This window comes from Blautia sp. Marseille-P3087, from assembly GCF_900120195.1.
Taxonomy (GTDB): domain Bacteria; phylum Bacillota; class Clostridia; order Lachnospirales; family Lachnospiraceae; genus Blautia_A.
On record NZ_LT635539.1, the window covers coordinates 288,358 to 403,700 of the forward strand.

The following is a 115,343-nucleotide window of genomic DNA, read 5'->3' on the forward strand; positions in this document are numbered from 1 at the left end:
TAACGATACAAAATTCAATGCGTATATGCTTCTTGGAGAAGTAGAGCTTGGCTCTGAGACTGTTCCGATAAAGTTTATTTCGATGCAATCGCCAATGATGAATATGAAAAATAAATTTTGGTTTAAGATTGAAAGGAACGCGTTCAGGGAAATTGATGAGCCTATATTAAATTTAAAAAAATCTATAGATGTAGTTATCTTGAAAGATACAATATACATGCTCACGCTTGCAGGTGAAAACTTATTTGCGATGGAAAGAGCGTACAAAGCAGTTTGTAATAATAAAGTAAATGAAATTATAGAATGTGGCTTTCTAACTGATGAGGCAGTATTTCAGAAAATTGCAACATCTGGTCAAAATCCAAGAAGATTTGTGGCATATAATCAGTCTCGGCTTGAGGCTATGAAAAATGTAAGTAAAAGGAAAAAACTGGCGAAGATGTTTAATCTTAAATTAAGTGGCAGCAACATCGATACAAACGATGAGAAAACAGCTACACGACTGGTAAAATTTCTCTGCAATAAGGCGATGCTGGATCCATTGAATGATTTACCAGTGGAAGTGGCTGCGGCCAAGAGCTGGCAGTGATACGGGGGCTGTGATGATATTTCAGATGAGCATGTATTATCTTTCATTTGCACCACTTTGGATTTTGGTATTTTTGACAGATATTTTCAGCATATGTGACAATGACAAATATTTGGTAACAGAATATATCAGTATTGTGCTGATTCTGTTTTTCATGGTTATTGCAGTGCGGCGAATGAGAAATAAATTGAATTCTAAAAACAGTGATAATGTGAAATGTATATGTCTGGAAGAAGTACAGGAAGAAAAGTTCCTTGTGGCAGAGTTTTTAATGTCTTTTATTTTTCCGATGTTTGCATTTGATTTTACAAATCATCAGGGAGCTGTTTTATTTTTGGTGTTTTTTATTATATTTGGCTGGCTCTGCATCAAACATAATTATTTTTGTGTGAATGTAGTTCTTGAAGTTATGGGTTACAAAATATATAACTGCAAATATAAGAATGAAGACAACGAACTGGTTGAGAAAAAGATATTAAGCAAAAAGTATTTAAAAAAGAATGTTGGCGAAAAAATACGAGTGAGATATCTGAATAATGAATATGTTTTAGATTGCACGGAAGTATTAAAAGAAGAGCTAAATTAAGGACAGCAAATAAGACAATCGAGACTGTTTTTTTTATATGGTAAATACAATGAATGTATGGCACAATAATTGTGATGATTCCGATTCAAGCAAATATAATGTAAAATTTGCTGATCTTACAGGGAAAGAAAAAGAAGAATGGTATGATAAGATAATTAAACAAAAAATAAAAAACTTCCCCTCCCCAGAGTGATTTTTCTCGATTTTTTACGTATTTATTATAGAGAGGTTTTTAGCCTGTCAAATAAATACGATGGGGAGAAGAATTGCGAATGAAAAAAAGAACAGCAGACAGTACAATTAATGACACAGTGAAAAAGAAACGATACAACCCTGATCAGAGATGCAGTGAACTGATTCGGCATATTCAGGAGCATTGTGAGAGAAACTCAGTTTCTTATTATGCATTGGCGAGAGAAGCTGATATTTCTACATCTACGCTGCATGCGTTGATGTCGGGAAAAACCAGACCATATTTGTATACAGTTTATAAAATTTGCAATGCATTAAATATTTCGATACTGGATCTGATGGTGGAGGATGAGGACAGAGCGGTGAAGACAGGACTGAACCACGGGGAAAGAATGCTGATCTCGCAATACCGGAAGTGTTCAGAATCGAAGAAACGGATGCTGGAAGTCTATATGGACATGCTGACACAGTTTAAAGAGAAGAAGTGATGCGGAATTTATAAAGTTTCGTATACTTTTCGGAAAAAAGGTTTCATGGTATGATGATTTATGTGAAAATCGTTGCCATGAACCTTTTTTCTTGCTATAATTAAACACCGTAAAAGGCGACGATGCAGATTTATGTCTGTATCGTATTATAGAAAGGACGAATGCAAAGAATATGGTCGATATACATGCACATATTCTGCCGGGGCTGGATGATGGCGCTGAATCTGTGGAAGAAGCACTTCGGATGGCGTCGATTGCAGCAGAATCCGGAATATATCATATGGCGGCGACCAGTCACGGAAATTATTATCCCTATACGATAGAACAGTATAATGATGCATTTCACAGATTACAGGAAGCGATTACAGCACATAAGATTCCATTGAAATTGTATTCTGGAATGGAAATTTTTCTGGATGATGATGCTTTTTTGCACCTGGAGCGAGGAGAACTTCTTACATTAAATCATACAAATTATCTTCTGGTAGAGTTTGATTTTGGAGAAATGCCGTCAAATATGATCAGGCGTATCCAGAAGCTGCAGAAGATGGGATATCGTGTGGTTGTGGCACATCCGGAGCGATATATTGCTGTGCAGAAAGATCCTGAGCTGGCACTCTTTTTGTATGAGCAGGATTGTACGCTTCAGGTTAATGGAGGAAGTCTGCTGGGGATGTTTGGACGCAGGTGTCGTCAGGCATCTGAGCGGCTGATGGGAGAAGGGATAGCGGGTGTGATCGCGACAGATGCGCATGATACAGAATATCGTTCTCCGGATATTCAGGAACTGGTGAATTATCTTACACAGAATTACGGTTTTTCAGTAATGAAGATGCTGTTATCGGAAAATCCGAGCAGGATCTTAAAAGGTTATGACATTCTCCGACAGGAGTATGAAGAGGGAAAAGAGGAGTAGAAATACATGAAGAAAGCAAGGATTATTCTTGGAATCCTGTGTGTGATCTCAGCGGTTGGCTGTGGTTATTACGTACAGAAAAGCCGGGAAAATATAGACACAGAGGGACCGAAGCTGGAAGCAGCGTCAGACACTCTTGAAGTGAGTATCAATGCGACAGAGGATGAACTGACAAAGGATGTGGTTGCTGAGGACAAAAAAGACGGCAATGTTTCAGACAGTATCATCATTGAGAACATTACCAAAAAAGTCGGTGGTAATGAAAATCAATTTGAAATTACTTATGTCGGTTTTGATAAATCCAGTAATTCGGGAAGACTGAAACGAAATCTGGTATATACCGATTATACAAAAACACATTTTGCACTTTCACAGGAACTTCGTTTTCCGGAGAACCAGGCAGTTTCATTGCTGGATTACATTACGGCAGAAGATTGTATTGATGGTGATGTAAGCCCGTTTATTATTGTTGATGGAGAGGAAAATCTTCAGCAGGAACCGTCTGCCGGTATTTATGATTGCACGGTTTCTGTTACCAACAGTGTCGGAGATACTGTGCAGCTGCCGCTTCAGGTAGAAATTTACGAAGACAGCTATGAAGCGAGATCATTTCGCCCGTATGTTGTGCTAACAGATTATCTGATATATCATAAAAAAGGTGAAGATCTGGATCTTCGTAAACTGATCGATCATGTGGAAGATCAGGGGTATTGTAAAATCGATTATGGTGAAATGGTTTCTGTCAGAAACAATAAAGGTGAAACCGAAGAAGTGACTGAGCAGATTGCAAATGGTTCAAAGGAAAATTGGGTCAACATTTCACAGATCACGGTAAATTCAAATGTTGACATTAATCAGGAAGGGGTCTACACAGTAGTGTATTCTTATACCTCAGCAGATAATGGCTATCAGGGAGATACGCGACTGACAGTAGTAGTTGAATAATATGGGAGAGAATGTAATGAATCAGGAAATGAACCGGCCGTCACAGGCCAGTAGTATGCCGGTAGATCTGCCATATATATGCAGACACCTCTGGAAAAATATTTTTGTGATACTTATGAGTGCCTGCATTGTCGGGATTGCGGCATTTGTGGGACTGGATATGTATATGGGCAGTTCTTACACTGCATCGATGAATCTTTCAGTTATAGCAAGGGATAATTCGGGAACAAGACTCAATGACGGAAGTCTGAATACAGCAATTACCCGTAACCTGAATGTGCTGAACAGTGATATGCTGGCAGAACAGATCTGTAAAGATTCTCAGATAGAGCGCCTTCCGGGTACGATCAGTGCTTCTCAGGTGGCAGATACGAATATGATTACTTTGAATGCGACGGCATCTTCGGCAGAAGAGGCTCTTCGGCTGCTGAAATCTGCGCTTGAGAGTTATCCGACACTGACCGGATATTTTGAGTCCGGTTATATGTTCCGTAATCTGACCGCTTTATCAGCAGATAATATTCAGAAACAGGATGCGCGCCCGTTATATTATGCAGCACTGGCAGCACTGCTTGTACTCGCAGGTGGAGTTGGTCTGACTGTCTTTTTGTGTATGTCTACGGATAAAGTGTACAATCGTCAGCAGGCTGCAATGGTGCTGGATATTCCGGTATTAAATACGATACACTATTTCCGCAAAAAGAAAAATCAGAAAGCAATTTTGATTTCTGACAGTGCGACGACCGGTGATTATGAGGAAGAGCTTGACCGCCTTACAACGCGCGTAGAATCAGAGATGAATAAAAATGATCAGAAAGTGCTGATGGTTACTTCGATTCGTGAAAATGAAGGAAAATCTACGATTACTGTAAATCTGGCATTGAATCTTTCACGACGTGGAAAAAAAGTAATGCTGATTGACTGTGATATGCGTCGTCCTGCTGTTGCGAAGATTTTTGATGCAGAGGTAGAAGAAGGAACAGGTCTTTCGGATCTTCTGGCAGGAGACAGCACACTGAAAGATGTTATGCGCAGAGACAGCCGTTATAAATATCTCAGATGTGTTTTTCAGAATAAAGCAATCGCGGAACCGGATAAATTGCTGGAAGATGAGGCATTTAAGACGTTGCTTTGCAAAATTGCTTCCCGTATGGACTATGTGATTCTTGATACGCCTCCGCTTGGTATTGTCCGCGATGCGGAAATTATTTCGGCGGCAGCAGATTCTGTATTACTTGTAATCCGTCAGGATCTTGCACATGCATCGGAAATTAATGATGCGGTAGATGTACTGGATGAAACAGGTGTTACTGTGCTTGGCGGTGTCCTGAATATGGCTTTCGGTGACAAAAACAGTGTCAGCCGCAACAAACGATACGGAAAATATTATTATGGTTATGGCGACAAAAGCAAATAAGATATTTTACAAACGGTAAGGCAGGAGAGAAAATATGCAGTCCGAAACACGTGAAATAACAAGAACATATAATGGGCAGGATCAGATAGATCTGATGGAAATGCTTGAGGATTATCTGCGTTGTCTGAAAAAATACTGGCTTCAGTTACTGTTGGTTCTTATTACGGTAGCGGCAGCGACCGTTACTTATATGAATTATACATATTCGCCGGTTTATTCTGCGAAGATCACTTATGCAGTCAAAAAGACAGGAGATACATCGGTAGATTCTTCTCTGACAAGGAGACTCAGCAGTTCAGTCGGAACAATTACAGATGCTCCGGAATTCAGAGATGAACTTTCTGCAAATATGGCGGATTCTGTTCCGGAAAAGTCATTCTGGTTCAGTTCGCAGTACACAGATGGAGCAAACTTATATACTATTTCTGTGAATTCAGGAAAATATAAGTATGTGGATGAACTTTTGGATGCATTCCAGAAAATATATCCTTCATGGGTGGATAAGTCCAATGGTTCGGTGGATCTGGAAATTGTTGATATTACCAATGCTTCAGCAACCCCGGTAAATGAATATTCTCTGATCGATTATCTGGTAAAAGGAATTCTGGCAGGACTGGTAATCGTGGTATGTCTGGCAACACTTTATGTACAGACACTTCATACTGTCCGCAAAGAGAAGGACATGCGGAAAGTTACATCGAGAAGCTGTGTTGCTGTGATTCCTGATGTAAAAATCAAAAAGCGCAGCAAGAGTACGAAATCTCAGCTGCTTATCAGCAACAAGAGAATTGACTGGGGATATAAGCAGTCCCTTCTTTCTGTACAGTCCAGACTTGATATGCAGATGGAGAAAAACGGACAGAAAGTTCTTCTTGTCAGCAGTACACTTCCTCAGGAAGGTAAAAGCCATATATCTGTAAACCTTGCACTTGCAGCACTGCAGAATGACAAAAAGACTGTGATCATTGATGGTGATATGAGAAATCCATCTGTCGGAAGAATGTTTGGCTTTGAGGGACAGTCTCTCGGGTTAAGTGATTATTTTGAAGGAAAAGCCGATGTAGAAGAAATCATGATCAAAAGCGGAAATCTTTCAGTGATCAGCGCCGGTACAAAGAATGGTGGTATTTCAGGAATCATTTCCGACAGTAAAATGCAGGATCTGATGGAATACCTGCGCAGAAATTTTGATTTTATTGTTATTGATACTCCGCCGGCAGGATTGTTTTCTGATGCGGATATTCTGGCAAAATATGCAGATACCGTCTTATATGTGGTAAGATACGATCACGCTTCTGTGAAGGAAATTCAGGAAGGAATGTCTTCCTTTATTCAGAATAACAAGCTGTTTGGATATGTGATCAACCAGAGCCATGGATCTTTATCGTCTTATGGCAAATATGGAAAATATGGATATTCAAAGTATGGCCACTATGGTCATTACGGCAAATACAAACGTTATATCAAGACAGCCGAAAAAGAAATGAATACAGAAGATTCTCTGTAAGAGGGGGAGATCGGTATGAAAAATAAATTAATAGTGACGTTTTTTCTCTTGATTTTATGTGCCGGATCAGTTACAACAGCGCTGAAATCATTTGATAACGTGCAGAATAATATTGCAACTGCAAAAAAAATACAGACGGCACGTCTGGAGGCGGCGAAGGTTACACCGACACCGACGCCTGAACCTCAGGCAGAGCCGGAACTAAGTGCGACACCGACACCGGAACCGGTGGATCCGGCGATTCCGGTACTTACTTTAACGAGTGATACGATTGAGATTACGGCGGGAAGTTCTTTTTCTGTAATTTCACCTGTTGCAGATATTACGGATGATAAGGATGACAGAAGTTCTCTGTTTCGCAATATTCATGTAACAGGAGATTATAATTTGTATACGCCTGGACAGTATACACTTCAGTATGTGGCGACGGACAGTGACGGACATACTTCACTGCCGGAGACACTGACATTGATCGTGAAATAGCGAGGAGAACGTATGCAGAATATAGGTAGGATGTTTAAAGGGGTTGGAGAATTATCTTCAACCCTGAATACGATTTCAGGTCTGGCATTTGTTGTGGTGTTTATTTTATGCATAGCCGCACTTATTATGTCATGGCTTGTTGTTCCGGGGTTACATTGGAGAACCTCTTCTAAAAATAGATTCAGAAAGACCGCTGTATGGGTGGCAATCGTACTCTATGTGTTTGCGCTTCTGGGTATTATGTTTGTTATGAGAGACCCGGGGCAGGGGTATCAGCTCCGTCTGCTGCCTTTATATGGACTGAAAGATGCAGCATTGCTTAAAACAGAACTGCTTGGTGATCTGGGGAATTTTATTATATTTATTCCGCTGGGAATATTGTTTATGGCACAGTGCACGAGTGAGCAGCCTGTTGTGTGGACAATGATGTTCTCTTTTGGTTTTGGCCTTTTGACAGAACTGCTTCAGTATATCGCCAAAATGGGCATTTTTTCGCCGGAAGAGATGATCTGTGCAGCATTAGGCGGAACACTGGGCGGTCTGCTGACTTATGCATGGCAGAAAACAAAAGGTAAAAAGAAACCGCTTGGTATTCTTTTGCGTGTAGCGTTTAGCCTGTGCCTTGTGGTTGTAATTTTTGTGACGACAGTTTTCGGGACATATCATGTCCTCCGTGTCGGTGGCGAAAAAAACATGCAGGAGAATGTCAGCAATGCTGAACTGAAAATGCAGTCAGACGTAAAGAAGGCGGGAAGTTCTGATCTGATCTGGCGTGATGGAAAAGCCTACCGTTTCAATGATGAAATCATTACGGTTTTGTGTATGGGTATTGACCAGCAGACGGAAGACATTGAACAAAAAGAGGATGTTTCTGGAGAAAGCGGTCAGGCGGACAGTATTTTTCTGGCTGTATTGAACCCGACCCAAAAACAGTTAAGCGTACTTGCGATATCCCGAGATACAATGACTGAAATAGCCACATACGATGCGAAAGGAAATTATATCGGAGATTCTTTAAATCATCTTGGTCTGGAATATGCTTTTGGTGATGGTAAGGAAAAAAGCTGTCAGTATATGGTTGATGCAGTATCCAAATTGTTTTATGGAATTCCGATCAATGGATATGTCGCGTTTAATATGGAGACAATCTCGCAGTTGAATGATGCTGTCGGAGGTGTGACGGTAACTGTTCCGGAGGGTGAGAATATATCAGATAAGCTGAAATCCGGTGAGACAGTGACTCTGAACGGGGACGATGCGGTTTCTTTTGTAAGATATCGAGATACATCTGTAGAGGGCAGCAATAATCTGCGAATTGCGCGTCAGAAGCAGTATCTGATCAATTTCTTTTCCGGGGCTGTGAAGGCGGTGCAGAAAGATGTTTCACTTCCGGGAAAACTGTATCAGGATTTTTCTTCAGAAATGGTGACCAGCATTGGTCTGGATGATGCAGTTTATCTGGTTACAGAAGCAACGGAAATGAGCTTCGGCGAGGACAGCCTGACTGTATTACAGGGAGAAACAAAGACCGGAGACGTCTATGACGAAGTATATATCGACGAGGATGCATTATATGATCTGATTCTTAAAACATTCTATACGGAGGTTGAGATAGGATGAAAATAAGGACGATGATCACAGCGGGACTTTTGGTGCTTCTGCTTTGTATTGTGGGAGCAATTGCAGGAATATATCTTTTTCATTCGCAGGAGCAGCAGGAAAATCCGGATGTATATGCGTGGATTTCCATTCCGGGAACGGATATAGATGCACCGGTTCTGCAGCATTCGGAAGACAATTCCTTTTATGCAGCGCATGACGCGGAGGGAGAGGAAAATCCGGCAGGAGCACTTTATACGGAGAACTACAATCACACAAATTTCGATGATCCGCTTACGGTGATATATGGAAATGACAATCAGGATGGTTCTATGTTTGGAGGGCTGTATCAATATGCAGATGATGCATATATGAAAGAACATGCATGGATCTATATCACCTTTGACAATGCAGAGTATAAATATAAAGTTTTTGCTGCATATAAATCAGATTCCAGGCATATCATGGAACGGTTTAATTCAGGCAAAGAAGAAGCAAACCGCAAAGCTTACCTGGAAAGTATTATGGACAACAGGACAATGGGGGCTCAGATTGACGAAAATGCTCAGGTGACTGCAGATTCAAAGCTTCTTACATTGTCCACACATGATGATTCTGATCCGGAGGGCAGATTCCTTGTGCAGGCATATCTGGTTGAAAAAGAAGAAAAAAGCAATTGATGCATAAAAATAAATGTGCTATAATGTTTCCTATCGAGAAAAGATGAATATAATTATAATTTTATACATGGAGGTACAGGTATGAAAGCGAAAAAACTTATGACAACAGTTCTGGCAGCGTCAGCAGTTCTTGCAATGTCAGTGAATGCAATGGCAGCTGGCAGCATCACAAATGCGGTAGATACAAATAACGTTTCTGCCACACAGACATCCAGAAAGATTGTAGGAGAGAAGGAAGTGCTTTCTACAGAAACAGTTGGTGTCAAACTTGAAAATGTTGAGGCAGATACTTTTGAGAAAGACTTGCAGAGGGAAGTAGATATCCTGAACGACTGCGATGCAGAGACTACTTTACAGGCTGCATTTGAAGGAGTTTATGGTGCTGATAAAGTGCCGGTGATCAATGTTTATGATAAGGATGTAAATATTGTTGAAGAAGCGATTCTGAAAGACTACAAATTCCTTTCACGTGTGATGAATCTGACAATCGATGCAGAGCCGACAGAGGAAGAACCGGTAGAAGTTACCTTTACAGTAAACAATCTTACAGACAAGATTGAGCCATTCATTCTCCATCATTGTGAAGAACACGGATGGGAGATTCTTGAGACAGAAGCTGTAGAAGGCGCTGACAATCAGATCACTGCATCTTTCCATTCAGCAGGCGGTCCGGTTGCAGTTGTATATCGTGAGCTTCCGGAAGAAGATGGAGAGACAGATACAGACGTAGTCGCTCCGTAATAAATATGTATCACCAGAGGAAAGTCATCAGGCTTTCCTCTTTTTTTGTTTCATCCACATTTCAATATATTCCATCTGTTCCTGATCAGAGACTTCCTGTGAGCCGTAATCATCGCCGGCGGCAAGGCAGCAAAACAGTACGAATCCCTGCAGGCAGAAAAACACGATAAGTACAACTATGATCAAAAAAGACACCCCCTTTAGAGTGAAGTGGAATATAGTATTATAAATCCTCTTTTTGGAGTATATGCATGAATCAGCCATTTTATACTGGAAAAGGCATCGGAGTGGCAATTCTTGACACGGGAATTTATCAGCATATTGATTTTGACAGCAGAATCTGTGCTTTTGCGGATTTTATTTCAAATAAAAAAATGGCATATGACGACAACGGGCATGGAACTTGCGTGGCAGGAATCCTTGCCGGAAGCGGTGCTGCATCGATGGGAAAATATAAAGGTGCGGCACCGGGGTGTCATCTTGCAGTGCTGAAAGTGCTGGATCGGTTTGGCAACGGGAATAAAGAAGATGTACTGAAAGCATTTGACTGGATCTTGCGTAACCGGCAGCGATATAATATTCGGATCGTGAATATTTCTGTTGGGACGACATATCGGACACGGAGTGAGCAGGATGTACTTGTAAAGGGCGTGGAAAAGTTGTGGGACGAAGGTCTTGTAGTAGTTGCTGCTGCCGGTAATCAGGGACCGGATCCGGGAAGCGTTACAGCACCGGGCTGCAGCAAAAAAATCATCACAGTTGGTTCCAGTGACATGCTTTCCGGTAAACGTGCTGTGTCTGGGAGAGGACCGACATTTGAATGTGTGTGTAAACCGGATCTGGTGGTACCGGGGAAAAACATCATGGCATGTTCGCCCGGTGCAGGCAATCTCTATAGTATGAAAAGCGGCACGTCCATGTCGACGCCTCTGGTATCCGGGACGATTGCACTTGCACTGGAAAAAGATCCACTGCTCACAAATCTTGAGATCAAAATGATGCTGCGGGAGAGTACGGAGGATATGGGACTGCCGAGAAATCAGCAGGGCTGGGGAAAATTTAACTGTCAAAAATTTCTGGCGTTATAAAAGGTTGCTATAAAATTTTACTATAGTAAAGACTGAAAGTATTGACGTAAATCCTTTTTTCGGATAGAATAATAGGAAAATTGGAATTGTGAAAAGTAAAACATTTACAAAATCAGATATCAAGCAAGGGAGAAGTATTATGAAAAAAATTCAAATGACGACACCGCTGGTAGAAATGGACGGAGACGAAATGACCAGAATCCTCTGGAAGATGATTAAAGACGAACTCCTTCTTCCATTTATTGATCTGAACACAGAGTATTATGATCTTGGATTGAATTATCGTAACGAGACAGATGATCAGGTAACGATTGATGCTGCAGAAGCTACGAAGAAATATGGCGTTGCAGTAAAATGTGCGACAATCACACCGAATCATGCACGTATGGATGAATACGATCTGAAGAAGATGTACAAGAGTCCGAATGGTACGATCCGTGCGATCCTTGATGGAACTGTTTTCCGTGCGCCGATCGTTGTAAAGGGAATTGAGCCATGTGTACGTAACTGGAAAAAGCCGATCACACTTGCGCGTCATGCATACGGTGATATTTATAAAAATACCGAAATGTACATTGACAAACCGGGTAAAGTTGAGCTTGTCTATACATCAGAAGACGGTGAAGAGAAACGTTCCCTTGTACAGGAATTTAAGGCACCGGGAGTTGCGATGGGTATGCACAATATGACTGCATCCATCGAAAGCTTTGCAAGAAGCTGCTTCAACTATGCGCTTGATACAAAGCAGGATGTGTGGTTTGGTGCGAAAGATACCATTTCCAAGACATACGATGCTAAATTTAAGGAAGTTTTCCAGACGATCTTTGATACAGAGTTTAAAGATAAATTCGAAGAAGCAGGTCTGACATATTTCTACAGCCTGATTGATGATATCGTTGCACGTGTTATGAAAGCAGAAGGTGGATTTATCTGGGCATGCAAGAACTATGACGGAGACGTTATGAGTGATATGGTTTCTTCTGCATTTGGTTCACTTGCGATGATGACTTCCGTGCTGGTTTCTCCGCAGGGCTATTATGAATATGAAGCTGCACATGGAACTGTTCAGAGACATTATTATCGTCATCTTGAAGGCAAAGAGACTTCTACCAACTCTGTAGCAACTATCTTCGCATGGACAGGAGCACTCCGTAAACGTGGCGAACTGGACAACAATCAGGAGCTTTCTGATTTTGCGGACAAACTGGAAAAAGCAACTCTTTCTACGATTGAAGACGGCAAGATGACAAAAGACCTTGCACTGATCACCAGTATCGAAAATCCGACTGTACTGAACAGCCGTGACTTCATCCTTGCTATCAGAGAAGAACTGGAAAAAATGTTATAACTAAGACAAGAAGAGCCATTGTACCGGATGATGATACAATGGCTCATATCTTTTGAAAGTGGGAGACTTATGCAAGAGTCTCCCATTTTTCGTATAATTCCTCAAGTTCCTGCTGAATCTTGTCTTTTTCACGGCTCAGTTCAGCGCATCGTCCGACATTGGTGCATACGTCCGGCAGAACAAGGGTGTCGTCAATTTCTTTATCGCGGGTCTCGAGTTCTTCGATACGTTTTTCGACTTTTTTCAGCTCGTTTTCCTGCTTACGTTTGCGTGCCTGTTCTTCTTTTTGCTGCTGCCAGGTGAGCTTTCCTTCAGAAGGTGCCTCTTCTTTGGATTCAACGGAAGTTTCAGCAGCAGAAGGTGCATACTTCTCAGTCAGTTCTTCTTTTTTCTCAAGATAATAATCGTAATCACCTATGTAATTTACAACAGACTGATTAGTCAGATCTAGAATACGTGTTGCAGTCTGATTGATGAAATAACGGTCATGTGATACGTAGAGAACGGTTCCTGTATAGCTGTTCAGTGCTTCTTCAAGGATTTCCTTTGAAGCAATGTCGAGGTGGTTGGTCGGCTCATCGAGGATCAGGAAGTTTGCTTCGGAGAGCATCAGCTTCGCGAGGGATACACGTCCGCGCTCGCCACCGGAAAGTGCGGAGATTTCTTTAAAAACATCATCTCCGGTAAACAAAAATGCTGCGAGCATATTGCGGATTTCTGTTTCTGTGAGAGTCGGGTACGTATCGGAAATTTCCTGAAAAATAGTTTTCTCAGCATGCAGGACATGATGTTCCTGATCGTAATATCCGATCTGTACCTTTACTCCGAGTGAGAAACTTCCGGCATCGGCATCGAGAAGCCCGTTGAGTATCTTGAGCATCGTGGTCTTGCCGGTACCGTTGTTACCGATCAGGGCAACACGCTCACCGCGTTTGATCTGGAAGGAAATATTGGAAAAAAGTTTTTGCTGCGGAAAGCTCTTGGCAAGTTCTTCGACAGTCAGAACGTCATTTCCGCTGACTACACGTGGTTCGAGAGAGAGACGCATCTGACTCTGGACTTCGAGCGGCTTTTCGATCCGCTGAATTTTGTTCAGCATTTTTTCACGGCTTTCGGCACGCTTGATAGATTTTTCTCTGTTGAAAGATTTCAGCTTGACAATGACAGCTTCCTGATGCTTGATGTCGCGCTGCTGGTTCAGGTAGGCTTTGTACTGTGCATCACGGAGCTGCGCCTTCTTTTCTGCGTAGGCGGAATAGTTTCCGCTGTACATGCGGACGTGACTGGCTTCGATTTCAACGACCTTGGTTACAACTTTATCGAGAAAATAACGGTCATGGGAAACGATGAATACAGCGCCCGGATAATTCAGAAGATAAGTTTCCAGCCAGGCGATGCTTTCCATATCGAGGTGGTTGGTCGGCTCATCGAGAAGCAGGATATCCGGTTTGGAAATCAGCAGTTTACCGAGTGCGACACGTGTTTTCTGACCACCTGAAAGAGTGGCCACCTGTTTGTTGAAATCTTCTTCGGCGAAACCAAGACCATTCAGGACACCCATCAGCTCACTCTTATAAGCGTAGCCGTTTTCAAGTTCAAATTCGTGGGTCAGGCGGGTGTAACTGTTCATCAGCCGATCGAGCTCTTCGCCTGAAGCATGTTTCATCTCAAGCTCCATGGAACGCATGCGTTCTTCCATGTCGATGATGTATTGTTTGGTGCTGAGCAGCTCTTCGTAGACGGTACGATGTCCTTGTACATCCTGATACTGTGCGAGATAACCGATCTGCTTGTCCTTCATGAGGACGACCTGACCGGAATCAGCATGCAGCTCGTTCATGATGATGCGGAGAAGAGTCGTTTTGCCTGCACCGTTATTGCCGATCAGAGCGGCTTTTTCCCGTTCTTCTATATGAAATGAGGCATCTTCCAGAATCACTTTTTCACCAAAGGATTTCGAGATGCCCTGACATGATAAAATCATAATCTTTCCTCCATTGTAAATATACCGTAATGATTATAAAAGTAAAAACTTTTTTTGTAAAGAAAAACCGCAAAAATTGTACGTATTTCACAACAAAGATTGACAATAAAATGTCATTTCGTTATAATTAACGGGAAAGTGTAAGGAGGGACAACGGTGGAAGCAAAACAGATTTCAAAAGCTGTGATCAAAAGACTGCCGCGTTACTATAGATACCTGGGTGAACTTCTGGAGGATAATGTAGAGCGTATTTCTTCAAATGACCTTAGTAAGAAAATGCGTGTAACGGCATCACAGATCAGACAGGACTTAAATAACTTTGGGGGATTTGGACAGCAGGGTTACGGATATAACGTAAAATATTTATATACAGAGATTGGTAAGATCCTTGGTCTGGATACGGTACATCCGATGATTATTGTCGGTGCCGGTAATCTCGGTCAGGCGCTTGCCAATTACGTAGAATTTGAGAAACGTGGATTCAAACTTGTTGGTATTTTTGATGTAAACCCGGTGCTCGAGGGCATCGCGGTACGGGGAATTGAAATTCAGATGATCAGTGATCTGCCATTCTTCCTTAAGAAAAATAATGTGGAGATCGCGATTTTGACGTTGCCGAAAAACAAAGCGATAGATATGGCGGATATCCTTATCGAAAATGGAATCAAGGCAATCTGGAATTTTGCACATGTGGATCTGGATACACCGGACGGTGTAATTGTAGAGAACGTTCATCTTTCTGAAAGTCTGATGACATTGTCATATAATCTCAGCCAGTATCGGCAGCAACATGTGGATGATGAGAAATAATTCAGGACAGGCTGTTGCATGGCTCCTTTTCAGGAGATGCTGTGTAATAGCCTGTCTGTTGTTATAAGCAGGAGGTGACCGGATGAAACAGGTAGTGATCTGCCAGGAAATGAAATCCTGTGACAGTTACACGATTGAGAAGATGGGAGTACCGTCCTGTGTGCTTATGGAGCGGGCGGCTCTGAAAGTTGTAGAAGAACTGGAAAAAAGATTTACAACAGAGAATATAAAGCAAAAGATCCTGTGCGTCTGTGGAAGTGGAAATAATGGCGGAGATGGTGTGGCTATTGCGAGAATCCTGCATCAGCACGGCTATCAGAGCGCAATTTATCTGGCAGGAAATCCGGATCACAGGACGGAAGAAATGCAGCGACAGTGCCAGATTGCCGTAAATTATCAGGTGCCTGTTGTGAATAACCTGCATAATGAGGAATATACTACTATAGTAGATGCCATTTTCGGCGTTGGACTGACCAGAGAGGTAAAGGGTGAATACCGTGAACTGATCGCTGAACTGAATGAGATGTCCGGATGGAAAGTAGCTGTTGATCTGCCTTCGGGAGTGGATGGCGATACCGGTATTGAACTTGGAATTGCATTTCGCGCAGACCTTACGGTGACGTTTGCTTTTCGTAAGGCAGGGCTTTGCCTGTATCCGGGAAGAAAGCTTGCCGGTCAGATTGTAGTCGCGGATGTTGGCATCTACAGAGAAGATGGGGCAGAACCGAAGCTGTTTTCGATGGAAAAATCGGATCTGCGTGAATTGCCGGAGAAAGAGGCAGAGGGAAACAAAGGTACTTTTGGAAAAGTACTTGTGGTTGCCGGAAGCCCGGGAATGTGTGGCGCAGCATTCTTAAGTGCTTCGGGAGCCTTTGCAACAGGAGCCGGAATGGTAAAAATTATAACACCTGAGGAAAACCGGATTCCGCTTCAGACCATGCTTCCGGAGGCGATGATTTCATGCACCGGAGACTGGGAAAATGATTTTAACTGGAGTGACGTGCTGGTGATCGGGCCGGGAATCGGAATGACGGTGAAGGCGGCTGATAAAGTGCGGTTTTTCCTTAAAAAAGCAAAGCAGGAGGGAAAGCCGGTTGTGCTGGATGCGGATGGATTGAATCTTCTGGCAGAGAATCCGGAATGGAAAAAATATCTGGGCAGTCATGTGATTCTGACACCGCATATGGGTGAGATGAGCCGTCTGACTGGTAAATCAATCAGAGAATTAAAGAGTGACCGGGCAGGTGCGGCACGTGCACTTGTGGCGGAGACCGGGGCGGTATGCGTACTGAAAGATGCGTGTACAGTGACAGCGGCGCCGGATGGACGTGCATGGATCAATCTTTTGGGAAATGCGGGTATGGCAACCGCAGGAAGTGGAGATGTTTTGTCCGGGGTGCTTGCCGGTATGCAGGCAATGTATCTGGAAACACCAATTGAGGAGAAAGATGTCGGATTTTATGCGGCGCTTGGCACCCTGCTTCATGGCGCAGGTGGTGATCAGGCTGCGCTGCGAAAAGGCATGGCTGGCATGAAGGCCGGAGATGTAGCCTGTGGTGTTGCGGAAATTTTAAAAGAACAACAGAACTTTAAGAAATAAAAGTTTTGAAATACAAAGGAGAGCTTTATCATGAAAAAATTTGACAGAGTGAAGGCAGTTGTTTCTCTGGATGCAATTGCACACAACTTCGAAGAAATGAAAAAAAATATAGCAGAGGGAACAAAGATTGTAGCTGTCATTAAGGCTGATGGTTATGGCCATGGTGCGGAAGCAATCGCGCGTCTGATCGAAGACTATGAATACATCTGGGGATTTGCGACAGCTACACCGGAGGAAGCGCTCCAGTTAAGAGATGCCGGAATTGACAAACCGATTCTTATTCTTGGAATTGTTTTTGAAGAATATTATAAAGAACTGATCGCACATGAAGTACGTATGACCGTCTGTGAATATGAGATGGCTGCGGCACTTTCCGAGGAAGCTGTCCGTCAGGGCAAGCAGGTACATATACACATCGGACTGGATACGGGAATGAGCCGTATAGGATTTGCCGATGTACCGGAAAGTGTAGAGACGATCAAAAAGATCGCGGATCTTCCGAATGTAGAGATCGAAGGTATGTTTACACATTTTGCAAGAGCAGATGAGACGGACCGTTCTCCTGCAATCACACAGCTGAACCGTTATCTTGCATTTGCAGAGCTTCTTGAAAAAGCAGGAGTGGAGATCCCGATGAAACACTGTTCCAACAGTGCAGGTATCATCCGCGTTCCGGAGGCAAATTTGAACGCAGTAAGAGCCGGTATTACGATCTATGGCATTTATCCGTCAAACGAAGTAGAGAGAGACATTGTAAAACTGATTCCTGCAATGGAATTAAAGAGCCACGTATCATACGTCAAAGATCTTCCGGCAGGTACACCGATCAGTTATGGCGGTACATTTGCATCTGAAAAAGACCTGCGTGTGGCAACAATTCCGGTAGGTTATGCAGACGGATATCCGAGAAGCCTTTCTAATAAAGGCTGGGTTCTGATCCACGGACAGAAAGCTCCGATCATCGGAAGAGTCTGCATGGATCAGTTTATGATAGATGTAACAGACATTCCGGATGTAAAACACGGAGATGAAGTTACTCTGATCGGAAAAGACGGAGATGAATTTATCAGTATTGAGACATTTGGTGATCTGTCAGGCAGATTTTCTTATGAATTTGCATGTGACATCAGCAAACGTGTACCGAGAGTCTATATAAAAGACGGCAGAGAATGGGGAGATCTGACCTTCTTTAAATAAACTTCCGGATTGTGGGGACAGCCCGGAAAGATTCCTGCAGACTGAAAAGGATGCAGTGAAAATACCACGCATGTATACACAGAAGAAAAATGGAAATACTAATTCCAGAGAAAAAAGAATCGGAGTGTGATTGTGTGGTAATTAAGCGAGGGGATATTTTTTACGCAGATTTAAGACCGGTTGTCGGAAGTGAACAGGGCGGTGTGCGTCCGGTCCTGATCATACAGAATGATGTCGGCAACCGTCACAGCCCTACGGTGATCTGCGCGGCTATTACATCAAAGATGAATAAGGCAAAGCTGCCGACGCACATAGAGATCGATGCATCTGCATATGGAATCGAAAAGGATTCTGTAATCTTGCTGGAACAGCTGCGTACCATTGACAAAAAACGTCTGAAAGATAAGGTCTGTCATCTGGATCAGGTGATGCTGGACCGGGTAAATCATGCACTTGAGATCAGTCTGGAGCTTACTTTTTAGCTGTTTAAAGGTGTTATCCTTGACGAACGTAAGTGAAAGTGCTATATTTTATCAGTAATTATGCAGAGTTGTAACTGTTCAGTACATTCACAGTTACGTATATTTTACATTTGAAATCAGTAAGACAGATCGTGGAAGGAAAAGGAAACAAAATGGACGATGGCAGTCGCCTGCCCCTTGAGGAGGGGCATGTAAAGAAAAAATCAGGGATATTTGATAAACTGACACATATTTTTCATGGGAAGCAACAGGATGCAGTGACCGAGAAAGAAATCATTTCCATGGTGGATGAGGCACATGAGAAAGGTGTCCTTCACAAGGATGAAGCTGAAATGATCCAGAATATTTTTGCTTTCGAGGATAAGGAAGTGGGTGCTGTCATGACGCATCGAAGCCATGTGGCAGCGTTTGCGCTGGAAGATCTGCTCAAAGATGTGGTGGAACATATGATGGAAGAGGGAAATTCCCGCTATCCTGTCTGTGGAGAGGATATGGATGATATCCGGGGCCTGATCCATTATAAGGATGCGTTGAAATTCTTTACACAGAATTCATGGGCGAAGTTCAAACCATTGAAAGAACTGCCGGGATTGATACGTAAAGTGACTTTTGTTCCGGAGACCAGACACATCGGTCAGCTTTTTCGTACCATGCAGGCCAGACAGGTACATATGGCGGTTGTGGTGGATGAATATGGTCAGACAGCAGGTATCGTGACGATGGAAGATATTCTGGAAGAGATCGTCGGTGATATTTTTGATGAGTACGATGAAAGTAAAGATACATTCCGACCCCAGGTGGACAACAGTATCATCATTGACGGACTTGCGAGTCTTACGGATGTAGAGCAGGAGCTGGATATTGATTTCGGAGATGTTGAGATGGAGACACTCAACGGATATCTGACGGAGCATCTGGGACACATACCTGCCCAGGATGATCTCGACAGAGAAATAGTTGCAAACGGCTACAGATTTAAGATTCTTTCGCTGGGCAACCGGACGATCGGAAGGGTCAGAGCCGAGAAAATAAATGACAAAGAAACAAAAGGAGAGAGTGAAACATGTCAGGACATTCAAAATTCGCAAACATAAAGCACAAAAAGGAAAAAAATGATGCCAAAAAGGGTAAGATTTTTACTGTTATCGGCCGTGAGATCGTTATGGCTGTAAAGGCCGGCGGTCCGGACCCGAACAACAACAGCAAACTTCGTGATGTCATTGCAAAAGCAAAAGCAAACAACATGCCGAACGATACAATCGACCGTGGCATCAAGAAAGCAGCAGGTGCAGATTCCGCAGACAGTTACGAGCATGCTACATACGAAGGTTATGGCCCGAATGGTGTTGCAATCATCGTTGAAACTCTGACAGACAACAAAAACCGTACAGCAAGTAATGTTAGAAATGCATTTACAAAAGGTTACGGAAGCATCGGAACACAGGGGTGTGTATCCTTCATGTTTGACCAGAAAGGTCAGATCATCATTGATAAAGAAGAACTGGAAGACGAATGCGGCGATATGGATGCAGATGAGCTGATGATGACTGCTCTTGATGCTGGCGCTGAGGACTTCAATGAAGAAGAAGACAGCTTTGAGATCCTTACCGCTCCGGACGATTTCAGTGCAGTACGTGAAGCTCTGGAAAAAGCAGGAATTCCGATGGTAGAAGCACAGGTTGCCATGGTTCCGCAGACATACGTAGAACTGACAGATGAACAGGATGTTAAGAATCTTCAGAGAACACTGGATCTTCTCGATGAAGACGATGATGTTACAGACGTTTGGACAAACTGGGACGAATGATTCATCAGAAATTGATTTGAAAAGATACATCTGAATAAAATTGATTTGTATAAGTAAGGGTACTTCTGCTTGCCGGATTAAGAAAGAATCACTTAAGTCTGATGGAGAAGCTGGATGCAGTCCTGATGTATATGAATCCATAGTTTTACACAAAATACCTTCATGAATGTACATGGAGGTATTTTTATGTCTGAAAACAAAAATGAAAAACAGCAGGAAATTGATACACAGAAAGAACAGGATGAGCAGATCAGGGAGACGGGACAGCTTACGCTTGATCAGAACAAAAGGAAACACAGGATTGAACTTCTGACGATCATTGGCGAGGTAGAAGGGCATGACAGTGCGCCTTCACAGAGTAAGACAACGAAGTATGAACATGTCCTTCCGAAACTGGCATTGATTGAGGATGATAAAGACGTGGATGGACTGTTAATCCTTTTGAATACAGTCGGGGGAGATGTTGAAGCGGGACTTGCAATCGCGGAAATGATCGCATCTTTGAGTATTCCTACAGTTTCTCTTGTGCTGGGAGGCGGGCATTCGATCGGAGTGCCGATGGCGGTGTCGGCAGATTATTCTTTTGCAGTGCCGAGTGCAACGATGGTGATTCATCCGGTGCGTTCCAGCGGAATGTTTATCGGTGTGGCGCAGTCTTACCGGAATATCGAGAAAATTCAGGACCGCATTACTGGTTTTATTGCGGCACATTCCGATACGACACAGGAACGGCTCGAGGAACTGATGCTGGATACCAGTCAGCTTGTCAAAGATGTAGGAACGATGCTTGAAGGAAGAGAAGCAGTCAAGGAAGGGCTGATTGATGAGATCGGCGGAATACGGGAGGCGCTTGCACGGCTGCATCAGATGATTGAAGAAAAAAAGCTGAAGGCAGGAAAGTAATATGAAAAAATAGTCGGTTTTATGCATGTTTATAAATCTTTTCCTTGTAATAGGAAAGATTTTAGCGTATTATTATTAAGGGATTGAATGAATATACGCTAGGAGGGAAACAATGTATAAGATTTTAAAAGCTGAGACACTGGCAGCTAAGATCCATCTTATGGTCGTTCACGCACCGCGTGTTGCAAGCCACTGTCAGCCAGGACAATTTATCATCGTAAAAATGGATGAAAAGGGAGAGAGAATTCCGCTTACAATCTGTGACTATGATCGTGAAGAAGGCACAGTAACAATCGTATTCCAGGAAGTTGGTGCATCTACTATCAGGATGTCCGAATTAAAAGCAGGAGATTCTTTCCGTGATTTTGTAGGACCTCTGGGATGTCCTTCTGAATTTGTTAACGAGGATATTGAAGAATTAAAGAAAAAGAAAATGGTATTTATTGCCGGAGGTGTTGGTACCGCACCGGTTTACCCACAGGTAAAATGGCTGAAAGAACATGGTATTACTGCAGATGTAATCCTTGGTTCCAAGACTAAAGATATGGTTATTCTTGAAAAAGAACTTGCAGCAGTTTCCAACCTTTATGTTACAACAGATGACGGATCTTACGGACGTTCCGGTATGGTTACAAAGACTCTGGAAGATCTCGTTACAAACGAGGGCAAACAGTATGATGTCTGTGTTGCAATCGGACCTATGATCATGATGAAATTTGTCTGTCTTCTTACTAAGAAGCTGGGCATCCATACAATCGTCAGCATGAACCCGATCATGGTAGACGGAACAGGTATGTGTGGAGCATGCCGTCTTCAGGTTGGTGATGAGATTAAATTTGCCTGTGTAGACGGACCGGAATTTGACGGACACCTTGTAGATTTCGATCAGGCTATGAAGAGAAGCCAGATGTACAAGACTGAAGAAGGTCGTGCATTACTGAAGCTTCAGGAAGGCGATACCCACCACGGTGGATGCGGACAGTGCGGAGGTGACAAGTAATGGCAGATGCAAAAATGTTAAAAAAAGTACCTGTAAGAGAACAGGATCCGAAGGTACGTGCAACAAACTTTGAAGAAGTTTGTCTTGGATATAATCAGGAAGAAGCAATGGAAGAAGCTCAGAGATGTCTGGGCTGCAAGAAACCTAAATGCGTAGAGGGCTGTCCGGTATCTATCGATATTCCTGGATTCATCGAGCAGATCAAAGAAGGCAACATGGAAGAAGCTTACAAAGTAATCGGACTTTCTTCCGCACTTCCGGCTATCTGTGGTCGTGTATGTCCGCAGGAGTCCCAGTGTGAAGGACAGTGTATCCGTGGTAAGAAGGGCGAAGCTGTTTCTATCGGTAAACTGGAGAGATTTGTTGCTGACTACGCTCTGGAGCATGATATCAAACCAGCCGGCGCAGAAGTGAAGAACGGACACAAAGTCGCAGTTATCGGTTCCGGTCCGTCCGGTCTTACCTGTGCAGGTGATCTTGCAAAAGCAGGTTATGATGTAACTGTATTTGAAGCACTTCATGAACTCGGCGGCGTTCTTGTTTATGGTATTCCGGAATTCCGTCTTCCAAAACAGAAAGTCGTTAAGAAAGAAATCGCAAAAGTCAAAGAACTTGGCGTTAAATTTGAAACAAACGTTGTCATCGGTAAATCCACAACGATCGATCAGCTGATCGAGGATGAAGGATTTGAGGCAGTATTTATCGGTTCCGGTGCAGGTCTTCCAATGTTTATGGGAATCCCGGGTGAGAACGCAAGTGGTGTATTCTCTGCAAACGAATACCTGACAAGAAGCAACCTGATGAAAGCTTTCGATGATTCTTATGATACACCGATCGCAGCAGGCAAGAAAGTTGCCGTTGTCGGTGGTGGTAACGTAGCTATGGACGCAGCAAGAACTGCTCTGAGACTTGGTGCAGAAGTACATATCGTTTACAGAAGAAGTGAAGCAGAGCTTCCGGCACGAGCTGAAGAAGTTCATCATGCAAAAGAAGAAGGTATTATCTTTGATCTTCTTACAAATCCGAAGGAAATCCTTGTTGACGAAAACGGTCATGTACATGGCATGAAAGTTGTCAAGATGGAACTCGGCGAGCCGGATGCATCCGGAAGAAGACGTCCGGTAGAGATTCCGGGATCTGAGTATGACATGGATGTAGATACAGTCATCATGTCCCTTGGTACTTCTCCGAATCCATTGATTTCTTCCACTACAAAAGGTCTTGAAATCAACAAGAGAAGATGTATTGTTGCCGAAGAAGAAACAGGTAAGACATCCAAAGACGGTGTTTACGCCGGTGGTGATGCCGTTACTGGTGCAGCTACTGTTATCCTTGCTATGGGAGCAGGTAAAGCTGGTGCAAAAGGTATTGACGAATATCTGAAAAACAAATAATAAGCAATGCTTATGCGAAGAAGCCTTTGACCGCGGATGGGATGCGGTCAAAAGGCTTTTTTTTTTCTGGAAAATGTGTTATACTGACCACTGGTAATGTGCCTTATTATCGGAAAAGCACACGTAAATCAAAAGAAAAGGGAAAAATTATGACGGTTTTATACATCATTTTACTTGCCATTGTGCAGGGAATTACAGAGTTTTTACCGGTCAGCAGTTTCGGACATCTCTGTTTTCTGCAGAATTTTCTCGGTATGGAGCACGGATCGGGTGTCCTGCTTGAGACCATGCTGCATCTGGGAACACTGGCAGCAATTTTTATGACATTCCAGAAGGACATACGACACCTTGCGTTCGAAGCGCTGGACATGTTTATGGATCTGATCGGAAATGCAAATCTGTACATACACAACAGAAGGACAGGAGATCAGCTTCATTATACACGCATTATCAGTAATGTATATCGGAAGTTTGTGGTTTTGCTTCTTGTATCTATGATTCCGACTGTATTTCTGGGTTATGCTGCAAGACGACTGGTTTCGGTATCCGCTACGTCCGTATTGATTCCGGGGGCCGGAATTCTTGTGACAGGTATTCTTTTGCTGGTTATTGATTTGAGCCGTGTTGGTGGTACGAAGGCAGCGAAAGATGCCCATTTTTCTGATGCAATGTGGATCGGTATCTGTCAGGGACTTTCTGTATTTCCGGGACTTTCCAGAAGTGGACTTACGATCAGTGCGGGATTAATGAGTGGATTTTCACGCACATTTGCGGTTAAATATTCTTACATATTATCAATCCCGGCAATCATCGGTGCGATGATCATGGAGCTTGGTCAGTTCGGCTCCGCAGACATGACAGTAGGACTTGGATTTGCCTATGTATTTGGCATGATCATTGCGGCAGTGGTCGGCATGTTTGCGATACGTACCTGCCTGCGCCTGGTGCATAAAGGAAAATTCCGCTACTTTGCTTATTATTGTTTCCTTGCAGGATTTATTGCCCTGATAACGAATTCTGCATTATAAAGCTTGAAATTTTAGGAGGGGTGCCAGAGTGGCAGCAACAAAGAAACCGACCAACCGAAAAGGGACCGGCAGGTCTTCTTCCGGACGTAAAAATACAAAAAAGAAAACGACAGCGAAACAGAGTGTAACCAGTGGATTTCAGACAGAAATTATTCTGCTTATAATTCTGGCAGCTTCGATCATTCTGATTTTCAGTAACCTTGGAATGGGAGGCACTGTCGGTGCAACGATCAGCGCGGCATTTTTTGGCGTGATGGGCATCCTTGCGTATCTGTTTCCGCTTCTGATCTTCGGATGTGCGGTCTTTCTGGTATCGAACCGCAGGAACCCGCTGGCATACAAAAAGGCGCTTGCGGTACTGGTATTTGGTATCTTTCTGTGTGGACTGATCCAGCTTCTGACGGAAGGATATATGCCGAGTATGACACTGGCTGATTATTATTCTGTAAGTTCAGTTTATCATACCGGTGGAGGCGTGATCGGCGGCGCAATCTGTATTTCGACTACCTCTGCATTTGGTGTGGCGGGTGGTTATGTGATCATTGTTCTTGTATTATTGATTTCTCTGATCCTTGTAACGCAGAAATCTTTCTTCGGATTTGTGTTCCGTGTGTGGGATGCTGTCTGTGCGCTTGCACGTGATGGCCGCGATATGTATATGGAAGGTCAGCCGGAACGTGACCTGAGAAAAGAACTTCGCGTACAGGAACGCCGTCAGCGAAAAGAAGAACGTCAGGCACAGCGTATCCGTGAACTGGAGGAAGCACTGGCAGAAGATGCAGAAGATGAAAATGTTGCAGCAAAGGCAGAAAAAGAGAATGCAGGAGAAACGGAAGCGTCTAAAAAATCGGCATCGAAAAAGAAACGTACAGGATTTCTTGAAGGTACGAAGCTGGCGCCTTGTGAAAATAAAACCGAAGATATGGGGACTCCTGTGCCATTGCAGGAAGCAGACTTTGAAATCCATCGTGCAGAGCCGGTATATGAAGAACCTGTATATGAAGAACCCGTATACGAAGAACCAGAAGTGCATGAGGAGCAGGGCTTTGAACCAGAAGAGAAGATGCCTTATGAAGAACCGCAGGCTCACTATGTGACTGAGCAGCATAGCGATTACGGTGCACCACAAGAGATTTATCCTGAGGCAGAGCCGGATTATGATCCACAGCCGGTACAGAGCGAAACAGTGTATAAATCAGATGCGACAGTCGATGCGTCAGAATCTCAGCCGACTGTTGCTGCGGAAAAAGTCCCTTCACAGCCTGCTAAGAATCCGAAATCTTCTCCGAAGGAGATCGAGAACGGAATTCAGAACATCCAAAAAGAAATTATACAGAAGAATGAAGTGGTCAAAAAGGAATATCATTATCCGCCGCTGAAGCTTCTGAAGCGTGGTGACGGTAAATCACAGGGAGATTCTGACGAACATCTTCGCAAAACAGCGAAGAAACTGCAGGATACACTGCATAACTTCGGGGTGAATGTCACAGTCACAAATGTAAGCTGTGGACCGACAGTTACCCGTTATGAACTCCAGCCGGAGATGGGCGTAAAGGTAAGTAAAATCGTAAATCTTGCAGACGATATCAAGCTGAACCTTGCGACACCGGATATTCGTATCGAAGCACCGATACCGGGCAAGGCTGCCGTCGGTATTGAAGTGCCGAATAAAGAAAACCATGCGGTCATGTTGAGAGAACTGCTGCAGTCACAGGAATTCCAGACTGCAAAATCAAAACTGGCGTTTGCTGTCGGCAAAGATATCGCAGGCAAACCGGTCGTTACGGATATCGCAAAGATGCCGCATCTTCTGATTGCGGGAGCAACCGGTTCCGGTAAATCTGTATGTATCAATACGCTGATCGTCAGCATTTTATATAAAGCGAAGCCGGAAGAAGTCAAACTTATCATGATTGACCCGAAAGTAGTAGAGCTGAGTGTATACAACGGAATTCCACATCTGTTGATCCCTGTAGTGACCGACCCGAAAAAGGCTGCCGGTGCACTGAACTGGGCTGTTACGGAGATGATGGGCCGTTACAATACTTTTGCGGAGTTTGGTGTCCGCAATTTGCAGGAATACAATCGAAAGGTTGATGGAATGCGTATTCCGGAAGGAGAAGAACGACCGGAACGTATGCCGCAGATCGTGATCGTGGTAGACGAGCTTGCTGACCTTATGATGGTTGCACCGGGCGAAGTTGAGGATGCAATCTGCCGTCTGGCACAGCTTGCACGTGCAGCAGGTATTCATCTGATCATTGCAACACAGCGTCCGTCTGTAAACGTTATTACCGGTCTGATCAAGGCAAATATGCCGTCCCGAATCGCTTTCTCTGTTTCTTCGGGTGTAGACTCCAGAACGATTCTGGATATGAATGGTGCCGAGAAACTTCTGGGTAAAGGAGATATGCTGTTTTATCCGCAGGGCTATCAGAAACCGGCACGACTGCAGGGCGCGTTTGTATCGGATGAAGAAGTCAGCGCAATTGTTGATTTTCTTGCAGATAAGAATCCGGGAACACAGTACAATGCACAGATCGAACAGCAGGTAAATACGGTCAGTCTGTCTGCAGGAGGTGCTTCTTCCGGGGATGAGAGAGATGTTTATTTCGTGGATGCCGGTAAATTTATCATCGAGAAAGAAAAGGCATCTATCGGTATGCTTCAGAGAATGTTCAAAATCGGCTTTAACAGAGCGGCAAGGATCATGGATCAGTTGTGTGATGCAGGAGTTGTAGGTCCGGAAGAAGGAACAAAACCGCGTAAAGTACTGATGTCGCAGGAACAGTTTGAAAATTACTTAGAGGAAAATGGCTGATGGAGATAAGAATCGTAACAGTTGGAAAAATTAAAGAGAAATATCTGAATGACGGAATTGCAGAATATGCGAAACGTCTCAGCCGTTACTGTAAGCTTACATTCTGCCAGGTTACGGATGAAAAGACACCGGACAAAGCTTCGGATGCATTGAACGAACAGATCAAAAATACAGAAGCTCAGCGCCTGATGAAGCAGATCCGTGAACAGGATTATGTGATCGCACTTGCACTTGATGGCAAGATGTTGGATTCCATAGAACTTTCTCAAAAAATCAGCCGTCTGGGGGTCGAGGGCAAAAGTTCGATCGCTTTTGTGATCGGCGGTTCGCTTGGACTTGGAGATGAAGTGCTTAGGAGAGCAGATTATAAGCTCAGTTTTTCAAAAATGACTTTTCCACATCAGCTTATGCAGATGATTCTACTCGAACAGATCTATCGGAGCTATCGGATCATGAACAACGAACCGTACCACAAATGACGGCAGCAATAAAGATACATTCCGGACAGTCCGGTTTGTAATAAAGGATTCCATAAAGGAGGATAAGTGATATGACAACAGAAAGAATAGAGAACATGGCAGGCGGCCAGGGACACGTACTGATCAAAAGACTTCTCAATGAAAAACAGTTAAACGGTAAATGTGGCCTGTATGCAGAAGTAACACTGGAGCCGGGATGTTCTCTGGGATACCACGAACATCACAACGAAAGCGAAACTTATTATATCCTTTCAGGAAAAGGCATCTACAGCGACAACGGCACACTGCGTATGGTGAAAGCCGGTGATGTGACCTTTACACCGGACGGCCAGGGGCATGGAATGACAAATACCGGCGATGAAGACCTTGTTTTCATGGCACTGATCATTCTGGACTAATAAGCGAAACGGAGGAAGTACACATGGCTGAACTGGATACTGCAAAATTCGAAGAATTTATTTCCGCGTATCCGATATATGAATATCGCATTCTGGACACATCTGATCTTTCTGTAGCAACAAGAGTACGTCAGATCTGCAGGCAGGAATGTGAACGATATGGAAGTACATGGGCCTGTCCTCCGGCTGTCGGTACGCTTGAGGAGTGCGAAAAAAGGATCCGCAGCTATGGGAAGGCTGTGTTTTTTTCCAGTGTTGCAGAGGTTTCAGATCTTATGAATATGCAGGAAATGCTTTCTACAAGGGATGCGCATGAAGATCTGACTACCGAAGTTGCCGGATTTTTAAAAGAACAGGGATTTGATACATTTACTCTGTCGACGGAATCCTGCGATATCTGTGAAACCTGTGCCTATACACAGGGCGAACCGTGCAGATTTCCGGAAAGGATGCATCCCTGTCTGGAAAGTCATGGTGTTGTGGTGAGCGAGATTGTTGAGAAAGAACACATGGAATATAGTCTGGGCGGAAATACCATTCTCTGGTTTTCTATGGTCCTGTACCGGGCAGCATAAATATTACATAACGAAGACCTCTCTGGCATAAAGTAGTGATAAAGACCGGAGAGGTTCTTTTTATGAAAAAAGAAAAAGAGCGAAAGAACTGGCGAGGAAATCTGGTCACTTCACTGGAGGTTCCAGGTGATCTTGCTATGAAAGAAACCATAGTGACACTTACCGGGCGAAGCCATGCGATAATCTGCAATTACAAAAGCATTCTCCGGTATCAGCAGGAAGAAATCATTGTGCTGGGATTTCATGGAAAGATAGCCATCCGGGGGAAAAGACTCATGATTCCGAAATATACACCGGAGGAAATGCAGATAGAGGGGATGATATCAGAAATTGTAATGGGATAATTGTAATAGGATAATTATAATAGAACGTCAGGAGGCTGCTATGAGAGATCTGACCGGATTTCGAAAAGGCATCGTCAGAATTCGGGTTCAGGGAGAACAGACAGAGCGCTTTCTTAATCTCTGCAAAGCCCGTAAAATAAAAATTTCAAGTCTGGATCGAACCGGGGAACAAAGCCTGGAGGGAGATTTTGGAATACAGGATTTTTTGCGGCTTTCACCGATTCGCAGAAAAACAGGTGTAAAAATACATATTCTTGAAAAACATGGACTGCCCTTCTTTTTTTACCGAAGTAAAAAGAGAAAGGCTTTTTTTATCGGTATCTTTGTTTGTGCGTTGCTTTTGCTGGGATTATCGGGGCGAATCTGGGAAATTGATGTGTCAGGAAATGCGCGGAACAGTACACAGGAGATATTGGATTTTCTTAAGGAGGAGGGTATTGTGCATGGGATGCAGCGGAGTAAGATCAGCTGCAATGCTATTGCTGCGACAATCAGGGAAAATTATAATGATATTACGTGGGTGTCGGTCAGAATAGAAGGAACGCGGCTTGTGCTTACAGTCAAGGAGGGAGTTTTTACAGAGGCAGTGGAGAAGGAGAAAAATACTCCCTGTAATCTGACCGCAGATCAGAATGGTGTGATTGTCCGTATGATCACGCGGGCAGGATATCCGAAACTTCATGTCGGTGAGGAATGCCATATCGGAGATGTGCTGGTTTCCGGCTGTCTGGAGCTGAAAAATGACAGTCAGGAAGTGGTAAGATACGAAGGTGTTCATGCTGATGCTGATATTTATATAAAGAGAAAAAAGGCTTATTATCGGGAAATTCCTCTGCAATACCAGTCAGAGGAATATGATGGAAGGGAACGAAAAAGCTATTTTTTTAAAACAGGAAATACTTATCTGGAATTTGGAAAAAGTGCCGAAAAAAACTGGCAGAACACTGTCGAGGAGCAGATTCTCCGGCTGACAGACAGTTTTCGGCTGCCGTTCACAGTGGGTAAAATCACCCGGAAATACTACGAAACAGTGCCCAGAGAATACACGGAAAAAGAGGTTCGCGCGCTTGCGTGGCGCACTTTACAGCTTTACGAGGAAAAATTAATTGAAAAAGGGGTTCAAATATCTGCAAATAATGTTAAAATAGAGGTTGACCACAAGACCTGTATAAGCAAGGGTTTTCTGGAAATTATAGAAAAAATCGGAAGGGAGACTCCTGTAGAAATACCGGAGCAGCCTGCAGAAAGGACAACAGAGGATGGCGAACAGCATTATTGAGCTATATACGCAGGTTCCTGCAGATCTGGAGGGAAACGTGTTCGGACAATTTGACGAACACCTGAAACTGATTGAACGGACACTGAATGTCACACTGATCTCAAGGGATGGGATGTTGAAGATTCTCGGTACAGAGCAGAGTGCCACTCAGGCAAAAAAACTGATAGAAGAACTGGTGGGGCTTGCCGGAAAGGGCAACACCATTACGAGACAGAATGTAAGTTACGGATTATCACTTGCGATGGAAGAACGTAACCAGATACTTACAGAGATAGATAAAGATTTTATCTGCAATACGATACAGGGACGTCCTATTAAGCCGAAGACTTTAGGACAAAAGGATTATGTAGAGCAGATCCGCAAAAAAATGATCGTCTTTGGTATCGGACCGGCGGGAACCGGTAAGACATACCTTGCAATGGCGATGGCAGTCACTGCATTTCGAAATGAAGAGGTCAGCCGTATCATTCTGACACGACCGGCAATCGAAGCAGGTGAAAAGCTTGGCTTCCTGCCCGGTGATCTGCAGAGTAAGGTGGATCCATATCTTCGTCCGCTGTATGATGCACTGTATCAGATTATGGGTGCAGACAGCTTTGCAAAAAACATGGAGCGTGGACTGATCGAGGTCGCACCGCTTGCCTATATGAGAGGACGTACACTGGATAATGCCTTTATCATTCTGGATGAGGCGCAGAATACGACACCGGCACAGATGAAGATGTTTCTGACACGTATCGGTTTTGGCTCAAAAGTTGTCGTGACCGGTGATGCTTCACAGAAAGACCTTCCGCGTGATGCAGTATCCGGTCTTGATGTAGCGGCAAAAGTACTCAAAAAGATTGATGACATCGGCTTTTGCCAGCTTACCAGCAAGGATGTTGTGAGACATCCGCTTGTGCAGCAGATCGTCCAGGCTTATGACGATTATGAAAAGAAACAGAAACCATCCCGCGCTACGGGAAGTACAAAGACAGTCCGGAGGAAAAAGAATGACCATACAGATTGATTATGAAGCAGAACGAAAACTTGACATAGATTACGAGACACTGGCATCAAAAGTAGCTGAGCATATCCTTGAGACAGAACATTGCCCGTATGATGTCTGCGTAAACCTTGTGATCACGGACAATGAAGAGATTAAGCGTGTGAATACAGAATTCCGCTCAATCGGAGCGCCGACGGATGTGCTTTCTTTCCCGATGATCCCGTTTGAGACACCGGCAGATTATTCAGTTATTGAAGGTGATGACAGTTATTTTGATCTCGATACAGAAGAACTGATTCTTGGCGATGTGATGATTTCCGTAGACAAGGTTTATGCACAGGCAGAAGAATACGGACATAGTACCGAAAGAGAGTTCAGCTTTCTTTTTGCACACAGCATGCTTCATCTTCTCGGATATGACCATATGGAACCGGACGAGGCAGCAGTGATGGAGGCGAAACAGGCAAAAGCACTGGAAGATCTGGGAATCACCAGATAAACAGATTAATATACTGGAGAATAGATAACATGAATTACCGTGAATTACTGAAAGACAAAAAACGTATCGTGGTCAAGGTTGGCTCTTCGTCCCTTATCCACAAAGAAACCAACAAACTGGATCTTCGCAAGCTGGAGGTTCTTGTCCGTGAATTAAGCGATCTTCACAATCAGGGCAAAGATGTCGTACTGGTCACTTCCGGTGCGGTGGCAGTCGGCGCATCTGCGTTCGGAATGCATGAAAAGCCCGTGGAATTAAAGAAAAAACAGGCCTGCTCTGCAGTCGGACAGGCACGTCTGATGATGATCTATCAGAAACTTTTTTCAGAATATAATCAGATGGCGGCACAGATTCTGATGACCAAAAACACAATGGTCAATAATCTGAACCGCATAAATGCCCGAAATACATTTGAAGAACTGCTTGAACTCGGGGCAATTCCTGTTGTCAATGAAAACGACTCGATTTCAAGTTATGAGCTGGAAATGCTGGAATCTTTCGGTGATAACGATACACTGTCAGCAGTGATCGCAGGACTGATCGGTGCGGATCTTCTGATCCTGCTTTCAGACATTGACGGTCTCTTTACCGATGACCCGAACACCAATCCGGATGCAGAGTTTATTGATACCGTGGAGAAACTGGATGACCGTCTGCTCAGCATGGGCAAAGGTCCGAAGAGTAAGGTCGGAACCGGCGGTATGGCGACGAAGCTGACTGCTGCCGAGATTGCGACATCCGCGGGAGCAGATATGATCATTGCCAACGGCAGAGATTTCCATGTCATCCACAAGATCATCGAAGGCAGAAAATACGGTACTTTGTTTGCCGGTAACAAAAAAGAAGAATTTTATCTGATCGACTATATAGAAAAGCTTCTCTAGGAGGAAACCGATATGATGGACAATGAAAAAATCGACCGCATCAACACACTTGCGCATAAGGCAAAGAGTGTAGGTCTTACAGAAGAAGAAAAGAAAGAACAGGCAGAACTCAGGAAAGAATATCTGGCGGCTGTACGTCAGAATCTGCAAGCACAGCTCAACAACATCGATGTCAAAGAAAAAGATGGTTCAGTTACAAATCTGGGTGAAAAATATGGAAGAAAAAAAGCAAATTAGAAAACAGATATTTGCAGCGCGAAAAGCACATACCGATGTACAGATCGAAGAATGGAGCCGGATGATCGCAGATCGGGTGATCACACTTCCAGAATATAAGGATGCGAAGCGTATTCTTGCCTATGCAGATTATAACCATGAAGTTATGACCGGTTTTATCATCGAAGCGGCATGGCGGGATGGTAAGGAAGTTGCCGTACCGAAGGTAGTCGGTCAGGATATGGTGTTTTATAAACTAACAGATTTTGCACAGCTTGAAAAGGGCTACTTCGGGATTCCGGAGCCGGCAGGAGGCGAGATTGTTCAGTGGGAAGATGCCATGATGGTCATGCCGGGGGTGGCTTTTGACAGAGAAAATCACCGGGTCGGTTATGGCGGTGGCTTTTATGACCGCTTCCTTGAAAAACATCCTTGTATCAGACGTGTGGCAGTGGCATTTGAATTTCAGATGCTTCCGGAAGTACCGACAGAACCCACGGATATTTCACCGGAGATCATTGTTACAGAAAAATCAGCTTATCATCTTAAATAAACGGGCAGAAGCCCCGGGGAGGTCATGCAATGAATAAAATGCTGTTAGAACTTGGAATAAACGCAAAAGAAGCAGAAAATACCATGCGCACGATCACGACAGACCAGAAGAATCAGGTGCTTGCGGCGGTTGCCGGTCATCTGGTCGAATCGACAGACAAATTACTGGAAGCGAATGCAGTCGATGTGGCGAATGCGAAGCAGAACCACATGCCGGAAGGTCTGGTAGATCGTCTTATGTTGAGCCCGGAGAGAATCGAAGGCATGGCAGAAGGACTCAGACAGCTAGTGGCGCTTGAAGATCCGATCGGTGAAGTCACCGGTATGAAAAAACGTCCGAATGGACTCCTTATCGGGCAGAAACGTGTGCCGCTCGGTGTGGTCGGTATTATTTATGAGGCGCGTCCAAATGTGACAGCCGATGCATTTGGCCTCTGTTTTAAAACAGGCAATGTGGTGATCCTGAAAGGCGGTAGTGACGCAATCCATTCTAATGCAGCAATTGTGGACTGTATCCGTGAATCTCTGAAAGCATGCGGTGTTACGGAAAATGCGATTCAGCTTATTGCAGATACTTCCAGAGAGACCGCAGCAGAATTTATGAAAATGAATGAGTATGTGGATGTACTTATTCCGAGAGGCGGTAAGGGCCTGATCAAAGCGGTCGTGAACCAGAGTACGATTCCGGTAATTGAGACCGGTACGGGAAACTGTCATATTTATGTAGATGAGAGTGCAGATCTGGATATGGCAGTAAATATTATTCTTAATGCCAAGACACAGCGTGTTGGTGTCTGCAATGCGTGTGAATCACTTCTGGTACATGGCAATATTAAGGAAAAACTTCTTCCGGTACTTGCAAAGAAGCTGAAAGAAAAGCATGTGGAAATGCGTGCAGATAAAGAAGCACATGAACTGATGCCGGGTTCTGTAGATGCCACAGAAGAAGACTGGGGCACAGAATATCTGGATTACATACTGTCAATCAAAGTGGTGTATTCTGTAGACGAGGCAATTGCGCATATCAACCGTTATAACACAGGACACTCTGAGGCTATCATCACCAATGATTATACCAATGCCCAGAAGTTCCTTGATGAAGTGGATGCGGCGGCAGTATATGTAAATGCCTCTACGAGATTTACTGACGGATTTGAGTTCGGTTATGGTGCAGAGATCGGCATCAGTACCCAGAAGCTTCACGCCAGAGGACCTATGGGACTGCTTGCCCTGACGACAACGAAATATATCATCTATGGAAACGGACAGATTCGCAGGTAATATTGGACAAAAGAGCGCATGTGTTGATTTGACATTTAAAGTGTGCGTGTGTATAATTAGTTACAGCTTACAGACTCATAATGGAGGAACATTAAATTGAGACGAAAACAGTTATTTGCAATAATTCTTGCAGGGGCACTTGCAGCAGGAAGCGCTCCGGCAGCAGTATTTGCCGCTGAGAGCGATATGGCAGCCATGTCAGAAGAAGGCACCGGTGATGCCGGTTTCGAAGAAGCAGGAAGCGAAGACGGAAGCAGCGATGCAGAAACACCTGTAACAGATGGCGGAGATGCAGCAACAGATGAGACCCCGGCGGATAATACAACGACAGATGAACCACCGGCGGATAATACAACGACAGATGAACCCCCGGCGGCGGATAATACAACGACAGATGAGACTCCGGCGACAGGAGATGCCGCTGCGGATGCGACACCGACAGAAGAGGCTCAGACACAGGAGCAGACTGACGAAAATAAAGAAGTGGATAAGCAGGAAGGCGAGACTCCGACGGAGACAGCAGGGATTGTACTTGCTGATGCCGAAGGCAATCAGATTCTGGATCAGGATGGTAAAGCAATGTCCTATACAACTTTAGAGGAAGCCGTTGCCGGTGCAGAAGCTTATTCAGCAGCAAATCCGGATGCAGCAGTATATATTCAGCTTACAGAATCTATTGAACTTGATAAAACAATTACAGTGAGTGGAAAAGTGAATATTCGTGCTGCGAAAGACGGAGTTACAATTTCCAGAAAAGAAGATGGTACTTTTACAGGAACTATGTTCTCTGTAAGTGGAGAAGGTAGCTGGCTTCAGTTATTTGCAGATGGTACCCCAGATTCGACTCTTACAGTTTCCGGTAAGTGCTCAGAAGATGGCGCTGTACCTGCAGATGGGGCAATTGTAGATATTTCAGACAGTGCAAAATTTGGGTTAAACCCGAATGTAACGCTGACAGAAAATGATTATGAGGCAGGTGGTGCTGCAATTAATTGCAACACCGGTACAATCGTTTTTACCGGTGGTAAGGTTACCGGTAATACAGTTGGTGATAAAGGTGCAGTATACAGTAATAAAGATGTGTCTGTGGAAGGTGATGTAAGTGTTACCGGAAATAACGGAAACAAGAACATAACTCTGGACGGTTCTGCAAAACTGATTGTTACAGGAGCATTGACTGGTAAATCTTCATTCAGTCATAAAGGCGAAAAAGCAGGCCTGGAAGTAATTAAGGCTGGAAAAGATGCGTCTGGAAAAGATGTCTCAAAAGATGTCTTTACAGCAGCTGTAAAAAATATCAGCTACGAAAACTCATCAAAATATGAATATTCTACAGCTTCAAATGGTCTTTCTGTTTCTCTGAAAGAGGTAAAGAAGGATCCGGAGCCGGAGAAGCCGGCAAATTATACACTGTCTTATAAAACAGGCTCATTAAAATGGCTCAGCCATACCTCTGTACAGGCAAAATATTCAGTTACAGGAGACTGTGAGTGGACATATTTCTTTGTAGATGCTACGGCAGATAGTGCAACAATTAATTCGACATACAAAGCAATGAAGAGCAAGCTTAAATTTACAGCTGTAAAAGCCAATACGGAATTTACTGTAGTTGCGGAAAATGTCCCGGAAACAGCGCCCAGGTTTATCGTTCTTACAAGAAGAAATTCAAGTGACACGAAACCTAAGGCAATTTCGTGTAGCCTAGCAACGGCAAAAATGAAAAAAGCGCGTCCGACAGAACCAAAGGAAGATGACAATAATAACAATAACACTCAGACAGCCCGTACCCATACAGTAACAGATGGTGCAAGGGTAGAAGGTCTGGATGGAGAAATCAAGTTCTTTTCTAAGAGATATGTTTCATTCACTGCGATTGGTGCAGGAACGGAGGACAGTGCACCATATGTAAAAGGTGATGTGAGATGGATTCCTGTATATTGGAAATTCCCGGGCAGTGACAGCACTCATACTACATGGAGCATAGGTGGCAAAAACGGAAAGGGTATTCAGCCGTCAAACGGAGCTTCTACACAGGATTTTACGATTCAGATCTACTGTGAGAAACAGATTCATAATGGAACTACATGGCAGGATACCGATGTAGTGGAGTATTTTACGAAAAAATTCACTATAGCCAGCTACACAGATGAAGAAGAACAGCAGTGGCTGAAGGATAATGGCTATATAACAGATGACACAGACGGCGACAATGATGGCAGTGGCGATGGCAGTGGCAATGGCAGCGGAGCTGGCGGTACAGATGCAGAACTGACTGCAACGGCAGCAGCATCTGCAAAAGATGCAGGCTCCAAATCCAAATCTGCAGTATCTACAGCCGACGAATCCCCGATCGGCACAATGTCTGTACTCGCAGCACTTTCACTTCTTGCAGGCGGTTATGTAGTAGTCCGCAAACGCAAAAAAGAAGAAATCTGATTTTACATAAGAAATATTTTTAAGAGGCAGGTCTTTTGACCTGTCTCTTTTCATATACTGATAGAGGAACAAATAACTTTTTTCATACATAGCAGGAATGAAGATATGATCAAAACAAACAACACACTCTGTACATATGAAGAACTTTATTACGAAATGTGGGAAACGGCAGGACGCTACAGCAGGATTACACGCTTTCAGGTGATCGGAAGTTCTCATGATGAACGACTGATACCGGCAGTATGGGTGGGAAATGGCACTCAGACAGTCTTTTGTATCGCCGGAATGATCGGCACAGACAGATATATGCCGGGTTATCTGGTGGAGATGATGAAAGAATACACAAGAGCCTGGGAATGTGGCTGGAAGCTTGAAGAGATCTATGATCTCAGAGATTTATTTGAAAAGTGGACAATCTGTTTTGTTCCGCTTCTGAATCCGGATGGCTATGAAATTTATGAGAATGATTTCTTTGCCATACGTAATCCCATCTATCGGCAGATGCTACGTATGCAGGAAGTCTCCTGCAAAGAATTTACCGGCAATGCGCGGGGAACAGAACTCAGAAAAAATTTTCCTACCGGTTATTACCGAAGAAAGCAGATCCACCAGCAGCCTGCAAGTGAAAATGAAACAAAAGCGCTGGTAAGAATGTTTCAGGATGATCCGGGTCGGGGACTCCTTTCCTTTGGATATGCCGGCAAAAGAATCGTTTATTTTCGGCAGCCACAGGCATTCAGCGCAAACCAGAAATCATACCGTATGGCAAGACATCTGCAAAAATGCAGTGCATCCGACATGGACAAAAAGAATTTCCATCTCGAAGATGTGGAACCTGCAGGCCGTCAGGGGTATGGTTCTCCTGAACAATTTTACGCAGAAATTTGCCATCAGCCGGCGTTTCGTATTGAAGTGCCCTGTGAAAATGCTGCGCATGATACTTCGATTGAAAAACAGACAGAATACAGAGAAATCCATACACTGCCGCTGGAATATATTTTTTCACTGTAATCGGAAGTACAAATCGATGGTATAGAGGAGATAACGCTTGCACAAGCCCTGAAATTACGGTATGATTATAAGATGCAATTAATTAATTTACCATTATAAATGATTATTATAACGAAGGAGTCAGTACGAAATGACAAACGAATCCTCTAAAGAGAAAAATATTACAAGCGCAGAAGAAACCCTGCGCCAGCGTTCATTTATAGAACTTGCACAGGCATTAACCGCACAGAAATCCAATGCGGCAGGCCGTCCGCTTACCTATTGCCTGACAACATTCGGATGCCAGATGAATGAAAAGCAGTCTGAGGCCGTAGCGGGAATTATGGACGAAATCGGATATGTACGACAGGATAATGAAGAGGCAGATGTGGTCTTGTACAATACCTGTACTGTCCGCGAGAATGCAAACCTCAAAGTATACGGAAGACTTGGCCATCTGCATAGTCTGAAAGACCGCAATCCGGATATGAAGATTATTCTTTTTGGCTGTATGATGCAGGAACAGCATGTGGTTGACAAGATCAGGAAGTCTTATCCATTTGTAGACCTTGTATTCGGAACACACAACATCTTTAAATTTGCAGAGCTTTTCTATGAGATGCTGCAGTCGGATCAGCAGATCATCAATATCTGGGAAGGAACAGACCAGATCGTAGAAGATCTTCCGACAGAACGTAATTATACATTTAAGTCAGGTGTTAATATCATGTTTGGCTGCAACAATTTCTGCAGTTACTGTATTGTACCATACGTACGCGGACGTGAGAGAAGCCGTGAACCGGAAGCAATCGTAAAAGAGGTAAAACGTCTGGTTGCAGATGGTGTCTCAGAGGTCATGCTTCTCGGACAGAACGTAAACTCTTATGGAAAAACACTGGAACATCCGGTTACATTCGCACAGCTTCTGGAAATGCTGGAAGATGTGGAAGGCCTGAAGCGTATCCGCTTTATGACTTCTCATCCGAAGGATCTTTCTGATGAACTGATCGAAACAATGGCAAAAAGTAAAAAAATCTGTCATCATCTTCATTTGCCGCTTCAGTCCGGAAGCAGCCGTATCCTGAAGATCATGAACAGACGCTACGATAAGGAAAAATATCTGGATCTGGTCGAAAAGATCCGCAAGGCAATCCCGGATATTTCCCTGACTACAGATATCATTGTTGGTTTCCCGGGAGAGACTGAAGAGGATTTTCAGGAAACTCTGGATGTTGTGGCAAAATGTGGTTATGATACTGCATTTACGTTCCTTTATTCAAAGAGAAGTGACACACCTGCTGCTGCTATGGAGAATCAGGTTCCGCAGGATGTGGCGAAAGAGCGTTTCAACCGTCTTCTTGCACTGGTACAGAAGGAGGGTCGTACACGTTCTTCCAGATTTGAAGGTTCCATCCAGGAAGTACTGGTAGAGGAAGAAAGCAAAGAAAAAGGAATTTTTACAGGAAGAACCGAATATAATCTTCTTGTACATTTCCCGGGCAGTGCCGATCTTCTTGGTAAGTATGTCAAAGTCAGCCTTGATGAGTGTCACGGCTTCTATTACATGGGCTCTCTTGTCGAAGAATAAGGGCAGATTTGACAGCTTTGGAGGAATGTGGTACTGTAACGGAGAAGAAAGTAGTGTATTTATACATGCTCAGGAGGAAAATTATTATGAGAAAAAGAAATGCAAAAACAACAGTTAAGTCAACAGAAGCAATTGCTGAAACAGCAGCAAAAGTAAAAGAGACTGTAAAAACAGCAGCCAAAAAAGTTGAGGCTTCCGCACCGGCTGAGAAGACAGCAGAGGTTGTAAAGGAAGTTGTAAACAAAGCACCGGAAGTTGTTCAGAAAGCAGAAAAAACAGTTAAGACTGCTACAAAGACAGCAACCAAGACTGTTCGCAAAGCAGCTGGCGTAAGAGTAAAAGAAGTATCTCTTGAAATCTTCGAAACAAACGTTTCTATGAAAGACGTAGAGAAAGCAGTCAAAAAAGCAGTTGCAGATAAAGGATTGACAGGAGATGTCAGCATCTACATTAACGCTGAGAGACGTGCTGCATACTACACAGTAAATCAGGAAGGTTCTGACGAATACAAAGTAGACCTTGGAAATTTATAATTTATGAAGCTGTATCTTGCTCCACTTGAGGGAATCACGAATCATATTTATCGTAAAGCTCTTTATGAATGTTTCGGAGGTTTTGATAAATATTTCATTCCTTTTATCAGGGCAAAACAGAACCTGAATTTCAGCGGCAGAGAAAAAAAAGACATTGATCCGGAAAACAATCAGGGAATGTATGCGGTTCCGCAGATCCTGACCAGAAATGCAGAGGATTTTCTGCATACGGCGTCGCAGCTCGCCGGGCTCGGTTATCGGGAAATTAATCTGAATCTTGGGTGTCCGTCAAAGACAGTAGTTACGAAAGGCTGTGGTGCGGGTTTTCTTGAGAGACCGGATGAACTGGAACGTTTTCTTGATTATATTTTTGCAAATACCGATTTGAAAATATCCATAAAGACGCGACTGGGTATGGATGATGCGGAGGAATTTGAAGATTTACTGGAAATTTATAATCGCTTTCCACTGGAAGAACTGATCGTTCATCCGAGAGTTCAGAAAGACTTTTATAAAAATATTCCGAATCTGGAAGCTTTTGAACATGCAGTTCAAAAGAGTAAAAATCCGCTTTGCTACAATGGGGATATTTTTTCGGCAGAAGATTTTGCAAAAGTGCAGGAACGCTTTTCGTCTGTAGATTGTTTTATGATGGGACGCGGTGTACTGGCGTTGCCTTCTCTTGCAAGAGAGATCCGAGGCGGAAAGGCTGCTGATAAAGAGGAGATACGTAAGTTTCACGATATTGTATATCATACATACTGTCAGGAAGTATCCGGAGACAGAAATGTCCTTTTCAAAATGAAAGAACTCTGGTTTTATCTGGCACCGATGTTTACTGACAGCAAAAAATATGTTAAAAAGATCAAAAAAAGTGAAAAATGTGCGGTGTATGAATGTGCGGTGAACGAATTGTTCGCAAATTGTCCGTTCAATATTACAGCCGGACAGTAAAAGAAAAGGAAAGGGAATACGTTAAAGTGTCCCTTTCCTTTCGTGCTTCTTTGTATTAATAGAAAGCAATTATTCTTCTGCATAGTCGCCGTTATCAGAGGATGTGGTGTCATCTGTGCCGGTGTTATCCGGTTCGTAATAGGTGAATCCGTCACCGCCATCGTCGGTGCTGTCAGGATAATCGTAATCACCCGGCTGTGAAATACCCTCATCAACTACGTTATCACCGGAACCGTCATCATAATTGTTGTCAGTGGATGAATCGATATTGGAATTGTCCGTGTCAGAAGTATCCGTGCCGGTATCTGAACTGGTATCTGAACTGTTATCATAAGACGGGTCATAACTGTCGGAATTATCCGAAGAATCGTCATAATCATAATTGCTGTCCTGAGTATAAATCGGAAATCCGGCATCTTCTTCCTGTGAGGAACGGATCGCCTCAGCTTCTGCTGCTGTCTCTGGTGCTTCTGTAACCGTGGCACGGGCTTTGGCAGCTACGACAGCGTCCTTTGGTACTACTGCATAAATAGCAAACATGGCGCAGGAAAAAACGAGCGCCATCATGGCAATGTGTATTTCGTCTCTGTATTTCATAGATATCCCTCTTTGCTTATGTGTTTGATCTTTTCATAGTATATCATGTCCTGAGCTGTTTTTGTAAAGAAAATTCTACCACAATTGCAATATTTTGCGTTCCATTGTAAAATAGGACTATTCCAGGAAAGTGAAAGAAAAAAATGAGTGATAAAGTTGTTATCTGCCTCGAAAAAGGCGGACAGAGAGATATGGCGGAAGCCTTTGCCAGACGCACAGGCTATCGCATTGCAGAAAAACAGGGAGAATATCTGACAGTTCTTTTCAGTGCAAAAGGAGTGTCTCTGACAGGTTTCGGACTGACTTATCAGGGTGATTTTGAAAATATGCTTCATCGTGTCACGAATGGCAGACTGCAGCATGAAATGCTGGTTCGTGCGGCCAAGTCGGAGAAACCCGGTCGTAAGGCAATTGATGCGACAGCCGGTATGGGTGAAGATGCATTCCTTCTGGCAGCGCAGGGTTATGAGGTTACATTGTATGAACAGAATCCGGTGATCGCGGCACTTCTGAAGGATGCACTGCGCCGTGCGAAGAAACATATGGTTTTAAAAGACATTGCGGCCCGAATGAAACTGATTGAGGGCAACAGCGTAGAATGCCTGGCGAAACAGCTTGATTCGGTAGATGTGATCTATCTCGATCCGATGTTCCCGGCAAGACAGAAATCCAGCCTGATCAATAAAAAACTTCAGCTGATCCAGAAGCTTGAGCCGCCGTGCTCCGAAGAGACGGATCTGTTCGATGCGGCAATCAGGGCAAATCCGGAAAAAATTATTGTAAAAAGGCCGTTGAAGAGTGAATTCCTCGCCGGCAGAAAACCATCCTACACCTTAAACGGAAAGGCAATCCGGTATGACTGCTACACTTTATAGAAATTTTCTCATCACCGCACCTTGAACCCCCTGTTTATTTATGTTAAAATTAAAAAGTTTCAAAAATACAACTAACAACTACCTGACCATGTTTCACACAGTTTTCCAAATGATCATTACTGTGAAAAGACATGGTCATACTTAAGATAAAGAGGTATATAGCCTCACATTAAAAGGAGATTACAAACACAATGGCAATGAGTCCGATGATGCAGGAATACTGCAAAACAAAGGAAAAATATAAGGATTGTGTGCTTTTTTACAGGCTGGGTGACTTTTATGAAATGTTCTTTGACGATGCGCTTCTTGTATCTAAAGAACTGGAACTGACACTGACCGGAAAGGACTGCGGACTGGAAGAACGTGCGCCGATGTGCGGTATTCCGTTCCATGCATCCGAAGTGTATATTAAACGACTGATCGAAAAAGGGCATAAGGTTGCAATCTGTGAACAGGTCGAAGACCCGAAGAAAGCAAAGGGACTTGTAAAGCGTGAAGTCATCCGTGTGGTAACACCGGGAACAACGCTGGATGCCACATCACTGGATGAATCCAAAAACAACTATCTGATGTCGATCGTTTCACTCGAAGACCATTTTGGCTGTGCCATTGCAGATATTACGACTGGTGACTGTTTCCTCACTGAGGTAGACAGACCACAGAAACTGCTTGACGAGATCAACAAATTCGTTCCGGCAGAAATTATCTGTAATGACGCCTTTTTTATGAGCGGAGTTGATACAGAAGATTTAAAAGAACGCCTGAGAATCTGCATCTTTCCGCTGGATAACTGGTATTTTGATGACAGCCTCTGCCAGCGTACTCTGAAAGAACATTTTCATGTAAATACACTGGAAGGACTGGGACTGCAGGATTATGACAGCGGCGTGATCGCAGCAGGTGCTTTGTTCCAGTATCTCAACGAGACGCAAAAAACAGCGCTGTCACATATGGCAACGATCCACCCGTATACCGCAGATAAATTTATGCTGATCGACAGTTCTACAAGACGAAATCTTGAACTTGTAGAAACACTTCGCGAAAAACAGAAACGTGGATCTCTTCTGTGGGTTCTGGATAAGACAAAGACTGCGATGGGCGCCCGTACACTGCGTGGTTATGTAGAGCAGCCACTGATCGATGCCCAGGAGATCAACCGGAGGCTGGCAGCAGTTGAGGAACTGACACAAAAACCGATGCTCCGCGAAGAAATCAGAGAATACTTAAATCCTGTCTATGATCTTGAGCGACTGGTCAGCCGTATCAGCTATCAGTCCGCAAATCCGAGAGATATGGTTTCTTTTGCATCTTCGCTTGAAATGCTTCCGTTTATTCGTCAGATCCTGAAAGATTTCGAAGCGCCTGTCCTGAAGCAGATCTATGAAGATATGGATCCGCTGGAAGATGTGACGGATCTGATCAAACGTGCGATTGTAGAAGATCCGCCGCTTGCACAGAAAGACGGAGGTATCATTCGGGAGGGCTTTAATGCGGATGTTGATAAATACCGTCGTTCCCGTACAGACGGTAAGAAATGGCTGGCGGAACTTGAAGCAAGAGAAAAAGAACGTACCGGTATCAAGAACCTCAAGATCAAATATAATCGTGTATTCGGCTATTCTCTGGAAGTGACAAATTCATTCAAAGACCAGGTTCCGGACAACTATGTTCGTAAACAGACCCTGGCAAATGCAGAACGTTATATTACACAGGAACTGAAAGACCTGGAAGATCTGATCCTTGGTGCGGAAGACCGTCTCTATGCCCTGGAATATGAACTGTTTGCAGATGTAAGAGAAAAGGTCGGTCAGGAAGTTGTACGTATCCAGAAGACTGCAAAAGCAGTTGCGGCACTCGATGTATTTGCTTCACTTGCACTTGTGGCAGAACGCAACAATTTCGTGAAACCAAAGATCAACGAAAATGGTGTCCTTGACATCAAAGGCGGACGCCATCCGGTCGTTGAGCAGATGATTGAAAATGACATGTTCATTGCGAACGATACATATCTGGACAACCAGAAAAAGCGTGTTTCTGTTATTACGGGACCGAATATGGCTGGTAAATCTACTTACATGCGCCAGACGGCACTGATCGTTCTGATGGCACAGATCGGAAGTTTTGTTCCGGCAGAAAAAGCAAATATCGGTATCGTGGATCGTATCTTTACCCGTGTGGGTGCGTCTGATGATCTTGCAAGCGGTCAGAGTACTTTTATGGTAGAGATGACAGAGGTTGCAAATATTCTCCGTAATGCTACTGCAAAGAGCCTTCTGATCCTCGATGAGATCGGACGTGGTACAAGTACATTTGACGGACTTGCCATCGCCTGGGCAGTGATCGAACATATCAGCAATACAAAGCTTTGCGGCGCGAAGACTCTTTTTGCGACACACTATCACGAACTGACCGAGCTGGAAGGCAAGATTCCGGGAGTGAATAATTACTGTATTGCAGTCAAAGAAAAGGGCGACGATATTGTTTTTCTTCGAAAGATTGTCAAAGGCGGTGCTGACAAGAGTTATGGTATTCAGGTTGCCAAGCTGGCAGGTGTTCCGGATTCTGTTATCAGCCGCGCAAAAGAGCTGGTAGAGGAACTGAGCGACGCGGACATTACAGCTGCCGTTAAGGATCTGACCGCTCCGAAGAAAAAACAGAAAATCATGTATGATCAGGTAGACATGGCACAGATGTCACTTTTTGACACCGTGCAGGACAATGATATCGTAGATGAAATCCGTGATCTTGATATGACACATCTGACACCGATGGAAGCTATGAATATTTTATATAATTTACAGAACAAGATCAAAAATCGCTGGTAAAAGGGCAGGGTGAGGTGCTTTGAAAAAAATTGCAGTTTTAGATCAGAACACAATTGACAAGATTGCTGCCGGAGAGGTAGTGGAGCGTCCATCTTCGGTTGTAAAAGAACTGGTAGAGAATGCCATAGATGCCGGAGCAACGGCTGTGACTGTGGAGATCACAGATGGCGGAAAAAAGCTGATCCGTATCACAGATAATGGATCTGGAATGGAATCTGAGCAGATTCCGCTTGCATTTTTGCGTCATGCGACAAGTAAAATTGAAAAGGTCGAAGATTTGGAGCACATTGCATCGCTGGGCTTCCGTGGGGAGGCACTTTCCAGTATTGCAGCTGTTTCACAGGTAGAACTGATCACAAAAACTCCTTCAGATATCAGCGGTTCCCGTTATGTGATTGAAGGTGGGAAGGAAATTGCGCTGGAAGAGCTCGGAGCGCCGGAAGGAACGACGTTTCTTGTGCGAAATCTTTTTTATAATACACCGGCGAGAAGTAAATTCCTGAAATCAGATATGACAGAAGCAAATTATATCCATACACTGATGGAACAGCTTGCCCTGTCCCACCCGGAGATTTCGTTTAAATATATTCAGAACAAACAGGTCAAACTGCATACATCCGGAAATTACAGTGTGAAAGATGTAATATACAGCGTGTATGGCAGGGAAATTGCAAAAGCTCTTCTGGATGTAAACTATGAAAATTCTTTTATGAAAGTAGAAGGATTTGTAGGAAAACCGGAGATTGCCAGAGGAAACCGCAGTTTTGAGAATTATTATATCAATGGCCGTTATGTAAAAAACAATATCATCACAAAGGCTATTGAAAATGCATACAGAGGCTTTCTGATGCAACATAAATTTCCATTTGTTTCGCTGCGCATGGAGATGGAGGGAAATGATCTCGATGTCAACGTACACCCGGCGAAAAGAGAGGTACGCTTTGCCAGAGAACAGGAAGTTTATGATGCAGTGTATGATATGGTACGCAGTGCACTGACCAGAAGGGAAATGATACCGAAAGTATCTGTAGACAGTACTCCTGCAAAAACAGAAACAAAAGAAGAAAAAATCACCCGTGCTGCGGTACCGGAACCGTTTGAAACGAAACGCCGTGAAGAAATGTACCCGAACACGGTGAGAAAGCCAGAAGTACAGGCAAATTTAAATCCAAAACCGGAAGTACAGGCAAATTTAAATCCAAAGCCTGAAGCAAGGGATGGCTTAAATGAAAGAACGGAAATACGAAAGCCTCTTTCACAGAGTACCCCATCCAAAACACTTGTCAGTGAACCGGCAGCAGAATACAGACCTGCATTCTCTAAGGCAGAGGAAGAAATGTTCAGTGGTACACTTCGTGAAAACCAGAAACTGGATGAAGAGAAGAAGCTGACAGAATTAAAGCCGACAGAAGAGCCGGAAAAGAAACAGGCGCCTCCGCAGCAGCTGGAGCTTTTTGAAGAGAAACTTCTTGCACCGGAATCCAGAAGCCGTATCCGCGTAATCGGACAGATTTTTGATACTTACTGGCTGGTGCAGTTTGAAGATAATTTTTATATCATCGATCAGCACGCGGCACACGAAAAAGTATATTACGAGCGTATGGTGAAACAGTTCCGTGAACATTCCATCGATTCGCAGTATCTGAGTCCGCCGATGATCGTTACTTTAAGTATGCAGGAAGAAGAAGTACTGAATTCAAATAAAGACTATTTTGAACAATTCGGTTTTGAAATTGAGAATTTCGGTGGGCGTGAGTATCGTATCAGCGCCGTTCCGTCGAACCTTTATGGGTTGACGGAGGAAGATCTGTTTCTGGAGATGCTTGACAATCTTTCTGGTAACAACAGCACAGACGCGTTGGATATTTTTGCATCAAAACTTGCTACTATGGCATGCAAAGCAGCAGTAAAAGGCAATCATGCGATGTCTTTTGAAGAAGCGGAAAAGCTGATCGACGAGCTTCTGACACTGGATAATCCGTATCATTGTCCGCACGGACGTCCGACAATCATTGCGATGACGCGCACAGAACTGGAAAAGAAATTTAAAAGAATTGTATAAAAATACAGGAGCAGTTATGAAAAGACCTTTAATTGTCCTTACCGGACCGACGGCAGTGGGAAAAACAAGCCTGTCTATTTCACTTGCAAAGGCGGTGAACGGGGAAATTATTTCTGCGGATTCCATGCAGGTATATAAAAGAATGGATATCGGCTCGGCAAAAATCCGTAAGGAAGAAATGCAGGGCGTGGAGCATTATCTGGTGGATGTACTTGAACCGGAAGAGGAATTTCATATTGTGAAATTTCAGGAGATGGCAAAAGCTGCCATGGAAGAAATCTATGCAAAAGGAAAAGTACCGATTCTTGTCGGCGGAACTGGATTTTATATTCAGGCAGTAACAAGAGATATTGATTTTACAGAGGCGCAGCAGGAAAATACCTACCGTGCCGAACTGGAAAAGCTGGCAGAAGAAAAAGGTGCCGAGTATCTTCATGAGCGTCTTCGCGAGGTCGATCCGGCGAGTGCAGAGTCGATTCATGCCAATAATGTCAAACGTGTGATCAGGGCACTGGAATTTTATCATCAAAACGGAACACCGATTTCTGAACATAATGAAGAACAGAAAAAACAGGTAAGCCCATATAATCTTGCCTATTTTGTGCTGAATGCTCCACGTGAAATTTTATATGAGAGAATTGACAGGCGCGTGGATCAGATGCTGGAAGAAGGTCTGGTAAAAGAAGTCGAAGAGCTTAAGCGAGAAGGCTGCCATCGTGGAATGGTTTCCATGCAGGGACTTGGTTATAAGGAAATCCTTGCGTATCTGGAAGGAGAATATCCGCTGGAAGAAGCAGTGCGCATTCTGAAACGCGACACCAGACATTTTGCGAAGCGGCAGCTTACCTGGTTCCGAAGAGAGTCTGATGTGATCTGGGTAGATAAAGAGAAATTTGACTGGGATGAAAAAGAAATCCTGAAATATATGAAACACATTTGTGAGGAAAGGAAGATCGTTTAGTATGAAAGAACTTTATGAACAGCTTGGGATTTCTTCTCAGGTATATGATTTTGGGGCAGAGATCGAAGAATCGCTGAAGGAACGTTTTGAGCAGTTTGATAAAACAGCAGAATACAATCAGCTTAAAGTGCTGATGGCAATGCAGAAAAATAAAGTAAGCGCAGAGTGTTTTCAGTCTTCTTCCGGTTATGGATATGATGATTTTGGAAGAGATACCCTGGAGAAAGTCTATGCGGACACCTTCCATACAGAAGCCTGTCTGATCCGTTCACAGATTACCTGTGGTACACATGCACTTGCAATTGCACTTTTTGGAAATCTCCGTCCGGGTGATGAACTTCTTGCACCGGCAGGAAAACCATATGATACTCTGGAAGAGGTAATTGGAATCCGTCCATCCAGAGGTTCTCTTGCAGAATATGGTGTAACCTACAGACAGGTTGATCTGAAAGAAGACGGAACATTCGATTATGATGCGATTCGTGCAGCTATCAATGAAAAAACAAAACTTGTCGAAATTCAGCGTTCAAAAGGTTATCAGACAAGACCGTCATATTCTGTAAAACAGATTGGAGAACTGATCTCTTTTGTCAAGAGTATCAAGCCGGATGTGATCTGTATGGTTGACAACTGCTACGGAGAATTTGTAGATACAGTAGAACCGAGTGATGTAGGTGCAGACATGATCGTTGGTTCTCTGATCAAAAATCCGGGAGGCGGACTTGCACCGATCGGTGGTTATATTGCAGGAACAAAAGAATGCGTGGAAAATGCAGCAACACGTATGACCTGTCCTGGACTTGGCATGGAAGTCGGAGCATCTCTTGGTGTAAATCGCTCTTTCTATCAGGGATTTTTCCTTGCGCCAATGGTGACGAAGGGCGCGTTAAAGGGTGCTGTGTTTGCAGCAAATATTTATGAAAAACTTGGTTTCCCGGTTGTTCCGAACGGAAGTGAACCACGTCAGGATATCATTCAGGCAGTGACTTTGGGTACGCCGGAAGGGCTGATTGCATTCTGCAAGGGCATTCAGGCAGCGGCACCGGTAGACAGCTATGTAGATCCGGAACCGTGGGATATGCCGGGATATGACAGTCAGGTAATCATGGCGGCAGGTGCTTTTGTGCAGGGATCTTCAATCGAACTTTCTGCAGACGGTCCGGTCAAACCGCCATATGCAGTTTATTTCCAGGGCGGACTCACATGGGAACATGCAAAACTCGGTGTACTGATGTCTTTACAGAAACTTGTTGACGCAAAGATTGTGACACTTCCCTGATCAGGGAAAAAGGGAGAAAGTATGAGTGAAAATCTGCAGGTGATCGTGATTGGCGGCGGCGCATCCGGACTGACTGCAGCAGTTGTGGCGGCACAGAATGGTGCAACAGTAACTGTTCTTGAACAGAACGAAAATCCGGGCCGTAAGATCTGCGTGACCGGAAACGGCCGCTGCAATCTGACCAACAAAAATATGCAGCCGGAGATTTTTCGGGGAGAACATCCGGAAATTGTGCAAAGCGTCCTGAAACAGTTTTCCATGGAAGATACGCTGGAGTTTTTTGGACAGATAGGTGTGGCTTTTGTCGACCGCAATGGTTGGGTATATCCCAGAAGCAATCAGGCAAAATGTATCCCGGAATTGATGGTTCAAAAAGCACATTCTCTGAAAGTAAAAATCAAAACAAGAGAAAAAGTGAAGGACATTTATAAGGAAAACGGCAGATGGAAAGTCCGGACAGAAGGATGGATTTATGAATGCGACAGGGTGATACTGGCGAATGGTTCCAGTGCATCACAGGTTCCTGGTTCTGACGGAAGCGGATATGCAATCGCGGAGAACCTCGGACATCGGATCATCAGACCACTGCCGGCTCTTACAGGACTGCGCTGCAGGGGAAATGCTTTTTCTGCCTGGGCAGGCGTGCGTACGGAGGGTGAAGTGACCCTGCTTCTGGATGGAAAGCCGTTTTGTAAAGAACGGGGCGAACTTCAGCTTACGGATTATGGCATTTCGGGAATTCCGGTCTTTCAGCTAAGCAGATATGCAGTCCGTGCATTGGCAGAAGGCAAAATAGCAGAACTTTCTGTTAATTTTTTCCCGGAGTATACGACGGAAGAACTGACAAAACTGCTGGATAAACGCCGAGAACTTTGTCCGTATCAGTCGGCAGTGGAACTCCTTGTAGGACTCTTGCCGGATAAACTGATCCGTGCTTTCCGCAAACAAAAGGATCTGATTCAGACGCTGACTTCATACAGACTGACGGTCAAAGAAAGCACTGGACTGGAACAGGCCCAGGTTTGCTCCGGTGGTGTTGACACAACTCAGGTAAATACAGAAACACTTGAATCACATATTCATAAAGGGCTTTATTTTGCAGGAGAACTTCTGGATATTGATGGTCCGTGCGGTGGCTATAATCTGCAGTGGGCATGGTCAAGCGGCGCGGTAGCCGGCTTACACAGTGCGAGGGAGAAGTTATGATACGTATTACACAGTTAAAACTTCCTGTTGATCACAGGCAGGAGCAGTTACGAAAAAAAATAGCCAGAATTCTGAAATGCGGGGAAGATACTTTTTCTTATGAAATCGTACGTCAGTCATTGGATGCCCGCCATAAAGACGATAAAAAATTTGTCTATACAGTAGACGTGAGTACTCCGGCAGAAAAGAAGCTGCTTCGCAAAAACAGAGATAAAAATGTGACTTTCTTTGAGAAAAAAGAATATTGTTTCCCGAAATCGGGCGAAGAGATTCTGAAGAATCCTCCGGTAGTTGTCGGAAGCGGACCGGCAGGTCTTTTCTGTGCATGGTATCTGGCAAGAGCGGGTTATCGGCCGCTGGTACTGGAGCGCGGACAGGAAGCGCAGAAGCGTAAGGAAACGGTTGATCGTTTCTGGAAAGACGGGATTCTTGATCCGGAGTCCAATGTACAGTTTGGAGAAGGCGGCGCAGGAACGTTTTCTGATGGAAAGCTGAATACGCTGGTAAAAGATCCGAACGGACGTAATCATGAAGTGCTGAAACGTTTTGTGGAGGCGGGAGCACCGCAGGAAATCGTATATCAGCAGAAACCGCACCTCGGAACGGATGTGCTGATTGGGATTGTTGAGACCATGCGTCATCAGATTGAAGAAATGGGCGGGGCGTTCCGTTTTGAATCAAAAGTAACAGACCTTTGTATGGAAAAAGGACGGCTTTGTGCTGTGGAAATAAATGACAAAGAAAAAATACCGGCAGAAGTCTGTGTACTTGCACTTGGACACAGTGCCCGTGATACTTTTTCCATGCTGCACAGACGTGGAATCTTTATGCAGCCGAAATCATTTGCAGTAGGGCTTCGTATGGAGCATCCGCAGAAGATGATCAATATGGATCTTTATGGTGAAGAAGAAAACAAAGTGCTGGGAGCAGCCAGCTATAAGGTGACGTATACCTGTGAGAATGGCAGAGGCATTTATTCGTTCTGCATGTGTCCGGGAGGTTATGTAGTCAATGCATCCTCAGAAGCGGGTATGCTTGCAGTCAACGGGATGAGTTATCAGGCACGTGACAGCAAAAATGCCAACAGTGCGCTGATCGTTACTGTTTCACCGGAGGATTTTCCGGAGCAGGGGGCTCTTGGAGGTATTGCTTTTCAGAGGAATCTGGAAAAGGCAGCATGGGAACTTGGAAAAGGCAGAATCCCGGTACAGCTTTTCGGAGATTTCAAAGAACACAGGAAAAGTATGAAATTTGGCGAGGTTATGCCACAGATGAAAGGGGCATATGTCCTTGCAGATGTACGTTCGATTCTTCCGAAAGTAATTGGAGATTCCATCGAAGAAGGTGTGACTGCATTCGGCAGAAAAATAAAAGGTTTCGACCGTCCGGATGCACTTTTAAGCGGCATCGAAAGCCGTACATCCTCGCCTGTGCGTATTGTGCGGGACAAACAGGGATGTGCAAATATCGAGGGAATTTACCCCTGCGGCGAAGGCGCAGGATATGCGGGAGGTATTACTTCTGCGGCTATGGACGGGATAAAAATCGCTGAGTTCATATGTGAAAAATTTAAGAATTTCTAGGAGGGAGTGTACATCTCCCTCTTTTTATGCTAAAATAATCTTTGATTCTTTTGGGAATCTGTCACAGAGAGCGGACAGGTAAATCAAATGAACCATACGATCAAAGAAATGCCGGAATCACAGAGACCTTATGAGAAATGCATACGGGAAGGTGAAGGCTCTTTAAGTGACAGCGAACTTCTGGCAGTGATACTTCGGACAGGGACCAGAGGAAGTAATTCACTGACTCTGGCAAATGATATTTTAAAACACATGGAGCAGTCTTCTTATCCGGGACTTCCGGGGATTATTCACAGTTCATTGCCTGAACTGCGCAGGATTCATGGAATAGGTGTCGTCAAGGCAGTACAGCTTAAATGCATTGGGGAACTGTCAAAGCGAATCGCCAGTGAGGCCGCAAGGTCTATGCTGGATTTTAAAAATCCGGATTCGATCGCAGCGTATTATATGGAACAGCTTCGCCATCAGGAGCAGGAAGTGATGATCTGCATGATGCTGGATAATCAGAACCATCTGCTTGGTGATACAGTGCTGTCTAAAGGAACCGTCAATGCGACGCTGATCACTCCGAGGGAAGTCTTTTTGGAAGCTCTGCGTTATCATGCGGTCAACCTGATATTGATTCACAATCATCCGGGAGGAAATCCATCCCCCAGTGTATGCGACAGAGAAATTACGGAGAGGATCAGTCAGGCGGGTGAGATGCTTGGTATCTGTCTGCTGGATCATATTATCATCGGTGATCAGAGATACGTAAGTTTTAGAGAACAGGGATTGTTGGACGAATATCCGGTATGAAGGGATTGTTTTATGCTTTTAAGAAAAACATACGGAATAGATCTGGGAAGCAGCAGCATTAAAGTCTATTCCTTTTTTAAAAACAAAAGTTATATGGAAAAGAACATGCTTGCGTCAAAAGGACGCAGGATCATCGCCGTGGGCAATGAAGCGTACGATATGTTTGAAAAAGCACCTGCTGATATCGTAGTTAATTCGCCGATGGCTTTTGGTATGATTGCCAATCTGGAACTGCAGGAAATTGCACTGTACAGTATGATGAAAAAAATTGACCGTTTTCTCGGTATCGGTTCCGATATGTTTTTTTCGGTACCACTTGATATGACGGCTATCGAAAAAAGGGCATACTATCATGTGGCGAACGGACACTGGCTCCGTCAGAACAAAGTATATATGGTGGAAGCCCCGATCGCAGATGCGATTGCCATGGGAGTGGATCTTAATAAAAATGCGGGAAGCATGATTGTTAATATCGGCGCACAGAGCACGCAGTTTTCGGTCATTACTGACGGCAAGATCATCATTGCCAGGAAAATTCCGATCGGTGGCAGACAGATGAATGAAGCAATCTGCAATGAGATACGTAAGCGTTACAATCTTCAGATCGGTACGCGTACGGGAAAACGTTTGAAACTTGCGATGGGACGTTTGAACGACCAGCGCAAGGATGCGCGTAAAGTCGTTGGTATCGACGGAATATCCGGCCTTCCGAGAGAAGAAGTAATTTCCGGATATGTAGTCAATGCGGGAATCATGAATTGCGTCAACGATATTGCGGCAGAGATGAAGACATTTCTTGAGCGTATTCCGCCGCAGATTTCCTACCATATTGCCCGTGAGGGGATTTTTCTTACAGGCGGCAGTACAAAGATTCCATACATAGATAATTATCTTGCAAGTTACACCGGCTTTTCGTTTAAGCTTTCAGATCTTTACGAAAAGGCAACTGTCACAGGTCTGGAAAAAATCATCCGTGACCGTGACCTGATGAAGTGGGCTCAGCCCGTAAAACAACGTAAATTATGATCTTTTAGGGGTATGATACATGAAAAACCTGAAAAAAAAGTTTCAGTTTCGTCTACATTTAAAAAGTAAACATCTGCTTGTTATTATGACGCTTTTCTGCGGAAGTACCATTGTTGCTACGCTTGCTTCCGGGATTACGACAGTACCGTTTCAGGAGGCAGTGGGAACAATTGTAGTTCCTTTTGAAAAAAGCATTAATACGATTGGTGTATGGCTTACTGATCTCCATAAGGCATTCAAGGACAAACAGGATCTTGTAGATGCAAATGAGGAACTTCAGAATACAGTAGATACACTGACGGAGCAGAATAATATTCTGATTCAGAACCAGTCTGAGCTTACGCGGCTTCAGGAACTGTACAAGCTGGATGAGGAGTATTCCGATTATCCGAAGGTTGCGGCAAGAATCATTTCTAAAGATCCGGGCAACTGGTATGATACATTTATGATCAATAAGGGCAGCAAAGACGGAATACGTGTAGACAATAACGTTATTGCCGGAAAAGGCCTGGTTGGTATTGTCACAGAAGTCGGCAGTAACTGGGCAACTGTCCGTTCGATCATTGACGACAGTAGCAATGTAAGTGCAATGACTGTCGGTACCGATGATACCTGCGTAGTCGAAGGAGATCTGGAGCTGATCGATGAGGGTAAACTGCGTTTTACACAGCTCTATGATAAAGAAGATAAAGTAACAGCAGGAGAACGGGTTGTTACTTCAAATATCAGTGAGAAATATGTTGAAGGACTTTTTATCGGATATGTCAGTGAGATTTCACTGGATTCCAACAATTTGACAAAGACAGGTACACTTGTTACACCTGTTGATTTTCAGCATCTCAAAGATGTGTTTGTCATTACCGTAAATAAACAGGATTCCATAGAGGAAGGAGAACAGTGATGAGAAGCAAGATTGTGCTGCTTGTGACGACAGTTGTCTGTTTTCTGATTCAGTCGACTGTGTTGCATCTGATATCTATTGGTTCGATCACACCTAATCTGCTGCTGATTCTCTGTGTTTCCATGGGACTTATGCGGGGGCGTAAGGTGGGCTTATGGACAGGCTTTTTCAGCGGTCTTCTGATAGATCTGTTTTATGGATCTGTATTTGGTTTCTATGCACTGATCTATATGTATGTCGGCTTTTTCAGCGGTTACGCATTTCGTATTTATTATGATGATGACATTAAAGTGCCGATCATGCTGACAGTGATCATGGATACATTTTACAATCTTGCAGTATATGGACTGCAGTTTCTGCTTCGGGGAAGACTGGGACTGGGTACATATTTTACAAGAATCATCGTTCCGGAAGTTTTTTACACAGTGTTCCTTACTGTGATCGTGTATCGGATTTTTCACTATATTAACTATCATTTCATGAGCGCAACAAGGAAAGAAAGTGAGTCTATTTGGGTACTAAAATAAAAAAACTATTCAAAAAAATTCAGTTAAAGAGAACGTCTGTACTTCTTCTTGTCTTTTTTCTTATGGCATTTGTACTGATCAGACAGTTATTTAATCTCCAGATCATTCAGGGAGAAAACTATATAAATGAGTTTCAGACAAGAACGACTAAGACACGTGTGCTTAAGAGTACCCGTGGAAATATTTATGACAAAAATAATAAACTCATCGCGTCAAATGTTCTGTCGTATTCTCTTACATTTGAGGACAACGGAACATATGATACAACAAGGGAAAAGAACCTCACATTGAACGGGGTTGCATATAAAGTATTAAAGATCCTTGCATCCAACGGAGATTCGTTGTCGAATTCTTTCCATATTCAGCTGGATAAAGACGGAAATTACAGTTTTGATGTAGATGAAGGATTTACACTGAACCGATTTCGGGCGGATATTTACGGTCATGCTCTGATCGATGATCTGACGGAAGATGAGGCAGATGCAACGGCGGATGAGATGATGAGTTATCTTACCGGAAACAAGGGATTTTCTATTGTTCTTTATGGAGATAATGCTTACACAGATGCAGAGTTGAAGCAATACGGCCTTCCAAAAGAACTTACGAAACAGGAAATCCTGAATATTGCAATCATGCGTTATGAACTCAGCACAAACAGTTTCCAGAAATACATGGCAGTTACGATTGCGACCAATGTCAGTGAAAGTACAGTTGCTGCTGTAATGGAAAATCAGAATGAATTACAGGGTATTGATGTGCTGGAAGATTCTGTCCGTCAGTATGTAGATGATGACAGCATGGGACCTCTTCTCGGTTATACCGGACGTGCATCTGCGGAAGAGCTGGAAAGTCTCAAAAAACAAAATTCAGATTATTCCAATGATGCGATCATTGGTAAAGCCGGCATTGAACAGTATATGGAACTTCAGTTACAGGGCAAAGACGGCCAGGAAACAGTTACGGTCGATAACCTTGGTAAAGTACTTAAGATTGACAATAATACAACCGTAGAACCGGTTGCCGGAAATGACGTCTATCTTTCTGTAGATTCTGACTGGCAGAGTGCTATTTATCAGATTCTGAAACAGCGTGTGGCAGGTATCCTTCTGAATAAGATCGAGGCAGTCAAAGAATATGATTATGAAGGTGAAAATGATGCCAGCCGGATCATCATTCCGATTTATGATGTTTACAATGCACTGATTTCCAACAGCGTGATTGATATTGATAAATTCAGTGACGAGAAGGCCTCCGATACAGAAAAAAATCTTTATGCCAAATTTCAACAAAAGCAGCAGGAAGTTTTTGATACAATAACTAACAGGCTGACAAGTTCAAATCCGGCAGCCTACAAAGATGAAAGTAAAGAAGTACAGGAATATTTAAGTTATATCTGTGATACGGTTCTGAGAGATACACTTGGTGTCATTGACAAAAATGCTGTAGATACTTCTGATGCGACTTATCAGGCATGGGCGAATGACCAGAGTATCAGCCTGAAAGATTATCTGAATTATGCAGCGAGCCAGAACTGGATCAATATTTCGGTAATCTCTCCAAAAGGAGAATATCTGGATTCCCAGGAAATTTATCAGGCGTTGACGGATTATGTGATAGATTATCTGAAGACAGATACCGGATTTTCAAAACTTCTGTATAAATACCTGCTTATGAATGATCAGATCTCCGGGCAGCAGATTTGTCTGGTGCTGTATGAACAGGGCGTTCTGTCAAAAGAAGATAACTGTTATGAAAATCTGGCTTCCGGTGCAATGTCGGCATATGATTTTATGATCAATAAGATTTCTGATCTTGAGATTGAACCGGCACAGCTGGCACTGACTCCGTGTTCTGCATCTGCGGTAGTTACAGATGCAAAGACCGGTAAGGTACTGGCATGCGTTTCTTATCCGGGATATGACAACAACCGTCTCAGTAACAACATGGATACATCTTATTACACGAAACTTGCACTTGATCAGTCGAGTCCGTTCTTTAATAAGGCAACACAGCAGACAACAGCACCTGGTTCTACTCTTAAGCTTCTGTCCGCGGTCACTGGTATGATGGAAGGCATTATTGATGATGGCACTTATTTTGACTGTACAGGTGAATTCGATTTGGTAACACCATCTATCTGGTGCTGGAATAAGCAGGGTCATGGACCACTTGAAATCAGAGGGGCAATCGAACAGTCCTGTAACTATTTCTTTAATATGGTCGGTTTTCTTGCAGGCAAGAATTCAGACGGAGATTTTTCTGAGAACTTAAGTCTGACGAAACTTCAGAAATATGCATCAGAGTTTTATCTGGACAAAAAGAGCGGGATCGAGATTTCTGAGGCATCACCACATGTTTCAGACAGCAAAGCGGTACCGTCTTATATTGGACAGGGTAACCATCTGTTTACAACAACACAGCTGGCCCGTTATGCAACAGCACTTGCCACTTCCGGAACAGTCTATGATCTGTCACTCCTTGATAAGGTAACTGATGCACAGGGCAAAACGATTGAAGAATATGCGCCATCAGTTGCAAATGAGATGAGTGATGTTCCGAGTAATGTATGGGAAGATATTCATGACGGTATGCGTCGAGTGGTAGAAACTCATGAGCAGTTTAACGGGCTGGGAGTGACATTATCCGGTAAGACAGGTACAGCGGAGCTTGATATTTACCATCCGAACCATGGTCTTTTTATCGGATATACTACATCATCCGAGTCAAATGAACCGGAATATTCTATTGCAGTCAGAATTGCGAACGGCTATACTTCCGGTAATGCATGTCTGACAGCAAATGATATATTAAAATATATTTACAATCTGGCAGATGAAGATACCATTCTGACAGGCTATGCCTCCAGTGATACCAGTAATACATCAAATGACTGATGTGTCTTCCGAAAGAGATCTTTCCGGAAATGGCAGAAAAAGCTACGCAGGAGAATACCAGAAGTCTGGAACATATTTTCAGGAGGGAACAAAAATGGGAGAAGTCATAGTAGTAACATCCGGCAAGGGTGGAGTCGGTAAAACGACAACAGTTGCGAATCTCGGAACAGGCCTTGCCATGCTGAACAAAAAAACAGTCGTAGTAGATACCGATATCGGACTTCGTAATCTGGACGTTATTCTTGGTCTGGAAAACAGGATTGTATATAATCTGGTGGATGTCATCAACGGAAGCTGCAGACTGAAACAGGCATTGATCAAAGACCGACGCTATCCGGATCTGTTTTTGCTTCCGTCAGCTCAGACGAAGGATAAGTCTGCTGTTTCACCGGAGCAGATGATCAAACTGACAGATGAACTCAGGGAAGAATTTGATTATGTCCTTTTGGACTGTCCTGCAGGGATAGAGCAGGGATTTCGGAATGCGATAGCGGGAGCTGATAAGGCAATCGTAGTGACTACTCCGGAAGTGTCAGCAATTCGCGATGCAGACCGAATTATCGGACTTCTGGAGGCATCGGACCTTCGAGACATCCATCTGATCATAAACCGCTTAAGACCAGATATGATTGCCAGGGGTGATATGATGTCTGTGGATGATGTAACAGAAATTCTTGCTGTGGATCTGATCGGAACTATTCTTGATGATGAGCAGATTGTTGTGGCTGCCAATCAGGGAGAGCCGCTGTCCGGACAGAATTCTCAGGCAGAAGAAGAATATAAGAATATCTGCCGGAGAATTCTCGGGGAGGAAGTACCGTTTGCGGAGCTGAAACAGAAAAAAGGTATGTTCAGGAGATTAAGCGATATCTTTCATAAATAGACAGTTGATTCTGTTTCCGTTAAGCTTCGTTAAAGGAGGGTGTTCCCTGTGAAATCTGTCAATAAGATAAAAGGCCGTTCGGCAGAATACGCAAGAAAGAGGATGACACTTCTTCTTGTGTCGGAACGGCTTGACTGCTCTCCGCAAATGATAAATATGCTGAAAAACGATTTGATCCGTACCGTAAAAAAATATATTCCAGTGGATGAGAAGGGGGTTAATATCTGTATTACACAGGAACCTCCGATCATTCATGCAAAGATACCGGTACGGTCTGAAAATAAAGGAATACAGGAAAATGATAAAACAATATAAATTAAGATTTTACAATTTCAGACTGGTAATATTTTTGCTGGCAATCAGTACGTTTGGTATTATACTGGTCGGAAGCGCAAGAGAGGATCTGATGACCAAGCAGCTTGCCGGAGTTATTATCGGTTTTATTATTATGGTAATCCTTTCATTGATGGATTATTCATGGATTTCAAATTTTCAGTGGATCATGTACGGCGCCAATATCGTTTTGCTTCTGATTGTGCGTCTGTTTGGTGATTCGGCTAACGGTGCGGCAAGATGGATTGATTTTGGTTTTATTCGATTTCAGCCGACTGAGCTGTCAAAGATTATAATAATATTGTTTTTTGCACGATTTTTTATGGATCATGAGGAAGACCTGAATACGGTTCGGACACTGGCAAAATCTGTAATTCTTCTGGCAATCCCGCTGATTCTTATTTATGAACAGCCGGATATGAAAAATACACTGATGATGCTTGCTGTATTTTGTATTCTGATCTATATTGCAGGATTGAGCTATAAGGTCATTGGCGGAATGTTTCTGATCATAATCCCGCTTTCTATTATTTTTTTATCAATTGTTGTTCAGCCGGATCAGAATCTGATCAAAGATTATCAGAGAAAACGTATTATGGCTTTCCTTTATCCAGAGAACGAAGAATATGGCGACGATATTGAACAGCAGAATAACTCCAAGACAGCAATTGCTTCGGGTGAACTGATCGGCAAAAAACTTTCCGGAGATAAAGAAGTGGCCTCTGTAAATGAGGGGAACTTCGTATCAGAGAATCAGACAGACTTTATTTTTGCTGTAGCCGGTGAGGAATATGGTTTTATGGGATGCTGTGCAATCGTCCTTCTGCTGCTGGCAATTTCGGTAGAATGTATTCGGATGAGCCTCAGGGCAAAAGACCTGTCGGGGAAGATTATATGCTGCGGTATGGCAAGTATTGTATCACTCCAGAGTTTCCTGAATATCTGCGTGGCGACAGGAATTGCACCAAATACCGGTACACCGCTTCCTTTTGTCAGTTATGGACTTACGTCTCTTGTGAGTCTTTATATTGGTATGGGACTGGTATTGAATGTAGGACTTCAGAGCAGCGCCTACAATAAAGAAATCCGCAAGAACACGATCGATAAGAAAGAGGATTATTTATGACAGAAAGACAGCAAAAAAGAAATACAGCAGGACAGGGACAGCGACGCAAAACAGCAAGACCGGAGCAATTGACCAGAAAAGCTCCTGAAACGGCACGTCTGCAGGCGCGCAGAAATCCGAGAAGAACTCCGAGAATACGCAAAATGCGCCGGAAACGTATAAAAAGTACGGTTATACTGGTACTTTTTCTGTTAGTTGTTTTTGCTGGTGCATTCGGTGGCTTTTATGTCCTCAGAGGAGGCAGTATTTCCACTCCGGCGCAGGCATATGACATTACCAGAGAATTTCAGCATCAGAGTCTTGTAGGAACCAGTCAGAGAGCATCAGCATTTGCGGCGGATCTCTGTGTGGTAGACGGGGATCAGCCAATGGATTCTGTATCGCTGGAAGATGGACAGGAGGGCGTTTTGCTGGATTTGAAAGATAAATCCGTGTTATTTGCCAAAAGTGCATATGAGCGTGTATATCCGGCCAGCATCACAAAAATCATTACAGCACTCCTTGCGTTTAAGAACAGCAACATGGATGATGTAGTGACAATTTCACAGGAAAACATTACATTAGAGGAGGGTTCTCAGGTAGTAGGATTTCAGGAAGGTGATCAGGTGACAATGGATCAGCTGGTACATTGTCTTCTTGTTTATTCCGGAAATGATGCTGCATCTGCAATTGCGACACACGTAGGTGGTACGACAGAGAATTTTGTTTCCATGATGAATGAGTATGCTGCTCAGCTTGGATGTACAGGAACTCATTTTACGAATCCACATGGGTTGCAGGATGAAAACCATTATACAACACCATATGATATTTATCTGATGTTGAAAGAGGCATTGAATTATCCGGAATTTACAGAGATTACACAGATGCCGAGTTATACTGTTACATTTACACACAGTGACGGATCAGAGGACAGTGTGGCACTGACTGCAACGGACCATTATCTGACGGGCGAGGCAAATGTGCCGAAAGGTGTTACAGTTCTTGGAGGAAAGACCGGTACGACAAACAGTGCGGGTAACTGCCTGGCGTTACTCAGCCAGAATTCTTATGGCTCTCCATATATTTCGATTGTTATGGGAGCATCAAGTAAAGAGCTTCTTTACCAGCAGATGACATCACTCCTTGAAAAAATAAATCAGTAGATACAATAGACAAAAGCCTTTACTGTTCAACTGTTTACAGTAAAGGCTTAAAATTTCACAAAAAGTTACATTTATCTATTGAAATTTGAGATAAAATGCACTATAATACAAACATATTAATTATCGTTTTTGTTCAAAATTAATATTATATTGTGTCTAAGGAGGAAAACAGGATGGTTGAACTGATCGTAGGTAAGAAAGGTAAGGGCAAAACAAAAGTACTGTTAGACAAAGTGAACGGCGCAATTAAAGAAGCCAATGGCAGCATTGTTTACTTAGATAAAAGTGCAAAACATATGTATGAATTAAATAATAAAGTTCGTCTGATCGATGTATCTGGATATCCGATTAAGAATGCAGACGAGTTTGTAGGATTTGTTTGTGGTATTATTTCTCAGGATCATGATCTTGAGCAGATTTATCTTGACAGTTTCCTGACAACAGCGAAACTTGAGGGACAGGATGTTACAAATGCATTAGAGCAGTTAAGTGCAGTTGGCGAGAAGTTCAACGTAAAATTTGTTGTAAGTATGTCTCTTGACAAAGAAGAAGTTCCTGCTTCCTTACAGGACAAGATTATTACAGCATTATAAACCGTAAAAAAGAAATTCGGGATTAGTCTTTTTAAACCATATAAGGTACATATGATGGGGTAATCAGAGAGGATTCTGTTGGGGGACAGGATCCTCTTTTTGTGCAATTATATTGTGCAAATTGTATAGTTGATCAAGCGTTGACTTTTAAGAAGGCATACGTTATAATGTGTACGTCAAAAAAGAATTCTAAAGTAAAGGCAGGTGAACAGAATGGATAATTGTGATTCTCACGGGCGAAGTAGTTACACAGGACAGAAATTAAAAGCAGTCTGTGAGTACAGTTACTACATTCTGTTTTAATTTGGTTATTATTCTCTTTTTCATTTCCAGATAATTTTCTGTTCTGTAAAAATCCCTGAACACAATTAAGTTCAAATCAGATATTTGACATGTTTTGCAGAAAGACATGCTTTTTTTGTGTTGCCATGTTTATTGATGGCAGCTTCTATGGCTATGCCTTTTTGTACGATTATTATGGGAAAAAAGGAGGAAATACAGAATGGAAAAAAGGGTACAGGATTATGGAAAAGAAATCCTGAATGTTGTGAGAAGCAATGTTTCTCCGGCAGTTCTGGCAAAGAGACTTCAGGATTTCCACGAAAATGATCTTGCAGATGTTCTGGAAGAACTGTCTGTAGTAGAACGCTGTAAGCTCTATCGTGTACTGGATATGGATATGCTGTCCGATATTTTTGAGTATACGGATGAAGATACCGTAGTAAAGTATCTGGAAGAAATGGAGGTAAAAAAAGCTGCAGCAATACTGTCAAAGATGGAAACAAATGTACTGGCAGATGTACTTCAGCAGTTTGAACGCTCCAAAAGAAAGATTTTAATTGAGCTTCTTGATGATAAAGTAAGACACGATATTGAACTGATCACGTCATTTGATGACGATGAGATCGGTAGTCGTATGACAACGAATTATATTGTGATACATGAAAACATCAGTGTCAAAGAGGCAATGAGTCAGCTGGTCACACAGGCGGCAGAGAATGATAATATCTCAACGATTTTTGTAATCAATGATGCTGAAGAATTTTATGGAGCAATTGATCTTAAGGACCTCATTATCGCGAGACAGAATCATCCGCTGGAGGAACTGATCGTTACTTCTTATCCATATGTTTATGGAACGGAACTGATTGATGACTGTATCGAAAATCTGAAAGATTATTCCGAAGATTCGATTCCGGTGCTGGATAATGATAACCGTCTTCTGGGCGTTATTACTTCGGCGAATATCGTAGATCTTGTTGATGATGAAATGGGAGAGGACTATGCGAAGCTGGCTGGTCTGACTGCGGAGGAAGATCTGCAGGAACCATTGAAAGAAAGTATGAAAAAAAGAATGCCATGGCTGATCATTCTTTTGGGATTGGGTATGGTAGTTTCTTCTGTTGTTGGGGTATTCGAAAAAGTTGTTACAAATCTGCCGATTATCATGTGCTTCCAGTCACTGATTCTTGATATGGCAGGAAATGTCGGCACACAGTCTCTGGCTGTCACAATCCGTGTCCTTATGGATGAATCACTTACCGGCAGACAGAAACTGGAACTTGTACTGAAAGAGATGAAAATTGGCCTCTGTAACGGTGGGGTACTTGGTATTTTATCCTTCGTACTGATTGGTCTGTATATCTGGCTGTTTAAGGGAAAAACGCTGGTATTTGCATATGCGGTCTCCGGCTGTATTGGTCTTTCCCTGCTTCTGGCAATGCTGATATCAAGTGCGGTGGGAACCTGTATTCCTCTGTTTTTCAAAAAGATCCATATCGATCCGGCAGTTGCATCCGGACCGTTGATCACCACAGTAAATGACCTGGTTGCGGTTATTTCCTACTATGGACTGAGCTGGATTTTTTTGATCGAGGTACTTCATCTTTAATCTTCACGAAGTCTGACTGCTGTGGCTGCCTGACGCCGTCTGGCATCGTCTAAGGCTGCGTAATGTTTCTTGGTAGTATTGACATCCTTATGCCCCAGAACGTCCGCTACAAGGTAAATATCGCCGGTTTCCTGATACAGGGCTGTGCCATATGTACTGCGGAGTTTATGGGGCGTTATTTTTTTGGTAGTTGTGATCTGGCGGGAGTACTTTTTGACCATGTTTTCGACTGCCTGCACGCCCATACGTTTGCGCTGAGCAGAGTAGAAGAGAGCATGTTCATGTCCGGCGAGAGGAGTGATAACTTCGCGTATCTCCAGATAGCGTTTCAGAGCTTTTTCAACTTCTTCACCAAAATAAACAACCATTTCGTTGCCACCTTTTCGGGTGACTTTAATTCCATTATTTTTAAAATCTACATCTTCAATATCAAGACCGACACATTCAGATACACGGATTCCGGTGCCGAGAAGAAGCGTGACGATTGCCAGGTCACGTTCCTTTGTTTTTTCGTAATATACACGTTTCTGACCGGTCAGGCTGTCTCCACAGTGCTCGATATAGTCCAAAAGCAACGCAACTTCATCTGTATCCAGGCGGATAATGCTTTTGTCATGGATTTTCGGGACATCAATCAGGACAGTCGGGTTTGTGTGGATCATTTCACGTTTATAATAATAAGCATAAAAACTGCGCAGAGCAGAAATTTTGCGCTTTAATCCACGTTCACCGTTGGTTTCGGTTTTGTCACCATTCTGGTATATCTTGAGATATTCCATGTATTCTTCAAGATCGACGGCTTTGATCTGATCAAGGACAGCCACAGAAAAATCAGTCATTGCATAATTTTTGAATGCCGGATTTTCATCAAGAAGAAACTGAAAAAAAATTCGTATGTCGTATGCATAAGAAATTCGTGTCTTTGTGGTTGTCGTAGAATCAATGGCACGAAAATAATCTTTGCAAAACGCAGGCAGCGTCGAAAGAACCTGCCGAAGCTTTAAGATATTTTCGGTATCGGTATGTTCACGGTAAGTGGTTCTTGAGGTATTTACGGGCATAATAAAAACTCCTTATATATCTATTTGAAAAACTCGGGTTTGTCGTATAGATCTATTGTATTCATAAAATATCCTATTCATCGTTGTTATAAAATCTTTTCATCTAAAATGATCGTAAACGGTCCGTCGTTAAGAAGGGACACTTTCATGTCTGCACCAAATTCGCCATGCTCAACAACCGGAACAGATTTCTTTGCTTCATCGATCATATATTCATACAAAGCTTCCGCCATATGTGGTTCTCCGGCTTCGATAAAGCTTGGCCGATTTCCTTTCTTACAGTTTGCATATAGGGTAAACTGCGACACGATTAGCAATTCACCATCTACATCTTTCAATGATAAATTGGTTTTACCATTTTCATCTTCAAAAATGCGAAGACCGAGAAGTTTGCGAAGATATTTATCTGCAATTTCCTTTGTATCGTCCTGACCGGCTCCGACAAAAACAAGAAGTCCCTTCCCTATTTTTCCGATTGTATTTCCATCTACCTGTACCTCCGCATGAAGTACACGCTGAATGACCAGACGCATAAATATTCCTCCGATTATTTTTATTTAAACTTAAATATTTCAGACAATACATCTATTATAGCATGTTTGGACAAAGAAAAAAAGCTCCGACTCAGTAATCCTGCCAGATGCAGTTTGATGAATCGGAACTGTAAATTTAAGAATATGTAGCTTTAACGAGATGCTTTTGTTGAATCAAAAATTTTAATAGATTCGATAATCGCTTTGACGGTATTGTCGATTCCGTACTTGCTGCTGTCAATGCAGAGGTTGTAGCTCTTGGCAGATCCCCATTTTTTATTCGTGTAATAATTATAATAACTTGCTCTGCTCTTATCGGTTTTGGTGATGATATCGCGTGCTTCCTTAGGTGTTTTATTGTATTTGGCGGCAATCCGGTTGATTCGCCAGTCAAAATCTGCGTGTACGAAAACACTGAAACAGTCTTTCCAGTCAGCAAGAGCATAATCAGCACAACGGCCGACCATTACACACGGACCTTCTCCTGCAAGCTTCTTGATAGCATCAAACTGTGCAAGGAAAATCTTGTGATTCATAGGCATATCTGAAAAACCTGCGGAGGAATAACCAAATGAATAGGTGTCCATCACGAGTGAATAAAGAAAACTGTTTGTTGGTTTCTCATCGTGATGTTCAAAAAGTTCTTTACAGATACCGCTGTCATTTGCTGCATGCTCCAACAGTTCTTTATCATAATATTTAATGCCGAAATAATTGGCAATCTCCTGTCCGATCTGTCTGCCACCACTTCCATATTCACGCCCGATTGTAATAATTGAACTAGTATTGTTCATAATAGACACTCCCTTCTGCAAGAATCATATTGACATTATACAATATATACAAAGAAAATCCAACTATTTTCTCAATTTTTCTAAAAGTTTTGAAAAATATTCAGGCAAAGGAGCTTCGAACTCCAGATATTCTCCCGTTATCGGATGAACAAAACCAAGAATCATTGCATGTAATGCCTGGCCCTGAAGGTGATAAGGATTTTTGGAAGAACCATATACAGTATCTCCGAGAAGCGGATGTCCGAGGCTTGCCATATGAACACGGATCTGGTGTGTACGACCTGTTTCCAGACGGCATTCAATATAAGTTGCCTGTCCAAAACGCTCAAGTACTTTATAATGTGTGATTGCCTCTTTGCCGTTTTTATGGTTGATTGCCATTTTTTTGCGGTCTGTAGGATGACGGCCGACAGGTGCATTGACAGTTCCTTCATCTTCTTTGAGGTTTCCCTGCACAACCGCGCGATAACGGCGTTTGATGCTGTGTTCTTTGAGCTGTTCGGCAAGGTCACGGTGTACGACATCATCTTTGCAGATCAGAAGCGCACCGGTGGTATCTTTGTCAATTCGGTGTACAATACCTGGGCGAAGCACTCCGTTAATACCGGATAAATGTTCTCCACAGTGTGCCATAACGGCATTGACAAGTGTGCCGGAAGTATGTCCGGCACTGGGATGTACGACCATGTCTTTTGGTTTGTTTACGACAAGTACATAGTCATCTTCATACAGAATATCCAGAGGAATATTTTCCGGGAGGATATCCAGAACTTCCGGATCAGGGATATGAAACTCGATATAATCTCCGGACTGAGTCTTATAATTGGCTTTGATGACGCGGCCATTTACGAGCACCTGTTCTTCTTTGAGAAGTTTCTGAATATAAGAACGGGAATGCTCCGGACACTGATCCGCAAGATAACGGTCGATCCGTATATTGTTTGCGGATGCATCTACGTTAAATTCTAATGTTTCCATGTGTTATCCTTTATGATTAATAAAATAAAAATCTTCATCTTTGTAGCGGAAAATAACAAACACCGCCAGCAGAATGCCGCCACAGACAACGTAGATATCGGCAATATTGAATACCGGAAAATCAATCAGAGAAAAATAAATAAAGTCTGTGACATAACCGTAAAATGCGCGGTCGATAAAATTGCCGAGTGCGCCGCTGAAAAGAATTCCGCCAATGATGCTCAGAGGCGCGTAATAGCCGTTTTTAGGAATTCTGGCATATAAATAGAGAATTCCTGCGCAGAAGGCAACGCAAAGGATTAAAAACAGGATCTGGCGCCCCTGAAGCAATCCAAAAGCCATGCCGCGGTTTTCTACGTACTGAAATTCAAGAACGTCCGGAATCAGTATGATTCCGGATGTCTCCTTCAGATATTTTACTGCCAGATGTTTGGTAAGCTGATCAATGACAGTCAGGATGGTAATTCCTCCGAACCAGAGTAGCATATACCAGATCTGGCTGTTCTGTTGGGATTTTTTTTTCATTGAAGAATCTCCTGAATACCGGAAAGAAGTTCTTCATCTGTCACGGTGCGGTCAATAAAGCTTTTGCCGATGCCGTTCATCAGAATGAATTTGATGGTGCCCTGTTCCATCTTTTTGTCTTTTTTGGTAGCGGCAAGCACCTTTTGCGGATCCAGACCATTTACATGAGCCGGAAGACGATAAAGTTCACAGCCGGTTCTGATCTGCAGATACTCGTTTTCGGTAAGAAGGCCACGCTTCATAGAGATGAAAGCTGCGGCAACAAGACCGATTGCAACACACTGTCCGTGAAGAAGCTGAAAATCCATCAGCTTTTCGACAGCATGTCCGATAGTATGCCCAAGGTTTAAAAGAGCACGTTCACCCTGCTCTTTCGGATCACGTTCTACGACGCCGGCTTTGATCTCACAGCAACGCCGGATCATCTGGGCAAGAAGTTCCGGATCAAGATTCTGAATGGTCTTTTGATGCTCACACACAAAGTGATAAAAATCACCATCACAGATCAGTCCGGTTTTTAAGACTTCACCCATTCCGCATGCAAACTGCGTATCAGGAAGGCTTTTCAGTGTCTGAAGATTCATATAGACAAGACGTGGCTGATGAAATGCTCCGACCATATTTTTGTACTGGCTAAAATCTACACCGGTTTTGCCTCCGACACTGCTGTCCACCTGAGCGAGAAGTGTGGTTGGTACCTGAATAAAATCGATTCCGCGAAGGTAAGTTGCTGCACTGAATCCTGCGAGGTCACCAACGACACCGCCTCCAAGTGCAACAATCAGACTTTTACGATCCAGCTCAGATTCGATCAGTTTTTCGTACAGATTCTGTACGGTATGAAGATGCTTGCTTTTTTCGCCTGCCTCAAAAACAAAAAGGGAAATAGACGAGGCAACAGAAGAAAGGGCAGATTTCAGAGAATCCGCGTACAAGGGTGCAACGTTGGTATCGGAAACAATACACATTTTGCGACTGTCTAGCCCTTCTGTACGGATGGCGTCTGCAAGGGAACCAAATCCCTCTTCGAAATATATCGGATAATAAAAATCACCGCTGCGCTTTACCTGTAATGGTTCTGTTTTCATAATATGGTCCTCCTCATCTATTTGTAGCGTGATAATTTTATGCTGTAGCGACCTTTTTTCGTCTGACCGAAAACCCCCTCATAGCGAAAGCGTCCCTTGCTGCGGACGGAAATAATATCACCGTCTTTGGGTTCATATCCATTAGAAGTAATCAGTTTGCCGTTTACGAAGACCTGACCACCTTCAATGAAGGAAACCATGCTGCTGCGGGAACTCTGAAAAGCAAGCCCGATCAGACTGTCCAGACGAACAGATGCACATGTACCGCTGATCGTTTCAAACTGCGGTGTCGGGAAGTGCTCCGGATTGTCAACTCTGGAAATTTTCATAGTGGTATGACGTACCCGGGTGAGATTTTCAATAATATAATCCGAAATTTTATTGTGGCAGAATATCCAGGCCGTGTGTTCCTGCACAAGGATGTCCCCGATCACGGAACGCTCAATACCGAGATTGAGGACAGCTCCCAGAAAGTCACGATGTGTCAGTGATTCAGAAAATTTGGCTGCCAGAGGTTCGATTTTTAGACATGTGATCGGGTATTCCCACGGAAACAAAAGAGCATCAGGATGAAATGCCACCATCTGACGCTCTGCTTGCTCATAACCGCCTGAGCATTCTGTGATTACGCCCGGCATCTGATTCTTTTGTTCATTTACAATATTTTGTTCGTTTAAATTAAGAAAATCCGAAAAGGTGACAATATCTCTCTGATAAGAGAGATTTGCCAGTTCCCGGATCCTCTTGATAAAGAATTCGTCTTTGTTCATTGATCTTAGTATCCTGCTCTTACGGACGGAATGGAATTACCACCGAGAATATTCTGAAGGTCTCCGGTAATATCTACGTTATATGGTCCAAGAATAAAGATATAACTGGATACTTTCTGAAGACTTCCACCCAGAGAATAACATGCTCCTGAAGTAAAGTCGATGATACGCTGTGCAAGTTCCATATCGATTCCCTCAAGATTCAGGATTACGGTAGAGTTATCAACAAGTGTATCTGCAATTTCACGTGTATCTTCCATAGAGGTTGGGCGAATAACACAGACTTCCATGTTAGCTGCCTGTGAACCTTTGCGGCTGCTTCTCATAGGTGTGATTTTTGAAGAAGTACGTGCAGGCTTGTCCTGCTTGAATGTTGTCTTCGGAACAGAGATGGATTTGGATGCGGACTGTTTGGAAACAGGAGTCTCCGGTTCATCATCGAAATCATCATAGTCATCCTCTTCGGATTTTTTGGAGAATTTCTGGAAGAACTTCTTGACTGGCTTGTCTTCCCGGTCTTCATCGAGAAAATCATCGTCATCACCGTCAAGGAGATCATCATCTAAATAATCATCCTCATCGTAGTCATCATTCAGTTTTACAGCATCTAAAAGTTTATCTAAAACACTCATTTTAATCTCCAATCTTATTGTTCTGCGCGTCAGACTGCATAATTTCTTTCACCGAAAATTCCGGTTCCGACGCGAACCATTGTAGCGCCTTCCTGCACGGCTACCTGATAATCTCCGGTCATACCCATGCTCAAAACACTCATATTAACATTATTAATGTTTTTGGCAGCAATGTCAACACTTAATTTCTTTAATTGACGGAAAATGCCGCGGTTCTCTTCCGGATCTTCTACATATGGAGCAATCGTCATAAGCCCTTCTATATGTATATGCGGAAAGACTGCGACAGATTCCACGAGAGAAAGAACTTCTTCGGTTTTCAGACCGAATTTACTCTCCTCCTGCGCCACGTTTACCTCGATAAGAACCGGAACAGTAACATTATGCCTGGCTGCTTCATGCTCGATCGTTTCTGCAAGACGCAGAGAATCCACGGAATGGATAAGAGCCACTTTATCTACAATATATTTGACTTTGTTGCGCTGCAGATGTCCGATCATGTGCCAGCGGATATCAGACGGAAGCTGCGGTACCTTATCCATGATCTCCTGTACTTTGTTTTCTCCGAAATCCCTGGAACCGGCATCATATGCTTCCTGAAGCATAGACACAGGCTTGGTTTTGCTGACAGAGATCAATGTAACCTCTTTCGGGTCACGCCCTGCTTTTCTGCATGCAAGTTCAATGTTTTTTCTTACCTGTTCAAGATTTTCTGCTACCATAATAGATTAAGCCTCCTGATTCGTATATATCTAGTATAAAATCTCTTCTTCATTTACTTTGTCTGCATTTCGGACGATATGGTCATAACGGGAAAGACCGTATGAGGTGGATTTGGATGCAATGGCATATTCTTCGTTCTGATCAAGGATTTCAATCCGGCGGAATACCGCATATCCCTGATTAATGCAATAAACACCTTCGAGTACACCTACATCACTTACAACGTATTTACTCTGGTCCTTCTGGCTGACGATTACATCACCCTCGGCAAATGACTTCTTATCTACATAATAAATATATGATTTCTGGTCTTCAGGTTTGTCCGCATTATCAGCAGTGTCTTCCTCAATGCTGGCATAGATGGAAGCCTTGACAAAGGAAAGACTGTCGTTATTGTCTTTACCCTGCACCATGAAACCGATATCCTGACTGTCTTCGTTTTTTGTTGAATATTTGGAAGGAATCAGATAAAATTCCTTGGTCACAATGGAGGAAAGTGGAATCTTAAGACCGGTCACAGTATTGGTAACCAGCTCTATTTCCAGAAAACGATCTGCTGCATAACGGATTAAACCTTTGTTAAAATCAATCTTACCGTATTTGGAACCGTCAATTTCGACAATGCTGAAATCGCCGGTCTGTGTCATATCGTCTTTCAGAAATTTTACACGCACAGTACTGCGGTCGGCAAGTTTTGCGGCCTGTTTGGCACTGAGCGGAATCATAAGACTCCAGTTTTCATTAGATATCAGTGTATACAAGCTGTCACCGGCTGACACTGAATTCTGCGTCTTTAAGTCTGTTTCATGGTACGCATTCTGGTCGAAATCTTCAGTGCTCAGTGAGGATACAGACTTGTTCTCATATCCGTCCATAGAGTAAAGAACGATGCCGTCCTGCTCTGCTTTACTTAAGGTCTGATTACCATAAGAAACCACACTGGATGTGGAATCGGAAGAATCTGATGAAGAAGTTCCTCCGGTAACACCGGCATACTGAAGAATGCTGCCTTCCAGATTGTACTTAAAACTGTAGGTAGTGTTAAATTTGCTGGCATTGAAGCCTTTTGAAAAGCTCTGGAGCTGGCTTCGGATGCTGGAAAGTTCTTCATTACTTAATTCTGTCGTGCCTTCTGTTTTTTTGGAACTGCTGATGCCGTATACTACACCGTTTGCATTGATCTTGGAACCTTCACGGGCATAATAATTAACATAACCGCCGGTCTCCGCTTTGTGAACGGTCTCCTCACGTATAGCAAGACCGGTATACGTTTCGTTTCGGGAAAGTGGTCCTGCAATTACCAGATAGGATTCGATGTTTGAAGAAGTCAGATAAAGAATCATACTGAACAGCATATAAATAAACAATACACCAAACAGCATGGTTCCGATATTCATGCCGAATAAGTTTTTAAGTTTTTTGAGGATGCCGGAACCGGATCCGTTTTGTTTATTATTAACAGGCAAAAAAATGCCTCCTTTATTTTCTAATTCTCATTAAAAATCATATAAAAAGACAATACAAGTATTGTAACATTTTGTGGGGTATCTGACAAGAAAAAGGCAAAATAATTAAGGCAGAAAACAAATATATATGGAAAACGAACATATTTTCCGAATATCTGTTTGCTATTTCTGAAAGGGTATGTTATACTTTTTTTAAAAAATAATGTTCATATTTCTTGGAGGTGAACCTATGTCATACGGTCGAATCAGTAAAAAACAGCAGGAAATTCTTGATTATATAAAAAACGAAATTCTGAACCGTGGATTTCCACCGGCAGTACGTGAAATCTGTGAGGCGGTTAATCTGAAATCCACTTCTTCGGTTCATTCACATCTGGAAGCACTGGAAAAGAATGGATATATCCGCAGAGATGCCACAAAGCCCAGAGCAATCGAGATCATCGATGATAATTTTAATTTAGTACGCAGAGAGGTTGTCAATGTACCGCTTGTAGGTACGGTTGCGGCCGGCCAGCCGATTCTGGCAGTAGAGAATATCGAAGGTTATTTCCCGGTGCCGGCAGAATACATGCCGAATGCACAGAGCTTCATGCTGAAAGTTAAGGGAGAAAGTATGGTAAATGCAGGAATCTTTGATGGTGATCAGGTGCTGGTAAAGCAGCAGGCTTCGGCATCTAACGGAGATATTGTCGTAGCGCTGGTAGAAGATTCTGCTACAGTGAAGACTTTTTATAAAGAGGATGGCTATTATCGTCTTCAGCCGGAAAATGATTCTATGGATCCGATTCTGGTACATGGTGATATTCAGATACTTGGAAAGGTATTTGGTGTGTTCCGCCTTTATCAGTAATCAGCAGATCATACTGCTGAAATTTGCATATGAAAAATCAAAAGACATGTCCGTAAGTCTTTGTATGACTCTGCGGGCATGTCTTTTTTGTTGATTTGATTTACATAATTTTATTATTGTAAACTTATTTTAAAAAATCAGCACTATCCAGTTCTTTTCCATCTCTCCAGATTCGTTCCAGATCATAGAAAAGACGGTTTTCTTCATCGAAAACATGGATGATCACATCGCCGTAATCCATCAGGATCCAGTTGGAACCACGGGTTCCTTCTACCTGTTTGGGCTCATAACCGGCTCTTCCGAGCTGTTCTTCTACATTATCGACGATTGCCTGTACCTGATTCAGGTTGTTTCCGCTTGCGATAATGAAATAATCAGCAATTACAGATACTTCGTGAATGTCGATTACTTTGATATCAATTGCTTTTTTGTCATCGATCGCCTTGCAGGCGATACGTACCATTTCCTGTTCTTTATTCATAGTTATCTCATCCTTTCCGGTCAGACAGAAAATCAGATGTTATCTGCTCTCCTGCCGTTCCTTATGTAAGGTGTCATAATAGGCGAATGCATCTTTTGTTGCAGAATCGACATCATCCGGATTTTTGTCAAGATAAGTCAGGGTATCCCGGAGAATTGCATACATACATTCATTCAGATCCTCGAAAGCAAGCTTACGGACTTCAGTCAGGTTCGGTGCTTTATTTCTCGCCGGTTCAATATAATCTGCAATATAAACAATCTTTTCGAGGGTACTCATCTCTGGCTTACCGGTAGTATGGAATGTGATGGAAGAAAGAATTTCTTCATCAGTGATTCCGTATTTTGCACGTGCAATATAAGCTCCGAGTTTGGCATGAAGAAGAAAAGGATGTTCCTTTTCAAATGGAGTAACCGGGATATTGTGTTCTGCACACATTTTTAGTTTCTTTTTATTTGGAATGCATTTTGCGCTGTCATGGAGCAGCCCTGCAGCCTGGGCATCTTTGAGGTCATATCCGTGGACCATTGCCAGCGAGGCGCAGGTAAACATAACACCGAGCGTATGCTCAAAACGATCTTCATCGAGATATTTGGAAAGTTTTTTCTGCATTTTTATAAAATCGTAATCAGCCATTCGTTTCGGATGCTCCTTCCGTAATATGATAAATATGGTGCTCATTGATATAGTCGGCAACTGCGTCTGGTACATAATAACGAAGGCTTTTGCCCTCCTGATGCCATTGGCGCAGCAGCTGACTGGAAATATCAATATTCATGGTGTCCAGCCGTACAAAATGACCATGATAAAGCTGTGTCAGACGTTCCATTTCTTCAGACAGCTCTTTTACGGGTGTATGGTCTCTCGTGGCAACTACGATCGTACATGCAGCACAGATTCTCTCGGGCTTCATCCAGGTGGTGAAACTGTATAGGGAATCTGCACCGATGATAAAGTAGTAATCGGTATCAGGGTTCTGCTTTCTGAGATTCTCAAGTGTGTGATACGTGTAAGATAAACCATGGTCATGCATCTCAATCAGAGAAAGCTCAAAATGGGGATTTCCGGTAATCGCCCGCTCTACCATGGCAACTCTCTGCTCATCGGTTGCACGGCCGGCGCGGTTACGTTTATGAGGCGGATTGCCAGCGGGCATAAACCATATTTTATCCAGCCCAAGCTGTTCATATGTTTTTTCTCCCAGAATCAGATGGCCTATATGGATCGGATCAAAAGTTCCGCCCATGATCCCGATTTTTTTTCGTCTGGTATCCATGCTGGTTTTACTTCCTTCCTGAATATATTTTGGACAATATATGCCGGTTTATGGAAGAATGATTTTCTTTTTGTCTTTTTTACCTTCGCGGTAAAGAACGATTTTTCTTCCGATTACCTGAACAACTTCAGAATGTGTTCTTTCTGCAAGGACTTCTGCCATCTGGCGAGGATCGTCCAGACAGTTCTGGAGAACGCTGATCTTGATCAGTTCACGGGCTGCAAGAGCTTCGTCAACGGAAGCGGTATTTTCCGGTGTCACACTGCCCTTTCCGAGCTGCATGATCGGATCCATCTTCATCGCAAGGCTTTTCAGATATGCTCTCTGTTTACTTGTCATATTTTTACGACCTTTCTGTTATTTGTAATAATCAAAGTCAAAACCGTACATGCGGACAGTATTGCCTTCTTCGATTCCTGCTTTTTCGAGTTCTTCAAGAATACCGCCTTCTTTGAGGAAACGCTGAAAGAAAGCAAAACCTTTTTCGGAGTCCAGATTGGTATAGCCAAGCATTTTTTCAATCTTCGGACCTTCCACAACAAAAATTCCAGGATCTTCAGGAAGCCTTTCGACTGTAAATGGAAGGTTCTCTGTAAACAATTCGTCTTCAGGGAAGAATTCCTGTTCGAATACGATACGCTCGGCAGGAACACTCTGAAGAAGCTCTTTGATCGCAAAGAGAAGTTCTTTGATGCCCTGTCCGGTTACTGCAGAGATCGGGTAGACTTTGATTCCTTTTGGTTCAAATTCTGCTCTTAATTTCTCTATTGGGTTTTCATCATCGCCGTCAAAAATACAGTCCACTTTATTAGCGGCAATAAGCTGAGGTCTGGCTGCGATTTCCGGATTGTATGCTTCGAGTTCGTGATTGATCTTGTAAATATCATCAATCGGATCACGGCCTTCGGTAGATGCTGCATCTACAATGTGTACCAGCACTCTGGTACGTTCGATATGACGAAGAAATTCATGTCCCAGACCGACTCCCTCAGAAGCTCCTTCAATCAGTCCCGGGATATCTGCGATAACAAAACCGCCGTTTGCGGTGTCAACAACACCAAGATTCGGACTTAATGTTGTAAAGTGATAATTGGCAATTTTGGGCTGGGCGTTGGTAACACGGGACAGGAATGTGGATTTTCCGACATTTGGAAAACCTACAAGACCTACGTCTGCAATTACCTTTAATTCAAGAAGCACTTCAAGCTCCTGCGCAGGCTGTCCCGGCTGTGCATATTTCGGAACCTGCATGGTAGGAGTTGCATAATGCTGGTTTCCTTTACCACCACGTCCGCCTTTTAAGACAATCTGGCGGCGGTTTTCACCGGACATATCGGCAATAACCTTGCGGGACTGTGCTTCCATAATGACAGTTCCTTCCGGTACTTTCAGGATGATATCATCTCCGTCTGCACCGTGGCAACGTTTCTTGCCGCCTTCCTGTCCATCCTGTGCTTTGAATTTGTGTTTATGACGGTATTCGCCGAGTGTGTTCTGGCCTTCATCTACTTCGAAGATCACATCGCCGCCGCGTCCGCCGTCGCCACCGTCAGGACCGCCATTGGGTACATAAAGCTCCCGGCGAAAGCTTACATGTCCGTCTCCGCCTTTTCCTGAACGGATGATAATTTTTGCTCTGTCTGCAAACATATGTCGCTCCTTATTATTTTTGGATTCAAAGAAAGGCTCCAAACCTGAACGATTTGAAGCCTCACGCTGAACTTGATTATTCTGCCTCTACCGGAACGATAGAAACCTGTTTCTTATCGCGTCCTTTTCTGGTGAATCTTACTACACCATCTGTCAGTGCAAATAATGTATAATCTTTACCACAGCCTACGTTCTCACCTGCATGAATCTTGGTTCCACGCTGTCTGTAAAGGATGTTTCCAGCTTTAACAAACTGTCCGTCTGCTCTTTTGGCACCTAATCTCTTGGATTCGGAGTCACGGCCGTTCTTTGTAGAACCAACACCTTTTTTATGTGCGAATAACTGAAGGTTCATTTTCATCATGTCGTTACACCTCCCTGACTTTTACTTTTAAATAACGTTTTGAATAACTATGTTCAATTTCTGTCAGACCAAGAAGTAATGAATTCATCAAAAGTGTTCCACCCTCCGAAATCGGAGCTGTAAAAGTAAAAGAAACAAAACCGTCCTTTTCTTTTGCTTTAATGGAATCCTTAGTCAGCTGTTCCAGAGAATTGACGGTATTGATTACCAGAGCGGAAACAGCGGCACATATAATGTCCTGCCCTTCTTCTGCATAATCGGCATGTCCTTCAGAAACAAAACTGATATAGGAATTATTTTTCTTGCTGACTGTCACTGTAATCATGCAAACACCAGATTAAGCGTTGATCTTTTCGATTTTAACTTTTGTAAACTGCTGTCTGTGACCGTTTTTCTTGTGATATCCAGTTTTTCTTTTGTATTTGTAAACGATAACTTTTTTAGCTTTTCCGTTTTCAACTACAGAAGCGGTAACACTGGCATTAGCTACATCAGCTCCAACTTTTAAACCTTCATTGCTAACTGCAAGAACGTTATCAAAAGTAACGGTTTCACCAGCTTCAACACCGAGCTTTTCAACTCTGATTACGTCGCCCTCGGCAACTTTGTACTGTTTACCACCTGTTGCAATAATTGCGTACATCTGTGGCACCTCCTATAATCTTTACTCGCCAGATATGGTGGATGAGGATTTATGATAAAATCTCATGCGCTTAAACCTCTCTGTGCGGCATCTGCTATATAATAGCATGGGATTTGGAATGCGTCAAGAGAGATTTTTCTTTTTTTGTAAAAAAGAATTAAAAAATGGAAAAGAGATTGCGAGGGGGAGGATCTCGGAGTTGCGAACGGCCGAATCTCCCCCTCGCGCTCCCCCTTTTTGGCCACCGCTGAAAAGCGAATGGCGGGTATGGGGAAGAAGATTAAATATGGAGAAAGTGTTAGTTGTTCAAAAGATTGGACGCTAAAATGAAGCTAAATGGTTGAAAGGCTGTGGATGTCTTCGATTACGGGGCGGCGGACTTTCTGGCGGGTCATCTCGAGGATATGAAGTGGGGTTATATCAACTGCTGTGCATTTGACGGGATCCTTGCGCAGATGTTTTTGTAAAACATGAAAAAGTTCGTCCTGGTGGTCGGTATTCTGCATGTTGATAAAATCGATCAGGATGATGCCGGAAAGGTTCCGAAGGCGAAGTTGTCTGGCAATTTCTGCTGCTGCCTCGAGGTTGATTTTGCGGTAGGTCTCTTCTGCTTTTTTCTTACCGGTGTATTTGCCACTGTTGACATCAATGGATACAAATGCTTCTGTCTGTTGGATCACGAGAAAACCTCCACTCTTCAGCCATATTTTTTCATGGCAGATTTCATCGATGGCGCTTTCCAGACTATGCAGCTTATATAATGGAAGGAGTTTGTCCTGATACAAATTAAGTATTGCCAGTTTTTCAGGCTGAAATTCATTCAGATAATCAGAAATTTTTGTGTGCATTTCCGAAATATCTGTAACAATCTCATCCAGATCTCTGCCGTAAATGTCGCGCACAGCAGAAAGATAAAAAGGCTCGGACTCATACAGAAGGCTGAAACAGGTGCGGTTTCTTCCATATACGGCAACCTTTTCGTACTGTTTCTTAAGCATATCCAGTTCATGAAAAAATTCTTCTTTGGAAGCATCGGCGGCATTTGTGCGGGCGATAAGTCCATATCCACGGTCAGGAATATTTCTTTCATCATCTAGCCATTTACTCAATTTGCTGCTTTCCTCTTTGGAAAGTTTGTTGGAAATTCCGATTTTGCGATTGCCTGTGGTAAGAACCAGAAATTTGCCGGAAAAATTCAGATTGGCGGTAAGCGCCGGGAGTTTGCCCTTCATGGCATCCCGGTTTATTTGTACCAGAATCTGGTCACCGGGACGAAGCGGCTGTCCTTCCCTGTGACCGTCTGCGAATATGGCATGTTCACATTGGTTCAGTGGCAGATAACCATTGACAGAATCATTCAGGCGGACAAATGCTGCCTGAATGTTGGTTGCAATTTTTTCTACCTGTCCTACGTAAATATTATTTAAGATATTTTTCTTTCCGGAAGGTTCCAGACGAAGTTCAATGACTTTCTGATCTTTTACAACTGCGCAGACAGTACACAGAACTTCGCGAAGATACATTTCTGTAATTACAAGCTTATTCAACTTTCTCACCTAATGCTTCCATAGAAACAAGTTTCAGATGTTCTTCATCGCCTTTGTTGGCATAGATTTCGCGGCGTTCGATCATATATGCGAACGGAAGCGGCTCCTCGCCCATCCATCGAAGGAATGTATCCATGACAAGTTCCGGTTTGGTGTAGTTGGAACTTGCGGAAGCGAGCTGCATGAAAATACCTTCGCCATCGAGACGCATCTCATAAATATATGGACGGATATCTATGGTCTTTTCACTGCGCTTTGTTTTCTTGGTCACGATGATCTCTTTCTGGGCAAGAAATCCGTCCAGTTTCTCTCTCCAGGATGCAGCAGGTTCTTTTCCATCACGAAACTGTACAAAATAGTCTGCTGCTGCTACCAGAGCCATGGCGGTGCTTGCTTTGCCGTCTTCTACCTGACGGGCAGAACATACGGAAACACCGTCTGCCATGACAGCATTCAGTCGTTCCTCGATTTCCTTTGTCGGAACAGTGTCTGTCAGTTCCATATCAAAATATTCTCCGAGACTGGTAGTTCCTACACCGAGTGGTGCTGCAAAGGACATGATCATATGTGGGCTGTATCCACCTGAAAACGCGACTGGAAGCTCTGCTCTGCGAATTGCTTTCTGGAAATAACGCATGGTGTCCAGATGACCGACGAATTTCATATGTCCGGTTTTGGCAAATTTAATTCTTACTTTCACAGCACACACCTCCTTTGTATTTGAGAACACCACAGCCGGAACATTTCTGGCGACAGTTTGGCGTTACAGTTTCTGCTTTGGCCTGCTCCCATTCACGAATCAGGAATTTTTTGGTCACACCTGCATCAATGAAGTCCCATGGAAGGATTTCATCTGTGCTGCGTTCACGCAGTGTATAAAATTCGATGTCAACACCTGTCTCTTTGAAAGCTTCTTTCCAGATATCGTAGTGGAAACTTTCGGACCAGGCATCGTAAAGAGCACCCTTTTCGTATGCTTTAAGAATAACTTTGGAGCAGCGTCTGTCACCTCTTGCGAGAAAACCTTCGAGTACAGTAACGTCCGGCTCGTGCCAGTTGTAGCGTATGCTTCTCTGATTTAACTGAGAGCGGATTTCATTTTTGACAATTTTTGCCTTTTCGATGAAATCTTCTTCACGGAACATAGGAGCCCACTGGAATGGAGTGAAAGGCTTCGGTACAAAGAATGAGGTACTGACATTGATCTGGACTTTCCCTTTGCGCTGTTCCTTTGGAACGGTTTCGTAGTAAGTTTCTGCAATCTTCTGAGCAAGATGTGCAATCCCCTTCATATCATCTTCTGTTTCTGTAGGAAGACCGAGCATAAAATAAAGTTTTACCTGATTCCATCCGCCTTTGAAGGCTTCTCCGGCACCGTGAAGGATATCTTCTTCCGTAAGTCCTTTGTTGATAACGTTACGAAGCCTCTGGGAACCTGCTTCCGGTGCAAAAGTCAGACTGCTTTTTTTGACATCCTGTACCTTACTCATGACATCCAGTGCAAATGCATCAATTCGGAGTGACGGCAGGGAAATATTGACTGCCTCATCACGGAATTCATCAATCAGAAAATTTACGATTTCTTTCAGATGACTGTAATCACTGGAACTTAAAGAACTTAAGGAAATTTCTTCGTGTCCTGTTTTCTGAAGCATGGTTCTTGCAGCTTTTTTCAGTTTTTCCACGTCGCGTTCTCGTGTTGGACGGTAGATCATACCTGCCTGGCAGAAACGGCATCCACGGATACATCCTCTCTGAATCTCCAGAGTGACACGGTCCTGTGTTGCCTTGATATGAGGAACGACCGGAGCCTCCAGATTGTTGTAATCCTTATCCATGTCAATGATCAGCTGTTTTTCTACTTTTTCCGATACACCTTCGCATGTCGGATGAAAAGATTCGATCGTACCGTCTTCTTTATAGGTGACTGCATAAAGTGATGGTACGTAGATTCCAGGAATCTGTGCAGCTTTCAGAAGAAAATCCGATCTGCTGCCACCGGCTTTTTTGTTTGCTTTATATGCATCAAAAAGTGCATCATAAACGGTCTCGCCTTCTCCAATATAAAAGAGGTCAAAGAATTCTGCCAGAGGTTCTGGATTGTATGCACAGGCACCACCGCCGATTATGACTGGATCATTTTCTTCGCGGTCAGCTGACAAAAGTGCGATTCCGCTGAGATCCAGAAGCTGAAGGACATTTGTATAACACATCTCATATCCGAGAGTAATGCCGAGAAAATCAAAATCTTTTACCGGGTCCTGAGATTCCAGAGTGAACAGAGGAATATGTTCTTCTCTCATGATTTTGTCAAGATCTGTCCACGGAGAAAAAAGACGCTCGCACCATACGTCGTCTCTTTTGTTAAACATATCATATAAAATCATCATGCCGAGGTTTGACATACCGATTTCATAGACATCCGGGAATGCCATCGCAAACCGGATATCTACGTCCTCTTTGTTTTTCATAACTGCATTGACTTCACCGCCGATGTAACGGGCGGCTTTGTCGATCTGCAGGAGTATTTCATCGCGTAATGCTAGTTTTCTCATAGTTTTCCTTTCAAAGGTTCATATATAACAGGTTACATGAAGAGATATCTGCCACTGTTCACAAATAGTATCCCGCGACATAATGATATTTCTTCACAGTATTCCTATTATATATGGTTTGCATGGGGAATTCAAGCAATAATTAGTGTGACAGATAAAGGAAAATCAACGTTCAAGTATGCCGGCATCTCTTAGATTTGCAAGCAGTGCATTAAAGTCCTCTACAATGTCGTCCAGATTGTTGGCATCCCCCACGGCAGTTGCCGGTGTCACTGTTCCAGCAGGTCCGGTAGCCCCCGTAGCTCCAGTAGCCCCGGTAGCGCCGGTTGAACCAGTAGCTCCCTGCTCTCCGGCAGGTCCAGTAGCCCCGGTTGCTCCAGTTGAACCAGTAGCTCCCTGCTCTCCGGCAGGTCCGGTAGCACCGGTAGGTCCAGTAGCACCGGTAGGCCCGGTAGCCCCAGTTGCTCCGGTATATCCCTGAATTCCAGGTTCGCCCTGCGGTCCCTGTGGGCCTATAGGACCAGGTACTCCCGGGCATCCTCTTGGTCCTGTCGGTCCTGTCGGCCCCGGACAGCCTCTGTTACATTCGCAGTGATTGTTATTTCCAAAACACGATGTACAGGATACATCATCATGTCTGTCCTGCTGCATCTCCAGCTCATTCTGTTTGCGGCGTCTCAACAACATACTATATTCACCTCATACTGCAAATAACTTTCCATACAGTATATGAGCAACAGAATCTAACTGTGCACACAGGATAATGCTATTGTTACTGCTTACAGCAGGAATGCTATAATTTTTTTATCATTCCAATCCATACTTTTCTCTGAAATAATTCGTATTATATTTTACTCCCGGATCATCCGGTTTTTCTTTGCTTGCTTTTTTGTGAAAAAAGAAAGCCTGCTCATGACATCCCATTCTGTCATAGCAGACACAAAGCTGCATATATGGTACAAAGCCATGACATTCTGCCATAAAAAAACCACCCTTCTTTTTTTCAGAAGGAGCGGTAAGTGCCTGACCGTACCAGTAAGCGGCCTGTCTGTACCACTTTCTTTCCAGAAAGATTTTTCCAATCTCGCAGCAGATTTCAGCTCTGGGAATATCCAGCGTCAGACTGTACAGAAAAGCTTCGAGTGCAGCATCGTTTTTTTTAAGTTTGTTATAACACTGTCCGAGAATCATACAGGCATCTATGCGATTCTCAATCCATGTACCCGGCTCTTCCAGAAAAGCTTCGAGTACATCTGCGGTTTCCTGATACTTTTGATGATAAAACAATTCTCGTCCATAATACAATTGGTGTCGTGGTTCCAGCTTTTCCTCCTCAGCCAGCATTTTCTGATAAATTCGAAGATTCCTATCCGGATCTCTCTGAGTGCATTTTCGATGTTGGATTTTTATATCTGAATAAAAAATGTTCCCCGTTGGCGTTATCGCCTCATGAACTTTTCCGCTCCACCGGAAATTTTCTGAAGTTTTAAGAATTCTTTCCCTGTAGTAAGAGAATGTCACCTTTCCAGTGCTGTCAAAACAAGCAGCATATTCCATCATCACTACATCGACTTTTTTATCAAGGGATGCTTTCAGCAGTTTAAGTTTCTCCAGATTCTTTTCATCCATAACATCGTCCGCATCCAGCCACATCCAGTAATCCGTGCGTACTTTTTCTACAAGAAAATTCCTTGCAGCAGAAAAATCATCACACCAGGGAAAATCAAATACCTGAGAGGTATATTGTCCGGCAATCTCTTTCGTTCTGTCCGAAGAACCGGTATCTGCAATCAGAATTTCATCCACAATCTCCGAAACAGGGTTTAATATCCTTTCCAGCACAGCTTCTTCATTTTTTACGATCATACAAAGGGTGAGTGAAATCATATTTGATGATTATCCTTTATGATTTTATAAAATTTATGTATCTTTTATTTGCTATATACCCGTTGGTAAGTATCTGACGGTTTTCGAAAATATTTCTCAGCAGATAAAAAGCAATCAATTGTAAGCAAAAAGGACAGGCCTGTAGCAGACCTGCCCTTTTGAGTATGATTTTATCTGCAGCTGTCGGTCTCTGCCATTTGGCTCATGGCTGGATTGCCGTCCAGATGCTGCATGTTTAATGTTTTTCTTTTCATCCGCTCTTCCTCGGAATGTTTCAGGATAAAGTCCTTGATTTCTTTGGAATGTTTGATATGGCACAGTTTGAGATCCGGGTCTGTAACATCGCCTGTAAAGCAATGAATGGTTCCGAGTCCCAGCATACGCTCCAGCAGAGTACTCTCCAGACGTACATCAATTACTTTATAAAGGTAACAGTCATTCTCCTCTTTTCTCAATAATCCGTTGTTTATTGTTATGATCTCATCTGTAACGGTATAAGAGGTAAAAGTCCATGGTAAGCCAAGAAACATGGAACGCTTTTTTTCTGTATAGGTCATCATTAATCCTCCCTCGTTGTTTTTGCTTTATTTTATCACATAAAGGAACAATTTGCCAGATGCAATAAGGTCAGATCTACCATCCGGTGTTTGCTGCAAAAAACAATATAATTATCTGTACAAAAAGGATGAGGGGGATACCCAATGTAAAATTAAGCTTTTGTGTTTTATGGCGAAACAGGTACATGGCAGCCAGTCCGCCGATGGAGCCGCCGATCAGAGAAAGTCTGAAAAGTGTAGAAACCCGTATTCTTGAACGATGATGTATCGCATTAAACTTATCAATTCCAAACACAGCGAACGTAACAAGATTTATGATGATCAGATAAATATACACTCCTCTGTGTCGGATAAAAAAATCCTGAAAATTGGCGAGCAGATGATAGTCAAAATTGTTCATTGGCAATTACCTACCTTCTGGCAAGTTCGTTGGTGATCTCTTCCCAGGTGGCTCCTTTTTCGACCATGAGGACCATGGCGTGGTACAGAAAATCAGAAATCTCGTATTTGATTTCTTCTTTGTCCGGGTTCTTAGCAGCAATGATGATCTCTGTGCACTCTTCGCCAACTTTTTTGAGTATCTTGTCAATGCCCTTGTCGAAGAGATAGTTGGTATAGGAGCCTTCCTTCGGATGAAGTTTGCGGTCGGCGATGACATCATATACATCCTGGAATACATGAAGCGGATTGGTGTCGTTGGATTCCTTCTGAACCAGAGGTTTGAAGAAACAGCTTCTGCTGCCGGTATGGCAGGCCGCTCCGATCTGATCTACTTTTGCAAGGATCGTGTCGTTGTCACAATCAAGAGCAAGTGACTTGACATATTGGAAATGGCCGGACGTAAGTCCCTTAAGCCAGAGCTCCTGGCGGCTGCGGCTCCAGTATGTCATTTTTCCTGTTTTGAGTGTATTATTAAAAGCTTCTTCATTCATATATGCGACCATAAGTACCTGATCAGTTTTATAATCCTGAACGACTACCGGAATCAGTCCGTCACTGTTCAGTTTAAAATCAGCCCATGCAATGGCACTCTCAAAGGTAACAACAGGAATTCCGTCTGCTTTACAGTCTGTCTTGAAATCCTGAAGAGAAATATCAAGAGAGCTGATATAGGCACCGCTTAAAGCATACACAGAATTCTTCTGAAGCAGAGATTTAAGTGCGGCAGTCTTGCTTACTTCTGTATGAAGGATGATTTTGATAGAGGAACATGCATGAATTTCATCTTGAATGGTATCAAGTGCAAGGACTTCATCTGCAAATGACTCGATCAATGCCTGGTTTGCGGTGAATTCTTCCGTAGAAGAAATACAGACTGCCATTTTTTCTTTGCCGAAACGTCTGGATACTTCTTCAAGAAGCGAAATATTATTGGCTTTTGAAAAATTCAGGACGACCTTTGCACAGCCGGCATAAAGAAGTTTTTTGACGTCTTCCATGCGATTGATATTGCCTGCTGCCATAACAGGAATTTCGGCAGCAGAACAGATGCTCTTAATGTTGGAAATGGCCTGTTCATGCTCTGTGTCTCCGGAAGAAATATCAAAAATGAGAAGTTCATCAGCGCCATTGTCTCGGTAAAAACGGACAAGATTTTCTATGTTTCCGTCACCGAACAGATTTCTCTGACCAAAACCGGTGACTGCTTTTCCTGACTGCAGATACAGACAGGGAATCAATAATTTATCTGCCATGGCTGAATTTCCTCCTTATGCAAGACTTCCCTTAGTAGAAAGTACGTCTGTAATACGCGGATCAAAAGAAACCGCCTGATCCAGAGCTTTTGCAAAGCTTTTGAACATTGCTTCTGCGACATGGTGACTGTTGCCACCGGTAAGAACTTTGATATGCAGATTCATTCCACAGGAATAAGAAATGGCATAGAAAAATTCTTTTACCATTTCGGTGGACATATCTCCGATTTTTTCAGATGTAAATTCTGCATCCCATGAAAAATAAGGGCGTCCGGATAAATCAATAGCACACAGCACCAGAACTTCATCCATAGGCAGAATACAGCTTCCGTAGCGGCGGATGCCTTTTTTGTCCCCAATGGTCTCTTTGATTGCGGAACCAAGCACAATACCGGTATCTTCGATCGTGTGATGATCGTCTACCTGGAGGTCACCGTGTACCCGTATGGCCAGGTCAAAAAGTCCGTGGCGGGTAAAACCATCCAGCATATGATCAAAAAATCCGACACCGGTCTCAATATCTGAGTAACCGGTTCCGTCGAGATTTAGTTTTAATTTGATTTCAGTTTCTTTGGTGTTTCGTTCTACAGAAGCTTCTCTTGCCATGGCTTCTCCTCCTACTGTTCTTCGTCTTCGAACCGTACCGCAATGGAATTTGCGTGTGCAGTCAGCTGTTCGGATGTAGCAAACTGTTCGATATCTTTGTGAATCTTACGCAGTGCCTCTCTTGAATAATATACGATGCTTGACTTCTTGACAAAATCGTCTACGGAAAGTGCGGAGAAAAATTTTGCTGTTCCGTTTGTCGGAAGGACGTGGTTTGGTCCTGCAAAATAATCACCGAGAGGTTCAGAACTATTTTCTCCGATAAAGATGGCACCTGCATTACGTACTTTCATCATAACTTCAAACGGATTTGCAGTCACGATCTCCATATGTTCAGAAGCAATGGCATTTGCTGCATCAATTGCCTCGTCCATGTCTTCGGCAATCAGGATATAGCCAAAATTGTCGAGAGACTTCTGGATGATCTCTTTTCGGGAAAGAACTTTGACAAAACCATCAACTTCTTCGCTGACTTTTGCCGCAAATTCTTTGCTTGTGGTAATCAGGATTGCGGAAGCAAGTTCGTCGTGTTCTGCCTGAGAAAGAAGGTCTGCAGCTACATATCTCGGATTAGCAGTTTCATCGGCAAGAACAAGAATCTCACTTGGTCCTGCAATGGAATCAATGCTGACATATCCATATACGGCTTTTTTGGCGAGAGCAACAAAAATATTGCCAGGTCCTACGATCTTGTCAACTTTCGGGATACTTTCTGTACCGTAGGCAAGAGCACCGATCGCCTGTGCACCGCCGACTTTGTAGATTTCATCAGCACCGGCTTCTTTTGCGGCAACAAGTGTGGACGGATTTACTTTACCGTCTTTTCCCGGAGGGGTGGTCATAACGATCTGGTCAACACCTGCAACTTTGGCAGGTACGATGTTCATAAGAACGGAGGAAGGATATACTGCCTTGCCACCCGGTACATATACACCGACTCTTTCAAGGGCAGTTACTTTCTGACCGAGCATGGTTCCGTTTGTTTCGCTGGTAAACCAGCTGTTCTGTCTCTGCTTTTCGTGATAGCTTCTGATATTGACAAGTGCTTTACGGATGACATCGATCAGCACCGGATCCACAGCTTCATAAGCTTCTTTGATCTCTTCTTCGGTGACTTTGATCGTATCTGCGGTAATTTCAGTTTTGTCAAATTCTTTAGTATAGGCAAAAAGGGCGGAATCACCTTCTGTTTTTACTTTGTGAAGAATCTCATCAACGGCAGATTCGAATTTGCCGTAGTTATTTGGGCTTCGTTTCAGGAGATTTTCCAGAATATCTTTTGTGCTTTCTTTTGTAAGTGCTACTGTACGCATTGTGCTCATCCCTTCTGTTTTTATTTATCAATTACATTTCGAAGATCACGGATCAGATTGCGGATTCGTTCATCTTCCATTTTCATGCTGACTTGATTGACAACCATTCTTGCAGAAAGCGGGCAGACTTCTTCGAGAACATTCAATCCGTTTTCACGGAGTGTGCTTCCTGTTTCTACAATGTCGACGATCACTTCGGACAGTCCGACAATCGGAGCAAGTTCGATGGAACCGTTCAGTTTGATGATTTCTACGGTCTGATGTTTTTTGTTATAGAAATAATCTTTTGCAATATTCGGATATTTGGTTGCTACGCGGATCAGCTGATTATTCTGCAGAAGTTCACGGGCGCTTTCCGGTCCGCAGACGCACATACGGCATTTTCCGAAACCGAGATCCATGACTTCATACATTTTGCGTCCTTCTTCAAGGATGATGTCTTTGCCGGTAACGCCGATATCAGCGGCACCGTACTCAACATAGGTAGGTACGTCAGGACCTTTTGCAAGGAAAAAACGTAATTTCAGTTCTTCGTTGACGAAAATAAGTTTACGCGTATCTTTATCACGCATCTCCTCACAGGTGATACCGATTTTTTCAAACATGTCCAGGGTTTTCTGGGCAAGTCGTCCTTTTGTAAGTGCAACAGTAAGATATCTCATATCAGCAGTCCTCCTTTTCGCGGCGCAGGGCAACGGATGTACCCTTGCTTCTGAGTTCCTGAGCTTCCCGGATGGCTTCACAGCGGTTTGCCTCAGTATAAGTCAGGATGACCGGCGCTTTCTTTTTCGGAAGGCTGATCTTCTGTCTGGACAATGCCATGAGCAGATTATCTACAGCAAGTCCGAAACCGATGGAGGCAGCAGGCTTTCCGAAATGTTTCAGAAGTTCATTGTAGCGGCCGCCTTTTACGACCGGTTCACCGGTTCCATAGGTGTATGCCTGAAAAATGATTCCGGTATAATACTGCAGTTTGCTGAGCATACCAAAATCAAAACTGATATATTTTTCGTATCCGTAGATTTTAAGAATCTCATAAATCTCTTCCAGACGTTCTACGGCTTTGATCGCACAGATATTGTCTGTCAGACTGCGTGCTTTTGCGAGAACTTCTGCAGAGCCAAAGAGATGAGGCAGTTCCAGGAAAGCTTTTTCCAGATTTGTCGGGATATTCTGGCTGCGGACAAGATCTTCTACGCCAAAGTAATTCTTCTGAGAAATCAGAGAACGGAGATTTTCTTCTGCTTCGGTATCCAATCCTGCGTCCTGCAGAAGTGATTTGAAGTAATCCACCTGTCCGACACTGACCTGAAATTCTTTCAGACCGGATTTAAGAAGACATTCTACAGTCATGGCAAGAAGTTCCGCATCTGCTTCGGCAGAATCATCACCGATACGCTCGACACCCATCTGTGTCGTTTCTTTCAGACGTCCCTGATAACTGGAGTTATTAATGAAAGTGTTTCCTGTATAGGACAGTGTGACAACTTCCTGCTCTGGATTGAAATAAGTGGCGCAGGCTCTGGAAACAGACGGGGTAAAGTCCGGACGTAATACCAGAGTGTTTCCTTCACGGTCAAAAAATTTATAAAGATCCTTGGATGGAATCGTTCCAACCTCTCTGCTGAAAACTTCAAAATATTCAAAAGAAGGAGTTTCAATCTCCTCATATCCATAGGAATCAAATACTGTGCGGATTTCTGTCTGAAGATGATGCTTCTGACTGCACTCTCCGTTGTAAATATCGCGTACACCTTCCGGCGTGTGAAAAATTCGCTGCATAATCGTTTCCTCCTCATTATATGAGAAACACTTTAACGTGCTACCATGCTACTATATAAAACAAAGAAATTATAATAGGAAAAGCAGAAATTGTCAATCCCGCAATTTCAAATCTGTCTGGATTCCATCAAGATACGGAATCAGGAATCCATTTTTCTTTTGAAGATAATAAATGTTATTTAATTCTTCGCGTCGAAAACTTTTGCGCCCGCCCTCTTTCATGCGGTTCCAGAAAATTATCAGATCACGTAATGGCAGGTAATAAAATAAATCAGCATGACTGAAAAAGATAAGAAAAAAAGCAATGCCCCCCTGCTGTTCGAATGCATTCATAAACTCGACCTGGTGTGGGTGGATATTGCTTAATGGGAATGTATCAACACTGCATTCTTTGGCATCGAAGCAGACAGGAATTCCCTGTACAGCGCCGATGTAATCGACGGTACTTCTCTGTTCAAAGTAAGCAAGTGTGATATGCCGGTTTTCTTTGTCCATGCGGACCGGTGTGATCGGTGTGGGAATCTTCTGGATCAGGGCAAGCTTTTTCTCGGCGTATTGTTCGTTTGTACGATTGATGAGATCCTCCAGGGTAGAACCCCGGAGGCCTCTGCTGTTCCATGTTGCCATATATATTCCTCTTATTTCAGAAGCTTGATGGATGGATAATAGCGAACGATTGCTTTTCCTACAATCTCATCAAAGGAAACAAAGGTGTTCTTCCAGAATCTGGAATCTCTGGAATATTCACGGTTGTCTCCGAGCATGAAGTAACTGTTTTCCGGCACTGTGTACGGACCATAATTTCCGGTCGGTACTTCTGGTACAAAACTGTCATCCAGAGGTTCATCGGAACCGTTTATGTAGACTTTTCCGTCACGGATTTCAACAGTCTCACCCGGGAGTCCGATCAGACGTTTGATAAACAGCTGGCTTTCGTCATCCGGGAACTTGAAGATGATGATATCAAAACGTTCCGGGTCTTTTGTTTGGTATGAAATATGTTTGCCGAAAAGATCAAAGTTAAGTCCGTATGCCATACGAAATCCGAAGATACGGTCACCGGTCATGATCGTGTTTTCCATAGATTCAGAAGGAATCTTTGCATTGATAAGAACTACGTTGTTTACCACAAGAACAACGACAACAACAATAATGATCATTTTTATATAATCCCAGATTTCATTCCAGATTTTCATAATAACTCTCCTCTAAGTGTTCTTCTTTTAATATGGTTAAAAACTGCTTTGGCAAAGGTGCAAGGAAACATTTGCCGGACAATGTGGCGAACTTTCCGGTAAGCTCCGGGAAAGTCAGCCGGTATGCATGAAGCAGCTGATGATTCAGATGATATTTTTCATGGAAATAACGGTTAAATTCTTTTTGACCGTATTTCATATCGCCGGCAAGGGGATGGCCCTCGGAGGCAAGATGGGCGCGGATCTGATGTGTCCGTCCGGTGATCAGACGCACACGCAGAAGCGTCATATGACTTGTATGCCCCAGCGGTTCATAGCGTGTTTCTATGGGCTGGGAATCTTTTATTTTTGTTTTTGATATAGTTACTTTATTAAGCTTTGTGTCTTTGTAAAGATATCCGCGGATTTGTTCCTTTTCGGTCAGGATACCTTTGACAATGCAGAGATAATCCTTATGGATCGTGCGGTCGTGAAACAGGGAGGACAATTCCTGAAGTCCGGCGAGGGACTTTCCTGCTGCGACGATACCGCTTGTATTTTTGTCCAGGCGGTTGCATACAGATGGATGAAAAGTACGCAGTCCTTCTTCTGTAATTGAACCATTATTTAAAAGGTATCCGATCAGATATTCTACGAGTGATGGTTCTTTTGTATCATCAGGCTGAGAAAGCATGCCGACAGGTTTGTTGATTAAAAGAATATCACTGTCTTCGTAGAGAATATCAAGATCTGTCACTGCTCTCGCAGTCTGTTTCTGCTGGCTGAATTTTGCAAAAGTGTCATCACCTAAAAAAAGTTTTATCTGATCTCCGGTCTGAAGCTTTTCGTTTCCACTTGCTTTTTTGCCGTTTAAGGTGATGTTTTTCTTGCGGAGCATCTTATAAAAGAAACTTTTGGGTGCATTTCCCAGCAGTTTTGCAAGATATTTGTCAAAGCGCTGCCCCGCTTCATTATCTGTAATCTGAAATTCTTTCATATAGCTCCTTTACAGGCAGATCGCAAGGATGGTGTGTTTGATCAGCTCATCTCTTGACAGATCCGGGTATTTTTCATCCGGACGGAATTTGATGCCCTCTTCCAGAGATTCTTTATGTTCATTCATAGAATCAAGACGTTCCAGAAACTGCTCCAGTCTGGTAAATATCTTTACATTGACTTTGAAACCGTTTCCGTGGAGAATCTTCTGCGCTTCCTGTTCCATAAATGCAAGATTGATTTTGGGATCGCTGCTGTAGCCGACGACAACATTTCCGCAGATTGCAAATGCGTCGATGGAAGCACTTTTTTCATAAAAGGTCATGTACATTTCGTAGGACATGGTAAGCTTTCCAGCATGCTGGCTGATTTTTTTATAAACAGAAGCATCCAGTGGTCTGGCACGAAAGATCATGATCAGGCTGACCAGTGATTTACATGCAGGCAGACAGCCGACAACTGCTACGACAGTCCAGATCGTCAGTCTTGTATGAAAATATAATAATGCAGTGAAAAAAATCAACAATGGTACAGCAAACAAAATGGATGTGATGAGAATACGCCTTTTTTTCTCTGAGGAAAGGTATCCGAAATCGCCCTTGCTTCTGTTGGAAAATATATTTATTTTGCTCATGAAACGCTCCTTTTGTTATTTTCGAGTCTTTTTCTTGTGGGTATTACGGATCGTTCGACCGGTCCTTTTTCCGGAGGATGCTTTATGACCAGTGGAAGTACGCTCTGTACGCTGGTTGTTGTCTTTACTGTCTCGCTCCGGACGGATCAGGCATTTCGGTCCAAAGCCAACCAGATCCATCCGACCTGCTTTTTTGAGTCCTTCAAGGACCAGCTTGCGGTTGGCGGGATTTTTGTACTGCATCAGTGCACGCTGAATTGCTTTTTCGTGAGGATCCCTTGGTACATAAACCGGTGTTCCGTCTCTCGGATCAATGCCGGTATAATACATACAGGTAGACAGCGTAGATGGTGTCGGATAGAAATCCTGTACCTGTTCCGGTGTGAAACCGAGATCACGTACATATTCAGCAAGTTTTACCGCGTCTTTGAGCGTACATCCCGGATGGGATGACATAAAATAAGGTACCGCGTACTGTTTTTTGCCGGTAGCCTGATTTTCTTTGTCATAAGCCTTAAGGAAAGCCTCATAGACCTGATGGTTTGGTTTTCCCATATAATGAAGTACCTGATTGGAAACATGTTCCGGTGCTACACGGAGCTGACCGCTGATATGGTGCTTTACAAGTTCTTTCAAAAAAACAGGACTCTTGTCTGCAACTACATAATCAAACCGGACGCCTGAACGGATAAATACTTTTTTGACACCTGGAATTTCACGCAGTTTCCGAAGCAGAGAAACGTAATCTGAATGATCCACTCTGAGATTTTTGCAGGGTTCAGGAAACAGACACTGCCTGTTCTGGCAGACACCCTTTGTCAGCTGTTTCTGACACGAAGGCTGACGGAAATCTGCGGTAGGTCCGCCGACATCATGAATATAACCTTTGAAATCCGGATCCTGAGTCATTTTTATGGCTTCTCTGAGTATAGATTCATGACTCCTGGTCTGCAGAATCCTTCCCTGATGAAAAGTCAGCGCACAGAAACTACAGCCGCCAAAACAACCACGGTTGCTTGTGAGACTGAATTTGATTTCTTCCAGAGCAGGAATGCCGCCCATGGAATCATAGACCGGATGCCATGTCTCACGATACGGAAGATCGTAGACATCGTCCATCTCCTGCTGTGTCAGAGGAAGCGCCGGCGGATTCTGTATGACATATCCTCTGTTACCATAATCTTCTGCAAGCGGATGTGCAGTGAACGGATCTGTATTGCGATACTGTATATTGAAACTTTCGGCATATGTTTTTTTGTCTGCAGTGACGGCTTCAAAAGATGGAAGTACAATCGGATCATAAACACGGGAAAGTTCTTTGCTTTTGAAGACGGTCCCCGGAATATAGGTGATTTCCTCGACCGGAATTCCGCTCTGAAGAGCTTCTGCAATCTGGATGATGGAATGCTCTCCCATTCCATATGAAATCAGATCGGCACCGGAATCCATAAGGACGCTGCGGCGCACACGGTTACTCCAGTAGTCATAATGTGCCAGACGACGAAGGCTTGCCTCGATGCCGCCGAGAATGATCGGTGTATGTTTGTAGGTCTGGCGGATTAGATTGCTGTAAACAACCGTTGGCATATCCGGTCGGAGCCCCATCTGTCCTCCCGGCGAATATGCATCTTTCTGACGGTGTTTACGTGATACGGTATAATGGTTTACCATCGAGTCCATATTTCCGGCCGTAACAAGAAATCCGAGACGTGGCTCACCAAATACCTGAATACTTTCTTTTTTGCGCCAGTCAGGCTGTGCAATGATTCCGACCCGATATCCTCTGCTCTCCAGCAGCCGGCTGATGATCGCGGAACCAAAAGAAGGATGGTCGATGTAGGCATCACCGGTAACGTAGACAAAGTCCACGCAGTCCCATCCTCTTTTCTGCATATCTTTTTTGTTTATTGGTAAAAAATCCTGCATGCGTTACTCCTAAAATGATACGGACTGTGCACGATAGCCCTCGGCAATAATATCAAGCTGACGGTGAAAACGTGCAAGCTGCTGCAGATCCTTCGTGCGGAAGACACGTAAAAATTCGTCCTGAATTTTTTCGACTTCCCGTTTGTTGGAAATCTTGTAAAGATTTTCGATGCTGAGAAGGATATCTTTGACAAGATTGGACTGCATCTGAGAAGAATTCTGCGCATCCATGATCTCATTGCGGACAGAGGACATTTCATGATCCAGTGCAATGATAGCGTCGGCTGCATTGCTGAGTCGTTCTGCTACATGCAAAGGCATTTCACCTTTGTATTTGTATTGCAGGGAATGTTCAATCGTTGCCCAGAAATTCATTGCCATAGTACGAATCTGGATTTCTGCCTGAAGTCTCTTCGGACCGCTGATCGTATCTACAGTATAATAAATAATCAGATGATAACTTCGGTATCCGCTCTGTTTGATGTGTTTGAGGTAATTTTTTTCACTTTTTATCACCATATCGCTGCGGTTTCGGATAATCGCGGCAACAGTATCAATATCTTCTTCGAACTGACATATGATACGAATTCCGGCGATGTCTTCTATTTCTTCTTCCATTTTATCCATCGGGATATGCTTGCGCTGCATTTTTTCCAGAATGCTTGGAAGACTTTTTACACGACCGCTGACCTGCTCTATCGGAGAATACAGGTCGTTTTGCTTATGTTCATCTATAATATGTTCAAATTTTACCATCAGTTCTCTGACGGCAAGCTCATATGGACATAAAATACTTCTCCATAACTGTATTTCCATATAAATCGCTCCTTGACGAGTTGTTGCATTGAAGAAATGTTCCATAGTACCGGAAGACAAAACTTCTCGTACATTATAACACAGATTGCAGATATTATGTTAAGAATATGTATACTTTCTTGTGTTTTTTCGAAGAATGTCCAGGATGTGGTAGGGATTTACACTCATCTCGTCAGTGTATAAGGTGGGAATATAAATTCCCAGATGCAGATGAACCGGGAATTTTCCGACGGTTCCCTCTTCTCCGTAGCCGGTATTTCCCATAAATCCAAGTATGTCTCCGGCAGAAACAGTATCACCGACTGTGAGATCCGGTTCATAAGAGGCAAGGTGCGCATAATAAAAAAAGGCACCGGATTCAGAACGGATTCCAATTCGGTAACCGCCGAGAGGAAGCCAGCCTTTCTGTTCGATGATGCCATCGGTGATGCTGATGATTGGATAATAGTTCGAAATGTTGCGCGAAGCAAAAATATCGGTACCTTCGTGCCTGCGTTCTCCTCCGTAGCTGCGTGGTGTCAGCCAGCTGTTTTCAAAAAAGACTGCTGTATCTGCAACAGGAAAGTATTCCAGATCCGACCAGATCATTTCATAACATTTTTTCAGAAGAAGAAATTCTTCTCTTTTGTATTTCAGATAAGGCGTTGTGTTTGTGGAGACAGTTTCGGGATGAAAATGTCCGTCAAGCATGGTTACAGTAAGAAATTTTGCGAATGACTGTCCGGAATCGGAAAGCTCGGATAATTTTTCATATAATGAAGGAGAAAGGAACTGTTCGCGAAAGAATTCCGAATTACAGGAGACAAAAGTAAGATTTGAAACATGGCTCCGGTCCTGAATCAGCCAGATTATGCTACAGCAGTTCAGAATCAGAAAAAGCAGAATGATAAAGAAAAAAAGACGATTTGATTTCATACAGAAGAAAGCCTTTCTGTAAAGATCTCTTCACAGTATATGCAGAAAAATCCCGCCAGAGTGCGGGATCTTCTGTATATAAATATCGGTTGTAAATATTTCAGAATCAGTCTTTTAACTGTTCCAGAACTTTGACAAGATAATTCCATACACGTTCTGTGGAGGCAATGTCGAGAACCTCTTCAGAGGTGTGGATGCCTTTCATGTTTGGTCCGAGAGATACACAGTCAAGACCTTCAATCTTTTTGTAGAAAAGACCGCATTCGAGACCTGCATGGATGGCAACAACTTCCGGTTTCTGTCCGTACATTTCCTCGTAAACAGATACCATTTTGTCACGGAGAGGGGAATCTTTGCGGTATTCCCATGCCGGGTAAGCACCCTGAATTTCAAATTCTCCACCGAGGAATTCGGTCAGATACTGGATTTTATCAGAAAGAGCATCTCGGGCTGCTTCTACGGAGCTTCTGACACTGGAACTGGCGAAGAATTCATCGTCGGACAGCTTGACGATACCGATGTTTGTAGATGTTTCCACTAAACCTTCAATGTTGCCGCTCATTTTCTGTATGCCAAACGGAATCTGTACAAGGTAGAATAATACTTTTTCACGGCTGGTCGGATGAAGCACATCAGTTTCTGCATATCCTTCTTCTGTAATCTGGACAGTGATGTTGCTATCAGTACCTGCGTATTCTTCACGTATCCCTTTTTCTGCTTTGGCGGCACAGGCTTTTACTGCTTCGATATCTTCTCTGGCAACAAGGATTTCACATACGGCTTCTCTTGTGATGGCATTGTCTTTCTGACCACCTTCATAAGAAATGATTTCATAATCGGTGTCCTGTTTGAGAGCATAGAGAAATCTTCCCATAACAATGTTGGCATTTGCGCGTTTTTTATCAATTTCAGAACCGGAATGTCCGCCCATAAGTCCACAGACTTTTATCTGAAGTTTTTCACCCTCTGCTGCAACGCGCTGAACCGGAATGTGGCTGACTGCGGAAAGACCTCCGGCACAGCTGATCCAGAGACTTCCTTCTGCTTCAGAATCCATATTGATCATGCGTTTGCCGCTGAGTACGCTGCAATCCAGTCCGAAAGCTCCGAGAAGACCGATCTCTTCATCTACAGTAACCAGAACCTCCAATGCTGGGTGAGGGATGTCTGTGCTGTCAAGAAGTGCAAGGGAGTAAGCAACTGCAATGCCATCATCACCGCCGAGAGTGGTTCCGTTTGCAGATACGTATCCGTCTTTGACAGAAAGGTTCAGACCGTCTTTTGTAAAGTCATGCTCTACATCAGGCCTTTTTTCGCAGACCATATCCATATGTCCCTGAAGGATAACGGTCGGAGCATTTTCGTATCCTGGGGTCGCGGGTTTGTAGATAACGACGTTGTTCAGTTCATCCTGAACATATTTGAAGCCATGCTCTTTTGCAAAATCTACAAGATAATCACTGATCTGTCTGGTGTTTCTGGAACCATGCGGGATCTTGCAGATTTCCTCAAAATAATAAAAGACTTTTTTCGGTTCGCAATTTTCTAATACTCTCATATTGATTTCCTCCATGAAATAAATGATAACAATCATTATTTGTTATATTTTATCGACATATCTGTCTGATATGTGGCATAAAGTAAAGCAAAGCATATAAAAAATATGAATATGAAAAGACTTTTTTTTACAATATTCTGCGTCATGCAGATTGGTTTTATACTTGTGTATCCGGCGGAAGCGCTTAAAGCAGCCAGAGAAGGCTTGAATCTGTGGCTGAATGTCATGATTCCGACACTCCTGCCTTTTCTTATCCTTACCGGAATACTGGTGCAGACAGACCAGATTAGCCGGTTACTGGCACCGCTTAAAAAACTATGGAAAATTGTTTTGGGTATTTCTCCTGCCGGTGCATATGCAGTTCTGGTCGGAATGCTGTGTGGTTATCCTATGGGGGCAAAAACAACATCGGATCTTTATGAAAATGGAGAGATTACCCAAAATGAAGCAGAATATCTGCTTACCTTTGTGAATCAGCCAAGCCCGGTATTTGTTCGTACATATCTGTGTCAGATCTGTCTGAATGGCAGTGTTCCATTTTGCAGAATGCTGTTGATTCTTCTTGTGTCTGAATGGATGACAGCACAGTTTTTTCGTTTTATAGTTTTCAGAAAGAAAAACTATTTCCGTGAAGAAACATTTACGAAAAAAGAGACACCCGTCATAAGCTCACCAGGAGCTTTTCTGGATGTCTCCATTATGAATGGGTTTGAAACAATTACCCGGCTGGGTGGATACATTCTTATGTTTTCAATTTTGTCCGCCTGCATCAGTCGCTGGTATATACCACATAGTGTTCCGGGATATTTGCTGACCGGAATACTGGAACTGACTACCGGTCTATATCGTCTGCAATTGCTGGTACTGCCGGACATAACAAAAGGTATGCTGGCAGTTTTCCTTACTGCATGTGGCGGAATCTGTATAACTGCCCAGACCAGAAGTCTTGTGACAAAAGAACTGTCCGTAAAATTCTATATTGTGGCAAAACTTCTGAATGGTGTAATTGCTGTGGCTTTATTCTTATTCGTCACCAAGATCGTCTAAAAGACTGTCTTCTTCCGGTGCCTTACTAAGATCCTCATGATAAGATCCTGTCATGGCTGCAGCCTGTGCAGTCTGCGGAGCCAGTTCTTGACGGTTGTGGTTTACAACATCAAGGCAGCTCTGAAGAGAATCAATAAATCCTTTGTATTTGCCGCCGGCATCTTCAAGAGTCTGAGTCAGTACAGAACCGATGTTTGCCATCATATCATCTGTATAAGTGATGGCGCTCAGACGAATACTGTTTGCATCCTGAGTGGCGGAATCAAGGATTTCCTGTGCCTGCTTGTTGGCTGCATTGATGGTATCGTTTGCCTGTGCGTATGCTTTCTGCATGATCTCATGCTGTGTGACAAGTTCCTGGGCCTTTGCCTGTGCATCCGCGATGATACCGTCTGCTTTGGACTGTGCATCTTCCAGAATGGCATCCTTATTGCTGATGATCTTCTGATAACGTTTGATCTCGTCCGGTGTTTTCAGACGAAGCTCTCTTAAGAGCTCTTCGATCTCTTCTTTGTTTACAATGATCTTTGTTGCGGATAAAGGCTGGAATTTACAGCTCTCTATAAACTCGTCAATTTCATCAATAATCTGTTCGATTCTGCTGCTCATAGTATATTCTCCATTCTCTTTAATTTTTCTCGTTTACCTGCTGAAGTTTCGCGCGTAATGTCGTGGTGATCTCCGGCGGCGCAAATTTTGACAAATCTCCTCCGAAGCGGGCGACTTCCTTCATAATGGTGGAACTGACATAAGCATATTCCAGACTGGTAGTGAGGAATACAGTATCTACATCAGGAGCAAGAACTCGATTTGTCTGTGCCATCTGGAGTTCATACTCAAAGTCCGTGACAGCACGCAAACCACGCACGATTACCTGTGCGTGATTCTCTCTTGCGAAATTAACAGAAAGACCGTCAAATGGTTTAATGATTACATTTGGTATGTCTTTTGTCGCCTTTTCCAATATATTAACACGTTCTTCCACAGAAAACAACGGACTTTTTGAAGAATTATACAAAACTCCGACTACTACTCTGTCGAAAGAGACGCTTGCACGCCGGATGACATCCAGATGACCATAGGTCGCCGGATCAAAACTTCCGGGGTATACTGCTGTTACCATGTGTGATCTCACTTTCTTTTATACAAAAATACATGTTTGTTTGTCTTGTATTCTTTAGAGCGTGCCAGTTCATATCCGAGATCGGTCACATAGGAAAAATCCGTATGCAGATCAGCTTCTGTGATGATCAGTGTGTGTTCATCAGCAAGTGAGCTGTCTGTCAGGTATTCAAGAACCTGACGTTCCAGATCGTGATTATATGGCGGATCCATAAAAATACAGTCAAAGGCTCCTCCGCCCTCAAGGGAACGAAGTGCCTGTAAAACATCCATGTTCAGAAGTTTACCATGTTCGGCAAGCTTTGTAAATGAAAGATTGTCACGGATACAGTTGCAGGCCCTTGGATTCTTTTCTACGAATACAGCATATGCAGCGCCACGGCTTAATGCTTCAATGCCAATTCCTCCGCTTCCGCTGAAAAGATCAAGAAAGCGGCAGTCAGGCATTTCAGGCTGCAGAATATTGAACAGTGTTTCTTTTATACGGTCAGTTGTCGGTCGTGTTTCCATGCCAGGTACGGTTTTGAGATTAAGCCGTCTGGCTGTTCCTGCTATTACTCTCATTTTAAATTCAGTCTCCAATCCAGATCACCACGGGCAAGTCCGAGAATCAGAAGTTCAGCGGTTGCGATATTGGTAGCAACCGGGATATTATACTGGTCACAGCGCATGACTATAGCCTGAATATCAGGTTCTTTTGGATCCATCATAACAGGATTATAAAAAAGAATGACCATATCAAGATCCTGACGCTCTACCATTTCCATAAACTGTTTGTCTCCGCCAATGCTTCCTGCAAGAAACTTATGCACATGAAGGTTTGTGGCTTCTTCAATTCGACGACCGGTAGTTCCTGTGGCATAAACCTCATGCTTGGCGAGTATATTCTTGTATGCGATACAGAAATCTTCGATAAGTACTTTTTTACTGTTGTGTGCAATGATTCCTAAATTCATCGTTCATCTCTCCATTTTCACCAATACATTACTGGTTTTTTAGTTATAATATAGCTATTCTCATATATTATAACAAGTCAACAAAAAATTGGCAATTATTTCTTGAAAATTTATACAAAAAAACAGTGCAGTCCGGAATCTGATTACAGATTTTGGAGCTGCACTGTCTTTATCCTGAATAATTCAGGAGTTTAGGTTATTGATCAGAATGCTCAGTACTGTTCGTTCTGGGAACTTCCGGACATCTGGCGTTCCTGCTGTTCGATCATCTTTTTGACCATATAGCCGCCGACGCTTCCGTTCTGTTTGGAAGTCAGGTTTCCGTTATATCCATCTGTAAGCGGTACTCCCAGTTCGTTTGCAACCTCAAATTTAAAACGATCAAGAGCGCCTTTTGCTTCTGGTACAACTGCTCTGTTAGAAGAAGTATTTTTTGTCATGATTATTTCCTCCTTGGTTTTCGTTTAATTGGATGTTACAGTGCTAGTATATGAAGGATACAGAAAAATAAACTGGAACTTACTGGTTTAACTGGAAATAAAAAATTCAGATGACCATAAAGATCATCTGAACCTGATTGAAAAAATAATATTGAAGTCATAAAATTATAAACCGATGAAGCCGGTAATATCGTTGTTGATTACGTAATGTGCACCATTGTCTTCTGGTTTGATATAAATCTTAAGATCTGTAAGATCGGCTTCTTTTTTGCCCATTTCTTCTGTCCAGATTTTTTTGATGCTGTCTACAATATCTTTTTCGGATACTTCTTTACCAAGCCACTGTACATATACTTCGGTATTTAAAGAAACAGCTTTTTTGGAAGCAGTTTTTCTGACAGTAGTCTTTCTGGTAGTTGCTTTTTTAACAGTTGCTTTAACTGCAGCTTTTGCAGTAGTTGTCTTTTTTGCAGGAGCCTCTTTTTCAGTAGCCGGTTTCGCAGTAGATGTCTTGAGTTCTGCTTTTTTTGTTGTGGTTCTTGTAGCCATAATAGCCTCCTTACAAGATGATTATGTTTTTACGGTACTAGAATACTACGATTTGTCAGAATTTGCAACTGTTCTTTCAGAAGCTGATTCTGCGGAAGCGTCAGGTCAGGATCCAGTGAAAGGATTTCTGAAGCTGCCTCACTGGCGGATTTCAGAATGGAGGAATCGTTATAAATGTCCCCGATGCGAAATTCCATCACACCGCTCTGGCGGATGCCAAACAGATCTCCCGGTCCGCGGAGTTTTAAATCTTCACCGGCGATATAAAATCCATCGTTGGATTTATTAAGAATTTCCAGTCGTTTTGAGGTGGTGTCTTCTTTATTTCCCTGTACAAAAATACAATATGACTGATGTTCTCCACGGCCGACACGTCCGCGGAGCTGGTGAAGCTGTGCAAGACCGAAACGCTCTGCATTTTCAACCATCATGACTGTAGCATTCGGCACGTTAACACCGACTTCAACAACGGTAGTTGAAACCAGAATCTGTATCTTGTTTGCCGCGAAACGCTCCATGATCTGATTTTTTTCGGAGGCTTTCATTTTGCCGTGAAGATATTCTATCTGAATATCTGACGGAAAGACAGATTTGATTTTTGCAGTATAATCCAGGACATTTTCTGCGTCGAGTCCTTCACTCTCTTCTACCATCGGACAGATGATATATACCTGTCTTCCCTCCTGCACCTGTTTTTGGATAAAGGAATATGCCTTTGGGCGATAAGAAATATCTACAACACAGTTTTTGATCGGAAGTCTTTTGGCAGGAAGCTCGTCGATCACAGAGATATCGAGATCTCCGTACAAAATGATTGCCAGAGTTCTTGGAATCGGTGTTGCACTCATGACGAGAACATTGGGCGGGTTTCCGCGTTCAGCAAGCGATTCGCGCTGCTTGACACCGAAGCGGTGCTGCTCATCAGTGATGACAAGTGAAAGATTTTTGTAGATTACTTTTTCCTGAATCAGTGCGTGTGTACCGATGATGATCTGTGCTTCGCCCGAAGCAATTTTTGCATAAATTTCACGCTTTTCTTTTGCAGTATTGGAACCTGTGAGCAGTACTGTACAAAAATCAAGCCCCTGCTGTTTTAATAATCTCATAAAACTTTCATAATGTTGTTTTGCAAGGACTTCTGTCGGAACCATCAATGCAGACTGATAACCGTTTTCGCAGGAAAGAATCATGGCAAGAAAAGCGATGATCGTTTTTCCGCTTCCTACATCGCCCTGTACCAGACGCGACATAAGTGCCTGTCCGGACATATCACGTTCAATCTCATACCAGGTATTTAGCTGGGCGTTTGTCAGAGAATAAGGAAGGTTTTCAATGATTTGTTCGGTAATCCAGGTTTTCTGAATCGGAAAATAATTGGGAGTTTCTTCATTTTTTTCTTTCATCATCTGGATGGACAGGATGAACAGCAGAAATTCATCAAAAACAAGACGCTTTCTGGAAACAAGCAGTTCTTCCATGCTGAGCGGGAAATGAATAGTGCGCAGTGCATAATTAATGTCTGCAAGCTGGTAACGCTGTCGGATATCTTCCGAAAGAAATTCACTGTACATAGGAAGATTTTCAAGAAGCTGCCGGATTGTTTTGGTAATGGTTTTGTTGGAAAGTCCGCTTGTCAGGCCGTAGATTGGCTGCAGGCTGTGCAGAATCTCTTCGTATGCTGCCGGGGTAAAAACTTCCGGATGTTCCATCTGAATCCGGTCTTGTTTTTTGATGACCCGTCCACGTAATACGAAAGTACTGCCTTTTTTGAGAATTGTTCTCAAGTATGGCATGTTGAACCATATGACGGAAAGTTTTCCACTCTGGTCGGCAACTGTTGCGGTGATGATCTGTTTTCCGCCCGTTGAACGAACATAAACGCCGGAACATACCGCAGCAGAGACGGCTTTCACCGTCCCCTCTTCAAGGTCTGCGATATCCACCGGCGCTTCAAATGCGTCATAATTTCTTGGATAATAGTGAAGGAGATCTTCGGTATCATAGATACCGAGTTTAAAAAAAAGTTTTTCCGTTTTTTCTCCGACACCTTTTAAGGTCTGTAAACTCTGTCTCATTTTCCTACTCTACAGAAATAATGTAATAGTAAATTGGCTGACCGCCGTTGTTGACTTCAACTTCACAGTCAGGATACTTCTCTTCCAGTGTGGAAGCAAGTTCTTCTGCTTTTTCTTCAGAAGCATCTGCACCGTAATAAATACTGATTACTTCAGCATCATCGGTCATCATGGCATCTACAGTAGCAACTGCAACGTTTTCTTTGCCACTGCCTACAGCAAGGATTCCTTTGTCGCCGATACCCATGATATCTCCTTCGTGGATTTCTTTGGCATCGATTCGGGTATCACGAACGGCATAAGTGATCTGGCCTGTCTGGACACGGGTAATCGCATCTGTCATCTCGGCTGTGTTTTCATCATCTGTTTTTTCAGGGACGAAGCTGATCAGAGCAGTTACACCTTGAGGAATTGTTTTGGTCGGGATGACAATGATCTTTTTGTCTTCTGTCAGGTCACGAGCCTGATTTGCTGCAAGAATGATGTTTTTGTTGTTTGGTAAAATGTAAATGGTCTTTGCATTTACTTTATCAATGGCATTCAGCATGTCCTCAGTACTCGGATTCATAGTCTGACCGCCTTCAATCAGGTAATCAACACCGAGTTCACGGAAGATATCAGTAAGACCGGCACCTGCGGAAACAGCAATAAATCCGGTCTCTTTCGGCGGTGTCTGCTTCTTCTCTTCTTCGGTCTGCTGTCTGGCAAGCTTTTCTGCGTCTTTGATCAGTTTTTCCTGATGCTCTTCACGCATATTATCGATTTTCATGCGGGAAAGTGCTCCGTATGTCAGTGCACGTTCAAATGCCTGTCCCGGATGATTTGTATGCACATGTACTTTTACAATTTCATCATCTGCAACAAGAACGATGGAATCTCCGATGGAAGTAAGGAATTCCTTGAAAGAACGCTCTTCTTCGATCGGCATCGGTTTGTCCAGAAGAATGATAAACTCAGTGCAGTAACCGAATTTGATATCGGCTTCTGCCTGCTGAGAGATCTTTGTGACTGCGGCTGCACCCGGTTTTTCGAAATCGGAATAATCGATTTCTTTGCCGAGGAAACCATCGATTGCTCCTCGCAGAACTTCCAGAAGACCCTGTCCGCCGGAGTCTACAACACCTGCTTCTTTCAGTACAGGGAGCATTTCCGGTGTACGGGAAAGAGTATATTCTGCGTGCTCGAATACTTCATGAAAAAACGGCTCAAGTTCTTCTGCTTCCGGTGCAATCTCGGATGCTTTGAGAGCAGCTTCTTTTGCAACAGTCAGGATAGTTCCCTCTTTTGGTTTCATAACTGCTTTGTAGGCAGTCTCAACTGCTTTTTCCATGGCGGCTGCAATGGAAAGTGCATCCAGTTCTTTAGACTTTCTTACGCTTCTTGTAAATCCACGAAGAAGCTGGGAAAGAATAACACCGGAGTTTCCTCTTGCACCACGTAAGGAGCCGGAAGAAATTGCCTTTGCAAGTGTTTCCATATCCGGATCTGTCAGGGCGCCGACTTCAGCGGCTGCTGACATGATCGTCATTGTCATATTTGTACCGGTATCCCCGTCAGGAACAGGGAATACGTTTAATTCATTAATCCATTCTTTTTTTGCTTCCAGATTTTTGGCACCGGCCAGAAACATTCTGGAAAGTACTTTGGCATCTATGGTTTTCATGTTCACCACAAGTTCCTCCTCTGATTTCTTAATCTATGGCGCGAACGCCCTCCACATAGATGTTGATTTTTTCGATTTCCATGCCAGTGAAATCTTCAACTTTATATTTGACGTTGCTGACAAGATTGTCTGCAATTGTACTGATATTTACGCCATAAGCAACAATAACATGGAAATTCAGGCGGATCTTGTTTTCGTCGGTGATAGTTACACTGATACCATGTTTCAGGCTGTCTTTGCGAAGCAGTTTGACAAGGCCATCCTTTACGCTGACTGCGGCCATTCCGATAATACCGAAACATTCCACTGCTACACTTCCTGCATAGGTGGCAATTACGTCTGTATCAATGACGATCTGCCCCAATCCGGAATCTATACGTCCACTCATATAGGTACCTCCAATTTTTTTAGTATGCATGTATTATAACCTTTTTTTGTACAAAAAGGAATATTAATTTTGAGAATTTCTATTTTTTACTTGCAAAAGGTAAATTCATCTGTTAAAATAAGACCTGTTGAAAAAAAGCGTCAAGGAGGTGCTATCATGGCTAAATGCGCAGTTTGTGAAAAAGGTGCTTATTTCGGAAATAATGTAAGTCATTCACATAGAAGATCTAATAAAATGTGGAAATCTAACGTGAAATCCGTTAGAGTTAAAACCGCTACTGGCGGTGCACAGAAGATGTATGTATGTACTTCTTGTCTGAGATCCGGAAAAGTAGAAAGAGCATAAGATTTCATGATTATGAACGATAAGTAAGGCACGGGAAGATTGATCCCGTGCCTTTATTCGTTGCAAAAACCGGAGAATCATCATCTGCTCTCCGGCCCTCATCTGCAAAACATATGGTATCCGCACAGAAGGCAAAGTCCGGCGGAAATAACAATGATCACATTTTCAGAGATCAGCATACCGATCACCATACCGATTCCAATGCAAAAAAGCATCAGACCCAAAAGTCTTCCCACAATCCGAACCTCATCTTAAGAGCTTATAATATTATATGCAGGAAAACTTTCGGGAATACAGATTTCTGTATATGGTTTATGCTTCTTCGCTCCCGGCCTTGGTACTGCTGTCTGCAGTTGTATCATCTTTGCCGAATCCACTTGCAAAACGGTCTACAAAATCCGGAACCATATCCAGAACTTTGGTAAGTCCATCCTGATTTTTGACATTTACAAGCTTTGTGGAACCGTTCTGGATTACAAGTACGGCACTTGGTGTCAGCTTTCCGGTCATTCCGCCGCCGCCGTTGCTCTTTTTGTCTCCTTCGAATGCACCGGCACCTACACCAAAAGAAACATCTACCAGTGGAAGGATGATAGTGTCACCTACATGAATTGCCTCGCCCACTACGGTTTTTGCGGAGATGAATGCATCCAGTCCTTTAAAAAGAGAGTTTACAGTATCTTTGAAATTGTTTTCGCCTGACATAATCAGTCCTCCTTATGTTTATGTTTCCATCGTCTGATGACATATTTGATATTCTTATTAAAATACAGCTCCAGAGCGGTCTTTATGAGGAATACTCCATAGATCCGTCCTTTCAGGCTGATATTTCCTTTGAGTATATTTTTATCTTCAAATACAGGAGTTACGGCAATACAGTTTTTGTGAAGTGGAATGGTCATACCGAGAACTGCCAGTACGCTTCCTGTGATGGAGGGATCTGTGCTTCCAAAAGTAAGATTCCCCTTTGTTTTTGTCGGAAATACATGACGGAGCAGCTTTATGAAATGGTCCTTTACGAGAGTGATCGCTGCTTTGACCCGTGGATGTTCGAGAAAATCTCGAAACATATTTATTTTATCACAGATATTTTTGATTGTTAATGTGAAATTTTCGATGTTTTTTGGTATTCCGCATAACTTTTGCCAAAATCTTCTGAGTGATTCAAAAAATGCACGAAGCTTATATCCCAGACTGTAACACAGATTTTCAATCTTCCGAATCAGACGCTGCTGATCTTCGGAGATTGTTTCGTCTAAAGTTTCGTCTGTCGAAGAATATGTGTGGGATTCTTCTCTGGAGACAGAATCCTCGGTACGAGAAGTGCCTGCGAGAGATTGAGAATCTGATAATGATTTATGTGTTTCTGCATTTATGACATCTTTTTGCGTAAGTGTTTGTATTTGAGGTTTAGAGGTATCAGATGTTTGCTGCTTTTTCTTCTTACGGTTTCTAAAATAGTTCAATAATCTCAATAATGGGATTCCCAATATTCGCAGTTCATATCCGGCGGTTCGATCTTTGTAATCAAGCCGGAATGAAATTCCTCCGAAAAGCCAGCTGATTCTTGCACTTGCAGATGCATCGAAAAATGAACCCTCTTCTTTGGCTGCGCTGGCCTGATAGCGTACCGGACAAAACAGTATAAGAAGAAGTGCCAATACGACAAGCCCCAGCAGAATTGCAAGAAGCACCAATATGAATTTTATCAGTATCCACAGAATATGTAGCATAAAGTCACCTGTTTTTCCAATATTCTTTTATTTCAAATCCGCCGGTTTCAGAGAAAATTGTCTGAATCATTTCTGTAACAAGATCCATTGCGTCCTCTTTTCCTTTGGCAATACCTACAATTTCCGGACACATATCTGCTGCGCTTTCCTGAATGAGGGTCAGTGCAGGAAGTATTTCGAGAAGATTGCAGGGATTCTCTGATAATGTGATCAGATAAATGCCCGGGACAGGCTTTCCGTGTTCCAGACGGCGGCGGATACGGGAAATATTTTTGATTCCCGGTCCGATATAATAGTTTTTGTGCCATTTCAGCATACTGGTTCCTGGCTCCTTCTGTGCAGAAAATAGTGTTTATAAAAGGATGCCCCCTTTTATAAAATTTAAACGAAAAATAAACAGGGCTGCGAATGCTGCAACCCTGTTATGGATACATTTTATGCAGAGCAGTTATACTCTGCGCTGTTTCCCCCAGAGTCCCTGACTCCGCATTTCCAGATATTCCTGATATGCTTTTTCTACAATCTGTTTCTCGTTGGAGAAACGGAGAAGATGATAGATTTCATGGAATTTGTAATATCCGGAATCTACAAAAAATTCTTCTCTCTGAGGTCTGCTATGATAATTATCAGCCGTCATCAGATACCAATGTACTTCTTTTGTAACGATATCTTCAGGTACAGTAAAATTATAGTGGCTTTTGCCGATATATTTTACGACAGTAGCCCTTACTCCTGCTTCTTCATGTACCTCGCGTAAGGCAGTTTCAATGTGTGTCTCGCCCGGTTCTACGGTTCCTTTTGGGAGCACCCAACCTTCATAACGGTTCTTATAAGATTTATAAAGTGCCAGTATCTTACCTCGATAAATTACCACACCGCCACAGCTTGTTGCTTCTATCATTTTGCAATTTCCTCCTGTAATGCGTGTGAGTTTCATATCTTGAACTGCATATAGTATAACTCTTTTTTGGTCGACTGGCAACTGTTTATCAATTATTGCTGATCAAAATGATAAGCGTCAAAAAGATCTGCTGCGATCGGTACGGCTGCTTCGCTTCCGGTACCACCACCCTCAACGATTACAGCAACAACAAGATCAGGATCATCAACGTTAGAATATCCGATAAACCAGGAATGACTGGAGCCATTTTCGTCATATTCTGCAGAACCAGTCTTACCGGCTACTGTATACCCCCTGCCATTTAAGGCGGAAGCGGTGCCGCTTTCTACAACACCTTTCATCAGTTTACCGAGGATTGCAGCCTCGTTGCTTGTCATCAGACGTTTGTACGTAGTTGGCTCAGTTGTTTGGATAGTGTCTCCGTTTGCATTGACGATTTTATCAATCAGATATGGCTTCATGAGGACACCATTGTTTGCGATAGCACTTGTGATGAGTGACATATGCATTGGAGAAACAAGAGTGTTTCCCTGACCGATGGCAGTCTGCATGATCAATGGAATGCCAGAACTTCCGTCCAGTGAGAAACTGCTCTTACGATAAGAATTAAGTGGCAGTTTTTTATTAAAAAGAAGATCTTCGCTTGTTTTTAACAGAGATGCGCCGCCGAGTTCTGTACCGATCTCAGCAAAGGCACAGTTGCAGGAATTGGCAAATGCCGTATAAAAATCTTCGGTACCATGCACGTTTCCATTGTAACACTGGATAGTATGTCCTTCTTTTGTGATGCTTCCCTGACAGTCAAAAGAAAATCCGTTAAAACTTCCGTGTGTGCGGAAATAATCAAGTGCAGTGACTACTTTAAAAGTCGATCCAGGAGGATACTGCCCCATGGTGGCTCTGTTGAGCAGACTGCTGTTGGTTTCGTCATTTACAAGACTGTCCCAGTTTTCGGAAATGGTGTTGGGATCGAAATCCGGTTTGCTGACCATTGCAAGTATCTTGCCGGTAGATGGCTCAAGTGCAACAACGGCCCCTCTTCTGTCACCGAGAGAATTATATGCAGTGGTCTGAAGGTCAGCACTCAGAGTAGATACTACGCTGTCACCGGTATTTTTGGTTCCCATAAATTCATTACGGATCTGATTCAGGAAAAATTCGTGCGAAGAAAGCAGCTGAAAGTTTGCTTCGGATTCAAGACCGCTTTTTCCGTTGGTGTCATATCCGACTACGTGTGCAAATGTATTTCCATAAGGATAAGAACGCTCTTCTGTTCCATCTTCAGAGACGTTTGTCTGGGCAAGTACTTCCCCGTCGGAAGATAGAATACTGCCACGGACTACCCGGTCAGAAAAGGTATCCTGACGTGTGTTATACGGGCTGTTGATAAAGTCATCACTTTTTATGGCGTTGAAATAAATAAGATAAGCGATCAACCCCATAAAAATAGCCATGAAAAATACAGACACACAGGTATAGCTTCGATTTCTGGCACGGCGTCTTTTAGATCTGGCGCGTTCTTCCAATTTCCTCTCTCTCTCTGATTCTCTGTATTGCCTCTTGTCTTCGTTTTTCAAATTCCTCGTCCTCGTCTTCTCTTAAAATATAAAGTCCCTGAATAATCGCAAGCATCAGTATTGTACACAATAATGAACTTCCGCCGTAGCTTACGAGAGGGAGCGTTACACCGGTCATAGGGATAAATTTGGTTGCACCGCCGATCGTAAGGAAAACCTGAAATGCATATTCAGTACCAAGTCCCAGCGCAATCAGTTTGTAAAAAGGATTGATGATACGCAGTGCAATATTTACGATCATAAGGAAAAAACTCATACATACAAGGATCAGGCAGATGGCAAAAATGCCTCCAAGTTCCTCACAGATCGCACTGAAAATAAAATCATTTTTGACGACTGGGATAGATTCCGGTGATCCCTGACAGAGTCCCATGCCAAACCATCCGCCGGTGCCGATTGCAAAAAGTGACTGTACGATCTGGTAACCTTCGTTCTGATAAACAGCCATCGGGTCTTTCCAGGCGCTTACTCTCTGACGGACATGTCCGAAAAGATGATAAGCAACAACAGATGCACCGGAACCTCCGACAATACCAAGTCCGAGGTAGCCGACATTTCTTGTGGCAACATAAACCATAATAAGGTATGCGGCAAAAAAGATCACGGCACTTCCAAGGTCTTTGGAAAGTACAAGAATCCCGACGTGAAGTGCAGCAACGACTGTCACCTGCACAATGGCACGGAAACTGGTATCTCTTGATAAAAAGGATGCCATGAAAAATACAAAAGTGATTTTAATCGCTTCGGAGGGCTGTACACCCATAAGAGACAGCTTCGCACCGTAGCTTGTCCTTGCAAGAGCGAAAACTGCGCCAAGCAGGACAATACCAATACCGGCATAGACCCATGTCAGCTTACGTAAGAAACGCATCTTGCGGATCATTACGGGAATGATCAGTGCAATGCCACTGGCTCCGGCTGCGATAAGAAGCTGTTTCTGTGCTGCGGAGATATCCAGTCTGCACAGCATGATAAAACCGACGCTTAAAAGCATACACATATTGTTCAGAAGAAGTATGGATGCTTTTTTGTAAAAGAGACGATACAAAATCTGGATTGCAGCAAAAAACAACAGCATCTCCGCATAAAATTCGACAACCTGAAAGTTAAAGGTTTTCAGATAGATTATCAGAAATGCAGTAAAATCAATGAAAAAGATCAACAGAAGCTGCTGGCGTAAAAGTTCATTACGCTCTTCCTCATCAGACTGGCGTACTGTATAAAAACAGTGAAAAGTATAAATGATCATCAACGTCAGGATGATATATTTGGAAAGTTCTACTATTACATTAATCATATGCCCTATTCGGCTCCTCTTTTAAAATGTCCTTTTGTATAATTTCTCTCTGCCGGAATCTTATGATGAAGGTAGACATCCAGAAATTCCTGAAGGATTTTAGCTGCCTGAGCTGGTGCTTCTGTAGTAAAATTCAGACGGAAATTACGAATTCCGAGATTTCGCACCTTATCTGCTTCCTGCAGAAGTCCAAGTGGAAGGCTGTTATAAAGGATATTATAACAATGCTTTTCTTTTGCTGTAGTTCCGGTTTTCCATGGGTGACAGACACAGATGCTGCAGAATTCCTTATCGTAACGATCTTTCAAAACCATGGACTGTTCGTTGCAGTCACAGCCCTGCGTGTTCTTGCGTACACACTGTGCGGAAAGCATCAGAGGAATACTGCCATATAGAATCATTTCGCTGCCGATATTGTTACGGTGAAGAAGTTCTTTCTCGTTGAGCTCATAAGGGAGTGTATTTCTGAGAATATTTTCGTTTTCCCAGAATGAAATTGCCTCATCATTCCATGTATACATGGAAGCGTCCAGAATGCAGTATTTTTGCAATCCAAGTTCTCTGAGCATTCCGTAAGTCTCGAGATTCCGTACAAGAAAGCCTTTCAGTCTGCCATCAGAAAGCCATAAACGACAGCTATCAAAAAGTCCTTTTGGTGCGCTGCCTCTGGTGATATAAGGAAGTGAAAGATACAGCTCTTTTTCTTTATATATGTCGGAATTTATCAATTCTTTCAGTGCATCATAATATACATACAGTCCGTATATCTCAGGATTTTTGCAGAGTGCTGCTGCCTGCTCTCTGGTTTCGCAGGAAACCCGGAACCTAAGTGTTTGTTCGGAAGGAACAGCATTCTTAGCTGTGCTGTATCGGATCTGACCGGAAACAGTACGCTTCTGCCTGCTGTAAAGTCTTTCTTCGAGAAGCTGTATTGCATTTCTTCGAAGTTCATTCAGTACACGGATCGGAACAAAAATCTGCTCTCCCATCTCAATATTCAGAGAATTCCAGATAAATGGTGTGTTTCCGAGCTTTTCCATCTGCTGCCTGATTCGTGTCCCGGCCATAGGCTGATCTTTGGCGAACTGTACTTCTTCAGCAGTTGCGGTGATATGAGCGTCACGGCAGGAAATATCGAGTATCGCCGGAGCACCCGGATACAGAATCAAAGTTCCGCTGACAGGTTCTTTACGTGAAGGAAGTGCTTCAGGAAGCCCATTTGATTTTTTGTCGTTTGTAAATGCCATCATAGAAGGCCCGTTTGACTGTCTGTAATATCCCTGACAGGAGCCTCCGCGGCTGAAAATATCAAGGAGATACTGACGATCCTGATCTGTGATATGATATGGTTTGCTATTATTAAGAAGTATATCCAGATATTTCCGATACATTCCGGTGACAGCAGCTGTATATCCCGGCTGTTTCATACGGCCTTCAATCTTTAGAGAGGTAACACCCGCATTTATGATCTCGGGTAAAAGATCAAGGGTACACATATCTTTGAGACTTAGAGGACAAAAATCTTTTTGTGTTTTGTAATGACGGGCATCAGGGGTACGCACCTGGTAAGGAAGGCGGCACGGCTGTGCACAGCGCCCACGGTTTCCACTTCGGCCGCCAAGCATACTGCTCATAAGACATTGTCCTGAAAAGCTGTAACAAAGTGCACCATGAATAAATGCTTCGATTTCAATAGAGCTTGCCTGATGCATGGCAGAAAGTTCTTCAAGAGACAGTTCTCTGGCAGCAACCACACGGGTAGCACCCTGGTTTTCCAGGAATTTCATTCCCTCAGGGCCGGTCACAGTCATCTGTGTACTGGCATGAAGATGAAGCTCTGGAAAATTATTTCGGATAAACTGAAATACGCCAAAATCCTGTACAATGACCGCATCAAGTCCTTCTTCGTATAAAGGGCGAAGGGAATCATATAAACGTTCTTTGAGCTCTCTGTTTTTGAGAAGTGTATTTACAGTCAGATAAAGCTTTTTTCCATGAATGTGAGACGTATGAATTGCACGGATCAGCTCTTCCTGTGTAAAATTGCGCGCATATGCTCTTGCACCGAAGTCAGGGCCACCAACATAAACGGCATCGGCACCTGCGCCAAGGGCTGCTTCAAAAGCTTCATAAGAACCTGCCGGTGCAAGAAGTTCGATTTCGTGTGTTATATTCAAAATATATCATCCTTTTCTAAAAAATGGATTTAAACAAATAAAGAGGACTACCGAAGCAATCCCCTTCCTGCTTTACTTAAGCAATTTGTCAATTTCCTCATTCAGATCCTTGACTTTATCTTCGAGAAGCTCTTTCTGATGCTGGGCTTCCTGCTGCTTTTTCTCTGTTTCT

The 115,343-nt window shown here is 43.2% G+C and carries 121 protein-coding genes (2 of these 121 only partly in view); 62 read left to right on the forward strand and 59 right to left on the reverse strand.

The annotated features are described in order from the left end of the window. The 12 genes from BQ7344_RS01285 to BQ7344_RS01335 form a co-directional block, all read left to right on the forward strand. A protein-coding gene (locus BQ7344_RS01285) for a Kiwa anti-phage protein KwaB-like domain-containing protein (RefSeq protein WP_072521083.1) crosses the window boundary here: on the forward strand, window positions 1-589 show its 3' portion. It extends 338 nt beyond the left edge of the window; the window shows 589 of its 927 coding nt (coding positions 339-927); its start codon lies off the left edge, out of view; it ends in the stop codon at window positions 587-589. Window positions 590-614: 25 nt separating this feature from the next. Beyond that, entirely contained in the window at window positions 615-1,175 is a 561-nt protein-coding gene (locus BQ7344_RS01290; RefSeq protein ID WP_159431341.1) for a hypothetical protein, read from the forward strand. A gap of 37 nt (window positions 1,176-1,212) precedes the next feature. Next, window positions 1,213-1,368 (forward strand): hypothetical protein, encoded by a 156-nt coding sequence (locus BQ7344_RS16100; RefSeq protein ID WP_159431342.1) that lies wholly within the window; start codon window positions 1,213-1,215, stop codon window positions 1,366-1,368. Window positions 1,369-1,447: 79 nt separating this feature from the next. Next, window positions 1,448-1,855 (forward strand): helix-turn-helix domain-containing protein, encoded by a 408-nt coding sequence (locus BQ7344_RS01295; protein WP_072521085.1) that lies wholly within the window; start codon window positions 1,448-1,450, stop codon window positions 1,853-1,855. A gap of 172 nt (window positions 1,856-2,027) precedes the next feature. Beyond that, window positions 2,028-2,771: a tyrosine-protein phosphatase gene (locus BQ7344_RS01300; RefSeq protein ID WP_072521086.1), complete on the forward strand. Its 744-nt coding sequence runs from the start codon at window positions 2,028-2,030 to the stop codon at window positions 2,769-2,771. 6 nt (window positions 2,772-2,777) lie between these two features. After that, window positions 2,778-3,716, forward strand: coding sequence for a hypothetical protein (locus tag BQ7344_RS01305; protein WP_072521087.1), 939 nt, complete (start codon window positions 2,778-2,780; stop codon window positions 3,714-3,716). A 16-nt stretch (window positions 3,717-3,732) separates the two neighbouring features. Next, window positions 3,733-5,133, forward strand: coding sequence for a polysaccharide biosynthesis tyrosine autokinase (locus BQ7344_RS01310; RefSeq protein WP_159431343.1), 1,401 nt, complete (start codon window positions 3,733-3,735; stop codon window positions 5,131-5,133). 34 nt (window positions 5,134-5,167) lie between these two features. After that, a complete protein-coding gene (locus BQ7344_RS01315; protein ID WP_072521089.1) occupies window positions 5,168-6,640 on the forward strand; it encodes a polysaccharide biosynthesis tyrosine autokinase in 1,473 nt (490 codons plus the stop codon). 15 nt (window positions 6,641-6,655) lie between these two features. Then, window positions 6,656-7,123: an immunoglobulin-like domain-containing protein gene (locus tag BQ7344_RS01320; RefSeq protein WP_072521090.1), complete on the forward strand. Its 468-nt coding sequence runs from the start codon at window positions 6,656-6,658 to the stop codon at window positions 7,121-7,123. Between the two features lie 12 nt (window positions 7,124-7,135). Beyond that, window positions 7,136-8,743 carry an LCP family glycopolymer transferase gene (locus BQ7344_RS01325; protein ID WP_083585460.1) on the forward strand — a complete coding sequence of 536 codons (1,608 nt, stop codon included), beginning with the start codon at window positions 7,136-7,138 and terminating at the stop codon, window positions 8,741-8,743. Beyond that, entirely contained in the window at window positions 8,740-9,402 is a 663-nt protein-coding gene (locus BQ7344_RS01330; protein WP_072521092.1) for a class B sortase, read from the forward strand. The genes BQ7344_RS01325 and BQ7344_RS01330 overlap by 4 nt, the downstream gene beginning before the upstream one ends. Window positions 9,403-9,483: 81 nt before the next feature. Next, window positions 9,484-10,143, forward strand: a complete 660-nt coding sequence (locus BQ7344_RS01335; protein ID WP_072521093.1) for a hypothetical protein — start codon at window positions 9,484-9,486, stop codon at window positions 10,141-10,143. 27 nt (window positions 10,144-10,170) lie between these two features. Here the strand turns inward: BQ7344_RS01335 and BQ7344_RS16255 are convergent, their stop codons facing one another. Continuing rightward, entirely contained in the window at window positions 10,171-10,329 is a 159-nt protein-coding gene (locus tag BQ7344_RS16255; RefSeq protein ID WP_182448579.1) for a hypothetical protein, read from the reverse strand. A 65-nt stretch (window positions 10,330-10,394) separates the two neighbouring features. On the opposite strand from BQ7344_RS16255, the gene BQ7344_RS01340 reads away from it, so the two are divergent. Both BQ7344_RS01340 and BQ7344_RS01345 read left to right on the forward strand, forming a co-directional pair. Then, the gene (locus tag BQ7344_RS01340) at window positions 10,395-11,231 is read left to right on the forward strand and encodes a S8 family peptidase (RefSeq protein ID WP_072521094.1); all 837 of its coding nucleotides are present in this window, start codon (window positions 10,395-10,397) and stop codon (window positions 11,229-11,231) included. 139 nt (window positions 11,232-11,370) lie between these two features. After that, window positions 11,371-12,579, forward strand: a complete 1,209-nt coding sequence (locus tag BQ7344_RS01345; RefSeq protein ID WP_072521095.1) for an NADP-dependent isocitrate dehydrogenase — start codon at window positions 11,371-11,373, stop codon at window positions 12,577-12,579. A gap of 67 nt (window positions 12,580-12,646) precedes the next feature. On the opposite strand, the gene abc-f is transcribed toward BQ7344_RS01345, so the two are convergent. Next, window positions 12,647-14,563, reverse strand: coding sequence for a ribosomal protection-like ABC-F family protein (abc-f, locus tag BQ7344_RS01350; protein ID WP_072521096.1), 1,917 nt, complete (start codon window positions 14,561-14,563; stop codon window positions 12,647-12,649). Between the two features lie 156 nt (window positions 14,564-14,719). On the opposite strand from abc-f, the gene BQ7344_RS01355 reads away from it, so the two are divergent. From BQ7344_RS01355 to BQ7344_RS01485, 27 genes are all read left to right on the forward strand, one after another. After that, window positions 14,720-15,373, forward strand: a complete 654-nt coding sequence (locus tag BQ7344_RS01355) for a redox-sensing transcriptional repressor Rex (RefSeq protein WP_072521097.1) — start codon at window positions 14,720-14,722, stop codon at window positions 15,371-15,373. Window positions 15,374-15,455: 82 nt separating this feature from the next. After that, window positions 15,456-16,973 carry a bifunctional ADP-dependent NAD(P)H-hydrate dehydratase/NAD(P)H-hydrate epimerase gene (locus BQ7344_RS01360; protein WP_072521098.1) on the forward strand — a complete coding sequence of 506 codons (1,518 nt, stop codon included), beginning with the start codon at window positions 15,456-15,458 and terminating at the stop codon, window positions 16,971-16,973. A gap of 30 nt (window positions 16,974-17,003) precedes the next feature. Beyond that, window positions 17,004-18,170 carry an alanine racemase gene (alr, locus tag BQ7344_RS01365; RefSeq protein WP_072521099.1) on the forward strand — a complete coding sequence of 389 codons (1,167 nt, stop codon included), beginning with the start codon at window positions 17,004-17,006 and terminating at the stop codon, window positions 18,168-18,170. 89 nt (window positions 18,171-18,259) lie between these two features. Further along, a complete protein-coding gene (locus BQ7344_RS01370; protein ID WP_072521100.1) occupies window positions 18,260-18,652 on the forward strand; it encodes a type II toxin-antitoxin system PemK/MazF family toxin in 393 nt (130 codons plus the stop codon). 152 nt (window positions 18,653-18,804) lie between these two features. Continuing rightward, window positions 18,805-19,746, forward strand: coding sequence for a hemolysin family protein (locus tag BQ7344_RS01375; RefSeq protein WP_072521101.1), 942 nt, complete (start codon window positions 18,805-18,807; stop codon window positions 19,744-19,746). Next, window positions 19,716-20,459, forward strand: coding sequence for a YebC/PmpR family DNA-binding transcriptional regulator (locus BQ7344_RS01380; RefSeq protein ID WP_015542820.1), 744 nt, complete (start codon window positions 19,716-19,718; stop codon window positions 20,457-20,459). Before BQ7344_RS01375 ends, BQ7344_RS01380 begins: the two co-directional genes overlap by 31 nt. Window positions 20,460-20,645: 186 nt before the next feature. Next, on the forward strand, window positions 20,646-21,362 hold the full coding sequence (locus BQ7344_RS01385) for a ClpP family protease (protein WP_072521102.1): 717 nt from the start codon (window positions 20,646-20,648) through the stop codon (window positions 21,360-21,362). Window positions 21,363-21,474: 112 nt separating this feature from the next. Then, entirely contained in the window at window positions 21,475-22,362 is an 888-nt protein-coding gene (locus BQ7344_RS01390; protein WP_072521103.1) for a sulfide/dihydroorotate dehydrogenase-like FAD/NAD-binding protein, read from the forward strand. Then, window positions 22,362-23,756 carry an NADPH-dependent glutamate synthase gene (gene gltA / locus BQ7344_RS01395; RefSeq protein ID WP_072521104.1) on the forward strand — a complete coding sequence of 465 codons (1,395 nt, stop codon included), beginning with the start codon at window positions 22,362-22,364 and terminating at the stop codon, window positions 23,754-23,756. The genes BQ7344_RS01390 and gltA overlap by 1 nt, the downstream gene beginning before the upstream one ends. 149 nt (window positions 23,757-23,905) lie before the next feature. Continuing rightward, a complete protein-coding gene (locus tag BQ7344_RS01400) occupies window positions 23,906-24,784 on the forward strand; it encodes an undecaprenyl-diphosphate phosphatase (RefSeq protein WP_072523313.1) in 879 nt (292 codons plus the stop codon). A 28-nt stretch (window positions 24,785-24,812) separates the two neighbouring features. Further along, window positions 24,813-27,605, forward strand: a complete 2,793-nt coding sequence (locus tag BQ7344_RS01405) for an FtsK/SpoIIIE family DNA translocase (protein ID WP_330392797.1) — start codon at window positions 24,813-24,815, stop codon at window positions 27,603-27,605. After that, window positions 27,605-28,084: a 23S rRNA (pseudouridine(1915)-N(3))-methyltransferase RlmH gene (gene rlmH / locus BQ7344_RS01410; protein ID WP_072521105.1), complete on the forward strand. Its 480-nt coding sequence runs from the start codon at window positions 27,605-27,607 to the stop codon at window positions 28,082-28,084. Before BQ7344_RS01405 ends, rlmH begins: the two co-directional genes overlap by 1 nt. 71 nt (window positions 28,085-28,155) lie before the next feature. Then, window positions 28,156-28,482, forward strand: a complete 327-nt coding sequence (locus BQ7344_RS01415) for a cupin domain-containing protein (RefSeq protein WP_072521106.1) — start codon at window positions 28,156-28,158, stop codon at window positions 28,480-28,482. Between the two features lie 23 nt (window positions 28,483-28,505). Continuing rightward, a complete protein-coding gene (locus BQ7344_RS01420; RefSeq protein ID WP_072521107.1) occupies window positions 28,506-29,057 on the forward strand; it encodes a DUF2284 domain-containing protein in 552 nt (183 codons plus the stop codon). Window positions 29,058-29,119: 62 nt separating this feature from the next. Continuing rightward, the gene (locus tag BQ7344_RS01425; protein WP_072521108.1) at window positions 29,120-29,401 is read left to right on the forward strand and encodes a YabP/YqfC family sporulation protein; all 282 of its coding nucleotides are present in this window, start codon (window positions 29,120-29,122) and stop codon (window positions 29,399-29,401) included. A gap of 40 nt (window positions 29,402-29,441) precedes the next feature. Beyond that, window positions 29,442-30,680 (forward strand): sporulation protein YqfD, encoded by a 1,239-nt coding sequence (locus BQ7344_RS01430; RefSeq protein ID WP_072521109.1) that lies wholly within the window; start codon window positions 29,442-29,444, stop codon window positions 30,678-30,680. Further along, entirely contained in the window at window positions 30,661-31,689 is a 1,029-nt protein-coding gene (locus BQ7344_RS01435; RefSeq protein WP_072521110.1) for a PhoH family protein, read from the forward strand. Before BQ7344_RS01430 ends, BQ7344_RS01435 begins: the two co-directional genes overlap by 20 nt. Next, the gene (gene ybeY, locus BQ7344_RS01440; protein ID WP_072521111.1) at window positions 31,673-32,167 is read left to right on the forward strand and encodes an rRNA maturation RNase YbeY; all 495 of its coding nucleotides are present in this window, start codon (window positions 31,673-31,675) and stop codon (window positions 32,165-32,167) included. Before BQ7344_RS01435 ends, ybeY begins: the two co-directional genes overlap by 17 nt. A gap of 29 nt (window positions 32,168-32,196) precedes the next feature. Next, window positions 32,197-33,051 (forward strand): glutamate 5-kinase, encoded by an 855-nt coding sequence (gene proB / locus BQ7344_RS01445; protein ID WP_072521112.1) that lies wholly within the window; start codon window positions 32,197-32,199, stop codon window positions 33,049-33,051. A 15-nt stretch (window positions 33,052-33,066) separates the two neighbouring features. Further along, window positions 33,067-33,288 carry a DUF896 domain-containing protein gene (locus BQ7344_RS01450; protein ID WP_072523315.1) on the forward strand — a complete coding sequence of 74 codons (222 nt, stop codon included), beginning with the start codon at window positions 33,067-33,069 and terminating at the stop codon, window positions 33,286-33,288. Further along, the gene (locus BQ7344_RS01455) at window positions 33,266-33,820 is read left to right on the forward strand and encodes a 5-formyltetrahydrofolate cyclo-ligase (RefSeq protein WP_072521113.1); all 555 of its coding nucleotides are present in this window, start codon (window positions 33,266-33,268) and stop codon (window positions 33,818-33,820) included. Before BQ7344_RS01450 ends, BQ7344_RS01455 begins: the two co-directional genes overlap by 23 nt. A gap of 29 nt (window positions 33,821-33,849) precedes the next feature. After that, window positions 33,850-35,100, forward strand: coding sequence for a glutamate-5-semialdehyde dehydrogenase (locus BQ7344_RS01460; protein ID WP_072521114.1), 1,251 nt, complete (start codon window positions 33,850-33,852; stop codon window positions 35,098-35,100). A gap of 96 nt (window positions 35,101-35,196) precedes the next feature. Continuing rightward, window positions 35,197-37,536 (forward strand): hypothetical protein, encoded by a 2,340-nt coding sequence (locus BQ7344_RS01465; RefSeq protein ID WP_072521115.1) that lies wholly within the window; start codon window positions 35,197-35,199, stop codon window positions 37,534-37,536. Between the two features lie 105 nt (window positions 37,537-37,641). Continuing rightward, on the forward strand, window positions 37,642-38,547 hold the full coding sequence (locus BQ7344_RS01470; protein WP_072521116.1) for a M14 family zinc carboxypeptidase: 906 nt from the start codon (window positions 37,642-37,644) through the stop codon (window positions 38,545-38,547). 130 nt (window positions 38,548-38,677) lie between these two features. Then, the gene (gene miaB, locus BQ7344_RS01475; protein ID WP_072521117.1) at window positions 38,678-40,114 is read left to right on the forward strand and encodes a tRNA (N6-isopentenyl adenosine(37)-C2)-methylthiotransferase MiaB; all 1,437 of its coding nucleotides are present in this window, start codon (window positions 38,678-38,680) and stop codon (window positions 40,112-40,114) included. Between the two features lie 86 nt (window positions 40,115-40,200). Beyond that, on the forward strand, window positions 40,201-40,647 hold the full coding sequence (locus BQ7344_RS01480) for a DUF6465 family protein (RefSeq protein WP_072521118.1): 447 nt from the start codon (window positions 40,201-40,203) through the stop codon (window positions 40,645-40,647). A 3-nt stretch (window positions 40,648-40,650) separates the two neighbouring features. Continuing rightward, window positions 40,651-41,601, forward strand: a complete 951-nt coding sequence (locus tag BQ7344_RS01485) for a tRNA dihydrouridine synthase (protein ID WP_072521119.1) — start codon at window positions 40,651-40,653, stop codon at window positions 41,599-41,601. A gap of 69 nt (window positions 41,602-41,670) precedes the next feature. Here the strand turns inward: BQ7344_RS01485 and BQ7344_RS01490 are convergent, their stop codons facing one another. Beyond that, window positions 41,671-42,198 (reverse strand): hypothetical protein, encoded by a 528-nt coding sequence (locus tag BQ7344_RS01490; RefSeq protein WP_072521120.1) that lies wholly within the window; start codon window positions 42,196-42,198, stop codon window positions 41,671-41,673. Window positions 42,199-42,341: 143 nt separating this feature from the next. Between BQ7344_RS01490 and BQ7344_RS01495 the strand changes: the two genes are divergently transcribed. From BQ7344_RS01495 to mgtE, 18 genes are all read left to right on the forward strand, one after another. Beyond that, window positions 42,342-43,073: a class I SAM-dependent methyltransferase gene (locus BQ7344_RS01495; RefSeq protein WP_072521121.1), complete on the forward strand. Its 732-nt coding sequence runs from the start codon at window positions 42,342-42,344 to the stop codon at window positions 43,071-43,073. A gap of 191 nt (window positions 43,074-43,264) precedes the next feature. Then, window positions 43,265-45,898 carry a DNA mismatch repair protein MutS gene (mutS, locus tag BQ7344_RS01500; protein ID WP_235816013.1) on the forward strand — a complete coding sequence of 878 codons (2,634 nt, stop codon included), beginning with the start codon at window positions 43,265-43,267 and terminating at the stop codon, window positions 45,896-45,898. Window positions 45,899-45,917: 19 nt separating this feature from the next. Next, a complete protein-coding gene (gene mutL, locus BQ7344_RS01505) occupies window positions 45,918-47,960 on the forward strand; it encodes a DNA mismatch repair endonuclease MutL (RefSeq protein WP_072521122.1) in 2,043 nt (680 codons plus the stop codon). Between the two features lie 16 nt (window positions 47,961-47,976). Next, a complete protein-coding gene (gene miaA, locus BQ7344_RS01510) occupies window positions 47,977-48,921 on the forward strand; it encodes a tRNA (adenosine(37)-N6)-dimethylallyltransferase MiaA (protein WP_072521123.1) in 945 nt (314 codons plus the stop codon). Window position 48,922: 1 nt separating this feature from the next. Continuing rightward, window positions 48,923-50,200, forward strand: a complete 1,278-nt coding sequence (locus BQ7344_RS01515) for a methionine gamma-lyase family protein (RefSeq protein WP_015542738.1) — start codon at window positions 48,923-48,925, stop codon at window positions 50,198-50,200. Window positions 50,201-50,221: 21 nt separating this feature from the next. Next, on the forward strand, window positions 50,222-51,406 hold the full coding sequence (locus BQ7344_RS01520) for a BaiN/RdsA family NAD(P)/FAD-dependent oxidoreductase (protein ID WP_072521124.1): 1,185 nt from the start codon (window positions 50,222-50,224) through the stop codon (window positions 51,404-51,406). After that, window positions 51,403-52,989, forward strand: a complete 1,587-nt coding sequence (locus tag BQ7344_RS01525) for an NAD(P)/FAD-dependent oxidoreductase (RefSeq protein WP_072521125.1) — start codon at window positions 51,403-51,405, stop codon at window positions 52,987-52,989. Before BQ7344_RS01520 ends, BQ7344_RS01525 begins: the two co-directional genes overlap by 4 nt. Before the next feature lie 87 nt (window positions 52,990-53,076). After that, on the forward strand, window positions 53,077-53,787 hold the full coding sequence (gene radC, locus BQ7344_RS01530; RefSeq protein WP_072521126.1) for a RadC family protein: 711 nt from the start codon (window positions 53,077-53,079) through the stop codon (window positions 53,785-53,787). A gap of 12 nt (window positions 53,788-53,799) precedes the next feature. Further along, window positions 53,800-54,813 (forward strand): rod shape-determining protein, encoded by a 1,014-nt coding sequence (locus BQ7344_RS01535; protein WP_072521127.1) that lies wholly within the window; start codon window positions 53,800-53,802, stop codon window positions 54,811-54,813. A 19-nt stretch (window positions 54,814-54,832) separates the two neighbouring features. Beyond that, window positions 54,833-55,714: a rod shape-determining protein MreC gene (gene mreC, locus BQ7344_RS01540; protein ID WP_083585461.1), complete on the forward strand. Its 882-nt coding sequence runs from the start codon at window positions 54,833-54,835 to the stop codon at window positions 55,712-55,714. Beyond that, on the forward strand, window positions 55,714-56,241 hold the full coding sequence (gene mreD / locus BQ7344_RS01545) for a rod shape-determining protein MreD (protein ID WP_072521128.1): 528 nt from the start codon (window positions 55,714-55,716) through the stop codon (window positions 56,239-56,241). The genes mreC and mreD overlap by 1 nt, the downstream gene beginning before the upstream one ends. A 62-nt stretch (window positions 56,242-56,303) precedes the next feature. Continuing rightward, window positions 56,304-59,135, forward strand: a complete 2,832-nt coding sequence (locus BQ7344_RS01550) for a penicillin-binding transpeptidase domain-containing protein (RefSeq protein ID WP_083585573.1) — start codon at window positions 56,304-56,306, stop codon at window positions 59,133-59,135. A gap of 94 nt (window positions 59,136-59,229) precedes the next feature. Continuing rightward, window positions 59,230-60,018 (forward strand): septum site-determining protein MinD, encoded by a 789-nt coding sequence (gene minD, locus BQ7344_RS01555; RefSeq protein WP_072523318.1) that lies wholly within the window; start codon window positions 59,230-59,232, stop codon window positions 60,016-60,018. 48 nt (window positions 60,019-60,066) lie between these two features. Further along, complete coding sequence (locus tag BQ7344_RS01560) at window positions 60,067-60,333, forward strand: cell division topological specificity factor MinE (RefSeq protein WP_072521130.1); 267 nt, start codon at window positions 60,067-60,069, stop codon at window positions 60,331-60,333. Further along, window positions 60,317-61,477 carry an FtsW/RodA/SpoVE family cell cycle protein gene (locus BQ7344_RS01565; protein ID WP_072521131.1) on the forward strand — a complete coding sequence of 387 codons (1,161 nt, stop codon included), beginning with the start codon at window positions 60,317-60,319 and terminating at the stop codon, window positions 61,475-61,477. Before BQ7344_RS01560 ends, BQ7344_RS01565 begins: the two co-directional genes overlap by 17 nt. After that, entirely contained in the window at window positions 61,474-62,622 is a 1,149-nt protein-coding gene (locus BQ7344_RS01570) for a D-alanyl-D-alanine carboxypeptidase family protein (RefSeq protein ID WP_083585462.1), read from the forward strand. The genes BQ7344_RS01565 and BQ7344_RS01570 overlap by 4 nt, the downstream gene beginning before the upstream one ends. Before the next feature lie 173 nt (window positions 62,623-62,795). Beyond that, window positions 62,796-63,215 carry a twitching motility protein PilT gene (locus BQ7344_RS01575; RefSeq protein WP_072521132.1) on the forward strand — a complete coding sequence of 140 codons (420 nt, stop codon included), beginning with the start codon at window positions 62,796-62,798 and terminating at the stop codon, window positions 63,213-63,215. Window positions 63,216-63,717: 502 nt separating this feature from the next. Further along, window positions 63,718-65,106 carry a magnesium transporter gene (gene mgtE / locus BQ7344_RS01580; RefSeq protein WP_072521133.1) on the forward strand — a complete coding sequence of 463 codons (1,389 nt, stop codon included), beginning with the start codon at window positions 63,718-63,720 and terminating at the stop codon, window positions 65,104-65,106. Here mgtE and BQ7344_RS01585 read toward each other — a convergent pair. From BQ7344_RS01585 to BQ7344_RS01630, 10 genes are all read right to left on the reverse strand, one after another. Beyond that, window positions 65,103-66,167 (reverse strand): tyrosine-type recombinase/integrase, encoded by a 1,065-nt coding sequence (locus tag BQ7344_RS01585; protein WP_072521134.1) that lies wholly within the window; start codon window positions 66,165-66,167, stop codon window positions 65,103-65,105. The two genes, mgtE and BQ7344_RS01585, sit on opposite strands and share 4 nt — an antisense overlap. An 86-nt stretch (window positions 66,168-66,253) precedes the next feature. Beyond that, window positions 66,254-66,700, reverse strand: coding sequence for a D-aminoacyl-tRNA deacylase (gene dtd, locus BQ7344_RS01590; protein ID WP_072521135.1), 447 nt, complete (start codon window positions 66,698-66,700; stop codon window positions 66,254-66,256). Between the two features lie 152 nt (window positions 66,701-66,852). After that, entirely contained in the window at window positions 66,853-67,494 is a 642-nt protein-coding gene (locus BQ7344_RS01595) for a cytidylate kinase-like family protein (protein WP_072521136.1), read from the reverse strand. A gap of 63 nt (window positions 67,495-67,557) precedes the next feature. Continuing rightward, on the reverse strand, window positions 67,558-68,472 hold the full coding sequence (locus BQ7344_RS01600) for an RluA family pseudouridine synthase (RefSeq protein WP_072521137.1): 915 nt from the start codon (window positions 68,470-68,472) through the stop codon (window positions 67,558-67,560). Window positions 68,473-68,475: 3 nt separating this feature from the next. Further along, window positions 68,476-68,997 carry a signal peptidase II gene (gene lspA / locus BQ7344_RS01605; protein WP_083585463.1) on the reverse strand — a complete coding sequence of 174 codons (522 nt, stop codon included), beginning with the start codon at window positions 68,995-68,997 and terminating at the stop codon, window positions 68,476-68,478. Beyond that, the gene (gene aroB / locus BQ7344_RS01610; RefSeq protein WP_072521138.1) at window positions 68,994-70,085 is read right to left on the reverse strand and encodes a 3-dehydroquinate synthase; all 1,092 of its coding nucleotides are present in this window, start codon (window positions 70,083-70,085) and stop codon (window positions 68,994-68,996) included. Before aroB ends, lspA begins: the two co-directional genes overlap by 4 nt. 17 nt (window positions 70,086-70,102) lie before the next feature. Then, the gene (locus BQ7344_RS01615; RefSeq protein ID WP_072521139.1) at window positions 70,103-70,855 is read right to left on the reverse strand and encodes a YlmH family RNA-binding protein; all 753 of its coding nucleotides are present in this window, start codon (window positions 70,853-70,855) and stop codon (window positions 70,103-70,105) included. A gap of 5 nt (window positions 70,856-70,860) precedes the next feature. Then, entirely contained in the window at window positions 70,861-71,487 is a 627-nt protein-coding gene (locus tag BQ7344_RS01620; protein ID WP_072521140.1) for a cell division protein SepF, read from the reverse strand. A 29-nt stretch (window positions 71,488-71,516) separates the two neighbouring features. Continuing rightward, on the reverse strand, window positions 71,517-72,209 hold the full coding sequence (locus BQ7344_RS01625) for a YggS family pyridoxal phosphate-dependent enzyme (protein ID WP_072521141.1): 693 nt from the start codon (window positions 72,207-72,209) through the stop codon (window positions 71,517-71,519). A 30-nt stretch (window positions 72,210-72,239) separates the two neighbouring features. Continuing rightward, the gene (locus BQ7344_RS01630) at window positions 72,240-73,676 is read right to left on the reverse strand and encodes an HlyD family efflux transporter periplasmic adaptor subunit (protein ID WP_072521142.1); all 1,437 of its coding nucleotides are present in this window, start codon (window positions 73,674-73,676) and stop codon (window positions 72,240-72,242) included. 229 nt (window positions 73,677-73,905) lie between these two features. Between BQ7344_RS01630 and lexA the strand changes: the two genes are divergently transcribed. Then, window positions 73,906-74,526: a transcriptional repressor LexA gene (gene lexA / locus BQ7344_RS01635; protein WP_072521143.1), complete on the forward strand. Its 621-nt coding sequence runs from the start codon at window positions 73,906-73,908 to the stop codon at window positions 74,524-74,526. A 124-nt stretch (window positions 74,527-74,650) separates the two neighbouring features. Here lexA and rsfS read toward each other — a convergent pair whose 3' ends face one another. From rsfS to BQ7344_RS01780, 28 genes are all read right to left on the reverse strand, one after another. Beyond that, complete coding sequence (rsfS, locus tag BQ7344_RS01640) at window positions 74,651-75,007, reverse strand: ribosome silencing factor (RefSeq protein ID WP_072521144.1); 357 nt, start codon at window positions 75,005-75,007, stop codon at window positions 74,651-74,653. Window positions 75,008-75,046: 39 nt separating this feature from the next. Next, window positions 75,047-75,643 (reverse strand): bis(5'-nucleosyl)-tetraphosphatase (symmetrical) YqeK, encoded by a 597-nt coding sequence (gene yqeK / locus BQ7344_RS01645; RefSeq protein ID WP_072521145.1) that lies wholly within the window; start codon window positions 75,641-75,643, stop codon window positions 75,047-75,049. Next, window positions 75,636-76,283: a nicotinate-nucleotide adenylyltransferase gene (gene nadD / locus BQ7344_RS01650; RefSeq protein ID WP_072521146.1), complete on the reverse strand. Its 648-nt coding sequence runs from the start codon at window positions 76,281-76,283 to the stop codon at window positions 75,636-75,638. Before nadD ends, yqeK begins: the two co-directional genes overlap by 8 nt. 48 nt (window positions 76,284-76,331) lie before the next feature. Beyond that, entirely contained in the window at window positions 76,332-76,622 is a 291-nt protein-coding gene (gene yhbY / locus BQ7344_RS01655) for a ribosome assembly RNA-binding protein YhbY (RefSeq protein ID WP_015542713.1), read from the reverse strand. A gap of 18 nt (window positions 76,623-76,640) precedes the next feature. Further along, window positions 76,641-77,933 carry a GTPase ObgE gene (gene obgE / locus BQ7344_RS01660; protein ID WP_072521147.1) on the reverse strand — a complete coding sequence of 431 codons (1,293 nt, stop codon included), beginning with the start codon at window positions 77,931-77,933 and terminating at the stop codon, window positions 76,641-76,643. Window positions 77,934-78,009: 76 nt separating this feature from the next. After that, a complete protein-coding gene (gene rpmA, locus BQ7344_RS01665; RefSeq protein ID WP_015542711.1) occupies window positions 78,010-78,297 on the reverse strand; it encodes a 50S ribosomal protein L27 in 288 nt (95 codons plus the stop codon). 4 nt (window positions 78,298-78,301) lie between these two features. Next, the gene (locus BQ7344_RS01670) at window positions 78,302-78,622 is read right to left on the reverse strand and encodes a ribosomal-processing cysteine protease Prp (RefSeq protein WP_072521148.1); all 321 of its coding nucleotides are present in this window, start codon (window positions 78,620-78,622) and stop codon (window positions 78,302-78,304) included. Between the two features lie 12 nt (window positions 78,623-78,634). Then, window positions 78,635-78,940, reverse strand: coding sequence for a 50S ribosomal protein L21 (rplU, locus tag BQ7344_RS01675; protein WP_005422792.1), 306 nt, complete (start codon window positions 78,938-78,940; stop codon window positions 78,635-78,637). A 332-nt stretch (window positions 78,941-79,272) separates the two neighbouring features. Further along, window positions 79,273-80,496 carry a ribonuclease E/G gene (locus BQ7344_RS01685; RefSeq protein ID WP_072521150.1) on the reverse strand — a complete coding sequence of 408 codons (1,224 nt, stop codon included), beginning with the start codon at window positions 80,494-80,496 and terminating at the stop codon, window positions 79,273-79,275. Beyond that, entirely contained in the window at window positions 80,480-81,187 is a 708-nt protein-coding gene (locus BQ7344_RS01690) for a TIGR03936 family radical SAM-associated protein (RefSeq protein ID WP_072521151.1), read from the reverse strand. Before BQ7344_RS01690 ends, BQ7344_RS01685 begins: the two co-directional genes overlap by 17 nt. Next, window positions 81,171-83,042 carry a TIGR03960 family B12-binding radical SAM protein gene (locus tag BQ7344_RS01695; RefSeq protein WP_072521152.1) on the reverse strand — a complete coding sequence of 624 codons (1,872 nt, stop codon included), beginning with the start codon at window positions 83,040-83,042 and terminating at the stop codon, window positions 81,171-81,173. The genes BQ7344_RS01690 and BQ7344_RS01695 overlap by 17 nt, the downstream gene beginning before the upstream one ends. Window positions 83,043-83,207: 165 nt before the next feature. Next, complete coding sequence (locus BQ7344_RS01700) at window positions 83,208-83,729, reverse strand: collagen-like domain-containing protein (RefSeq protein ID WP_072521153.1); 522 nt, start codon at window positions 83,727-83,729, stop codon at window positions 83,208-83,210. Window positions 83,730-83,849: 120 nt separating this feature from the next. Further along, window positions 83,850-84,929 (reverse strand): tetratricopeptide repeat-containing glycosyltransferase, encoded by a 1,080-nt coding sequence (locus BQ7344_RS01705; RefSeq protein WP_072521154.1) that lies wholly within the window; start codon window positions 84,927-84,929, stop codon window positions 83,850-83,852. Window positions 84,930-85,099: 170 nt separating this feature from the next. After that, window positions 85,100-85,486, reverse strand: a complete 387-nt coding sequence (locus BQ7344_RS01710) for a PH domain-containing protein (protein ID WP_072521155.1) — start codon at window positions 85,484-85,486, stop codon at window positions 85,100-85,102. 76 nt (window positions 85,487-85,562) lie between these two features. After that, window positions 85,563-85,886 carry a DUF1294 domain-containing protein gene (locus tag BQ7344_RS01715; protein WP_072521156.1) on the reverse strand — a complete coding sequence of 108 codons (324 nt, stop codon included), beginning with the start codon at window positions 85,884-85,886 and terminating at the stop codon, window positions 85,563-85,565. A 10-nt stretch (window positions 85,887-85,896) separates the two neighbouring features. Continuing rightward, window positions 85,897-87,180 (reverse strand): bifunctional phosphoribosyl-AMP cyclohydrolase/phosphoribosyl-ATP diphosphatase HisIE, encoded by a 1,284-nt coding sequence (gene hisIE / locus BQ7344_RS01720; RefSeq protein WP_072521157.1) that lies wholly within the window; start codon window positions 87,178-87,180, stop codon window positions 85,897-85,899. Window positions 87,181-87,195: 15 nt separating this feature from the next. After that, a complete protein-coding gene (gene hisB / locus BQ7344_RS01725; protein WP_072521158.1) occupies window positions 87,196-87,786 on the reverse strand; it encodes an imidazoleglycerol-phosphate dehydratase HisB in 591 nt (196 codons plus the stop codon). An 11-nt stretch (window positions 87,787-87,797) separates the two neighbouring features. After that, complete coding sequence (gene hisD / locus BQ7344_RS01730) at window positions 87,798-89,099, reverse strand: histidinol dehydrogenase (protein WP_072521159.1); 1,302 nt, start codon at window positions 89,097-89,099, stop codon at window positions 87,798-87,800. 20 nt (window positions 89,100-89,119) lie between these two features. After that, window positions 89,120-89,761 carry an ATP phosphoribosyltransferase gene (gene hisG, locus BQ7344_RS01735; protein WP_015542703.1) on the reverse strand — a complete coding sequence of 214 codons (642 nt, stop codon included), beginning with the start codon at window positions 89,759-89,761 and terminating at the stop codon, window positions 89,120-89,122. A 1-nt stretch (window position 89,762) separates the two neighbouring features. Then, window positions 89,763-90,881, reverse strand: a complete 1,119-nt coding sequence (gene hisZ / locus BQ7344_RS01740) for an ATP phosphoribosyltransferase regulatory subunit (RefSeq protein WP_072521160.1) — start codon at window positions 90,879-90,881, stop codon at window positions 89,763-89,765. A 93-nt stretch (window positions 90,882-90,974) separates the two neighbouring features. Continuing rightward, window positions 90,975-91,508, reverse strand: a complete 534-nt coding sequence (locus BQ7344_RS01745; RefSeq protein ID WP_072521161.1) for a Holliday junction resolvase RecU — start codon at window positions 91,506-91,508, stop codon at window positions 90,975-90,977. Between the two features lie 11 nt (window positions 91,509-91,519). Further along, a complete protein-coding gene (gene lepB, locus BQ7344_RS01750; RefSeq protein ID WP_072521162.1) occupies window positions 91,520-92,077 on the reverse strand; it encodes a signal peptidase I in 558 nt (185 codons plus the stop codon). Beyond that, window positions 92,061-93,053, reverse strand: a complete 993-nt coding sequence (locus BQ7344_RS01755) for an RluA family pseudouridine synthase (protein ID WP_072521163.1) — start codon at window positions 93,051-93,053, stop codon at window positions 92,061-92,063. The genes lepB and BQ7344_RS01755 overlap by 17 nt, the downstream gene beginning before the upstream one ends. A 9-nt stretch (window positions 93,054-93,062) precedes the next feature. After that, a complete protein-coding gene (locus tag BQ7344_RS01760; protein ID WP_072521164.1) occupies window positions 93,063-93,686 on the reverse strand; it encodes a hypothetical protein in 624 nt (207 codons plus the stop codon). Between the two features lie 15 nt (window positions 93,687-93,701). Then, window positions 93,702-95,612, reverse strand: coding sequence for a YgiQ family radical SAM protein (locus tag BQ7344_RS01765; RefSeq protein ID WP_072521165.1), 1,911 nt, complete (start codon window positions 95,610-95,612; stop codon window positions 93,702-93,704). Between the two features lie 9 nt (window positions 95,613-95,621). Continuing rightward, a complete protein-coding gene (locus BQ7344_RS01770) occupies window positions 95,622-96,428 on the reverse strand; it encodes a GTP pyrophosphokinase (protein WP_072521166.1) in 807 nt (268 codons plus the stop codon). 99 nt (window positions 96,429-96,527) lie between these two features. Further along, a complete protein-coding gene (locus BQ7344_RS01775) occupies window positions 96,528-97,343 on the reverse strand; it encodes a M23 family metallopeptidase (RefSeq protein WP_072521167.1) in 816 nt (271 codons plus the stop codon). A 106-nt stretch (window positions 97,344-97,449) separates the two neighbouring features. Continuing rightward, window positions 97,450-98,901 (reverse strand): aminoacyl-histidine dipeptidase, encoded by a 1,452-nt coding sequence (locus BQ7344_RS01780; RefSeq protein WP_072521168.1) that lies wholly within the window; start codon window positions 98,899-98,901, stop codon window positions 97,450-97,452. 111 nt (window positions 98,902-99,012) lie between these two features. Between BQ7344_RS01780 and BQ7344_RS01785 the strand changes: the two genes are divergently transcribed. Further along, the gene (locus tag BQ7344_RS01785) at window positions 99,013-99,948 is read left to right on the forward strand and encodes a hypothetical protein (RefSeq protein ID WP_159431344.1); all 936 of its coding nucleotides are present in this window, start codon (window positions 99,013-99,015) and stop codon (window positions 99,946-99,948) included. Here BQ7344_RS01785 and BQ7344_RS01790 read toward each other — a convergent pair. The 9 genes from BQ7344_RS01790 to BQ7344_RS01830 all read right to left on the reverse strand — a co-directional run bounded on the left by BQ7344_RS01790 (window position 99,925) and on the right by BQ7344_RS01830 (window position 107,141). Next, the gene (locus BQ7344_RS01790) at window positions 99,925-100,557 is read right to left on the reverse strand and encodes an ATPase (protein WP_072521170.1); all 633 of its coding nucleotides are present in this window, start codon (window positions 100,555-100,557) and stop codon (window positions 99,925-99,927) included. The two genes, BQ7344_RS01785 and BQ7344_RS01790, sit on opposite strands and share 24 nt — an antisense overlap. Window positions 100,558-100,576: 19 nt before the next feature. Then, the gene (coaD, locus tag BQ7344_RS01795) at window positions 100,577-101,071 is read right to left on the reverse strand and encodes a pantetheine-phosphate adenylyltransferase (RefSeq protein WP_072521171.1); all 495 of its coding nucleotides are present in this window, start codon (window positions 101,069-101,071) and stop codon (window positions 100,577-100,579) included. Between the two features lie 8 nt (window positions 101,072-101,079). After that, on the reverse strand, window positions 101,080-101,634 hold the full coding sequence (gene rsmD / locus BQ7344_RS01800; protein WP_072521172.1) for a 16S rRNA (guanine(966)-N(2))-methyltransferase RsmD: 555 nt from the start codon (window positions 101,632-101,634) through the stop codon (window positions 101,080-101,082). After that, entirely contained in the window at window positions 101,631-102,026 is a 396-nt protein-coding gene (locus BQ7344_RS01805) for a methylglyoxal synthase (protein WP_015542690.1), read from the reverse strand. Before BQ7344_RS01805 ends, rsmD begins: the two co-directional genes overlap by 4 nt. 212 nt (window positions 102,027-102,238) lie before the next feature. Beyond that, window positions 102,239-102,466 (reverse strand): alpha/beta-type small acid-soluble spore protein, encoded by a 228-nt coding sequence (locus tag BQ7344_RS01810; RefSeq protein WP_072521173.1) that lies wholly within the window; start codon window positions 102,464-102,466, stop codon window positions 102,239-102,241. A gap of 165 nt (window positions 102,467-102,631) precedes the next feature. Continuing rightward, window positions 102,632-103,015: a DUF6465 family protein gene (locus BQ7344_RS01815; protein ID WP_072521174.1), complete on the reverse strand. Its 384-nt coding sequence runs from the start codon at window positions 103,013-103,015 to the stop codon at window positions 102,632-102,634. A 29-nt stretch (window positions 103,016-103,044) separates the two neighbouring features. Then, window positions 103,045-105,090 (reverse strand): ATP-dependent DNA helicase RecG, encoded by a 2,046-nt coding sequence (gene recG, locus BQ7344_RS01820; RefSeq protein WP_072521175.1) that lies wholly within the window; start codon window positions 105,088-105,090, stop codon window positions 103,045-103,047. Window positions 105,091-105,094: 4 nt separating this feature from the next. Continuing rightward, a complete protein-coding gene (locus BQ7344_RS01825; protein WP_072521176.1) occupies window positions 105,095-106,759 on the reverse strand; it encodes a DAK2 domain-containing protein in 1,665 nt (554 codons plus the stop codon). Between the two features lie 22 nt (window positions 106,760-106,781). Beyond that, on the reverse strand, window positions 106,782-107,141 hold the full coding sequence (locus BQ7344_RS01830) for an Asp23/Gls24 family envelope stress response protein (protein WP_072521177.1): 360 nt from the start codon (window positions 107,139-107,141) through the stop codon (window positions 106,782-106,784). A gap of 156 nt (window positions 107,142-107,297) precedes the next feature. Between BQ7344_RS01830 and rpmB the strand changes: the two genes are divergently transcribed. Then, a complete protein-coding gene (gene rpmB, locus BQ7344_RS01835) occupies window positions 107,298-107,486 on the forward strand; it encodes a 50S ribosomal protein L28 (RefSeq protein WP_072521178.1) in 189 nt (62 codons plus the stop codon). 98 nt (window positions 107,487-107,584) lie between these two features. Here rpmB and BQ7344_RS16105 read toward each other — a convergent pair whose 3' ends face one another. From BQ7344_RS16105 to zapA, 9 genes are all read right to left on the reverse strand, one after another. After that, window positions 107,585-107,722 (reverse strand): hypothetical protein, encoded by a 138-nt coding sequence (locus BQ7344_RS16105; protein WP_159431345.1) that lies wholly within the window; start codon window positions 107,720-107,722, stop codon window positions 107,585-107,587. Between the two features lie 76 nt (window positions 107,723-107,798). Next, window positions 107,799-108,191, reverse strand: coding sequence for a GerW family sporulation protein (locus BQ7344_RS01840; protein ID WP_072521179.1), 393 nt, complete (start codon window positions 108,189-108,191; stop codon window positions 107,799-107,801). Window positions 108,192-108,193: 2 nt separating this feature from the next. Next, complete coding sequence (locus BQ7344_RS01845) at window positions 108,194-109,219, reverse strand: DUF2953 domain-containing protein (RefSeq protein ID WP_072521180.1); 1,026 nt, start codon at window positions 109,217-109,219, stop codon at window positions 108,194-108,196. A 4-nt stretch (window positions 109,220-109,223) separates the two neighbouring features. Then, the gene (locus BQ7344_RS01850) at window positions 109,224-109,535 is read right to left on the reverse strand and encodes a hypothetical protein (protein ID WP_072521181.1); all 312 of its coding nucleotides are present in this window, start codon (window positions 109,533-109,535) and stop codon (window positions 109,224-109,226) included. Window positions 109,536-109,667: 132 nt separating this feature from the next. Beyond that, window positions 109,668-110,120, reverse strand: a complete 453-nt coding sequence (locus BQ7344_RS01855; RefSeq protein WP_015542680.1) for an NUDIX hydrolase — start codon at window positions 110,118-110,120, stop codon at window positions 109,668-109,670. A 92-nt stretch (window positions 110,121-110,212) separates the two neighbouring features. Then, window positions 110,213-111,562 carry a peptidoglycan D,D-transpeptidase FtsI family protein gene (locus BQ7344_RS01860; protein WP_083585576.1) on the reverse strand — a complete coding sequence of 450 codons (1,350 nt, stop codon included), beginning with the start codon at window positions 111,560-111,562 and terminating at the stop codon, window positions 110,213-110,215. Window positions 111,563-111,623: 61 nt separating this feature from the next. After that, the gene (locus BQ7344_RS01865; protein WP_072521182.1) at window positions 111,624-112,994 is read right to left on the reverse strand and encodes an FtsW/RodA/SpoVE family cell cycle protein; all 1,371 of its coding nucleotides are present in this window, start codon (window positions 112,992-112,994) and stop codon (window positions 111,624-111,626) included. A 5-nt stretch (window positions 112,995-112,999) separates the two neighbouring features. Next, entirely contained in the window at window positions 113,000-115,171 is a 2,172-nt protein-coding gene (locus BQ7344_RS01870; protein ID WP_235816014.1) for a peptidase U32 family protein, read from the reverse strand. A 72-nt stretch (window positions 115,172-115,243) separates the two neighbouring features. Next, window positions 115,244-115,343, reverse strand: the end of a protein-coding gene (gene zapA / locus BQ7344_RS01875) for a cell division protein ZapA (RefSeq protein WP_072521183.1). The gene runs 308 nt beyond the window's last position; the window shows 100 of its 408 coding nt (coding positions 309-408); its start codon lies beyond the right edge, outside the window; its stop codon occupies window positions 115,244-115,246.

Bases quoted from the DNA above. Each gene is read 5' to 3' on its own strand.
- BQ7344_RS01670 (WP_072521148.1), bottom strand. From the start codon at position 78,622: ATGATTACAGTGACAGTCAGCAAGAAAAATAATTCCTATATCAGTTTT.
- BQ7344_RS01315 (WP_072521089.1), top strand. From the start codon at position 5,168: ATGCAGTCCGAAACACGTGAAATAACAAGAACATATAATGGGCAGGAT.
- hisG (WP_015542703.1), bottom strand. From the start codon at position 89,761: ATGAGATATCTTACTGTTGCACTTACAAAAGGACGACTTGCCCAGAAA.
- hisD (WP_072521159.1), bottom strand. From the start codon at position 89,099: ATGCGTACAGTAGCACTTACAAAAGAAAGCACAAAAGATATTCTGGAA.
- BQ7344_RS01535 (WP_072521127.1), top strand. From the start codon at position 53,800: ATGCTTTTAAGAAAAACATACGGAATAGATCTGGGAAGCAGCAGCATT.
- BQ7344_RS01620 (WP_072521140.1), bottom strand. From the start codon at position 71,487: ATGAGTGTTTTAGATAAACTTTTAGATGCTGTAAAACTGAATGATGAC.
- BQ7344_RS01455 (WP_072521113.1), top strand. From the start codon at position 33,266: ATGGAAGAAAAAAAGCAAATTAGAAAACAGATATTTGCAGCGCGAAAA.
- BQ7344_RS16100 (WP_159431342.1), top strand. From the start codon at position 1,213: ATGGTAAATACAATGAATGTATGGCACAATAATTGTGATGATTCCGAT.
- yqeK (WP_072521145.1), bottom strand. From the start codon at position 75,643: ATGGCTGATTACGATTTTATAAAAATGCAGAAAAAACTTTCCAAATAT.
- BQ7344_RS01715 (WP_072521156.1), bottom strand. From the start codon at position 85,886: ATGAACAATTTTGACTATCATCTGCTCGCCAATTTTCAGGATTTTTTT.
- BQ7344_RS01550 (WP_083585573.1), top strand. From the start codon at position 56,304: ATGGCATTTGTACTGATCAGACAGTTATTTAATCTCCAGATCATTCAG.
- BQ7344_RS01865 (WP_072521182.1), bottom strand. From the start codon at position 112,994: ATGATTAATGTAATAGTAGAACTTTCCAAATATATCATCCTGACGTTG.
- BQ7344_RS01385 (WP_072521102.1), top strand. From the start codon at position 20,646: ATGTCTGAAAACAAAAATGAAAAACAGCAGGAAATTGATACACAGAAA.
- nadD (WP_072521146.1), bottom strand. From the start codon at position 76,283: ATGGATACCAGACGAAAAAAAATCGGGATCATGGGCGGAACTTTTGAT.
- BQ7344_RS01745 (WP_072521161.1), bottom strand. From the start codon at position 91,508: ATGGCAACATGGAACAGCAGAGGCCTCCGGGGTTCTACCCTGGAGGAT.
- hisZ (WP_072521160.1), bottom strand. From the start codon at position 90,881: ATGCAGCGAATTTTTCACACGCCGGAAGGTGTACGCGATATTTACAAC.
- yhbY (WP_015542713.1), bottom strand. From the start codon at position 76,622: ATGACAAGTAAACAGAGAGCATATCTGAAAAGCCTTGCGATGAAGATG.
- BQ7344_RS01435 (WP_072521110.1), top strand. From the start codon at position 30,661: ATGGCGAACAGCATTATTGAGCTATATACGCAGGTTCCTGCAGATCTG.
- BQ7344_RS01570 (WP_083585462.1), top strand. From the start codon at position 61,474: ATGACAGAAAGACAGCAAAAAAGAAATACAGCAGGACAGGGACAGCGA.
- rplU (WP_005422792.1), bottom strand. From the start codon at position 78,940: ATGTACGCAATTATTGCAACAGGTGGTAAACAGTACAAAGTTGCCGAG.
- ybeY (WP_072521111.1), top strand. From the start codon at position 31,673: ATGACCATACAGATTGATTATGAAGCAGAACGAAAACTTGACATAGAT.
- miaB (WP_072521117.1), top strand. From the start codon at position 38,678: ATGACAAACGAATCCTCTAAAGAGAAAAATATTACAAGCGCAGAAGAA.
- BQ7344_RS01460 (WP_072521114.1), top strand. From the start codon at position 33,850: ATGAATAAAATGCTGTTAGAACTTGGAATAAACGCAAAAGAAGCAGAA.
- BQ7344_RS01490 (WP_072521120.1), bottom strand. From the start codon at position 42,198: ATGAAATACAGAGACGAAATACACATTGCCATGATGGCGCTCGTTTTT.
- BQ7344_RS01380 (WP_015542820.1), top strand. From the start codon at position 19,716: ATGTCAGGACATTCAAAATTCGCAAACATAAAGCACAAAAAGGAAAAA.
- BQ7344_RS01805 (WP_015542690.1), bottom strand. From the start codon at position 102,026: ATGAATTTAGGAATCATTGCACACAACAGTAAAAAAGTACTTATCGAA.
- rpmB (WP_072521178.1), top strand. From the start codon at position 107,298: ATGGCTAAATGCGCAGTTTGTGAAAAAGGTGCTTATTTCGGAAATAAT.
- rlmH (WP_072521105.1), top strand. From the start codon at position 27,605: ATGGAGATAAGAATCGTAACAGTTGGAAAAATTAAAGAGAAATATCTG.
- mutS (WP_235816013.1), top strand. From the start codon at position 43,265: ATGGCAATGAGTCCGATGATGCAGGAATACTGCAAAACAAAGGAAAAA.
- BQ7344_RS01565 (WP_072521131.1), top strand. From the start codon at position 60,317: ATGATAAAACAATATAAATTAAGATTTTACAATTTCAGACTGGTAATA.
- BQ7344_RS01780 (WP_072521168.1), bottom strand. From the start codon at position 98,901: ATGAGAGTATTAGAAAATTGCGAACCGAAAAAAGTCTTTTATTATTTT.
- BQ7344_RS01770 (WP_072521166.1), bottom strand. From the start codon at position 96,428: ATGGAAATACAGTTATGGAGAAGTATTTTATGTCCATATGAGCTTGCC.
- BQ7344_RS01450 (WP_072523315.1), top strand. From the start codon at position 33,067: ATGGACAATGAAAAAATCGACCGCATCAACACACTTGCGCATAAGGCA.
- mgtE (WP_072521133.1), top strand. From the start codon at position 63,718: ATGGAAAAAAGGGTACAGGATTATGGAAAAGAAATCCTGAATGTTGTG.
- BQ7344_RS01810 (WP_072521173.1), bottom strand. From the start codon at position 102,466: ATGACAAAAAATACTTCTTCTAACAGAGCAGTTGTACCAGAAGCAAAA.
- BQ7344_RS01335 (WP_072521093.1), top strand. From the start codon at position 9,484: ATGAAAGCGAAAAAACTTATGACAACAGTTCTGGCAGCGTCAGCAGTT.
- coaD (WP_072521171.1), bottom strand. From the start codon at position 101,071: ATGGTAACAGCAGTATACCCCGGAAGTTTTGATCCGGCGACCTATGGT.
- hisIE (WP_072521157.1), bottom strand. From the start codon at position 87,180: ATGGCAGATAAATTATTGATTCCCTGTCTGTATCTGCAGTCAGGAAAA.
- BQ7344_RS01325 (WP_083585460.1), top strand. From the start codon at position 7,136: ATGCAGAATATAGGTAGGATGTTTAAAGGGGTTGGAGAATTATCTTCA.
- miaA (WP_072521123.1), top strand. From the start codon at position 47,977: ATGAAAAGACCTTTAATTGTCCTTACCGGACCGACGGCAGTGGGAAAA.
- rpmA (WP_015542711.1), bottom strand. From the start codon at position 78,297: ATGATGAAAATGAACCTTCAGTTATTCGCACATAAAAAAGGTGTTGGT.
- BQ7344_RS01575 (WP_072521132.1), top strand. From the start codon at position 62,796: ATGGTTGAACTGATCGTAGGTAAGAAAGGTAAGGGCAAAACAAAAGTA.
- BQ7344_RS01695 (WP_072521152.1), bottom strand. From the start codon at position 83,042: ATGAGAAAACTAGCATTACGCGATGAAATACTCCTGCAGATCGACAAA.
- BQ7344_RS01295 (WP_072521085.1), top strand. From the start codon at position 1,448: ATGAAAAAAAGAACAGCAGACAGTACAATTAATGACACAGTGAAAAAG.
- radC (WP_072521126.1), top strand. From the start codon at position 53,077: ATGAACCATACGATCAAAGAAATGCCGGAATCACAGAGACCTTATGAG.
- dtd (WP_072521135.1), bottom strand. From the start codon at position 66,700: ATGCGTCTGGTCATTCAGCGTGTACTTCATGCGGAGGTACAGGTAGAT.
- BQ7344_RS01760 (WP_072521164.1), bottom strand. From the start codon at position 93,686: ATGAGCAAAATAAATATATTTTCCAACAGAAGCAAGGGCGATTTCGGA.
- BQ7344_RS01520 (WP_072521124.1), top strand. From the start codon at position 50,222: ATGAGTGAAAATCTGCAGGTGATCGTGATTGGCGGCGGCGCATCCGGA.
- BQ7344_RS01855 (WP_015542680.1), bottom strand. From the start codon at position 110,120: ATGATAGAAGCAACAAGCTGTGGCGGTGTGGTAATTTATCGAGGTAAG.
- lepB (WP_072521162.1), bottom strand. From the start codon at position 92,077: ATGAAAATCTGGAATGAAATCTGGGATTATATAAAAATGATCATTATT.
- BQ7344_RS01305 (WP_072521087.1), top strand. From the start codon at position 2,778: ATGAAGAAAGCAAGGATTATTCTTGGAATCCTGTGTGTGATCTCAGCG.
- BQ7344_RS01775 (WP_072521167.1), bottom strand. From the start codon at position 97,343: ATGAAATCAAATCGTCTTTTTTTCTTTATCATTCTGCTTTTTCTGATT.
- BQ7344_RS01390 (WP_072521103.1), top strand. From the start codon at position 21,475: ATGTATAAGATTTTAAAAGCTGAGACACTGGCAGCTAAGATCCATCTT.
- BQ7344_RS01830 (WP_072521177.1), bottom strand. From the start codon at position 107,141: ATGAGTGGACGTATAGATTCCGGATTGGGGCAGATCGTCATTGATACA.
- BQ7344_RS01300 (WP_072521086.1), top strand. From the start codon at position 2,028: ATGGTCGATATACATGCACATATTCTGCCGGGGCTGGATGATGGCGCT.
- BQ7344_RS01710 (WP_072521155.1), bottom strand. From the start codon at position 85,486: ATGACCTATACAGAAAAAAAGCGTTCCATGTTTCTTGGCTTACCATGG.
- BQ7344_RS01815 (WP_072521174.1), bottom strand. From the start codon at position 103,015: ATGGCTACAAGAACCACAACAAAAAAAGCAGAACTCAAGACATCTACT.
- BQ7344_RS01415 (WP_072521106.1), top strand. From the start codon at position 28,156: ATGACAACAGAAAGAATAGAGAACATGGCAGGCGGCCAGGGACACGTA.
- BQ7344_RS01705 (WP_072521154.1), bottom strand. From the start codon at position 84,929: ATGATTTCACTCACCCTTTGTATGATCGTAAAAAATGAAGAAGCTGTG.
- abc-f (WP_072521096.1), bottom strand. From the start codon at position 14,563: ATGATTTTATCATGTCAGGGCATCTCGAAATCCTTTGGTGAAAAAGTG.
- minD (WP_072523318.1), top strand. From the start codon at position 59,230: ATGGGAGAAGTCATAGTAGTAACATCCGGCAAGGGTGGAGTCGGTAAA.
- BQ7344_RS01600 (WP_072521137.1), bottom strand. From the start codon at position 68,472: ATGGAAACATTAGAATTTAACGTAGATGCATCCGCAAACAATATACGG.
- BQ7344_RS01480 (WP_072521118.1), top strand. From the start codon at position 40,201: ATGAGAAAAAGAAATGCAAAAACAACAGTTAAGTCAACAGAAGCAATT.
- BQ7344_RS01785 (WP_159431344.1), top strand. From the start codon at position 99,013: ATGAAAAGACTTTTTTTTACAATATTCTGCGTCATGCAGATTGGTTTT.
- BQ7344_RS01585 (WP_072521134.1), bottom strand. From the start codon at position 66,167: ATGCCCGTAAATACCTCAAGAACCACTTACCGTGAACATACCGATACC.
- BQ7344_RS01845 (WP_072521180.1), bottom strand. From the start codon at position 109,219: ATGCTACATATTCTGTGGATACTGATAAAATTCATATTGGTGCTTCTT.
- lspA (WP_083585463.1), bottom strand. From the start codon at position 68,997: ATGAAAAAAAAATCCCAACAGAACAGCCAGATCTGGTATATGCTACTC.
- BQ7344_RS01290 (WP_159431341.1), top strand. From the start codon at position 615: ATGAGCATGTATTATCTTTCATTTGCACCACTTTGGATTTTGGTATTT.
- BQ7344_RS01375 (WP_072521101.1), top strand. From the start codon at position 18,805: ATGGACGATGGCAGTCGCCTGCCCCTTGAGGAGGGGCATGTAAAGAAA.
- BQ7344_RS01840 (WP_072521179.1), bottom strand. From the start codon at position 108,191: ATGTCAGGCGAAAACAATTTCAAAGATACTGTAAACTCTCTTTTTAAA.
- rsmD (WP_072521172.1), bottom strand. From the start codon at position 101,634: ATGAGAGTAATAGCAGGAACAGCCAGACGGCTTAATCTCAAAACCGTA.
- BQ7344_RS01755 (WP_072521163.1), bottom strand. From the start codon at position 93,053: ATGAAAGAATTTCAGATTACAGATAATGAAGCGGGGCAGCGCTTTGAC.
- BQ7344_RS01420 (WP_072521107.1), top strand. From the start codon at position 28,506: ATGGCTGAACTGGATACTGCAAAATTCGAAGAATTTATTTCCGCGTAT.
- gltA (WP_072521104.1), top strand. From the start codon at position 22,362: ATGGCAGATGCAAAAATGTTAAAAAAAGTACCTGTAAGAGAACAGGAT.
- BQ7344_RS01595 (WP_072521136.1), bottom strand. From the start codon at position 67,494: ATGAACAATACTAGTTCAATTATTACAATCGGGCGTGAATATGGAAGT.
- BQ7344_RS01370 (WP_072521100.1), top strand. From the start codon at position 18,260: ATGGAAATACTAATTCCAGAGAAAAAAGAATCGGAGTGTGATTGTGTG.
- BQ7344_RS01470 (WP_072521116.1), top strand. From the start codon at position 37,642: ATGATCAAAACAAACAACACACTCTGTACATATGAAGAACTTTATTAC.
- recG (WP_072521175.1), bottom strand. From the start codon at position 105,090: ATGAGACAGAGTTTACAGACCTTAAAAGGTGTCGGAGAAAAAACGGAA.
- proB (WP_072521112.1), top strand. From the start codon at position 32,197: ATGAATTACCGTGAATTACTGAAAGACAAAAAACGTATCGTGGTCAAG.
- lexA (WP_072521143.1), top strand. From the start codon at position 73,906: ATGTCATACGGTCGAATCAGTAAAAAACAGCAGGAAATTCTTGATTAT.
- BQ7344_RS01850 (WP_072521181.1), bottom strand. From the start codon at position 109,535: ATGCTGAAATGGCACAAAAACTATTATATCGGACCGGGAATCAAAAAT.
- BQ7344_RS01515 (WP_015542738.1), top strand. From the start codon at position 48,923: ATGAAAGAACTTTATGAACAGCTTGGGATTTCTTCTCAGGTATATGAT.
- BQ7344_RS01345 (WP_072521095.1), top strand. From the start codon at position 11,371: ATGAAAAAAATTCAAATGACGACACCGCTGGTAGAAATGGACGGAGAC.
- BQ7344_RS01330 (WP_072521092.1), top strand. From the start codon at position 8,740: ATGAAAATAAGGACGATGATCACAGCGGGACTTTTGGTGCTTCTGCTT.
- BQ7344_RS01700 (WP_072521153.1), bottom strand. From the start codon at position 83,729: ATGTTGTTGAGACGCCGCAAACAGAATGAGCTGGAGATGCAGCAGGAC.
- BQ7344_RS01790 (WP_072521170.1), bottom strand. From the start codon at position 100,557: ATGAGCAGCAGAATCGAACAGATTATTGATGAAATTGACGAGTTTATA.
- obgE (WP_072521147.1), bottom strand. From the start codon at position 77,933: ATGTTTGCAGACAGAGCAAAAATTATCATCCGTTCAGGAAAAGGCGGA.
- BQ7344_RS01430 (WP_072521109.1), top strand. From the start codon at position 29,442: ATGAGAGATCTGACCGGATTTCGAAAAGGCATCGTCAGAATTCGGGTT.
- BQ7344_RS01425 (WP_072521108.1), top strand. From the start codon at position 29,120: ATGAAAAAAGAAAAAGAGCGAAAGAACTGGCGAGGAAATCTGGTCACT.
- BQ7344_RS01765 (WP_072521165.1), bottom strand. From the start codon at position 95,612: ATGCAGGATTTTTTACCAATAAACAAAAAAGATATGCAGAAAAGAGGA.
- BQ7344_RS01340 (WP_072521094.1), top strand. From the start codon at position 10,395: ATGAATCAGCCATTTTATACTGGAAAAGGCATCGGAGTGGCAATTCTT.
- BQ7344_RS01310 (WP_159431343.1), top strand. From the start codon at position 3,733: ATGAATCAGGAAATGAACCGGCCGTCACAGGCCAGTAGTATGCCGGTA.
- rsfS (WP_072521144.1), bottom strand. From the start codon at position 75,007: ATGAATAAAGAACAGGAAATGGTACGTATCGCCTGCAAGGCGATCGAT.
- BQ7344_RS01615 (WP_072521139.1), bottom strand. From the start codon at position 70,855: ATGAACAAAGACGAATTCTTTATCAAGAGGATCCGGGAACTGGCAAAT.
- BQ7344_RS01860 (WP_083585576.1), bottom strand. From the start codon at position 111,562: ATGGGGTTGATCGCTTATCTTATTTATTTCAACGCCATAAAAAGTGAT.
- mreC (WP_083585461.1), top strand. From the start codon at position 54,833: ATGAAAAACCTGAAAAAAAAGTTTCAGTTTCGTCTACATTTAAAAAGT.
- mreD (WP_072521128.1), top strand. From the start codon at position 55,714: ATGAGAAGCAAGATTGTGCTGCTTGTGACGACAGTTGTCTGTTTTCTG.
- BQ7344_RS01625 (WP_072521141.1), bottom strand. From the start codon at position 72,209: ATGGTAGCAGAAAATCTTGAACAGGTAAGAAAAAACATTGAACTTGCA.
- BQ7344_RS01360 (WP_072521098.1), top strand. From the start codon at position 15,456: ATGAAACAGGTAGTGATCTGCCAGGAAATGAAATCCTGTGACAGTTAC.
- BQ7344_RS01400 (WP_072523313.1), top strand. From the start codon at position 23,906: ATGACGGTTTTATACATCATTTTACTTGCCATTGTGCAGGGAATTACA.
- aroB (WP_072521138.1), bottom strand. From the start codon at position 70,085: ATGAAAACAGAACCATTACAGGTAAAGCGCAGCGGTGATTTTTATTAT.
- BQ7344_RS01525 (WP_072521125.1), top strand. From the start codon at position 51,403: ATGATACGTATTACACAGTTAAAACTTCCTGTTGATCACAGGCAGGAG.
- hisB (WP_072521158.1), bottom strand. From the start codon at position 87,786: ATGGCAAGAGAAGCTTCTGTAGAACGAAACACCAAAGAAACTGAAATC.
- alr (WP_072521099.1), top strand. From the start codon at position 17,004: ATGAAAAAATTTGACAGAGTGAAGGCAGTTGTTTCTCTGGATGCAATT.
- BQ7344_RS01320 (WP_072521090.1), top strand. From the start codon at position 6,656: ATGAAAAATAAATTAATAGTGACGTTTTTTCTCTTGATTTTATGTGCC.
- BQ7344_RS01485 (WP_072521119.1), top strand. From the start codon at position 40,651: ATGAAGCTGTATCTTGCTCCACTTGAGGGAATCACGAATCATATTTAT.
- BQ7344_RS01495 (WP_072521121.1), top strand. From the start codon at position 42,342: ATGAGTGATAAAGTTGTTATCTGCCTCGAAAAAGGCGGACAGAGAGAT.